The sequence below is a fragment of the Flavobacterium sp. GNP011 genome (assembly GCF_056428925.1).
Window position 1 is genome coordinate 1 of the sequence record NZ_JBWJVJ010000012.1, and the last position, 112,213, is coordinate 112,213.

At 33.0% G+C, this 112,213-nt stretch carries 102 protein-coding genes, 3 tRNA genes and 1 pseudogene; 43 read left to right on the plus strand and 63 right to left on the minus strand.

All coding sequences use genetic code 11. The features are described 5' to 3' along the window. The 5 genes from AC061E_RS10500 to AC061E_RS10520 all read right to left on the minus strand — a co-directional run bounded on the left by AC061E_RS10500 (position 1) and on the right by AC061E_RS10520 (position 5,049). Positions 1 to 327: a hypothetical protein gene (locus tag AC061E_RS10500; RefSeq protein WP_478286206.1), complete on the minus strand. Its 327-nt coding sequence runs from the start codon at positions 325 to 327 to the stop codon at positions 1 to 3. A 22-nt stretch (positions 328 to 349) separates the two neighbouring features. Beyond that, entirely contained in the window at positions 350 to 814 is a 465-nt protein-coding gene (locus AC061E_RS10505) for a hypothetical protein (RefSeq protein WP_478286207.1), read from the minus strand. A gap of 27 nt (positions 815 to 841) precedes the next feature. Continuing rightward, positions 842 to 2,155, minus strand: coding sequence for a 30S ribosomal protein S12 methylthiotransferase RimO (gene rimO, locus AC061E_RS10510; protein ID WP_478286208.1), 1,314 nt, complete (start codon positions 2,153 to 2,155; stop codon positions 842 to 844). Between the two features lie 269 nt (positions 2,156 to 2,424). Then, positions 2,425 to 3,999 (minus strand): OmpP1/FadL family transporter, encoded by a 1,575-nt coding sequence (locus AC061E_RS10515; RefSeq protein ID WP_478286209.1) that lies wholly within the window; start codon positions 3,997 to 3,999, stop codon positions 2,425 to 2,427. Positions 4,000 to 4,038: 39 nt separating this feature from the next. Next, a complete protein-coding gene (locus tag AC061E_RS10520) occupies positions 4,039 to 5,049 on the minus strand; it encodes a hypothetical protein (RefSeq protein ID WP_478286210.1) in 1,011 nt (336 codons plus the stop codon). 100 nt (positions 5,050 to 5,149) lie between these two features. Between AC061E_RS10520 and proS the strand changes: the two genes are divergently transcribed. The 5 genes from proS to rpsT all read left to right on the plus strand — a co-directional run bounded on the left by proS (position 5,150) and on the right by rpsT (position 7,285). Continuing rightward, positions 5,150 to 6,628 (plus strand): proline--tRNA ligase, encoded by a 1,479-nt coding sequence (gene proS / locus AC061E_RS10525; protein WP_478286211.1) that lies wholly within the window; start codon positions 5,150 to 5,152, stop codon positions 6,626 to 6,628. Positions 6,629 to 6,706: 78 nt separating this feature from the next. Continuing rightward, positions 6,707 to 6,778, plus strand: a tRNA-Glu gene (locus AC061E_RS10530). Between the two features lie 39 nt (positions 6,779 to 6,817). Further along, positions 6,818 to 6,889, plus strand: a tRNA-Glu gene (locus AC061E_RS10535). Positions 6,890 to 6,927: 38 nt separating this feature from the next. Beyond that, a tRNA-Glu gene (locus tag AC061E_RS10540) sits at positions 6,928 to 6,999 on the plus strand. A gap of 34 nt (positions 7,000 to 7,033) precedes the next feature. Then, positions 7,034 to 7,285 carry a 30S ribosomal protein S20 gene (gene rpsT, locus AC061E_RS10545; protein WP_086453799.1) on the plus strand — a complete coding sequence of 84 codons (252 nt, stop codon included), beginning with the start codon at positions 7,034 to 7,036 and terminating at the stop codon, positions 7,283 to 7,285. A gap of 57 nt (positions 7,286 to 7,342) precedes the next feature. Here the strand turns inward: rpsT and AC061E_RS10550 are convergent, their stop codons facing one another. Together AC061E_RS10550 and AC061E_RS10555 are read right to left on the minus strand one after the other, a co-directional pair. Continuing rightward, a complete protein-coding gene (locus AC061E_RS10550; protein ID WP_478286212.1) occupies positions 7,343 to 7,738 on the minus strand; it encodes a response regulator in 396 nt (131 codons plus the stop codon). Next, positions 7,738 to 9,450 (minus strand): PAS domain-containing sensor histidine kinase, encoded by a 1,713-nt coding sequence (locus AC061E_RS10555; protein ID WP_478286213.1) that lies wholly within the window; start codon positions 9,448 to 9,450, stop codon positions 7,738 to 7,740. Before AC061E_RS10555 ends, AC061E_RS10550 begins: the two co-directional genes overlap by 1 nt. Before the next feature lie 151 nt (positions 9,451 to 9,601). Here AC061E_RS10555 and typA point away from each other — a divergent pair, with 151 nt between their 5' ends. Further along, on the plus strand, positions 9,602 to 11,398 hold the full coding sequence (typA, locus tag AC061E_RS10560) for a translational GTPase TypA (RefSeq protein ID WP_478286214.1): 1,797 nt from the start codon (positions 9,602 to 9,604) through the stop codon (positions 11,396 to 11,398). A 197-nt stretch (positions 11,399 to 11,595) separates the two neighbouring features. On the opposite strand, the gene AC061E_RS10565 is transcribed toward typA, so the two are convergent. The 6 genes from AC061E_RS10565 to AC061E_RS10590 form a co-directional block, all read right to left on the minus strand. Next, positions 11,596 to 11,778 (minus strand): hypothetical protein, encoded by a 183-nt coding sequence (locus AC061E_RS10565; RefSeq protein ID WP_221917379.1) that lies wholly within the window; start codon positions 11,776 to 11,778, stop codon positions 11,596 to 11,598. 83 nt (positions 11,779 to 11,861) lie between these two features. Next, positions 11,862 to 12,218 carry a hypothetical protein gene (locus AC061E_RS10570; protein WP_478286215.1) on the minus strand — a complete coding sequence of 119 codons (357 nt, stop codon included), beginning with the start codon at positions 12,216 to 12,218 and terminating at the stop codon, positions 11,862 to 11,864. 105 nt (positions 12,219 to 12,323) lie between these two features. Then, on the minus strand, positions 12,324 to 17,261 hold the full coding sequence (locus AC061E_RS10575) for an FIDD domain-containing protein (RefSeq protein ID WP_478286216.1): 4,938 nt from the start codon (positions 17,259 to 17,261) through the stop codon (positions 12,324 to 12,326). Between the two features lie 525 nt (positions 17,262 to 17,786). Next, complete coding sequence (locus AC061E_RS10580) at positions 17,787 to 18,623, minus strand: ABC transporter permease (RefSeq protein ID WP_478286217.1); 837 nt, start codon at positions 18,621 to 18,623, stop codon at positions 17,787 to 17,789. 80 nt (positions 18,624 to 18,703) lie between these two features. Then, on the minus strand, positions 18,704 to 19,597 hold the full coding sequence (locus tag AC061E_RS10585; protein WP_478286218.1) for an ABC transporter ATP-binding protein: 894 nt from the start codon (positions 19,595 to 19,597) through the stop codon (positions 18,704 to 18,706). Between the two features lie 65 nt (positions 19,598 to 19,662). Then, the gene (locus AC061E_RS10590; protein WP_478286219.1) at positions 19,663 to 20,064 is read right to left on the minus strand and encodes a response regulator; all 402 of its coding nucleotides are present in this window, start codon (positions 20,062 to 20,064) and stop codon (positions 19,663 to 19,665) included. 388 nt (positions 20,065 to 20,452) lie between these two features. Between AC061E_RS10590 and AC061E_RS10595 the strand changes: the two genes are divergently transcribed. After that, positions 20,453 to 21,511 carry a hypothetical protein gene (locus AC061E_RS10595; protein ID WP_478286220.1) on the plus strand — a complete coding sequence of 353 codons (1,059 nt, stop codon included), beginning with the start codon at positions 20,453 to 20,455 and terminating at the stop codon, positions 21,509 to 21,511. A gap of 64 nt (positions 21,512 to 21,575) precedes the next feature. After that, positions 21,576 to 22,445 carry an SdiA-regulated domain-containing protein gene (locus AC061E_RS10600; RefSeq protein WP_478286221.1) on the plus strand — a complete coding sequence of 290 codons (870 nt, stop codon included), beginning with the start codon at positions 21,576 to 21,578 and terminating at the stop codon, positions 22,443 to 22,445. Here AC061E_RS10600 and AC061E_RS10605 read toward each other — a convergent pair. Continuing rightward, positions 22,428 to 26,153, minus strand: a complete 3,726-nt coding sequence (locus AC061E_RS10605; protein WP_478286222.1) for a metallophosphoesterase — start codon at positions 26,151 to 26,153, stop codon at positions 22,428 to 22,430. The two genes, AC061E_RS10600 and AC061E_RS10605, sit on opposite strands and share 18 nt — an antisense overlap. Before the next feature lie 25 nt (positions 26,154 to 26,178). On the opposite strand from AC061E_RS10605, the gene AC061E_RS10610 reads away from it, so the two are divergent. Beyond that, positions 26,179 to 27,357 (plus strand): Pycsar system effector family protein, encoded by a 1,179-nt coding sequence (locus AC061E_RS10610; RefSeq protein WP_478286223.1) that lies wholly within the window; start codon positions 26,179 to 26,181, stop codon positions 27,355 to 27,357. Positions 27,358 to 27,359: 2 nt separating this feature from the next. Here AC061E_RS10610 and AC061E_RS10615 read toward each other — a convergent pair whose 3' ends face one another. From AC061E_RS10615 to AC061E_RS10660, 10 genes are all read right to left on the minus strand, one after another. Further along, a complete protein-coding gene (locus AC061E_RS10615; protein ID WP_478286224.1) occupies positions 27,360 to 29,720 on the minus strand; it encodes a GAF domain-containing protein in 2,361 nt (786 codons plus the stop codon). 150 nt (positions 29,721 to 29,870) lie between these two features. Beyond that, the gene (locus AC061E_RS10620) at positions 29,871 to 30,929 is read right to left on the minus strand and encodes a nucleoid-associated protein (protein ID WP_478286225.1); all 1,059 of its coding nucleotides are present in this window, start codon (positions 30,927 to 30,929) and stop codon (positions 29,871 to 29,873) included. A 16-nt stretch (positions 30,930 to 30,945) separates the two neighbouring features. After that, entirely contained in the window at positions 30,946 to 31,335 is a 390-nt protein-coding gene (locus tag AC061E_RS10625; protein WP_478286226.1) for a four helix bundle protein, read from the minus strand. Between the two features lie 77 nt (positions 31,336 to 31,412). Next, the gene (locus AC061E_RS10630; protein WP_478286227.1) at positions 31,413 to 31,952 is read right to left on the minus strand and encodes an IS1096 element passenger TnpR family protein; all 540 of its coding nucleotides are present in this window, start codon (positions 31,950 to 31,952) and stop codon (positions 31,413 to 31,415) included. 214 nt (positions 31,953 to 32,166) lie between these two features. Beyond that, the gene (gene gloA2 / locus AC061E_RS10635; RefSeq protein ID WP_478286228.1) at positions 32,167 to 32,556 is read right to left on the minus strand and encodes an SMU1112c/YaeR family gloxylase I-like metalloprotein; all 390 of its coding nucleotides are present in this window, start codon (positions 32,554 to 32,556) and stop codon (positions 32,167 to 32,169) included. Between the two features lie 43 nt (positions 32,557 to 32,599). Continuing rightward, on the minus strand, positions 32,600 to 32,995 hold the full coding sequence (locus tag AC061E_RS10640) for a hypothetical protein (protein ID WP_478286229.1): 396 nt from the start codon (positions 32,993 to 32,995) through the stop codon (positions 32,600 to 32,602). Between the two features lie 71 nt (positions 32,996 to 33,066). Continuing rightward, positions 33,067 to 33,633 carry a sugar O-acetyltransferase gene (locus AC061E_RS10645; protein WP_478286230.1) on the minus strand — a complete coding sequence of 189 codons (567 nt, stop codon included), beginning with the start codon at positions 33,631 to 33,633 and terminating at the stop codon, positions 33,067 to 33,069. A gap of 384 nt (positions 33,634 to 34,017) precedes the next feature. Next, complete coding sequence (locus tag AC061E_RS10650) at positions 34,018 to 34,302, minus strand: hypothetical protein (RefSeq protein ID WP_478286231.1); 285 nt, start codon at positions 34,300 to 34,302, stop codon at positions 34,018 to 34,020. 561 nt (positions 34,303 to 34,863) lie between these two features. After that, on the minus strand, positions 34,864 to 35,259 hold the full coding sequence (locus tag AC061E_RS10655) for a hypothetical protein (protein WP_478286232.1): 396 nt from the start codon (positions 35,257 to 35,259) through the stop codon (positions 34,864 to 34,866). Positions 35,260 to 35,683: 424 nt separating this feature from the next. Continuing rightward, positions 35,684 to 36,541 carry a hypothetical protein gene (locus tag AC061E_RS10660; protein WP_478286233.1) on the minus strand — a complete coding sequence of 286 codons (858 nt, stop codon included), beginning with the start codon at positions 36,539 to 36,541 and terminating at the stop codon, positions 35,684 to 35,686. A gap of 902 nt (positions 36,542 to 37,443) precedes the next feature. On the opposite strand from AC061E_RS10660, the gene AC061E_RS10665 reads away from it, so the two are divergent. From AC061E_RS10665 to AC061E_RS10690, 6 genes are all read left to right on the plus strand, one after another. After that, the gene (locus AC061E_RS10665) at positions 37,444 to 39,603 is read left to right on the plus strand and encodes a TonB-dependent receptor (protein ID WP_478286234.1); all 2,160 of its coding nucleotides are present in this window, start codon (positions 37,444 to 37,446) and stop codon (positions 39,601 to 39,603) included. A 264-nt stretch (positions 39,604 to 39,867) separates the two neighbouring features. Beyond that, positions 39,868 to 40,488, plus strand: coding sequence for a hypothetical protein (locus tag AC061E_RS10670; RefSeq protein ID WP_478286299.1), 621 nt, complete (start codon positions 39,868 to 39,870; stop codon positions 40,486 to 40,488). 52 nt (positions 40,489 to 40,540) lie between these two features. Next, a complete protein-coding gene (locus tag AC061E_RS10675) occupies positions 40,541 to 41,872 on the plus strand; it encodes a 2TM domain-containing protein (RefSeq protein ID WP_478286235.1) in 1,332 nt (443 codons plus the stop codon). Beyond that, positions 41,863 to 42,177 (plus strand): 2TM domain-containing protein, encoded by a 315-nt coding sequence (locus tag AC061E_RS10680; protein WP_478286236.1) that lies wholly within the window; start codon positions 41,863 to 41,865, stop codon positions 42,175 to 42,177. Before AC061E_RS10675 ends, AC061E_RS10680 begins: the two co-directional genes overlap by 10 nt. A 2-nt stretch (positions 42,178 to 42,179) precedes the next feature. Next, positions 42,180 to 42,488 carry a 2TM domain-containing protein gene (locus tag AC061E_RS10685; protein WP_478286237.1) on the plus strand — a complete coding sequence of 103 codons (309 nt, stop codon included), beginning with the start codon at positions 42,180 to 42,182 and terminating at the stop codon, positions 42,486 to 42,488. A 72-nt stretch (positions 42,489 to 42,560) separates the two neighbouring features. Continuing rightward, the gene (locus AC061E_RS10690; RefSeq protein ID WP_478286238.1) at positions 42,561 to 43,328 is read left to right on the plus strand and encodes a LytR/AlgR family response regulator transcription factor; all 768 of its coding nucleotides are present in this window, start codon (positions 42,561 to 42,563) and stop codon (positions 43,326 to 43,328) included. A 107-nt stretch (positions 43,329 to 43,435) separates the two neighbouring features. Here the strand turns inward: AC061E_RS10690 and AC061E_RS10695 are convergent, their stop codons facing one another. The 5 genes from AC061E_RS10695 to AC061E_RS10715 all read right to left on the minus strand — a co-directional run bounded on the left by AC061E_RS10695 (position 43,436) and on the right by AC061E_RS10715 (position 47,831). Beyond that, positions 43,436 to 43,618 (minus strand): CsbD family protein, encoded by a 183-nt coding sequence (locus AC061E_RS10695; RefSeq protein ID WP_478286239.1) that lies wholly within the window; start codon positions 43,616 to 43,618, stop codon positions 43,436 to 43,438. Between the two features lie 238 nt (positions 43,619 to 43,856). Beyond that, complete coding sequence (locus tag AC061E_RS10700; protein ID WP_478286240.1) at positions 43,857 to 44,630, minus strand: CDP-alcohol phosphatidyltransferase family protein; 774 nt, start codon at positions 44,628 to 44,630, stop codon at positions 43,857 to 43,859. Between the two features lie 52 nt (positions 44,631 to 44,682). Further along, the gene (locus AC061E_RS10705) at positions 44,683 to 45,705 is read right to left on the minus strand and encodes a COX15/CtaA family protein (protein ID WP_478286241.1); all 1,023 of its coding nucleotides are present in this window, start codon (positions 45,703 to 45,705) and stop codon (positions 44,683 to 44,685) included. A 61-nt stretch (positions 45,706 to 45,766) separates the two neighbouring features. Continuing rightward, a complete protein-coding gene (locus tag AC061E_RS10710) occupies positions 45,767 to 47,194 on the minus strand; it encodes a CCA tRNA nucleotidyltransferase (RefSeq protein ID WP_478286242.1) in 1,428 nt (475 codons plus the stop codon). A 67-nt stretch (positions 47,195 to 47,261) separates the two neighbouring features. After that, positions 47,262 to 47,831, minus strand: coding sequence for an L-threonylcarbamoyladenylate synthase (locus AC061E_RS10715; protein WP_144892724.1), 570 nt, complete (start codon positions 47,829 to 47,831; stop codon positions 47,262 to 47,264). 369 nt (positions 47,832 to 48,200) lie between these two features. Between AC061E_RS10715 and AC061E_RS10720 the strand changes: the two genes are divergently transcribed. Next, positions 48,201 to 48,395, plus strand: coding sequence for a Rossmann-fold NAD(P)-binding domain-containing protein (locus tag AC061E_RS10720; RefSeq protein WP_478286243.1), 195 nt, complete (start codon positions 48,201 to 48,203; stop codon positions 48,393 to 48,395). Positions 48,396 to 48,475: 80 nt separating this feature from the next. After that, on the plus strand, positions 48,476 to 49,303 hold the full coding sequence (locus AC061E_RS10725; RefSeq protein ID WP_478286244.1) for a glycosyltransferase family 2 protein: 828 nt from the start codon (positions 48,476 to 48,478) through the stop codon (positions 49,301 to 49,303). A gap of 149 nt (positions 49,304 to 49,452) precedes the next feature. Here the strand turns inward: AC061E_RS10725 and AC061E_RS10730 are convergent, their stop codons facing one another. Both AC061E_RS10730 and AC061E_RS10735 read right to left on the minus strand, forming a co-directional pair. Further along, positions 49,453 to 50,253 (minus strand): glycosyltransferase family 2 protein, encoded by an 801-nt coding sequence (locus tag AC061E_RS10730; protein ID WP_478286245.1) that lies wholly within the window; start codon positions 50,251 to 50,253, stop codon positions 49,453 to 49,455. A 4-nt stretch (positions 50,254 to 50,257) separates the two neighbouring features. Continuing rightward, positions 50,258 to 51,049, minus strand: coding sequence for a glycosyltransferase family 2 protein (locus tag AC061E_RS10735; protein WP_478286246.1), 792 nt, complete (start codon positions 51,047 to 51,049; stop codon positions 50,258 to 50,260). A gap of 290 nt (positions 51,050 to 51,339) precedes the next feature. On the opposite strand from AC061E_RS10735, the gene AC061E_RS10740 reads away from it, so the two are divergent. Together AC061E_RS10740 and AC061E_RS10745 are read left to right on the plus strand one after the other, a co-directional pair. Beyond that, on the plus strand, positions 51,340 to 52,071 hold the full coding sequence (locus tag AC061E_RS10740) for a lipopolysaccharide kinase InaA family protein (RefSeq protein ID WP_478286247.1): 732 nt from the start codon (positions 51,340 to 51,342) through the stop codon (positions 52,069 to 52,071). Positions 52,072 to 52,099: 28 nt separating this feature from the next. Beyond that, a complete protein-coding gene (locus AC061E_RS10745; protein WP_478286248.1) occupies positions 52,100 to 52,879 on the plus strand; it encodes a glycosyltransferase family 2 protein in 780 nt (259 codons plus the stop codon). Here the strand turns inward: AC061E_RS10745 and AC061E_RS10750 are convergent. Together AC061E_RS10750 and AC061E_RS10755 are read right to left on the minus strand one after the other, a co-directional pair. Continuing rightward, positions 52,845 to 53,966 (minus strand): glycosyltransferase family 4 protein, encoded by a 1,122-nt coding sequence (locus AC061E_RS10750; RefSeq protein ID WP_478286249.1) that lies wholly within the window; start codon positions 53,964 to 53,966, stop codon positions 52,845 to 52,847. The two genes, AC061E_RS10745 and AC061E_RS10750, sit on opposite strands and share 35 nt — an antisense overlap. 11 nt (positions 53,967 to 53,977) lie before the next feature. After that, positions 53,978 to 54,793: a 2,3,4,5-tetrahydropyridine-2,6-dicarboxylate N-succinyltransferase gene (locus tag AC061E_RS10755; protein WP_478286250.1), complete on the minus strand. Its 816-nt coding sequence runs from the start codon at positions 54,791 to 54,793 to the stop codon at positions 53,978 to 53,980. A gap of 220 nt (positions 54,794 to 55,013) precedes the next feature. On the opposite strand from AC061E_RS10755, the gene ruvX reads away from it, so the two are divergent. Next, complete coding sequence (gene ruvX / locus AC061E_RS10760; RefSeq protein ID WP_478286251.1) at positions 55,014 to 55,430, plus strand: Holliday junction resolvase RuvX; 417 nt, start codon at positions 55,014 to 55,016, stop codon at positions 55,428 to 55,430. Positions 55,431 to 55,548: 118 nt separating this feature from the next. Next, a complete protein-coding gene (locus AC061E_RS10765; protein ID WP_478286252.1) occupies positions 55,549 to 57,042 on the plus strand; it encodes a malate:quinone oxidoreductase in 1,494 nt (497 codons plus the stop codon). A gap of 62 nt (positions 57,043 to 57,104) precedes the next feature. Here the strand turns inward: AC061E_RS10765 and AC061E_RS10770 are convergent, their stop codons facing one another. After that, on the minus strand, positions 57,105 to 59,318 hold the full coding sequence (locus tag AC061E_RS10770) for an FUSC family protein (protein ID WP_478286253.1): 2,214 nt from the start codon (positions 59,316 to 59,318) through the stop codon (positions 57,105 to 57,107). 192 nt (positions 59,319 to 59,510) lie between these two features. Here AC061E_RS10770 and def point away from each other — a divergent pair, with 192 nt between their 5' ends. The 4 genes from def to AC061E_RS10790 all read left to right on the plus strand — a co-directional run bounded on the left by def (position 59,511) and on the right by AC061E_RS10790 (position 63,048). Next, a complete protein-coding gene (gene def / locus AC061E_RS10775) occupies positions 59,511 to 60,098 on the plus strand; it encodes a peptide deformylase (RefSeq protein WP_086453103.1) in 588 nt (195 codons plus the stop codon). A gap of 85 nt (positions 60,099 to 60,183) precedes the next feature. Beyond that, the gene (locus tag AC061E_RS10780; protein WP_478286254.1) at positions 60,184 to 60,669 is read left to right on the plus strand and encodes a DUF5606 family protein; all 486 of its coding nucleotides are present in this window, start codon (positions 60,184 to 60,186) and stop codon (positions 60,667 to 60,669) included. Between the two features lie 76 nt (positions 60,670 to 60,745). Further along, complete coding sequence (mazG, locus tag AC061E_RS10785; RefSeq protein ID WP_478286255.1) at positions 60,746 to 61,519, plus strand: nucleoside triphosphate pyrophosphohydrolase; 774 nt, start codon at positions 60,746 to 60,748, stop codon at positions 61,517 to 61,519. Between the two features lie 80 nt (positions 61,520 to 61,599). After that, positions 61,600 to 63,048, plus strand: a complete 1,449-nt coding sequence (locus tag AC061E_RS10790; protein WP_478286256.1) for an APC family permease — start codon at positions 61,600 to 61,602, stop codon at positions 63,046 to 63,048. A gap of 11 nt (positions 63,049 to 63,059) precedes the next feature. Here the strand turns inward: AC061E_RS10790 and AC061E_RS10795 are convergent, their stop codons facing one another. Continuing rightward, a complete protein-coding gene (locus tag AC061E_RS10795) occupies positions 63,060 to 63,740 on the minus strand; it encodes a Crp/Fnr family transcriptional regulator (protein ID WP_478286257.1) in 681 nt (226 codons plus the stop codon). 105 nt (positions 63,741 to 63,845) lie between these two features. Between AC061E_RS10795 and AC061E_RS10800 the strand changes: the two genes are divergently transcribed. The 8 genes from AC061E_RS10800 to AC061E_RS10835 all read left to right on the plus strand — a co-directional run bounded on the left by AC061E_RS10800 (position 63,846) and on the right by AC061E_RS10835 (position 72,641). Next, positions 63,846 to 66,287, plus strand: coding sequence for a heavy metal translocating P-type ATPase (locus AC061E_RS10800; protein ID WP_478286258.1), 2,442 nt, complete (start codon positions 63,846 to 63,848; stop codon positions 66,285 to 66,287). A gap of 111 nt (positions 66,288 to 66,398) precedes the next feature. After that, a complete protein-coding gene (gene ccoS / locus AC061E_RS10805; protein WP_478286259.1) occupies positions 66,399 to 66,614 on the plus strand; it encodes a cbb3-type cytochrome oxidase assembly protein CcoS in 216 nt (71 codons plus the stop codon). 24 nt (positions 66,615 to 66,638) lie between these two features. Beyond that, positions 66,639 to 68,816 carry a cytochrome-c oxidase, cbb3-type subunit I gene (ccoN, locus tag AC061E_RS10810; RefSeq protein WP_478286260.1) on the plus strand — a complete coding sequence of 726 codons (2,178 nt, stop codon included), beginning with the start codon at positions 66,639 to 66,641 and terminating at the stop codon, positions 68,814 to 68,816. 5 nt (positions 68,817 to 68,821) lie between these two features. Continuing rightward, positions 68,822 to 68,992: a CcoQ/FixQ family Cbb3-type cytochrome c oxidase assembly chaperone gene (locus AC061E_RS10815; protein ID WP_144892684.1), complete on the plus strand. Its 171-nt coding sequence runs from the start codon at positions 68,822 to 68,824 to the stop codon at positions 68,990 to 68,992. Between the two features lie 23 nt (positions 68,993 to 69,015). Then, the gene (locus tag AC061E_RS10820; RefSeq protein ID WP_478286261.1) at positions 69,016 to 69,915 is read left to right on the plus strand and encodes a cbb3-type cytochrome c oxidase N-terminal domain-containing protein; all 900 of its coding nucleotides are present in this window, start codon (positions 69,016 to 69,018) and stop codon (positions 69,913 to 69,915) included. A 70-nt stretch (positions 69,916 to 69,985) separates the two neighbouring features. After that, positions 69,986 to 71,404 carry a cytochrome c oxidase accessory protein CcoG gene (gene ccoG, locus AC061E_RS10825; RefSeq protein ID WP_478286262.1) on the plus strand — a complete coding sequence of 473 codons (1,419 nt, stop codon included), beginning with the start codon at positions 69,986 to 69,988 and terminating at the stop codon, positions 71,402 to 71,404. Between the two features lie 21 nt (positions 71,405 to 71,425). Beyond that, entirely contained in the window at positions 71,426 to 71,878 is a 453-nt protein-coding gene (locus tag AC061E_RS10830) for a FixH family protein (RefSeq protein ID WP_478286263.1), read from the plus strand. A gap of 61 nt (positions 71,879 to 71,939) precedes the next feature. Continuing rightward, entirely contained in the window at positions 71,940 to 72,641 is a 702-nt protein-coding gene (locus tag AC061E_RS10835; protein ID WP_478286264.1) for a sulfite exporter TauE/SafE family protein, read from the plus strand. 70 nt (positions 72,642 to 72,711) lie between these two features. On the opposite strand, the pseudogene hemN reads toward AC061E_RS10835, so the two are convergent. The 6 genes and pseudogenes from hemN to AC061E_RS10865 all read right to left on the minus strand — a co-directional run bounded on the left by hemN (position 72,712) and on the right by AC061E_RS10865 (position 81,701). Next, positions 72,712 to 74,075: pseudogene (gene hemN / locus AC061E_RS10840) on the minus strand (oxygen-independent coproporphyrinogen III oxidase). 134 nt (positions 74,076 to 74,209) lie between these two features. Further along, positions 74,210 to 76,174, minus strand: a complete 1,965-nt coding sequence (locus tag AC061E_RS10845) for a DUF349 domain-containing protein (protein WP_478286265.1) — start codon at positions 76,172 to 76,174, stop codon at positions 74,210 to 74,212. Positions 76,175 to 76,479: 305 nt separating this feature from the next. Next, a complete protein-coding gene (locus AC061E_RS10850) occupies positions 76,480 to 77,229 on the minus strand; it encodes a shikimate dehydrogenase family protein (protein ID WP_478286266.1) in 750 nt (249 codons plus the stop codon). Beyond that, positions 77,216 to 78,625 (minus strand): tetratricopeptide repeat protein, encoded by a 1,410-nt coding sequence (locus tag AC061E_RS10855; protein ID WP_086453118.1) that lies wholly within the window; start codon positions 78,623 to 78,625, stop codon positions 77,216 to 77,218. Before AC061E_RS10855 ends, AC061E_RS10850 begins: the two co-directional genes overlap by 14 nt. Positions 78,626 to 78,776: 151 nt before the next feature. Beyond that, positions 78,777 to 79,964, minus strand: coding sequence for an aspartate aminotransferase family protein (locus AC061E_RS10860; protein WP_478286267.1), 1,188 nt, complete (start codon positions 79,962 to 79,964; stop codon positions 78,777 to 78,779). 105 nt (positions 79,965 to 80,069) lie between these two features. Next, positions 80,070 to 81,701, minus strand: a complete 1,632-nt coding sequence (locus AC061E_RS10865; protein ID WP_478286268.1) for an OstA-like protein — start codon at positions 81,699 to 81,701, stop codon at positions 80,070 to 80,072. Positions 81,702 to 81,974: 273 nt separating this feature from the next. Here AC061E_RS10865 and AC061E_RS10870 point away from each other — a divergent pair, with 273 nt between their 5' ends. Continuing rightward, positions 81,975 to 83,843: an alpha-amylase family glycosyl hydrolase gene (locus AC061E_RS10870; protein WP_478286269.1), complete on the plus strand. Its 1,869-nt coding sequence runs from the start codon at positions 81,975 to 81,977 to the stop codon at positions 83,841 to 83,843. A gap of 53 nt (positions 83,844 to 83,896) precedes the next feature. Here the strand turns inward: AC061E_RS10870 and AC061E_RS10875 are convergent, their stop codons facing one another. The 7 genes from AC061E_RS10875 to rsfS form a co-directional block, all read right to left on the minus strand. Beyond that, positions 83,897 to 84,670 (minus strand): superoxide dismutase, encoded by a 774-nt coding sequence (locus tag AC061E_RS10875; RefSeq protein WP_478286270.1) that lies wholly within the window; start codon positions 84,668 to 84,670, stop codon positions 83,897 to 83,899. 7 nt (positions 84,671 to 84,677) lie between these two features. Continuing rightward, entirely contained in the window at positions 84,678 to 84,947 is a 270-nt protein-coding gene (locus AC061E_RS10880) for an acyl-CoA-binding protein (protein ID WP_478286271.1), read from the minus strand. Next, positions 84,947 to 85,600: a phosphatidylserine decarboxylase family protein gene (locus AC061E_RS10885; RefSeq protein WP_478286272.1), complete on the minus strand. Its 654-nt coding sequence runs from the start codon at positions 85,598 to 85,600 to the stop codon at positions 84,947 to 84,949. The genes AC061E_RS10880 and AC061E_RS10885 overlap by 1 nt, the downstream gene beginning before the upstream one ends. Next, positions 85,590 to 86,480: a phosphatidate cytidylyltransferase gene (locus AC061E_RS10890; protein WP_478286273.1), complete on the minus strand. Its 891-nt coding sequence runs from the start codon at positions 86,478 to 86,480 to the stop codon at positions 85,590 to 85,592. Before AC061E_RS10890 ends, AC061E_RS10885 begins: the two co-directional genes overlap by 11 nt. A gap of 1 nt (position 86,481) precedes the next feature. Beyond that, a complete protein-coding gene (locus tag AC061E_RS10895; RefSeq protein ID WP_478286274.1) occupies positions 86,482 to 87,084 on the minus strand; it encodes a lactate utilization protein B/C in 603 nt (200 codons plus the stop codon). Positions 87,085 to 87,199: 115 nt separating this feature from the next. Continuing rightward, entirely contained in the window at positions 87,200 to 89,125 is a 1,926-nt protein-coding gene (gene ftsH / locus AC061E_RS10900; protein ID WP_478286275.1) for an ATP-dependent zinc metalloprotease FtsH, read from the minus strand. An 18-nt stretch (positions 89,126 to 89,143) separates the two neighbouring features. Further along, on the minus strand, positions 89,144 to 89,515 hold the full coding sequence (gene rsfS / locus AC061E_RS10905; RefSeq protein ID WP_086453765.1) for a ribosome silencing factor: 372 nt from the start codon (positions 89,513 to 89,515) through the stop codon (positions 89,144 to 89,146). 95 nt (positions 89,516 to 89,610) lie between these two features. Between rsfS and AC061E_RS10910 the strand changes: the two genes are divergently transcribed. Beyond that, a complete protein-coding gene (locus AC061E_RS10910; RefSeq protein WP_478286276.1) occupies positions 89,611 to 90,339 on the plus strand; it encodes a biotin--[acetyl-CoA-carboxylase] ligase in 729 nt (242 codons plus the stop codon). Positions 90,340 to 90,394: 55 nt separating this feature from the next. On the opposite strand, the gene AC061E_RS10915 is transcribed toward AC061E_RS10910, so the two are convergent. After that, positions 90,395 to 90,787 (minus strand): SRPBCC family protein, encoded by a 393-nt coding sequence (locus tag AC061E_RS10915; RefSeq protein ID WP_478286277.1) that lies wholly within the window; start codon positions 90,785 to 90,787, stop codon positions 90,395 to 90,397. A gap of 25 nt (positions 90,788 to 90,812) precedes the next feature. Further along, a complete protein-coding gene (pyrE, locus tag AC061E_RS10920; RefSeq protein ID WP_478286278.1) occupies positions 90,813 to 91,460 on the minus strand; it encodes an orotate phosphoribosyltransferase in 648 nt (215 codons plus the stop codon). Positions 91,461 to 91,467: 7 nt separating this feature from the next. On the opposite strand from pyrE, the gene AC061E_RS10925 reads away from it, so the two are divergent. Then, positions 91,468 to 92,070: an NUDIX hydrolase gene (locus AC061E_RS10925; protein WP_478286279.1), complete on the plus strand. Its 603-nt coding sequence runs from the start codon at positions 91,468 to 91,470 to the stop codon at positions 92,068 to 92,070. A gap of 10 nt (positions 92,071 to 92,080) precedes the next feature. Here AC061E_RS10925 and AC061E_RS10930 read toward each other — a convergent pair whose 3' ends face one another. Continuing rightward, entirely contained in the window at positions 92,081 to 93,811 is a 1,731-nt protein-coding gene (locus tag AC061E_RS10930; protein ID WP_478286280.1) for a M14 family metallopeptidase, read from the minus strand. Positions 93,812 to 93,967: 156 nt separating this feature from the next. Between AC061E_RS10930 and AC061E_RS10935 the strand changes: the two genes are divergently transcribed. Continuing rightward, positions 93,968 to 95,314, plus strand: coding sequence for a DEAD/DEAH box helicase (locus AC061E_RS10935; RefSeq protein WP_478286281.1), 1,347 nt, complete (start codon positions 93,968 to 93,970; stop codon positions 95,312 to 95,314). 179 nt (positions 95,315 to 95,493) lie between these two features. On the opposite strand, the gene AC061E_RS10940 is transcribed toward AC061E_RS10935, so the two are convergent. From AC061E_RS10940 to AC061E_RS10955, 4 genes are all read right to left on the minus strand, one after another. Next, positions 95,494 to 96,072 carry a PhnA domain-containing protein gene (locus AC061E_RS10940; protein ID WP_478286282.1) on the minus strand — a complete coding sequence of 193 codons (579 nt, stop codon included), beginning with the start codon at positions 96,070 to 96,072 and terminating at the stop codon, positions 95,494 to 95,496. A 97-nt stretch (positions 96,073 to 96,169) separates the two neighbouring features. After that, complete coding sequence (coaD, locus tag AC061E_RS10945; protein WP_144892624.1) at positions 96,170 to 96,625, minus strand: pantetheine-phosphate adenylyltransferase; 456 nt, start codon at positions 96,623 to 96,625, stop codon at positions 96,170 to 96,172. 44 nt (positions 96,626 to 96,669) lie between these two features. Further along, a complete protein-coding gene (locus tag AC061E_RS10950; RefSeq protein ID WP_478286283.1) occupies positions 96,670 to 97,362 on the minus strand; it encodes a DUF421 domain-containing protein in 693 nt (230 codons plus the stop codon). A 9-nt stretch (positions 97,363 to 97,371) separates the two neighbouring features. After that, entirely contained in the window at positions 97,372 to 98,346 is a 975-nt protein-coding gene (locus tag AC061E_RS10955; RefSeq protein WP_478286284.1) for a D-alanine--D-alanine ligase, read from the minus strand. 241 nt (positions 98,347 to 98,587) lie between these two features. Between AC061E_RS10955 and AC061E_RS10960 the strand changes: the two genes are divergently transcribed. Together AC061E_RS10960 and AC061E_RS10965 are read left to right on the plus strand one after the other, a co-directional pair. After that, a complete protein-coding gene (locus AC061E_RS10960) occupies positions 98,588 to 99,211 on the plus strand; it encodes a PASTA domain-containing protein (RefSeq protein ID WP_478286285.1) in 624 nt (207 codons plus the stop codon). Next, complete coding sequence (locus tag AC061E_RS10965) at positions 99,201 to 100,241, plus strand: RluA family pseudouridine synthase (protein WP_478286286.1); 1,041 nt, start codon at positions 99,201 to 99,203, stop codon at positions 100,239 to 100,241. Before AC061E_RS10960 ends, AC061E_RS10965 begins: the two co-directional genes overlap by 11 nt. A 62-nt stretch (positions 100,242 to 100,303) precedes the next feature. Here AC061E_RS10965 and AC061E_RS10970 read toward each other — a convergent pair whose 3' ends face one another. The 3 genes from AC061E_RS10970 to AC061E_RS10980 all read right to left on the minus strand — a co-directional run bounded on the left by AC061E_RS10970 (position 100,304) and on the right by AC061E_RS10980 (position 104,997). Continuing rightward, entirely contained in the window at positions 100,304 to 101,518 is a 1,215-nt protein-coding gene (locus tag AC061E_RS10970) for an RsmB/NOP family class I SAM-dependent RNA methyltransferase (protein WP_478286287.1), read from the minus strand. A gap of 130 nt (positions 101,519 to 101,648) precedes the next feature. Then, positions 101,649 to 103,610, minus strand: a complete 1,962-nt coding sequence (locus AC061E_RS10975) for a KUP/HAK/KT family potassium transporter (RefSeq protein WP_478286288.1) — start codon at positions 103,608 to 103,610, stop codon at positions 101,649 to 101,651. 115 nt (positions 103,611 to 103,725) lie between these two features. Then, positions 103,726 to 104,997, minus strand: a complete 1,272-nt coding sequence (locus tag AC061E_RS10980) for a hypothetical protein (RefSeq protein WP_478286289.1) — start codon at positions 104,995 to 104,997, stop codon at positions 103,726 to 103,728. Positions 104,998 to 105,107: 110 nt separating this feature from the next. Between AC061E_RS10980 and AC061E_RS10985 the strand changes: the two genes are divergently transcribed. Next, positions 105,108 to 106,172 (plus strand): sialidase family protein, encoded by a 1,065-nt coding sequence (locus AC061E_RS10985; protein WP_478286290.1) that lies wholly within the window; start codon positions 105,108 to 105,110, stop codon positions 106,170 to 106,172. A gap of 63 nt (positions 106,173 to 106,235) precedes the next feature. On the opposite strand, the gene AC061E_RS10990 is transcribed toward AC061E_RS10985, so the two are convergent. From AC061E_RS10990 to AC061E_RS11005, 4 genes are all read right to left on the minus strand, one after another. After that, complete coding sequence (locus AC061E_RS10990) at positions 106,236 to 106,694, minus strand: sensor of ECF-type sigma factor (protein ID WP_478286291.1); 459 nt, start codon at positions 106,692 to 106,694, stop codon at positions 106,236 to 106,238. A gap of 23 nt (positions 106,695 to 106,717) precedes the next feature. After that, positions 106,718 to 107,137 (minus strand): hypothetical protein, encoded by a 420-nt coding sequence (locus AC061E_RS10995; protein ID WP_478286292.1) that lies wholly within the window; start codon positions 107,135 to 107,137, stop codon positions 106,718 to 106,720. A 33-nt stretch (positions 107,138 to 107,170) separates the two neighbouring features. Continuing rightward, complete coding sequence (locus AC061E_RS11000) at positions 107,171 to 107,713, minus strand: RNA polymerase sigma factor (RefSeq protein WP_478286293.1); 543 nt, start codon at positions 107,711 to 107,713, stop codon at positions 107,171 to 107,173. Between the two features lie 61 nt (positions 107,714 to 107,774). Further along, positions 107,775 to 108,899, minus strand: a complete 1,125-nt coding sequence (locus AC061E_RS11005) for an SRPBCC family protein (RefSeq protein ID WP_478286294.1) — start codon at positions 108,897 to 108,899, stop codon at positions 107,775 to 107,777. Positions 108,900 to 109,384: 485 nt separating this feature from the next. Here AC061E_RS11005 and AC061E_RS11010 point away from each other — a divergent pair, with 485 nt between their 5' ends. Continuing rightward, complete coding sequence (locus tag AC061E_RS11010) at positions 109,385 to 109,768, plus strand: pyrophosphohydrolase domain-containing protein (protein WP_478286295.1); 384 nt, start codon at positions 109,385 to 109,387, stop codon at positions 109,766 to 109,768. A gap of 54 nt (positions 109,769 to 109,822) precedes the next feature. Here AC061E_RS11010 and AC061E_RS11015 read toward each other — a convergent pair whose 3' ends face one another. After that, positions 109,823 to 110,890: a branched-chain amino acid aminotransferase gene (locus AC061E_RS11015; RefSeq protein WP_478286296.1), complete on the minus strand. Its 1,068-nt coding sequence runs from the start codon at positions 110,888 to 110,890 to the stop codon at positions 109,823 to 109,825. Positions 110,891 to 111,189: 299 nt separating this feature from the next. Between AC061E_RS11015 and mnmC2 the strand changes: the two genes are divergently transcribed. Together mnmC2 and AC061E_RS11025 are read left to right on the plus strand one after the other, a co-directional pair. Beyond that, positions 111,190 to 111,852, plus strand: coding sequence for a tRNA (5-methylaminomethyl-2-thiouridine)(34)-methyltransferase MnmC2 (gene mnmC2 / locus AC061E_RS11020; RefSeq protein WP_478286297.1), 663 nt, complete (start codon positions 111,190 to 111,192; stop codon positions 111,850 to 111,852). A gap of 125 nt (positions 111,853 to 111,977) precedes the next feature. After that, positions 111,978 to 112,213, plus strand: a 236-nt coding sequence (locus tag AC061E_RS11025) for a hypothetical protein (RefSeq protein WP_478286298.1), incomplete at its 3' end; no start/stop codon positions are given.

Below are 112,213 nucleotides of genomic sequence, written 5' to 3' on the forward strand. Positions count from 1 at the left end.
CTAAGCCATAAGCGCCCGGTTCATCGAGCACGAATCGATATTAAAATTAACAGTACCTATCCACTCTGTACTTATGCCATTTTGCAATGGCGTAGGTCCCATTTTAAAAAGGGTGTCTTTGTAAGTTTGTAATTGTTTTGTGTAAAGTGTATCAATATTAAGTGTTACATGAGCAATTACAGGTAAGGTTTGAGGATCTTTATTAGCAATAGTCCCTTCTAGTGTTTTTAGCTTAGAATCGTAAATTTTTTCACTTTTTTTATATGGGTTGGTACCACATGAAACAGCTAGTGCAGCTAAACAAAAGAAGTAAAAAAAGTTTTTCATAATTTGGCTCAATTGTTTTATTTTAAGATTGTTCTTTAGACTTTTTCTTCTCTTTTTTCTTAGGATTCTTTGCTTCCTCGTTTAAGAGTATAAATTTTTCTTTCTGCTCTTTATTAAGCAACTCCATAATTTTTTTATCTGTAGTTTCAGATAGTGCTTTTATGTTGTTTAATTTGTCCTCATGACTTACTTCTGCCTTGATAAGTATTCCTTGAGATTTAATGCTTTCTGTTAAGATATTTGAAATTGCAATAGTTTGCAATTCATCGAGAGTCAGCTCAGGTTTTAAACGTTCCATGACCTTTCCTACGGTAACCTCTACTGGAATTTCTTTTGGCTTTTCTTGACCTCTGTATTGATCCATACTATTATTCATCCTTCGGTTACTGCCATATCCATTATTACCGTAACCGTTGTTGTTAAACTGAGCTTGTGTTATCTTAGGCAAGAATGTAAGAAAGATTACAAACAATATTGAAAATTTCATAATAGTATATTTATAATAAAAAATGTTTTAAACAGGTTCGCCGTATAAATCAAATTCTGTTGCATCAATAATTTTAATCATGACAAACTCACCCGTTTTTACGTAATGTTTAGAGGCGTCAATCAATACTTCATTGTCTACATCAGGGCTGTCAAATTCTGTACGACCTATAAAGTGAGCACCTTCTTTTCTGTCAATAATACAACGGTAGGTTTGTCCAATTTTTTCTTGATTTAAATCCCAAGAAATTTGCGACTGTAATTCCATTATTTCGTTGGCACGATCTTGTTTTACGGTATCTGGAACGTCATCTTCAAGTAAATAGGCGTGTGTGTTTTCCTCATGTGAGTAAGCAAAGCATCCCATTCTGTCAAATTTCATTTCTTGAACAAACTCTTTCAAAATATTAAAATCTTCTTGAGTTTCTCCAGGGTATCCTACAATCAAAGTTGTACGAATTGCTATTCCAGGAACGGCTTCTCTAAAATCTTTTAGTAATTTTGTAGTTTTTTGTTGTGTAGTTCCACGACGCATCGATTTTAAAACAGAATCTGCAATGTGTTGCAACGGAATATCAATGTAATTACAAATTTTTGGTTCGCGTTTCATGATTTCAAGAACGTCCATAGGAAAACCTGTTGGGAATGCATAATGCAAACGGATCCATTCTATGCCCTCGACTTTTACTAGGGCTTCAAGCAATTCTCCAAGTGCTCTTTTTTTGTACAAGTCTAAACCATAATAGGTAAGGTCTTGCGCTATCAATATAAGTTCCTTAACGCCATCTTTAGCTAAACCTTCCGCTTCTTTTACTAATTTTTCTATAGTTTGTGAGACATTTTTTCCTCGCATTAATGGAATGGCACAAAAACTACAAGGTCTGTCACATCCTTCAGAAATTTTTAAATAAGCATAGTTTTTAGGTGTTGTTGTTAATCGTTCTCCTAATAATTCGTGCTTGTAATCAGCACCAAGAGCCTTTAACAGTTGAGGTAGTTCAGTTGTTCCAAAAAACTGATCCACATTAGGGATTTCCTTTTCTAAATCAGGTCTGTAACGTTCAGATAGACATCCTGTTACGAACACTTTGTCTACTAGTCCTCTCTCTTTTTTATCAGCGTATTCAAGAATCATGTTTACTGATTCAGCTTTGGCATTATCAATAAATCCACATGTATTAATGACAATAATATTTCCTTCCTCAGCCTCGGGCGCTTCATGAGTTACCTCTTTTCCATTTGCGCGAAGCTGACCCATAAGGACTTCACTATCGTATACATTTTTTGAACACCCAAGGGTGATAACATTTATTTTATTCTTTTTTAAAGACTTCGTTCTCATAGTAGTAGCATCCCGATAATTTGGGAATTTTGCAAAATTACAATTTTTTATTCAAACTGAACTTTTTTCAACCCGTTTTCAAATTATTAGGAGCTATTTCTTCTGTGCGTTATAAACAAAGTTCACTGAATTTCTATAAAAATGGGTGTTAAGTTAAGTAATCTCTCTGAAGTAGGGAGTATTACTCCCGACGCTTCGGGACTATCAGGGCTAAAAAAAATCCGTCTTGTTTGAATAACGAGACGGATTATAATGTTTAATAATGTAATTTACAATTCAAATAATAATGTTAACGACACATTATTATTGATATTGGCTATTCTGGCTCCATCAGTAAACCCTTGGTTAAAGAAACCTTGCTGTGTATTACGAGTGGCATTGGCGTAAGATAAATCTAATTTTGTAAATCCAAAATTATATCCTAAACCTGCTGAATATCCCGTTAAATCGCCCATTACAGTAGTATTCTTGTAAGGACTTTGTTCGTATCTATAACCAGCTCTTAGGCTCAAGGCTTTGATTTTGTATTCACCACCTACACGAATTTCGCCTGTGTTATCTAGTGTATTACTGATTGTATTGTTAAGACCCATAAAATAGGCATCATTTTTGGGTTTAAATGCAGTTGATCCATAATTTTTCATTGCATAATCAATGCTGATTAAACCTTTTTTACCAAATACATAAGCTAAGCTAAGGGTAGTTTTGCTCGGTGTTTGCAATTTGTATGGTTCATAAACATTAATTACATCTGGACTTACAACATCAGCTGGTAAAGTTTCGGTACTGTTTCTGCTAATGGCTACTACACTTTGTGATAACTCATCAGTTAATCTATACCAAGTAGAAGATTCGTGTGCTAAACCCAAACGCAATTCGTCAGTTAGTTTTGCGATAACACCCAACTGAAATGAAAATCCAGTTCCATAGGTATTCAAATCGTTATTGAATTGTATTTGATTCACTCTAAAATTATTTGTAGCTGCTGCATCGTTTCTTTCGGTAAAGCGGGACGATCTAACGTAATCTGTAAAATGTGAATTCAAGTTCAAACCAAAATAAAACTTATCTTTATATGAAGTTGCTATATTAAATGATAGTTTTCCGTTATATCCCGTATTGAAAACTGCGTTTTGTTGAAAATAATTTGCAGCAGGAACATTAGATGAGTAAGGTGAATTTGCATTATTTTCATCAATGGCATCAATTATAAAAGCTTGATACCCTAAGAAAGCTTGTTGTGCATCATATCCGCTTAATCCAGGAAACTGGTTGTTAGGAAGGTTGTTTCCTAAAAAAGAATATAAATCACTGATTGATTCCCCTTGCTCTGTGTTTACAAATTGTTGTGGGACAGGTGCTCCATTGTTGCCTCTATTGGCATAAAATAAAAAATAATCAGCTACGGTATTGTTTCTATTTGTGCCAGAGGAGAAAAAATCGTTAGTAAAATTATTCGCGTTTTCATAATTAATACCAATGGTGACTTTTGACCAGTTTGATTTAGCGTTATTTTCAAAAACAAATACCGCACCAGCTTGGTTTAAGTCAATAGAGTTGTTCTTAGTGCTGTTAGTGGTCCCAAAATAATTTGAATTGTTTTTGTTGCTAAAGTTTGTTAAGGTAAGACCCATTTGATTGTTAGCAAATATAGCAGAACCTGCTGGATTTACATTCAAAGATGATAAATCACCGCCCAGTGCGCCAAAGGCTCCACTCATGGCTCTAAATCTTGCAGTACCGTTTAAATTGTCTTGTGAATAGCGTACTGCATCAGATACTTCTTGTGCTTGCAATGTATTTATTGTAAGTCCTATAGCGAGTAACCAAATATATTTTTTCATACGTTTTTAAATAATGTTTGTAGTTTAAATTTAAGGATATTAACCTCTTCCGCCTCTTCCGCCACCGCCAGATGATCTTCCGCCACCACCGCCGCCATAGCTTCCACTGCTTCTAGAAGAACCAGAATTAGAGCTTGGAGTGTATGATCTTGAGTTAGATTCGCTTCTTGATGGAGTGTAGGTACGAGATGGAGTACTACTTTCTGTACGAGTTGAACTAGATCCTCTTCGGTTTGAATTGTAGGTTGCACTTTCTTGTGTTTGATTTCTAGAAAAAACAGGACTAGTTCTACTCATTCTACTAGCTGAACCTCTTCCGTAATTTGTGCTGTTAGAATTATAGTAATTAGTATCAGTTCTTCTGGAGCTTACAGTATTGCCACTTCTATTATAACCAGATGTTCCTCTGTTTGAGTTTGAGGTATTAGCATAACTAGATCCTCTTCTGCCTGCATTGTAGCTGTAGTTTCTTGGATTGTAATGAGGCGCATATCCCCAATTATTTCCATACCAATTGTTCCAACCAAAACCGATGTTTCCACCCCAGCCAAAACCAGCGTTCCAGCCCCAGTTATTCCAACCCCAACCTGAATAGCCACCCCATCCATAGCCAGTGTTCCAGCCCCAGTTATTCCAACCCCAACCTGAATAGCCACCCCATCCGTAGCCAGTGTTCCAGCCCCAATTATTTCGACCCCAGCTGTTATCGTAAATGTTTATGCTTACGCTTTGTGGATTACTTCCCCAACCAGCGTAGTCAGTGTAGTTTTGAATGGAGTCATTATCAATATTGTAATTATCAATATCTGTTAAGATTTCAACCTGTTCATTGTTATTTTGTAATGAATTAAAATAACTAGCATAAGGACTTGTACTGGTCTCAGCCGGTTGGGAGTTTCTAGGTGTACGGTTTGTGGTTCCGCCATAAATTCCGTCAGAATCGTAATAAGAGCTATTTTGATAGGTGCCACATGAACTAAAAAGAATGCTTATGAATCCAAATAAGTAAAGCATCATTGGTTTCTTGGTGGGTAGGGTATAAGTTTTCATATATATGGAGTTTTTATTGTTGCACATTACAAAAATAGTTAGTTTTGCGGAACTATTTATTTAAAATTATTAATGCAATATTTGTGCCAAACTATTCAGTATGAGTAAGAACATAACTACAAGAGCGGAAGATTATTCAAAATGGTATAACGAATTGGTTGTCAAGGCCGATTTAGCCGAAAATTCAGGAGTGAGAGGTTGTATGGTAATTAAGCCATACGGTTATGCAATTTGGGAAAAAATGCAAGCTGAATTGGATAAAATGTTTAAAGAAACAGGACACCAAAATGCTTATTTTCCGCTTTTTGTTCCCAAGAGTATGTTTGAAGCTGAAGAGAAAAATGCTGAAGGTTTTGCTAAGGAGTGCGCCATTGTTACGCATTACAGATTGAAAAATGATCCAGACAAGCCAGGAAAATTAATGGTTGACCCAAATGCAAAACTAGAAGAGGAGCTTATTGTGCGTCCTACTAGTGAAGCTATTATTTGGTCTACCTATAAAGGATGGGTGCAATCATATAGAGATTTGCCATTATTGATTAATCAGTGGGCTAATGTGGTGCGATGGGAAATGAGAACACGTTTGTTTTTACGTACGGCTGAGTTTTTATGGCAAGAAGGGCATACTGCTCATGCTACAAGAGCCGAGGCGGTTGAAGAATCTGAAAAAATGATGAACGTGTATGCTGATTTTGCAGAACGATTCATGGCTATACCGGTTATTAAAGGCTTGAAAACAGAAACGGAGCGTTTTGCTGGTGCCGAAGAAACATATTGTATAGAAGCACTAATGCAAGATGGTAAAGCTTTACAAGCAGGGACATCTCACTTTTTAGGTCAAAACTTTGCAAAAGCTTTTGATGTGAAATTTGCAAATGCAGAGGGTAAGCAAGAATACGTTTGGGGAACTTCTTGGGGAGTATCAACACGATTAATGGGTGCGCTTGTAATGACACATTCTGATGATCAAGGTTTGGTTTTACCTCCTAGCTTAGCGCCAATACAAGTTGTTATTGTACCTATATATAAATCAGACGAACAGTTAGCAGCAATATCTGCAGAGGTAAATGTACTTATTGCAAGTTTGCGTAAATTGAACGTTTCTGTAAAATTTGATGATAGAACGACTCAAAAACCAGGATTTAAGTTTGCAGAATGGGAACTGAAAGGAGTTCCTGTTCGAATTGCGGTTGGACCTAAAGATCTAGAAAATGGGACTTTTGAAATAGCTCGAAGAGATACATTATCAAAGGAAGTGGTGGCTAAAGAAGGAATAGAAAACTATATTACTTCATTACTAGAGCAAATACAAAATGATTTGTTTGCAAAAGCACTAGAGTATAGAGATACGCACGTTACCGAGGTAAATAGTTTTGAGGAGTTTAAAGAAATTTTAGAAAATAAAGGAGGTTTTGTCTCAGCACATTGGAATGGTACAGCAGAAACTGAGGAAAAAATTAAAGACCTTACAAAAGCTACCATAAGATGTATACCTTTGAATAGAGTAGAAGAGACTGGAAATTGCGTTTTTACAGGCGCTCCATCAGCAGGACGTGTACTGTTTGCAAAGGCCTATTAAAAAAAGTAAAAAAAAAATGTACAAGCTATTGCTCGTTTCGAAAATAGTTGTATTTTTGCATCCGCATTAGAGAAGCAAGGCCCGTTCGTCTATCGGTTAGGACGCATGGTTTTCATCCATGTAAGAGCGGTTCGATTCCGCTACGGGCTACTACTTTTTTTGCGTTTCCTAAAGTAATAAGGGAAAAATGGCCCGTTCGTCTATCGGTTAGGACGCATGGTTTTCATCCATGTAAGAGCGGTTCGATTCCGCTACGGGCTACATTCAATTTACATATTGATAAAAACTTAGGAGAATATGGTCCGTTCGTCTAGGGGTTAGGACGCCAAGATTTCGTCTTGGTAACAGGGGTTCGATTCCCTTACGGACTACAAACAAATTAGTAAAAGATAAAAAAGCAATATAATGGCAAATCATAAATCAGCTCTAAAAAGAATTAGAAGTAACGAAAAGAAAAGAGTGTTAAACAGATATCAACACAAAACTACTCGTAATGCTATAAAAGCGTTAAGATTAGCTACTGATAAATCTGAAGCATCTGCAAAATTATCTAATGTTATCTCAATGATTGATAAATTGGCTAAGAAAAATATCATACACAATAACAAAGCATCAAACTTAAAATCTAAGTTAACTAAGCTTGTTGCTAAATTGTAATATTTAGATAAAATAAAATATTTAAAAAAAGTTCTCGATTTATCGGGAACTTTTTTTTTACGTTAATATTTCTTTCAAGTCTTCTAGCATTGATTTACTTATTGGTTTAGGTAAAAAAGCAATTACCATTGGGTAGTTTTGAGCTTTTTTTAAATCATTTGGGTCAATTGAAGAGGATAAGACCACAATTTTAGTTGTATGAAAATTTTTGTAATTTTGAGTTTTAAATGCTTCTAAAAACTCCCATCCCCCCATTACGGGCATGTTTAAATCTAGAAATATTAAATCTGGTTTTGTTGAAGAGGTATTTAATAGTGTATTCAAATAAAGTAATGTTTCTTCTCCATTAGTAGATGTGATAATTTCATTGCAAAACGAAAATCGCTCTAGTACTTTTTTACAAAGCAAGAGTGTTATTGGGTCGTCATCTACGCATAAAACTTGATTTAGCATCACTTTTTATTTTTAAACGTTAATTTTAATGTGGTTCCTTGGTCAATTTTGCTTTCAATTTCTATTTTTCCACCCATGATTTCAACTTGTGATTTTACTAAATATAGTCCAAGTCCCTTGCTGTCAGGATGTATGTGGAACCGCTGATACAAACCGAAAATTTTATCTTTATTACGAATTAAATCAATTCCAATTCCATTGTCTTGAATTAGAATTACTGTATTGTTGTTTTCTTTTTGAGTTGAAATTGTTATTTGTGGTTTTCTTTTTTCGGATTTATATTTTATTGCATTGGATACGAGATTTAAAAAAATACTCTCCAAGTATGGTTTGTGCGTGTAAATGCTAGTAGTGTTTAAGTTTAATTCAATCAAAGGATTGTGAGCGGTTATCATCGTGTCTAATTGATTGAAAACATAGTGAAATATCTCTTTTAGATCTACATTTTCCTTGATTATGGAAGGTTTGTCTTTTATTTTTATAACTCGTACTAAGTCGTTTACAGTGTTATTTAAGAGTTGTGTAGATTGATTAAATCCGTTTAAGATTTCTTGTAGTTCAGTATCATGAATTGGGGTTTCTTCTAATAGTTGTAAAAGACCAGTTAAGTTTGAAAGTGGTGCTCTCAAATTATGAGATGTGATGTATGAGAACTGTTTTAAATCTTTATTGTTTTGAGTTAATTCTCTAATTAATTGTTCTTTTTCTTTTTCCTGTTTCTTTTCTTCGGTAATATCTCTTAAAATTGAAATCCAGTGGGATAATTCTTTTTCAGAATTGAAAATAGGAACTATCGATAAGCGTACCCAGTATTCTTTTTTTGTTTTAGATGATAATAGGGTTTCAATTTGATATTCTTTTTTGAGGTTTATAGCTTTTAATATTTTTTTTAAAGTGCTATCGTCAGAGTTTGGACTTTTGAATAAATCAGGTGATTTTCCTATTATTTCTTCAGGGGTGTAACCAGACATTGTCGTAAATGCTGGGTTTACGTATATTATATTTGGTATTTTTGATTGTGTTGATTTAGGTTCAGTTATAATTATGGAATCTTTAGATTGAATGATAACAGTTTCAAGTAGTTTTAATCTATTTTCTTCCTCTTTTTGTTTCGTTATATCTTGAATAGCGCCAATCATTCTAATGGCCTTTCCGTTTTTATCCTTTAGTAAAAATGCTCTATCTAATACATATTTATAAGTATTGTCAGCACATTTAAATCGGTATTGATCTTGCCATTTTTCTGTTTTTTGTTCGATAAAAGAATATAATCGTACTGACATTTTTATGCTGTCTTCAGGATGGATTTTGTCAAACCACCAATTAGAGTCAACATTTAGATTGTCTTTAGAGTATCCAAAAACGTTCTCAATTCCTTTATTCCAAGAAAAATGATCTTCCTCAAGTTTCCAATCCCATATTGTGTCACTTGTTGCCTTTGCTACTATATCATATTTATCATTTGATTCTCTAATTGCCTCATTACTTTTTTTTAACTTGTTAAAATTCTTACTGTTGATTTCATCGTTTTTGGATAAAATTAATTTAAGAAGTAAGCTTGAAAAGATTACAAAAATGATGTCTTTGGTAAAGTTGTAAAACGGTACACATTGTTCAGCGACAAAGTGTTGGGCGATTTTGTGGACTATCACAACAGCAATAAGTGTTGCAAGAGTGTATGTTAGGATTGTTTTATTGGTTTTACTTTTCATTACTCAAATATAATTAAATAAAAGTTTTAAAATAGAGGAGACGAAAAAACTTATTTTTTAAGTTGCTAATCCGTTAAGGATATGTAAACTATTGTATAAATATTTTTTATATCAAAATAAAGTGTACCTTTGCAGCCATTAAAAATCACAGATGGAATCTATTAGAAACATTGCAATTATTGCCCACGTCGATCACGGTAAAACTACATTGGTAGACAAAATTATGTATCACTGTCAATTATTTCGTGACAACGAAAACACAGGTGATTTAATTCTTGATAATAACGACTTAGAGCGTGAAAGAGGTATTACTATTACTTCTAAAAACGTATCAGTTCAATATAAAGGAACTAAAATCAATATTATTGATACTCCTGGTCACGCCGATTTTGGTGGTGAAGTTGAACGTGTATTGAACATGGCCGATGGTGTATGTTTGCTAGTTGATGCTTTTGAAGGTCCAATGCCCCAAACGCGTTTTGTTTTACAAAAAGCTATTGACTTAGGTCTAAAACCTTGTGTAGTTATCAATAAAGTGGACAAGGAAAACTGTACTCCTGAAGAAGTTCATGAAAAAGTTTTTGACTTAATGTTTGAATTAGGTGCTGAAGAATGGCAGTTGGATTTCCCAACGGTTTATGGTTCTGCTAAAAACAACTGGATGTCTGACCACTGGGAAAATGTAACTGATAATGTTGAAGCATTGTTAGACATGGTTGTTGCAAATGTGCCTGCTCCTAAAGTTTCTGAAGGAACGCCACAAATGTTGATTACATCTTTAGATTTCTCAGCTTTTACAGGTCGTATCGCTATTGGTCGTCTTGAAAGAGGAGTATTGAGAGAAGGTATGCCAATCTCATTAGTTAAAAGAGATGGTACTGTATCTAAATCTCGTATCAAAGAACTTCATACTTTTGAAGGACTTGGTCGTAAAAAAGTGGAACAAGTTATTGCTGGAGATATTTGCGCCATTATTGGTGTTGAAGGTTTTGAAATTGGTGATACTATTGCTGATTTTGAAAACCCAGAAGGTTTAAAAACGATTGATATTGATGAGCCTACAATGAGTATGTTGTTTACAATTAATGACTCTCCTTTCTTTGGTAAAGAGGGTAAATTTGTAACTTCAAGACACATTAGAGAGCGTTTGACAAAAGAATTAGAGAAAAACTTAGCTATGAAGTTAGGTGAAACTGATTCTGCTGATAAATTCATGGTTTTTGGTCGTGGAGTACTTCACTTATCTGTTCTTATTGAAACAATGAGAAGAGAAGGATATGAATTACAAATTGGTCAACCTCAAGTTATTATCAAAGAAATTGATGGTAAAAAATGTGAGCCAATTGAGGAATTGACTATTGATTTACCAGAAAATCTTTCAGGTAGAGCGGTTGAGTTCGTAACTATGCGTAAAGGTGAAATGCTAAGCATGGAAACTAAAGGGGAGCGTATGATTGTTAAATTTAATATTCCATCTCGTGGAATTATTGGATTGCGTAATCAATTGCTTACTGCTACTGCAGGTGAAGCTATTATGGCACACCGTTTTATTGGATATGAGCCTTACAAAGGTGAAATTGCTGGACGTAACAAAGGTTCATTAATTTCTATGGAAAAAGGTAAAGCTATTCCTTATTCGATCGATAAATTACAAGATCGCGGTAAGTTTTTCGTTGAACCAAATGCTGAAATTTACGAAGGTCAGGTTATTGGAGAAAACTCTCGTGGAGATGATATGTGTGTAAACGTAACAAAAGAGAAAAAACAATCTAACGTTCGTTCATCTGGAAATGATGAAAAAGCAAGAATTATTCCTCCAATTATTTTCTCATTAGAGGAAGCTTTAGAATACATTCAAAAAGATGAATATGTTGAGGTTACACCAAAATCTATTCGTTTAAGAAAAATATATTTGACAGAAACAGATAGAAAAAGATTTAAAATCTAATTCATTTGAGTTTTAATTAAAACCATCAGCGTAAGTTGATGGTTTTTTTTTGAACCTAATCCTGCTGTACACTATATCTTTTATACCACCCCAAAAAAGGGGTGTTATAAAAGGATGCCGTTCCCATCAGGGGTATAAGAGAATCTACTTTTATGAAGATCAGTACTGAGAAGAAACTTAAATTATCTTTGAAATTCTTATTCCTTTTTATTTTGCCACTCGGTTTGTTTTGAATTTTTATGGAGTATGCTTTCATTTTCATGGAATCCCATTGCAAATCCTAGCATTATTGCAGTAAGTATTACAATTATTCTCTTTTTTATTCCAGTAATTATTCTTTTACAAGTAGTTAGGCTATTTGTATTTTTAAGTTTACGCATTTTTATTTCGTTAAATTAAACACCTTTTTATTTTCTTAAATCATATAAAAGATTTAAAAATGAATTTCAAACTATGTTTGGAATTAAAGTGTATAACTAGTGAATTCAAATAATGCTTTCAGATATAGTTTTTGATACAGAACAGGTTTCAATATTTGAAACAATTCGCTGTGTAATTTAAATTTGGTATTACATGTAACATCAGCTGGATTAAGATACTTGGGATTAATATCAAAGCTAATTTTGAAGCTTGATTTTACATCATGAATTGTTTCAAAAAGAAATTTTGTTCCTTTTAGATTTTCTGCTTCAGTACTTTTAGTGAGATTAAAGTCTTGATAATAGGAACTAGAGTTGATTTCAGAATTAGGGAAACACTCACTCGTCATTGATCCTAAGATCAATATAAACATTGCGAGATATTTGATATAATTCTTCATTGATAAATTTTTTTGTAAAACATCTTAAAGTAATAGACCGTCTTTATATAAACAGTTCTATTACTTTAAATAGTGAATTACTTGTAGTTTAAAGCGTTTTAAGCATTATCTTTTTAAACTGAAATGACCTTTCATTTCTCGTCCATCATCAAGTTTTACAGTATACCAGTAGTCATCTGCTGGCATGGGTTGACCTGTAAACGTTCCGTCCCATCCTTGGCTGGAAGCCGTAATTTGTTTTATTAATTTCCCAAATCGATTGAATATATATATAACAGCATTCTTGTTAAAGGTATTGTTAATGCCTTTGATGTTCCAGTAATCATTAATTCTGTCCCCATTTGGTGTAAAAAATTTAGGAGCTCCGGTAACTGCAATTGTTTTGCTTACGGTACCACAACCATTTTTATCATTAATGTACACTTCATGAATTCCTGATGGGACATTATCAAAAAAGTTTGAGTCTTGAAAAGGACCGTTTGGTAAGTCTAAACTGTATTCATAATCACCCTTTCCATTAGCATCAACCGTTACCGTATTATTTTCGGCAAGATCCACTATATCTACGCTTGCTATCGTAGCAATATCTGAAGCAGTTACTTTTATGGTTCTTGTTCTTACGCATCCTTTTAGTGTTGAAACTTCTACACTATAATCTCCTTCAGCATTTACGTCAAGAGTTGGACCAGTTTCGTTAGTAATTATATTGGAATCTTTGTACCAAGTATAGGTATAATCAGCTGGATTAGTACCATTTGGTAAACCAGCATTTAGTTGAACAAAGAATGTTGGTAAATTAGAACATACTAATTCGTTATCTCCTCCATTGGTGTTTAATTGAATTGGAGGCAATGGATTAACTATAAACGGAATCGTTAGGATTGCTATACAAGTTGTATTGATTGTATTTTCAACTTCTACTGTTATATTTTGAGTAAGAGTTACAAATGGATTAGGAAGCGGACTTGTTAAAGGATTTCCATCTTTATCAAAATAACTTACTTTCATTCCTTGTTGTCCACCTAAAATACTATCTTGAAAGGTACTAGTGTCAAATGAATATTGTCCGTCTTGTAAAAGAGGATCAACTTCGTCATCACATACTGTAGTCAAATTTGTAGGTAAAGAGAACGCCTCTGGTAAATCATCAACAATAAATGCAATGGTAACTTCTTCACTACAAGCCAGTGTTGAATTATTTGTAACTACAGCTTTAATATTTTGGGTTGTAGTGGTGAATGTAGCAGGAAAAGGACTTGAAAGGGCATTATTGTTTTCGTCAAAATAGGTAACGTTTACATTAGTTTGTCCATTGAGTACTGTTGCATGTAATGCAGACGTATCAAAAGTAAAAATACCATCCTGATTGTCATCACATTGTCTTGCAATCGTCACTGGATTTGCATATGGAATTTGTTCAACTACCAGCTTTACAAAAGGTCCTAGACCAAAACAAGCATTTGTAACATCACTATCTACACGACCCCAAACATCTTGTGTTCCGGGATAACCAATGTTTCTATAGCTTGTAATATCAGATATTTTATTGGTTTCGGCTAGCGCATCTGCTTGGTTTCTATAAAAAGATACCGTGTAATTTCCTGCTGGTAGTAATGTTTTTATAGCCGTTTCTGTTGCACTGAAATCAAAGGTACTTATGCCATCTCTTTTATTGTTATTAGCGTTGTCAAGTCCATTTAGATCTCTTAAATCATCACAGGCTGTATACACATTATTAAAAGTTGATGGAATTTGAGTAGCCAATACTTGAAGTGTAATTTCTGCAGTTCTAAAACAGTTATTATTGTTAGTTACTCTTGTCCATACGCGGGTTACTCCTGGTGTGGCGTTAGTATAAGCTAACGGATTTGTAATTTGTTGTGCAGCATTTGCAGTATTTGCTGCAGCAATAGTTGTATAATAGGTAAAGGTTTCGGCACTCGCATTGCTAGAGATTTCATTATTTTTTACTGTAAGATTGAAAGAGGTTATAGCATCTAAGTCATTGTCGCATTGAACAATTGTTACATTGTTAACTGTAGGTAAGTCATATACAGTCAAGCTAGTTTTATCTGAAATTAAGCCACATGAATTACCTATTTTATTTAGAATTACCCTGTATTGGTAGCCATTCATTGATTTTGTTACACTTGAAATAAGAAGTGTTTTTGTAGCTGTGCCAGAGTATGTGGTATTATTTGTTACAGTATTCCAATTAATACCATCAGTAGATAGTTCCCATTGATAGGTGTTACCTCCATTATCATCAAGTGTTACCGTGGCATTTTGTAATTCACATGTAGGTAAAACATTAGTTTGCGTGGTAATTACTATAGGTGCTGCAGTTGAATAATTACTATTTGGAGTTGTATAACCTACGGCACTTGTTACTTTGCCTTTAGAATCAACTGTGACTGGATTATTGCCCAGAATACCGTCAGTATTAGTATCTATAAATCCTGCTTCAACAACATCAAAACACAAATCTCCATCAGTATCTAAATCCCTGAAGTTTTTTATGCCATCAGTATCAAGATCATTTCCTGTTTCTACACTGTCTAGAATTCCGTCATTATCACTATCTAAATCTGTATAATCAGGTACCCCGTCAGAATCTGTATCTTGTGGTGTAAATCCAGGTTCAAAAGCATTGTCAAGACCGTTCTTATTGTCATCTACATTTGATTTAAGAAGCGTTGTATTAATTTGAGCTTCCACTAAATCTGAGATTCCGTCATTATCAGTGTCTGCATCTTCCTGATCTGGAATACTATCACCGTCAGTATCCTTTGGAACACAAACCGCTTCAATTTTGAAAGTTCCTTTGTTAGAGTTGCTATCAGAAAGATTCTTGTGTGTAATACTTAAAGAATTTGTTAAGTGTGATAAGAATTTGAAATTTCCAGTTGCAGCAGCCAATGGTGTAGTGCTATTTAATCTAAATCTAATTTCAAAAGAAGTAAATTGAGTAACACCACTTTCATAAATACCGTCGTAATTTGTATCAATTACAAGTTGATCGTTTGGATTTAGTACAGTTATTGTTTTGTTTACATCAGAGTTAATTATATATTCAGCATCTGCGTTTAGTAAGTCAGCACTGTTAGCGGAGTTTACATAACTCATTTGTAAACTTATGGGTGAACTATAAGCTGTTTTGTAAGTGACAAAATTATCTTTACCCGCTGCAACATCAGTTATGAAACTTCCGTCAGTACCACCAACAAAAGGGGTAAGACTAACCATTGATGATGTTAAAACATTTCCCGTAAATGAATTTGAATACGTGTTTTGAGCTATAATTCCCGATGCTGTATTTGAAAGGTCAATAGCTTTATTTCCAAAAGACTCGGTGCAGTTAAGAACTCCATCATTATCATTATCTATATCTATATTATCATTTACATCATCATTGTCAATGTCTGTTTCACAGGTGCTTACTGGGATTAAATCAGAAAAAACCGGGGGAGTAATACATCCTGTAATAGTTCCTTTTACTTGATAATACCCAGGATGAGTTGGGGTGTAGGAATTACTATTAGAATTAGGTATTGAAACATTATTAAAAAACCATTCAAATGTATCATAAGATGAAATAGAACTTACTTTTAATACCACATTTGGAATACAATTGGAGTTTGCAACAGATAATACATCACTTATAATTTCTGGTTTTGTGTCAAATCCTGAATAATATCCACCATAAGTAGCTGCACTATTAGATCCAAAATAAGAAACATATACTTGCTTAGTAGAAAATACACTTATGTTTCCAGACAATCCACTTAAAGTATAAGTTTCAAATAAAGGGTTACCAATTACATCCTTGGGAGCAATACCTATAGGTTGTCTGGTTCCATTAATTTCTACTTCTACAGCGGCTCCTTTTTCGGTCACTATATTCAGTCCGCTATTGGATAAAAATGTTCGGCTACCAATTTGTTCTATTTGTGGAATATTATCAACAATATTAGGTGTTGAACAATTTAAAGGCGGTACAAAAAACATTTCTTGATTAGCTTGGCTTGAACTGCCTACACTTTGATAAGCAAAAACATTTTTTGATGTTTTTACATACATGCTACCATTTATTGAATACTGGGCACCATTCAAAATAAAATATTGGCCTGCGTTTAGTGGAGTTGGGTTTATAGGAGTTGGACTCCCGTTTATATAAATATTGGTATTGTTTTCATGTATTACAAGCAAAGGACGTTCGGTGATATCTAGTCCTACACCTCGTACAAATATATATTCATTACCAACTATTGTAGAAGGTACAATTTGATCAAAACCTAAATCTAGATTCCCATTAAAATCACCATTTGTGCCGCCATAGGAGCCGCAATTTACGGCAATGGGCTTGTTAGATTTGACTAATGAACCTATCAATCCATCTTTATTGGCAATGCTAGTATCCTCGGTAGCTATTACATAACTTTGTCCTCTGTTTAAAGTAACACTTGCAGGATTATTTCCCACTGCTTCATTCCCCATAAGTGTAACTCCTGACTTTATGTCACCAAAATTAACAACAGTATTGTTTTCTGTAGCCAATATGGATATGAAAGTATATCTAAAATTTCCATTTCCTGTAGTTGCTGTATTTACGTAAGCGCCTACCCTAAATTCATAACCAATAGCTGAGATACCTTTTGATACTAAAGATCCTGCTTGATTGTAATTTCCAGCAAGAACCCTTGCAGCCACATAAATTAAATTTTCGGCCTCAATAATATATCCTTTATTTGCTATGGGAACGTTTAATAGACTAGGATCAACGTGTAATTGTGTATTTGTTCCAAAGCCAACATTGTAAACAAAAGGAGTATTTTTTGAAACTTGAACAGTTGTAATACCTACTCCCAGTGCATTTATTTTTACTTTTACTGGTGTTACACTTGGAGTTGATAGATACAAGTACTGGTCTTGAGCCGAAACTTGATCAGAACCTGATAATGGGGGTATGTAGTGTGTTTTACTAAATTGAGAAAAACAATTGATGGAAAACAAAATATATAGTAGCAGTAAACTTTTTTTCATGCGTTAAAAATAATAAATTTAAATTATCTTTTTAAAGTAAAATGATCTTTTGTGGTTCGCCTATGAATTAATTGAAGTTGAACAAATAAAGTTTGTTAAAGAGAAAAAATTAAACTCTAGTTTTATAGTTTACATCAAATTATTTAATTTCATGAAATCCTTTAGATTGGCACCTTAATTTCAGTTTAAATAGTAGTTATCTCTATTTTTAATAAAATAAATAGACGCTTTTTGACACTCCAAAGTATTAAATAAGATGACTTCTTTTGTATTGAAATTACTTTCAAATACAGTAAAATAAGTATACTTTTTCTTGAAAAACTGAAAAAGTATCTATTGTAATTAAAGCATAGTTTTTGAAGTTTTACAAGTGCTATTTATCAATGCTATATTTTCTATTTGTAAGTTTTATAGTGTTTTATTAATAGTTATTGCATTATAATAAATTATAAGAAAACGAAGCATCAAGAAAATAAATAAATAAATAAATACAGAATCTAAACCATTCGTCTTAAATTATAGCATCTATAAATCCCTGTTTTTTAAAATTTTATAAGAAAAATATATAAATATAACAGTCCAGCACAATACAATCGCAATTGAAAAAAGGGAAACTCCATAATCCTTACTATTCTCCAAACCAATTTGAGTACCAATATTTTTTACAACTGATAATCGTGAAAAAGGCTCAATGATAAGATTTGACATGGATTGTAGTGGTAAAAACTGGGTGATACTGGCTGCAGTAGTACCTTCTGGAAAAACTTTGAATGTTATAATTCCACTTATAATTCCTTCTATAATATTCCAAACTAACAAGAAACCTAAAGCAAATGCAGATCTCTTGATCAAAATTCCAAGAAATAAACAGAAAGAGAAAAAGCCAATTAGTTTTACAAAATAAGCCAATAGATAGTCTAAATCTGAAAAAACAATATCAATTTCAGTAAAGGATGAAAAACTAAATCCAAGTATTAAGGACAAAATAAAAAGGAATACTGTTGATACCGTTGCGAAAAGAATTACAGTCAAAAATTTAGATTGAATAAATTCTTTCTTGCTCATTCCATCAATCAGGTTTTGTTTTAAGGTACCATAACTGTACTCATTGGCCATCATTGAAACAATTACAATTGCTAAAAATAATTTTAAAATAGATGCAATGTAAGTATTGAAGTGCCAGATGTATGGGAAATTGAAAATGCCCATTTCGGCCAAATGAAATTTAAATGGACCTAAATCAAACTTGATTGATGCTATTAATGCAATGAACGTAAGCAAAATGAAGTAGGCTAGCGTTAAAACCCGACTCGCTCTATTTTTCCAGATTTTTTGTAACTCTATCGTAAGAAGTCTTTTCATAAGGTATAATTTTATCTTTGGCTATACAGCCGAAATTTTAATGAGTATATTTAGTACGTAAAAAAGAAATAGTATTAGACTTATTTGTTTGTAAGTTCTAAGAACTGTTCTTCAAGACTGTGTCTTCGTTTTACAAGATGATTCAGAATAATATTTTTATTAAAAAGAAATTGATTGAGGTCTTTGGCATCAAGTTCTTTTTGTAGATAAACAATTACTTTATCATTTGTTTTTACTACGTTTTTTACTGCAGGATGCATTGTTACAAGATCAACAAGTTCTTGCATATTATCAGCTTGCAACTCAAAAAAACCTTCGTTAGAGGACATCCCATCAACCAGTCCTGTATATAGTATTTTTCCTTTTTGTAATACCAAAACATGCGTACATACTTTTTCAACTTCGTCTAGTAAATGAGAAGCAAGGAGTATTGTAGTTCCTTGTGCGGCGATGATTTTTATAATATCTCTAATTTGATGTATTCCTTGTGGGTCTAATCCGTTTGTAGGTTCATCAAGTATTAAAATTTCAGGATCGTTTAATAATGCTGATGCTATAGCCAAACGCTGTTTCATACCAAGTGAAAAGGTTCTAAACTTACTGTTTTGTCTGTCTGTTAAGCCTACTAATTCTAGTTTTTCACTTACTTTGGTATAATTAATACCTTTTATTTGACACACTAGCTCCAGATTCTCCTTGGCAGTCATGTAGGGATAAAAATTAGGTCTTTCAATAATAGCACCTACTTTTTTTAGTGCATCGTGAGTTTGTATCGTACCACCAAACCAGCTGTAAGAGCCAGAAGTTTTGTTAACAACATTGAGTACAATTCCCAGAGTAGTTGATTTTCCGCTACCATTAGGCCCTAGAATTCCGTAAACATTTCCTTTTTGAATGACAAATGATACATCTTTCAAGGCTTGAACTGCGCCGTAACGCTTATTTAGATTTTGTATTGTTAGAATGGTTTCCAAGTGTCAAGATTTTTTGATTTATCAGTTTGACGTTGGAAAAATGATTTTGTTACGACTTTTAAGGTTTACTTTGAAATACGCATAAAATGTTTTATTGTTTCTAGTTTTTCAATACTAATAGGTTTTTCAATGTAATCTTTAACACAAGAGTATTTTTTTGCTTTTTCGATATCGGCAGATTCAATTGAGGAAGTCATAATGAAGACAAAAATATCTTTTTGTAAGTTTGATTGTTTCAGTGCATCTAGAAATTCCCAGCCGTTCATGATCGGCATATTGAGATCTAGCAATATACAATCAGGTAATTCATGATGATTTGTAGTATTTTGTTGTAATAATTCAAGAGCAATTTTAGCATTCGAAAAAGATTGTAATGAATTACAAAAACGTATACGGGTAGCAAGCATTGTGGTTAACCGAAGCGTTAAAGAATCATCATCAATAAGGTAAGTTAATTCATTGCTCATAACTGTTTCAATTTTAAATTAGATACTAAACTAGTGGTGAGTTGAAAAATAGGTTCAATATTTTATTTTAAAGATAAATTTCTAACAGCATTTTTAATTTAGCTCAAGGAATCGCTTTAACTAAAAATCACACCCACTTTTATATGAATTTACAACAGTATCAAATATATAGTTTATATTCTCATTTTTTACTTTTAAAATTTATAATTTGTAATTATTTTCTGTTTATCAGGATATTGAAATTTAGCTTTTTAGTTAAAAAAAGATGATTCGTGATCAAATCATTAAAATAATTTTAAAGAGGTTTTAGACTTTTAATTGCCAGGTATTCGACAAGAATTAAATTCTTCAGATATATTTTTATTGTATTTTTGAAAAAAAATACCCTATGAGTGATCCTATAATGGTTTTTAAAAAACCGTCTTATCCTGTAAATAATTATTTACAGGAATATTTAGAACGATTTGATAGGGTTTCAAAAGTTACTGTATTTTATGATGATCTATTACGTTTTACAGGCTCTGTGACCGTATATGATAAAAATGACCAAGATACGTTGTGGATAAGAGTATATTATAATGAGTTTGAGCGAGATGAAATTGACTTAAATTTAAAAAAGATTTATTCCTTACTACACTCTGATGGAAATTTAGGAATACTCAAATTTTTGAATATTGACTCTATTGATTATTGCACTTTTGGAAATTCTAAACCATTTCGAATCAAGGTTAGGAACATATTAAATGACAATTACACTCACTTTTATGTAAAAAAAGCAGATGCTTCTCGAGTTTATGGGTTGGAACTAGAACATATTCTTTCACCAGATAAAATTAATTTCTTGGTGTACAATGATACTCTTATTGAGGAACATATTATGGGAATTCCAGGTGATGTATTTATCAAAACCTTACTTTCAGATTGCACTGAGACGGAAAAGGCTCAAATAGCCAAAGAGTTTGTAAAGTTTAATGAGCGATGCATGATTCGATTATTGGGGGATATGCGCGCCTATAACTATGTTATTGTTCCCATACATGATTTTGATCACGTAGTCTATAAAATACGGGCTATAGATTTTGATCAACAGTGTTATGAGGGGAATTTTAAAGTGTACAGACCTCAGTTTTTTAAAGAAAATTACCCCATGGTTAAACTGGTTAAAGAAAAACTTCAAACCAGCTCCATTGAGCAATACAAAGATGAAGAACGTGCAGTTCTTGCCAAAAGAATATTATCTTCAGAAAACCGCATTAATAGGTTACTAGAAATTATGAGTGCGGATACGCTTTCAACAGAAATGCATTTGGAACAATTAAAAATGGAGTTGTACAGGTACACAAAAGATCTCAATTTTAAAAAAGCAAAATCAATGGGAAGTATTATGGTTGCAGCCTTTGAGTTTATCACAAGGAATTATAAAAACAGTACGGTTTTAAAAAAGTAATTGTTAAGTAAAGCGTATTGGTTATATTTGAATTGATTTTTATGGATTATCAAATTTATATAGTATGAAAAAATATATTTTTATAAGTCTTTTATTGGCTTCTTGTGAGCAACCATCATCTACCATAACAGAATTGTATTCTTTACCAAAGAAACTCAAAGAAGTTTCAGGGATCATTTATACACCGCAAGATGAGTCCGTATGGGCAATTGAGGATAGCGGCAATGCTAGCGCATTATATAAAATTAACTCTACAGGTAAAATCACAAAAACAATATCCATAACTGATGCTCAAAACACAGATTGGGAAGATGTTACAATGGATAAAAACGGAAATTTATATCTCGGTGATTTTGGTAATAATGACAATGAACGCAATGATTTATGTATATATAAAGTAGACAAAAATTCTTTATTGAATGCTTTTGCAACAACCGTTTCAAAAATATCATTTTCATATCCTGAACAAAAACAATTTCCTCCCAATAAAAAAGAGTTATTGTATGATGTTGAAGGTTTTTTTGAGATGAATAACAATTTTTATTTGTTTACCAAAAACAGAAGCAAAGGATTTGATGGTACGTCATTAATTTATAAAATACCGAATCAAGCCGGAAATCATACAGCGATTTTATTGGGTAGTTTTAAAACCTGTGACACCTATAAGTCATGTGCTATAACGAGTGCTATTATAAATCCTGATCAGTCAAAGGTAGCTTTGCTTACGCATGATAAAATTATTCTTTTCGAAAACTTTAAAGGCGATGATTTCTTGAGCGGTACCCAAACAGTTCTAGAATTAAACCATTTTTCTCAAAAAGAAGCAGCCACATTTATAGACAATGACAAAATACTACTTGCTGATGAAAAATACGGGAGTGATGGCGGTAAGGTTTACAAAACTACTTTAACACAACTAAAAACCAAATCCTAAACCAAAGGCAATACGAGCTTCCTCGCTTGCACTTTTAAAATAAGTGATGCGCGCTGTAAGTGCATTGAGACCGTTAAGCCAAATACCTCCGCCAATGGATTGATTCCATTTTTCAGAGTTTTCTCCTTTTAGCCAAACGCGTCCGTAATCATAACCACCTAAAATACCAAAAGTCATTGGGATAACGCTTCTTTTTATTTTACCAAGATTCAAACGGATATCACTACTGTGATAAAAAGATTGATTCCCCAAGAAACGTTCATTTCTAAAGCCTCTTAAATCATAATCACCTCCTAAAGTTGAGCCTTGATAAAATTCGAAATTATTATTCAGTACTGCTTTTCCTCGAAGGATTGTGGCAAGAACTAGTTTACCTTTAGCATCTATTTTATGATTAAAGTTTATTTTGCTTTCTAAAGTAGGAAAATTTCTTTTTAAATATTCTAGATTCATTTTCCAGCTTCCTGTAAAACTAATCCCCATTCCCATCGATGGAAATGCTGGGATATCATAATTTTCATAACTGTATTTTACACTTGCTCCTGCAAAATGTTGATTTTCAAAAACTTTCGGGTTTATTCCTAGAGATTTATCAACAAATCTATTGGTAGTTTCCTCTACTGTAATTCTTTCATAACTAGATTGTATCTGAAACTTGCTACCGTTAAGACCAATTTTTTTAATAGATGGCATCACTTTTATCATTCGAATTCGAACACGGTTGTAATCCATGTCAAATAACTCCGAATCATTTTGGGTTTCATTACCATACCCAAAATAATTGATGGTAAAGTTAGGGCTTGTAAAACGGGCTTCAAGATCAGCATCCCATTTGCCAAAAAGTTTCGGGAATTTTCCATTATAAATAGCCTCATACCCACTTGTTGCAAAATAATAATTGGTTTTTAAAGAATGTTTATGAGTAAAAGGATTTTGCTTGTAATCATTTACAATGTAGCCTGCTACTATTCCTATTTTTATACCATCATCAGGGTTAAACCCAATGTTGGGTAAGCCAGTAAAATAATTGTATTTTGGTTTTTTATAATCGTAAAAGCTATTGTCGTAATCGTCCATCAACCTTAACTTTGTTTTTGAATCAAGAGTGTACGTATTGGTACGGGATTTAAAATCATGAATTTTTACTTGTTTGCCGTTTTCAATAGTGTACAAGTCTTCATTTTGCCCCCCTATTAATCTTATTTTAATTCCTGAATTTGAGTTTCCTTTTACTATGAATTCATCGTCATCATCTAAGCCATAAATCCATATTTTTTTGGTTTTATTGGCAGTAAAATTTCTGGAATACTGCAGTTCTTCGCCCGTTTTCTTTACTCGAAATACTTGAATCGTTAATTTGTTTTTTTCTTCATTTAGAACTGCAAATTTATCTTTTTTATCAGTACCAACCAGTAATACAGTATGTTGTAATACATCATAATACGTAGAAGCTACAGTTTTAAGATCTTTTTTTCTTGTTTTTAATTTTTGTTGTATGTCTGTAATTGTATAATCTAAAACTTCTTTTGGTAGTACTTTAAAGGCTTCATCTATAGCACTATCTGCCAAGTTTTCTTGAATGTATTTAGCTTGTTTTATCCATTCATCTTTAGTAGTTTTTTTTAAGAAGGCCAAATCCAGTGGATAAGCCTCTCTATTCATTAGTTTTACATTTTTTAAATTATCTTTAAACGACTGCATGTGTCTTAGTTGTACGTTTTTCATTAACACATATACCAATGCACCATCATATTTACTGAATGCCTGATCTCTATCACGGGGAATCGGTTTGTATATAATTTTATCATTTTCGTGATATTCGCCCCAGCGCCATTGATCTTCATGCCTATCCCAATCTCCTATTAGCATATCAAATAATCTAGCTTTGATATATTCACTTTCATCTACCGCGTATTTTTCATCCTTGCGCATGTTTTTTAAAACATCCTCTGTGCTAACTATGGCAAGTGGTGTTCCAAAACTAGAAGTGCCAATTTGATTTGTAGTTGCGCGTTCTTCTACCATATATAGTTCATTGCCATAAGTACTATTAAAATTTTGAAGCGCTGTGTGTTTAGGGATATAGTATAAAACGGGATTAGTATGTGCAACACCTATTTTTGAGGCCAAGTTACCTACTGCTAAAGGGGTATACGGATGTGCTGTGGTGTAAAAATCTGAAAGTAAATTTTCGGCATAGGTGTCCTCAAATTCATCTTGTATGAATTGTTTTTTGAACGCTACCGCTTGTAAAAATCGAGTAGGACTCTTTTTTAAACTGCGCATCACATACTCTTTTCCATTAGAATCAAAAAGTTGAAGGGAGTTAGATTGATGTCCACCTCCAGCACGTTTGGGTTGTAATCCTCCTAAAAGTGTATCTATAGTTGCTACAGGAACGCTGATGAGTTTGCTGTAATAATTGCGGTAGTGATTACCGAAAAAGAACTTATAAAACCCAGATTTTTTTGTTTGTTCAGGACTATAAATACTAGTGTTGGTTGTAGACGGGAACGATTTTGGAAAACCTTTAACATCATAATCTTTTTTTTCTTGTAACACTATTTTTTCATGAATGAGGGACTCTTTTTCTTTGCCAAAGTACATCACTTTTGAAAGCCCATTTTCAAAAACAATTAACTTTGCAAATCCATTTTTACCATACGAAAAATCTCCATCTAAAATTGCCCTTGCTGCCTCAGATTTAGATCCTGCACCGCTAATAATTTGTTTGATATTATCTCTTTCTATATATTGTAAATTGTGATCATGACCAGAAACTACTATTAAATTTTCATGGTTTTGAAGCAATGTTTTAACACGTTTGATAAACAGGTCATACTGCTTGTTTTGAATATCTTGCGGACTTATGCCAGATGTTTTTCGAACTAAATTGATCAGTGATCCTACTATTGGCAATGGAATTTTTTGCTCTAATGGGAAAAGTTGTTTTTCTAGTGAAAATTGTCCACCATGAGAACCGTTACTCATTAATGGATGATGCATTGCTATAATTACGGTTTTTTCTTGATTTTTTGACAATACATTTTCAAGTTCAACAAAAAAAGCTTCCCTTGTTTTAATGTTACAGTCCTCATTTATAGTGGGGCTTTTGTCCCAGTTTTCTAGAAACCATTGGCTGTCAATTGCAATTAAAATGAGGTTTTTATTGATTTCTAGTTCCTCAATACCGCAACCATTGCTTGGCATAAATGATTTTTTTTCTTTCAAATAATTCGTAACAAATTGACCTTGAAGTTCTAACCCTTTCAGGCCACTGTACCAGTCATGATTTCCTGGTATAAAAATAGTTTTTCCTTTAAAGTTTTGAGATAGTTTTAGCTGATTTAGGAGTTTCTCCTCGGCTGTTAAGCGTTCATTTGCCGGATTGGTGTCTGGAAGTCCTTTTGGGTAAATATTATCTCCTAAATAAAGTAATGTGCTGTTAGTATTTGCTTTTTTTAATTGCTCTTCAAGCAAGTTCAACGTTTCTTTCGCCTTTGGTTCATTTGCGTTTCCTGCATCACCAATTAAATAAAAAGTATGTGCAATTTTTAGGTTATCTGTTGCGTTCTGAGTTAGGTTTTTTGCATTTTTCCCATATTGTGCATGATGTGTTGCACAAGATGAAAAAAGACAAAAAACAAACAGAATTGAAATTCCAGTTATATAAAAAGGATTAGAAGATTTATCCGAAAATAATTTCATAATTTAGTGGTGTAAAAATATGTCCATGAATTTAATAGAACAAGCCAAGGATCACGTTGAAAAACTCTTCAAAGATAAACTTTCTAACTCATTTACCTATCATAATTTACAGCATACTATTCAGGTAGTTACTGCAGTAGAATTGCTTTCTAATGAAGAAAATGTGACCCAGTATGAATTTGAAATTTTACAAATTGCAGCTTGGTTTCATGATACGGGATATACAAATTGTTATGATCATCATGAAGAAGTAAGTGTTTCTCTAATGCGTGATTTTCTATCAGATAAGGAAAAGTCATCTGATTTTATAGATCAGGTGGCCATACTAATAATGGCTACTGAATTTGGGTATGAACCTCAAACACTTTTAGAAAAAATCATGAAAGATGGCGATTGTTTTCACCTTTCAGCCCCTAATTATGCTACTACTTGCAATGATTTACGAGAAGAATGGGCGTGTTTGGATCAAAAAAAATACTCAGATAAAGATTGGATTCTCGAAAATATAGATTTCCTTTCCAATACGCATCGTTATTACACAGATTATGCCCTCAAACATTGGCAACCACTAAAAGAAAAAAATAGTAAAAAACTTCAAAAGAAAATTAAAAAAATGGGATTGTCCAAGGCCAAAGATTTAGAATTTGTTCCAAATAAAAAAGAAAAGGAAGATAAACAAGACCGTGCCGTTGATACACTTTTTAGGGTTACCCTCAATAATCACACTACTTTGAGCGGTATTGCTGATAGTAAAGCCAATATATTATTATCTGTAAATGCAATTATTATATCTATTGCTTTATCCATTTTAATTCCCAAATTGGATAGTCCTAAAAATGTACATCTCATGATACCTACCTTTATCATGCTCATGTCAAGTGTAACAACTATAATTTTTGCCATTTTATCCACTAGGCCCAAAGTAACAAAAGGTGTTTTTTCGCGTCAAGACATTGAAAATCAAAAAGTGAATTTACTTTTTTTTGGTAATTTTTATAAAATGCCTTTGGAGGAATACCAATGGGCTATGAATGAAATGATGAAAGACAAAGAGTATTTGTACAATTCAATGATTAAAGATTTATATTACTTAGGGGTAGTGCTTGAAAAAAAATACCGCTTGCTTAGGTTAACATACAATTTTTTTATGATTGGAATAATAATTTCTGTAATTTCATTTGTAATTGCATTTAAAATGGGGTAACATTAATTCCCTTTATCTAGATTATTTTCATAAAAGTCATAATTAGAATCAACTAGGTTTTGGCTCGTATTGCTTACTTTCACACGAATTGCTCTTAGTCCAGATACACCTTGCAGCTCTTCGACTTCAAATTGTTCGATACCGGGCTCAAGTATTTTTTTGAATTGCAAAAACTTGATGTAGTTGAGATATTCTGTTTCTTCGTTATTGTGTGAGTATACGATAGTTATTTTCTCTTTTTCGGTAATTCGTTCAGAGGTTCCTTTTATATGGGCTTTATCTATGCGTTTTTTAACTACTTCATAGCGCGCATTATAGGTGCCGTCTACATCAAAACGTTTTTCGTCCATTCTAAATCGAATTGAAATAGGAGAGCTAAAAACTAGAATTAGCGATGTTACATCTAGTTCATAAGGCAGTGAATATTTCAATTGATGGTGCTCTTTTTCCATTTCACATAAAGTTTGCAATTGCCACAACCTTAAATTGTGCAAATACAAGGTATCAAAAGTTTTGTTTGGTGCAATGGTAGCGCCTATGTATAAGTTGTGTTCTACGCCATCAGTTTTAAAACGTTCGTAATAGTGAGGATAAATTTCTTGTGCTTCAGTTTGTTTTTTGTCAAGGATAGAAGCTAGTTTTTTATTGATTATAGATAGTGCATGATCAAATTTTTTCCTGGCATGATAAAACATTCCTGTTTTATGATCTAGGCTATTAAAGTATTTATTTTCTAAAGTGTTGTCATCATTAGCTTGTATAGTATTCTTTAAAATAGGATGAATTTCATTTTCTATATACAGTTGTATTTGTTGTTCTGTATCAGCTTTTAAGGGTGAATCTAGTTGCGTAAGCAAGGTTTGTAATTCAAAAGTGCGCTGCTCAGACAATACTAAATTGGTGTTGAATCTTTGATTTTCAAAAATTTGAATTAAAGAGCTTAATTGATTCTTCAAATCTTCTTTTACGGTTTCATTTCTGTGATTTGAGGATCCCTTGATATCAATTTGTCCATACAAAGGATAGACTTCTTTAAAAACAATTTCTTTAAAATTGTAATCTTTAGTTTGTGTTTTGAAATAAGTAACTGCTTCTTTTTTGAATTTCCAGTACACACTTGGGTGAATTGCAGTGTATTCCCGCTGAATGATGGCTTCTATTTGATTTTGCATATCATTATTATACCGTTCTAAGGTATCAATAACATAGGGTAAAATCATATCTAAATTATTGACATTAATGCTGTTTAACGCTCTAGATTTACTAGATACAAGCTCAATAATACCTAATAATTTTCCGTTTTTTATAACTGGAGCTAATATACAGCTATTGATTTCTAGTGACAATAAATGCATTCCTAGTTTTTTATTGTCTCTCTCTTGGGCAAACTGCTCCACATTAGAAATAATAAAAGGTTTGTTTTGATTTAGAATACTTTCTAATGAACATCCAAAAAGGGAATTATTGCAATCTACTTCTTGTAAATCTTGTAGTATAAAACTTCCAGTTGCATCATAAGGAGGTTTTACAAATTTTTGTTCCTCTTCATCAAACATGATAAATCCAACCTTTAAGTCGGGTATTTTAAAAATTGAACGAAAGATGCCTTCAAAATCTCCGGGATTTTCATTTGGTTCAGATTTTGTTTTTAAAAGATTGCTCTTTAAGTTTGATACAGCATTTTCAATTGTTGCATCAAATAAAGATACAATTCCAAAACCTTTCAGGATCCAACTTTCTTGTGGGAACTTTTGTTTCCACAGTGCCACATCATCAAAGTTATCCATTAACAAATCTATTTCGTTAACAGTGAGTGTTAGGGCATTTGCTGTAGGAATGATTTCCATAAAATCAGCATTATACAAAATACGATAATGTTTGATAATTCCATTTTTATCTGGAATGTCATAAAACAAAGGCTTATTGTAATCAAAATTTTGTTTGTAAAACGTATTTAAAATTAGAATACAACTCATGACGTAAAATTGATCTTCATTAAAATCGCTAATGGTCATGTCAAAAGGGGTGCCTGCGTTTTCTATTATTTTTTCAAACCGCTTGGAATAGTTAAATGTAAAATTTTGAAACGGAATGGTAACAGCTTTGATTTCGTTGTGTGTTAAAACTGTAGGGAATAAATCAGCTAATATATTTTCTAATAATTCTTTATTTTTAAAAATAATGTCAAAATCTTCAATACCTGTTTTAAACTCGGGAAAGGGTTCGATTTCTCGTAGCAATGCCTTGGCATAATTAGCTCTGTAATCTATAGGACTATTAGCAATCTCCTCCAGCCCATCAATGAGTTTATGAAATGAGATAAGAGTTTTGAATGGGGTTTCTTTGAAAAAATAGTGTGACATTTAGAACTCATTTTTGAATCAGTAAATTTAGGAATAAAGTAAGTTTCAAAGACTCGTTTTTTTTCCTTTTATTTCGCAAATAAAAAGGTCCGCAATTACGGTTGTAATGGCGGACCTTTAAATGTTATATTATGCTAGCATTAGGAGTTACTAACTTTTCTCTTCTTTGTTAAAATAAACAAGATAGTAATACATCTGTTTTTCTTCATCCCATCCTTTTTCTACAAATTTCTCTGCACTTTCAGGATTAATAAAATCCATTTTGATTTGGATGTGCGTATCTAAATTGATCACGTTTTTTATTGATTTTCGTGCATCAGACACCGCTGCATTCGCAATAGGGAAGGAGGTAACATCCTCTATACTGTATTTTTCTCCTTTATCGCTTTTGTAGTTTTTGAACTCAGGAATCAAATCTGGATTGTCTAAAACTTCATTCAAAAAGTTAGTTTCTTCAAACTGATCGTTTTTTGCAAAATAATTTACAGATCGGTTCATGAACATCACTTCTTCCTTTTTATCCTCAGCCGGAAAAACAACATCTTTAGCAAAATTTTGACAAAACTTCAAATATTTTTTAGTGATAAAGTTCTCGTCCTCAAAAGCATCTACTGATAAAAAATGCTCTAACCAGTATCTTGCATCGTAACGATTGCTATCAACAGTAAGAATTTTATAACCTTCTTCTTTCTTGTAATTAAAAATCAAACAACCTTTGTCAAGTTTGTTTAAACTTACCCCTTGTTGTAAAATCATTTCAAGTTGAGAAGCTTTCTCTTCAAATTGTAAAAAGTCGGCTTGTATTTCACTCTTAAAAATACCAATGGCATCTACCACATTATTATCAATGCTTAAATTGGTTAAATAAGTTACGTACACCTCACCGTTTTTAATATGTGGATGATTGGACTGCTCAAACAAATGCGTGGTGATTTTTTTTGAAACCTCGTGTACACTGTTCGGATTGTCAAATATCTCGGTGGCATATTTGAACATGTCATTGTAGTCTAAGTCAATTTCGTGTGCAAATTGGAAATAATTTTCCTCTTTTTCTCGAAAAGGTTTAAAGAAAAATTCTTTCATCAAAGGAACAATCTCATCATTTAGATTAAAGGGCTGCTCTGATAAAAAAATAGCTTCGTTTCTACTCTTGTTACCCACTCTATGAATGGATAAATTTTCGATATGGGTGTTAAATAAGTTGATCATTTTTTTCTTTAAGGTGCTAAGTGAAAAGTTGCTGAGTTACTAAGGTTTTAATCTCTCTCTTTATTTTATTGATGAACGAAACCAGCATTCGTTCAATCTCTCGACTATCTTCGTACATCGTATTAAATTCTTCTTCGTTTAAATAGTCGATGTTTTTTGCTATTTCTATTTGGGTTTGTAATTCAAATAATGATCCAATGGCTATATTTAAGAAACGTAAATATTCTTTACTACTCTCTCTTCCAAACCCTTCTGCAATATTGCTCGGAATTGAAACTGAGCTTCGTCTTATTTGTGATGTTAATGCAAATATTTCTTCTTTTGGAAATTTCTTGGTTGAATTATAAATTTTAGTTGTTAATGACATTGATTTTTGCCAAATCAGCAGGTTTCTAAAATTGCTCATGGTGTGAAAATATTAAATTTAATTCATGTAAGAACTTAGTACCTCAGAACCTTAAATTCTTAGAACCTTACTGTAAACTAATTCCAATTCTCTTCAAAACCAAAATCTTCAAAATTGTCATCACCTTCAAACATGTCTAGGTCATCATCATCTAAACCGTCTTCAAATTCATCATTGTAATCATCAGCATTGTCAGATTCAAAGTTTTTTTCCATCGCTTCATCTGGCATTTCTCCATGCGAAAAAATAGTTTCAGGATACGTATTTCCTACCACTTGATCTTCAATGGCTGCTAGCTCTACAAGGAATGTCCACATGTTAATGAAGTCATATACATATAGGATTTTTGTATTTTCTTTATCTAAAATGTCCGATAATATGTAGTCGCTCATGGTTTTTTGTTCGCCAGGAACATCGCCGGTATCAAACATCGGAATTTCTTCTTCTTGATTCCAAGTTTCATCACACGTATAAAAAGAAGCTACTTCCATTCCGTCAAAACCAAAGGAATTGAAAATAGCATTATGTAAATCCTCTAAAGTATCGTCTTCAAGTATTGCAATGTCTCTAAAGATATCTTCCTCGGCGTCTAGAATGACTCTAAATTTATAAACCATAATCGTTGTTTTTATTGAAAGGTCAAAGGTAAAATTTAATTTCAGTTTTCGATTTTAGTTTTTCGATTTGTTGATAAGATTTTTGTTTACTCTGCTATCTTGGTAGCCAAAGCAACCAGATGGGTACTTTTATTTTTTGGATAAAAACTACTTTTAGTACATGTAAAACCTATAGTTTTAAGGATTGGTTTTAATTCTATTGAAATTTTTAGCGTTAAGCCTCATAAAATTCTAAAGGTAAACCGTCAGGATCTGAAAGAAAGAAAAACTTTTTTAAAGTGTATTGATCTATTCTAATAGTTTCGCATTCAAGACCTTTTATTGTAAAATATACTCGTGTTGCTTCAATATCTTTTACTTCAAAGGCAATATGCCGTAATCCAGATGCCTCAGGCTGAGACGGTCGTTGAGGTGGATTTTTAAATGAAAACAATTCGAGTACAAAAACTCCGTTTAAGGCTAAGTCCAGTTTGTACGACTCCCTGTCTTCTCGATAGATTTCTTGTACCACAGTGAGTCCAAGAAGGGATGTGTAAAAATGTTTGGATTGCACATAGTCACTGCAAATTACAGCAACATGATGTATTTTTTGAAGTTGTAGCATGTGTGAAAGAAAAAAAGCCTAATCAAATGATTAGGCCTACGGATTATTTTACAGGATCAGAGCAGATACCAACAATTTCATGAAATATATCGTGGAGCCCCGTTATTGATTTTACTATTTCATCATCTGCACCTTTATTTGATATAAGTTGGTGTAAAGATTTACTTTTGGCTTGTAATCGATTTACTAATTCAGTAATGATTTCTGTTCTAAATTCTGCAGGAATATCAGTTTTTTGCACTTTCGTAGCTTTTGCTAATAACTCTGCTGAGCGTGCTTTTATAGGAGCCAATTTCCCCTCCTCGGCAGGATGAAAGGTCTCTGATAATACTCCGTGAAATTCTTTTATGGCAGGCCATTTATCAAAAGTAGATTGTGCTGATACTGAGTTTGCAACAACAATAAACGCCAATATTAAAAATGTTTTAAGATGTTTCATTATTTTTTATTTAAATTTTGGAAACAAAGATAACAAAAAAAATATTTTGAAGAATTCGTATTTTTTTATTTTTACTTATCATTTAATTTTCGTATCAATTTTGCAGGATTTCCCACCGCTAATGAGTGATCCGGAATATCTTTTGTCACAACAGATCCAGCACCTATAACACAACCATTTCCTATACGCACACCAGGACATATCACCGTATTGCCGCCTATCCAGCAATCATCGCCTATGCTTATTGGCAAAGCATTTTCTAGCGTTTTTCGCAGTTCAGCATCAAGCGGGTGCGTGGCGGTATACACTTGTACATTGGGTGCAAAAAACACATTCGAACCTATTACAACAGGAGCGCAATCCAGCACCACACAGTTTACGTTAAAGTATACGTTATCACCACACGTTATATTGTATCCATAATCACAATGAAAAGGAGGTTCAATATATAAATTAGAACCCGCATTAGGAATCAATTCCTGAATGATTTCGCGCGCTTTTTTAGTCACGCGGTACTCCGTTACATTTAGTCGGTGCAATAAATTTTTGGCCCTTCGGCGTTCTTTTATCAACACAGCATCACCAGATAAATAGTATTCTCCAGCAATCATTTTTTCTTTTTCCGTTTTTGGTTCCATCTTATGTTATTTATTTTGGGCATGCCCGATAGTCTCGTCCCAAAAAACGAGACTATCGGTCGGGCTATCCGCTACAATCTTTTATAGCCCTTTTTGCAACGGGCTTTAAAAGGATTTTCACTACTATCCCTAATGCAATTCTACTTGTTGCTGCTTGGAGAAATAGCAGATTAAAGAAAATAAACTTTCGGTTCAACACTGACTTTGAAAGTACAAAAATAGCTTTAAATTAAGACTAAAACTCACTATTTTTGCAAGCGGCTATTGTTTTTTGTTAGTGAATGTTATAGCTTGTCTGCCTTAAAGGATTCAACACGTTTTCATTGTTCGTTCCTCACGAAGAACGTATAGGAAATCTACTGTTGGCAGCAGTATTTATTTCTGTCAATTAAGTTCTATTTTGTTTTTGATTAAGTTTTTTAATTCCAAAGCTTCGGTCAGGTCAATTCCACTTGTCGCTATGATAGTGCTGTAGCCATATGAAAAGGTAATTTTGGTTTTATCAGTTATTCTTAATAATTGAAGCATTGCTATTGGTCCTTCGGATACTGTTTCGTTTTTAACGTCTATAGTTTTAACTTCTGAAAGTCTGTATGTTTTTGTTTTTGAGCAAAGTGGAGATAATTTACTTAATTTTAATTCGTCATTATTAATATTTATTTCTTGCACTCCTTTTAATTGCCACAGTAGCTCTTTAAGTGAAAAATAAGCTATAATTGAAGATAAAATAAAAATTGCAAATCTACCTATTAGGGGCAAATCGTCAATAAAAAATAAAGATTGAACAATGCCGTTTGTAAATTGAAGTGTTATAATTTATAAGAAAAATATTAAAACCCAACTTTTCCGTTTTGGAGTTAAAATTATAATTCCCGTTGTTGTCTCCACAATTGTTGAAGTCATCTTTTTAGGCTCTTCCATTTTGTATTTTAGTTTTTTAAAGTTGGCTATCCCATCTGTTTATCTTAAAACCTCTGTTTTTATACCAATTCTAATGTAAAAATAGTCGATTTAATTTAAAAGGAACATTTTGCAATACAAACTATCTTGTTGATATGTCCAAATAAAAGTGGACATTGAATCCTCTTGATATTCTTTCATAAAACTCCACAGTACATACTAGTGAATGGTTCTAGCTAGTCCGCCTCGGAGGATTCAACTAGAGTTTTATTTTTTGTTCGTTCACGATCACTCAGGTGTTCGTTCGCCATATCGAATATAAAGAAAATATTATAGTTGAAAAATACCCCTTTTTCTTTCCAATTTGGCTTTTAAAAAAGTTGACATTTTTTTTATTACAAATGCCAATATAAGTCCGGTAATTAAACCACTAATGAGACCGATACTTAAGCCTATAGTTATAGCTTTTGTTTCGTTCCACCAATGAAGCAATTTATTTAAAAACCAAAACGAACCAATTCCAATTATTCCAAATGCAAAAGTTGAGAATACGGTTACGAATGTCTTAAATCCTGAAGTAAATGATTTCTTATTTATTCCGACAATTACAGAAGTTGATATAGCGCCAACTAAAACAAAACCGAAAATAGCAAATAAGCATAATATTGCTATTAAAAGTGCAATTAGTAAGCTGATTAAAATAAATATAATTCCCAGAATAAGCATAACAAAAAGAAATATATTGAATTCGTTGTCTATTGGAGCTATGTTTTGTAAAAAAATATTTAGAGAATAATGCAAAGGATTAATTATTTAAATTTCAAAAATGTTCGTTTTTTTGCGCTATCAGCCCATGTCAGTTCGTCTTAAAACCTCTATTCTTGAATTAATTTCATTGTAAATATAGTCGATCTAAACTACAAAAAAATATCTTGCTGTAAAATCTACCTTGTTGCTACGTCACAATAAAAAGGACACTAATTCTTCTTATGATTCTCTCTCAAAACTTTACGATAACTCCATAGTTACTAACCGTAAACTATTCTAGCTTATTTGCTTTTTAGAATTTAACCGCTGTTTTATTGCATTGGTACTTTCGTCATCGTATTGGTGTTAATTAAAATCTAATAACATAAATAAAACCTAAGTGTTACCATGAGTTGTTATTTCTAATTAAAATTGATCCAGCATTTTTTATGTAATATCGAAACAAAATAATGAATAGAATAAAATAAATCCCAAGAATATAATAATATTCTCGTGAGAAAAGTAATGTTATAGCAACTATCAACATGGTTAAATTAAATATGCAAATTCTTACAAAGTGCCATGGCAATACACGTTGCAAACCATTTGAATAGTCGTTGATGATTTTAAAATCGTCCAAAATGAAAAGTATTGTAAAGTTTAAAATACTTAAGTATATATTTTTGAATCCTATTATGATGAAGAATTCAGCTAATGCAATATTCAAGATGTAGAATCCAATTTGCGCAAAAAATAACGTTTCTCTTTTAGAAAAATTGATACTTGATTGATAATATGGAATTTGTCGAATTGGAAGAATTGCAAGAAGTAGAAAACTTCTTAGCTTTTTATTTAGTACTTCGGCATATATATAAGTTAACAGATAATATACTATCAAAACTGAGGACAGTCTAATGGGTAAAATACCTAAAACATTTTCTTTTGTAATCCACTCTGCAACCCCATTATTAATAAGGTTGTGGAAGCCGTTAAAGATTGAAAAAAAACCAAAAAATAGTCCAAGTGCTAAAATTAGAGAGATAAACAAGTATTTTAAATATGCAAAGTTTATCTCTCTAAATCTCCAATTATCACTGTTTTTTTTAATAAATGCATTATTAAATAAAAGGAAAATAGTTATTGTTAGAGCGAGTGAAAAGTAAACGCCCTTGTTATAATTGTCAGCGTCTGTTAAGTCAAAAACTACCCAATCGAAAATATAAAGTCCTTTTTTAATATAATATTCATGTAAAATTAACATAAACTCAAAAACATATTTGAAAATTAAAAAACTAAGAACGAAAGAAATTAATCGGATCGTTAAGTACTTTACACTAGCAAAAAAGTTATCAATTCTTTCATTGTCGATGCTAAACCCTCGCAGCTGACGATATAATTCTTTTGAATTTGATAAAATTGTAAAGAATGCAAAAACAAAAGGTCCAAGTAGATAATAATACCAATATGACCATGCGATTTTAACGATAGCATTTTCAGCGTATTCTGCAACATTTATTATAAATTTGAAGTCAAATAAAATATATATGAACGATATGAAGCATGACAATTTAAGTAAAGTAAAGAGTGTTTTAATACTAAATAAGTAAACTAACCGTTCGAGAAATGTACCATAGTTTCGAATGTGGAATTCTGAATAAACTTCGATAAAACATATAGTGAAGGAAAGAAATGCAATAAAAGTAGTTAAAGTCATGTAATTCTATAATTAGGTACTTTCTGGAAATGTCAGTTTGTCTCAAAACCTCCATTTTTATTTTACGGTAAATATAGTTGATTTAAACTACAAAAAAATATCTTTCTGTAAAAATAACCTTGTTGATATATCCAAAAAAAGAGTTGTGCTTGTTTTTATTGTTCTCTCCATTAAGTCCAGTTTATTTGTGAAAACATTTTCAAGTATGCTATTAAACTCAAAAAATGGCAATAAAGTCTCATTCCGCTTTACTTTAAAAAAATTAAAAACCTCTTTTCGCTTTTGATTTTTAACAAATACTGACTTTCACTTTTTGTACTTCAAATTCTGTTTTTTTTTCTGCTCAAAAGAATAAATCACAACTCAGCATACATTTTCAACAGTTCAGTAAGGTTCTGTTTTCAAACCTTTTTTTCTCAGATACATTTGCTTCATAAAAACAAATAATTATGAAAACTTCAGTCACATTGTTATGCTTACTAGTTACAACACTTCTTTTTTCGCAAAGTACAATTTCTGGTAAAGTAGTAGATGAAAAAGGAAAACCCGTTGCGGGAGCAAACATTTTTATAGAAGGAACCTATGATGGCGCCACAAGTACTGAAACAGGTAGTTTTAGTTTTACAACCACAACAACTGGAATTCAAACTTTGGTAGTGAGTTTTTTGATTTATGAAACCTCAAAAACAGTAATTAATGTGGCTGCATTTGTTGATAAAACCATAAAACTAAAAGAAGGTGTAACAGCTCTTGATGCCGTTATTATTACCGCTGGAACATTAGAATCTGGAGACAAAGCAAGAGTTTCGGTTTTGAAACCTCTAGATATTGTAACCACAGCAGGTTCTGCAGGAAATATAATTGCAGCTTTGCAAACCTTGCCAGGAACACAAACGGTAGGCGAGGACGGACGATTGTTTGTTCGAGGTGGTGAGGCTAATGAAACCCAAACTTTTGTAGATGGGATTCTGGTAGCGCAACCGTATGGTGCAAGTACTAATAATTTACCTACTCGTGGCCGATTTTCTCCTTTTTTATTCAACGGAATATCATTTTCTACAGGTGGCTATTCAGCAGAATATGGTGAAGCTTTATCGAGTGTTCTTCTGCTAAACACTCAGGACGAGCCGGACCAAAACAAAACAGAAATTAGTTTGATGACAGTAGGATTGGGAATTGGGAATACCCAAAAATGGAAAAAAAGTTCGTTGAGTGTGAATTCAAATTACATTAATTTGGCACCATACCAAGCTGCGATTCCTCAAAACGTAGATTGGAACAGTCCTTTTCAATCCTTGTCTGGTGAAACGGTGTATCGCTATAATTTTAACAACGGAATTTTAAAAGTATATGCTGCTTTTGATGCTTCAAAATTTGATGTCAATCAGGAAAATATCAATGCTCCTGAGAAAATTAGAGTGGATTTAAACAACAATAATTTTTATTTCAATACGTCTTACAAAGGAGTTTTTGGAAATAACTGGCAGCTAACTTCTGGGTTGAGTTATGGATATAGCAATAATAAAATTAATTTGAATATTGATAAAGTGGCAAACGATGAAAATGCGGCCCATTTGAAATTCAAACTAAGAAAAAGTTTTTCAGAAAGGATCAAACTTTCCTTTGGGGCTGATTATTTTATGACGCAGTTCAACGAAGATTTTAGGGATAATTCAGGTTCGGTTTTCACCAACGGGTACAATTCGAACATAGCGGCTTTTTTTAGTGAGGTTGATGTTTTATTTTCAAAAAAATGGGCAGCAAAAGTAGGGTTAAGAGCCGCAAATAATGACTTACTAAATGAAACTACTATTGCACCCCGAATTTCATTTGCTTATAAAATGGCCAAAAACAGCCAGTTTTCATTTGCTTATGGCAATTTTACTCAAACTCCAAGCGCAGATTACGTCAAATATTCGAACAACAATCAGTTTGAAAGCGAAAAAGCATCGCATTACATCTTAAATTTTCAGTACAACAAAAACGGAAAAACATTTCGTGCCGAAACCTATTACAAAGAGTATAGCAATTTAGTGAAATTTGATACTGAAACACCCTTGTATAATTCGGCTTTCAATAATTCAGGTTTAGGATATGCAAAAGGATTGGACTTGTTTTGGAGAGACGGAAAATCAATTAATAACTTAGAATATTGGGTTTCCTATTCGTACATCGATACGGAGAGAGATTATAAAAATTTTAGCGCTCAAGTGACCCCAAGTTTTGTTGCCGATCACAGTTTGTCTATTGTTACAAAATATTTCATAACAAACTGGAAATCACAAATAGGCTTTACAAATTCCTACAGTTCATGTCGCCCGTACAACAACCCCAATGAAACAAAATTCATGAATGGAAAAACCAAAGTCTACAACAATTTGAGTTTCAACTGGGCCTATTTATTGAGTCCACAAAAGATTTTGTATTTCTCAGTTTCGAATGTTTTAGCTACTCAAAATGTTTTTGGGTACGAGTACGCCAAGAATCCAAACAGCGCTGGAATTTACAACAGAAGAGAGATTACTCCCACAGCAGACCGTTTTTTCTTTGTCGGTTTCTTTTGGACCATTAGCAACGATAAAAAAGACAATCAGTTAAGGAATTTATAAATACAGTCATAATGTCCTAAAGTCAAAGGTATAAAGTCCTAATAGATACATACGTTTGTTACTTTAAGACTTTCGACTAAAATTAATACAACTCATCCATTAAATTCTACAGTTCGGTAGGAATCAATTTTTAAGCTGTTAAAAGCAATCTACTTTTGAAGTGTAATTAAAAACAAAGCGTTTCAAACATCATATCAAATAATCTTAAAATCAAAAATCATGAAAACAACAATGAACCAAAATCCAATTAAAACAACTAAAGTTATGACTAAAATTATTGTTACCATCGTATTGTTTATCAGTTCCTATGTATCGGCTCAAGGCCAATTTGAGCAAGGTATGGGCAAAGCACTTCAATTATGGGGTGAAGGAAAAAGTACCGAAGCATCGGCTTTATTTGAAAGAATTGCTGCTGCCGAAAAATCAAGCTGGTTGCCTAATTATTATGTGGCACTGGTAAATACAAATGCTGCTTTTGGCACAAAGGAAAAAGAGCAAGTAAGTTTATTGCTTGATAAAGCTCAAAAAGCCCTTGATGTTGAAATGGATAAAAACCCTAATAACGCAGAGTTGCTTGTGGTTCAAGCCATGATTCATACCGCCTGGATTGCATTTGACCCCATGACAAACGGACAAAAATTAGCTGGACCCGTAATGGAATTGTATGGAAAAGCAAAGGCCATTGCTCCTGAAAACCCAAGAGTTGTGTTTTGTAAAGCCGAATTTGAAATAGGCGGAGCGAAATTTTGGGGAACCGATACCAAACCAATGTGTGCGCAAATTGAAAAAGCTATTGGACTTTTTGCTACTTTTAAACCTGAAACAGTTTTTTCTCCTTCTTGGGGATTAGAGAGAGCTCAAATTGCTCAAAAAAATTGCAAATAAACAACATCAATTGACGTTGCTGAATCTGGCTTGATACAAAACAATACTTAAAATGAACATACTTTATAAACAATTGCAAAAAGTAATTAAACTCACCGTGTTGATATTTGTTATTATGCAAATCATCAACATAGTCATGGGGAGCACTGTAAAACTAGATCACCATTTAGTAACCCAGTTCTTGTTTACCGCCCTGTATACGTTTTCACTTTATGCGGCAAATGCGGTTTTGTTTGTAAAATTAGACTCTTATTTTACGGATCGTTTTTCAATTAAGAGATTAGTGGCAGGGTTCATAGGTTCCTTTTTAGTATCGTTGCTGGTTATTTTCTTGATGCATGTTTTTGAAGTTGTAGTTTTCGAAAATCAAACATTTGAATACTTTTTGGCAAACGAAAAACCGTCAAAATATGTATTTGCAATCATTATTACTTTTTTCATCACGCTTTCGGTTCACGCGATTTCGTTTTACAAAGCGTACAATGAGAATAAAGTTAAAGAACAAAAAATTATTGCTGGTACAGCCAATGCCAAATTCGAAAGTTTAAAAAATCAAATTGATCCTCATTTTTTATTCAATAGTTTGAATGTTTTGAGTTCACTCATAGAGGAAAATCCTGAAAATGCACAGCGTTTTACAACCTCTTTATCTAAAATTTATCGATATGTTTTAGAACAAAAAGACAAAGAATTAGTAAGTGTAGCCGAGGAATTGGCTTTTGCCAAAACGTATATGAATTTATTGAAAATGCGTTTCGAGAACAGCATCACCTTTCATTTACCAACTGATTTTGATAATTTAGAAGCAAAAGTAGTACCATTATCTTTACAGTTATTACTCGAAAACACCATCAAGCACAACGTAGTAAGTGAGAATAAACCATTGCAAATTACCATATTCATTCAGGATAATTACTTGGTAGTTCAAAATAATTTGCAAAAAAAAGAAGTATTACAAGACCGTCAAGGAGTAGGATTGCAAAACATTGTAAGCCGATATGCCTTGCTATCAAAAAGAAAAGTTTTAGTAGAACAAACGGAAACAGACTTTAAAGTACTGATTCCGATTTTAACCAAACAAATAGCCGCTATGGAAATTAACACAATTAGCAACGAAAATTTAGCCTACGCAAGAGCTAAAGAAAGAGTAGAAAGATTAAAAGGATTTTATGGGAACTTAATTTCGTATTGTATCGTGATCCCTGTTTTGATTATTATTAACCTGAGTTCGCCACATCCTTTTCAATGGTTTTGGTTTCCGCTTTTGGGCTGGGGAATGGGATTAACGTTTCACGCACTCGAGACCTTTGGTTACGGCAAAAATTGGGAAGAACAAAAAGTTCAAGAAATTTTAAACAAAAACAAAACAAACAAATGGAACTAAATAAACCAAACAATAGCGAATTTGAGCAATATCAAATCGCTAAAAAGCAAGTTGAAGAGTTAAAAGGGTTTTATTCGCACCTTGCTTCATTTGTACTTGTAAACGGAATTCTAATCTTGATTAATTTTAGATATTCTCCAAACCATATATTTTTTCTTTGGACCTTTGGAAGTTGGGGTATTGGACTTTTATTTCACGCCATCAGAGTTTTCAATTGGCTTCCATTTTTTGGACGGAATTGGGAAGAAAGAAAAATAAAACAATACATACAAGAAGAAAATAATAAAACAAATACCTACGAATAATCATGACAACAACTGATCAATTAGCATACGATAATGCACTTAAAAGAGTTCGAAAAATTAAGGGGTTTTATACGCACCTTATTGTTTACATCGTTATAAACGTAATGATTATAGTGTTGAACACGCAAAACCTTAAAACTGGCGAAAGCTATTTTCAATGGAATAATTTTGCCACTGCCTTATTTTGGGGAATTGGATTAGCGTCTCATGGTTTATCTGTGTTTTTACCTGCAATCGTTTTAGGGCGAAACTGGGAAGAACGCAAAATAAAAGAGCTGATGGAAAAAGAGAAAAATAATAAATGGGAGTGAAGCAAGCATTCACCCTTAGTCTCAACTAAATAAAGATCCCAAACGATTCAAGTAACAAATTATCAAATGCAAATGACAACAATAATTATAGAAGACGAGAAACCAGCTGCCAGATTACTACAAAGAAAACTAGAGAAATTGAGTTTACAAGTTGAGGTAATGCTTCATTCTGTGGAGGAAGCTTTGGAGTGGTTTTCGAACAATGAACATCCCGATTTGATTTTTCTGGATATTCAACTATCGGATGGATTGTCATTTGAAATTTTCGAAAAAGTTGAAATTAAAAGCGCCGTAATTTTTACAACAGCTTATGATGAATATGCTTTGAGAGCTTTTAAATTGAATAGTATTGACTACTTGTTGAAACCCATTGATGAAGATGATTTAGAAGTGGCTGTTGCCAAATTTAAATCGCTTTTACCTAAACAGGAATTAGCTGTTCAAAACCTCGCTATTGATTTTGAACAAATCAAAAAGATGCTGGCTAACCCTTTCGAAAAAAACTATAAAAAGCGTTTTACGGTAAAAATAGGCCAACATTTAAAAGTGATTTCTATAGATGAAATTGAATGTTTGTTTAGCGAAAATAAGGGAACCTACATTCACACGCAGGATAACAGAAATTATTTAATTGATGGCACATTAGAAAACCTAGAACAAGAATTGGACCCAAAAGATTTTTTTAGAATTAGCAGAAAGTTCATAATTCCCATGAAGGCAATCAAGGAAATTGTACTTTATAGCAACTCCAGATTGAAAGTTATTTTGCCTACATATAAAGAAGATGAAGTTATTGTAAGCCGCGAAAAAGTAGGCGATTTTAAAACGTGGATAGGGTAGTTTTTTTGTAGTCCAAAAAAAGTGTTTCTGTTGCTGTTTTTTAAAAAAATTAAATCAAGATTTTTTTAAAAAGCAGCAACAGAAACACTTGTTCATGTAATCAAAAACTAGTCAAGTAAAGATTTAATTTCTTTTTCTGTCTTGCCTAATTTTTGTTGTAATTTACCCCACATCACATTTTCTTTGCCTTCTTCATACAATAAATCATCTTCGGTAAGATCGGCAAATTTCTGTTTCAGTTTTCCTTTTAACTCATTCCAAGTACCCTTAATTTCATTTGAATTTGGCATAATATCTAATTTTAAAATTACTATTTGTTATTCACAAATTTGGTAAAATTAAGCTGTTTGAATGTTATACAATTCTTTAAATGTATTGTATAATTCCAATAGCTAATAGTATTTAATACTTGCTGCCAAAATGCGTTGAATTGAAATAAGTTGTTAAATTATAGCTGTAGGTATTTTGTTTTAAAACAATGGTAATGTGATTTTTAATAAATGCATATAGATATTGTCTATAGTGGGTTTATGCCTTAAAAACAAGTTTTCTAATACCTATTAATACCAAAATAAATGCAGTGTAAAAGATAAAGAAAGGAATAATATACTCTATGCAATCAAGAGCAAGTAAAGTAGCAATAATTAACAATTGAAAACCTAATCCGTAAATAGAAAGCAAGGTCATATACCAGTTTGGAAATGTTTTTACTTTGTATGCATCAGGATCAAGTGCATGAATAATTTTATCAAACACACCGTAAACGATTGTGTAAATAGCAAATAAAATATCAACTGATTTTTGTGTTTCTCCTGGTAAAGCTCGTGGAGATTTATTTTCAAATATTTTGCTAGTAGTATCTCCTCCTACAGATTTTGTTCGTAAAATAACATAGTAATAATTGTATAAAGTACCTTGTAGTTGAACACCAATAAAGGCAAAAATCGTAGGAATTAAAGTGGTTTTAGAAACATAGCAAATGGTCATTAAAAACAAAAAATTTAATACAATATCAAACACGCTGTCAAGATATCTACCCGTGTAAGAAGGTGTTTTTTTTAACCTGGCAAGCTCGCCATCGGCTGCATCAATTCCTGACTTTAGGATTAAGAAAAACGCAGCCCAAAAGTAATGTCCTTGCAAAATACTATAAATGGCTAATAGTCCTGAAATGCCAAAAAGGACCGTAACATGAATGGGAGTGAAGCGCGTATCTTTTAATTGGTTGGCAAGAAATTTTCCAAAAAATCTCCCGTAATCTGATAAATCTAAAAATTTATCTTGAGCTGCAAGTTTAGACATTTTAATAATTAGTAAGCAAAAAAAGATGTGACAATATAGTCAAGAACGGATTTTAAAGTTGTTTTTTTCTTTGTGAATATGACTCTAAAACCAAATAAAACTGAATCCCGAAAAGTAGGGTTGCTAAAACAATATGAATAGTTTGTGTGCCAAAAGGAAAATCAAAATAATACATTGCAATGCCCGAAATAATTTCAAAAGCAAGCAGGAACATGACCCATTTTAATTTGTTTGCATTTAAATTTAGTTTGCTATTCATATAGAACAAATAAGCATTTATAGCCAGCACAAGTATCGAAAAAGATCTGTGAACGTAAAATATAACAGTTGGATTTTGGAGCCACATGACCTCTGGAGCTCCTGTTTTTGAAATAATATCTACTTGTTCTCTAACATCTGTACCCAATACAATTTGAACAAGAGTAAGAACTAGTGCTAAGAGTAAAAAGGTATTAAATTTGGTATTAAAAGTAACAGTTTTGTTATTTGTTTTCACGCTGTAAATAACCACAAGTTGAATGGCTAGGATTAACAAAGCAGCGAGCATGTGTGTGGTAATTTTATACGGACTAAGTACAGAATCTACGACCGTTTTTCCTAGCCAAGCCTGAAATGCCATAAGAACGCACACAATAAAGGATAAATAAATAAGACTATTTTGTTTTTTTCTATAACCAAAGGAGAGAACCAGTGTTACTATACAAGCTATGCCCGCTAACGCCCCTAGGAGGCGGTTGATGTATTCAACCCAAGTATGAATGGGATTAAAAATTGCATAATCGTGTTTTTGATAAGGTGTCCAATTAGATGTTTCAAAATTTTCTTTAGCAACAAAATCCTCCTTAGTAACTAATAATGATTCTTCTTTTATAATTACTTGGCCTTTATTGTACTCTTTTTTCGGTGTAAACAAAAGCTCTTTTTGGTCTGTTGGCGGAATGTAATAACCAAAGCATTTAGGCCAGTCAGGACAGCCCATTCCAGAGTCAGTCAATCGAACAAAGGCACCTGCAAAGATGACTAGATAAACTAAAACGAGAGCTGTTTTTGCTGATTTTAAAAAGTATTTTTGCACAAGAATTGTATTTTTTTTGTAAAATTATCTCATTTCATTGGAGTAAACGAATACACAATAGTTAAACTTTGACTAAACCTAATTTAGTTGCTTTTTTTAGCATAAAGTCAAAAGCTGCATCGTACTCATTTGGGATTTCACCCTCAAGAATTGCTTCTTTTATGGCTTCTTTTATGAGGCCAATTTCCCTTGATGGTTTTATATTAAAATGCTCCATAATTTCTTCTCCAGTAATAGGAGGTTGAAAATTACGTACTTGATCACGCTCTTCTACTTCCACAATTTTTTTTCGAACTATTTCAAAATTTTTGTGGTACTTTTTAAATTTGTTTGGGTTTTTTGTTGTGATATCCGCTTCGCACAGTGTCATTAAGTTTTCTACGTCTTCACCAGCATCAAACACCAGACGGCGCACCGCACTATCAGTTACAGTATCTTGTGAAAGAACAATAGGTCTAGAACTCATCATGACCATTTTTTGAACAAATTTCATTTTATGGTTTAATGGCATGTGCAAACGCTCAAATATTTTTTTAGCCATTTTCCCTCCCAGGAATTCATGTCCGTGAAATGTCCAACCTTGTTTTTTATTAAAACGTTTTGTTGGAGCTTTTCCTATATCGTGCAACAACGCAGACCAGCGGAGCCAAACGTCATCCGTGTTGGGACAAATATTGTCAACCACTTCCAGCGTGTGGTAGAAATTATTTTTGTGGGTGTGACCTTCTATTTCTTCAACTTGATTCAAAGCCGTTAACTCGGGAATAATAATATCCAAAAGTCCTGTTTTGAACAAATGTAAAAATCCGATTGAAGGTTGATCTGTTGAAAGTATTTTATTCAATTCATCCACGATGCGCTCTCCAGAAATAATTTTGATTCGCTCTGCGTTCTTTGTAATGGATTGAAACGAATTTTCTTCTATATCAAAGCCCAATTGGTTCGCAAAACGAATGCCTCTCAACATACGCAACGGATCATCAGAAAAAGTAATATCTGGATCCAACGGTGTTTTAATTATTTTGTTTTTTAAATCTTCGAGTCCGTTAAAGGGGTCTAGTAATTCTCCAAAATTCTTTTCGCCTAAGGATAAAGCCAAAGCATTTATAGTGAAGTCACGACGATTTTGGTCGTCTTCAAGTGTTCCGTTTTCAACAATAGGATTTCTACTATCAGACTGATAGGATTCTTTTCTGGCACCCACAAACTCAATTTCGGTGTCTTCAAAGCGCAACATTGCTGTTCCGTAAGTTTTGAAAACCTGAACCTTTGGCTTATTTGGAAGTAATTGAGATACTTTTAAAGCCAACTCAATTCCGCTGCCCACTGCAACAATATCTATGTCTTTTTTAAAGTCTCTCTTCAAAAGTAAATCTCTAACAAAACCACCAATTACATAACTATCTACGTTAAGTTCTTGAGAAGCTTGAGAGATGACTTTGAAAATTTTATTATTTAAGGCTTCTTTATATGAAGTTTTAATGCTCATTTTAAAAATGTTTAAAGTCTAAAGTCTAAAGTTGTTAAACTGAAAACTAGAAACTGAATACTGCAAACTATTTTCGAATCACTTTCACCTGGGAATCGTTCGTCAGTTTTATAATTGTCGAAGGTTTACCGGCGATTTTTTCGCGATGCAAATTTACAACATAGTCTACACCTTTTATAATTTCTGGACTAATATCTTTGAAAGCAATAGGAGTAGGTTGTCCAGAGATATTCGCTGATGTTGAAACCAGTGGCTTTCTCATCTTTTCCATTAATTTGAAGCAAAAAGGCTCTTTTACAATGCGGATTCCCAATGAGTTGTCTCCCGAAACTAAATTTGGAGCTACATTTCTTGGTTTGTCTAAGATTATGGTGGTAGGTTTTTCGGATAGATCAATAATTTGCCAGGCTACTTCAGGAATATCCTTAAAAACATTGTACATCATTTTTTCTCCGTTCATCAAAACAATCATGCTTTGTGTCTCAGCTCTTTGTTTGAGTTTGTATATTTTGGCAACAGCTTCTGGATTTGTGGCGTCACAACCTATGCCCCAAACGGTGTCTGTAGGATAAAGGATAATTCCGCCATCTTTAATAATTTCGAAAGCGTTATGTATTTCTTCGTTAAGATTTTCCATTTTTATTTAAAATATGAGTGACAATTTTATACTTTGCAAAGGAACGAATAAAAATTATTATTATACTATAGGTCTCTTCCGCTATTGTATTATAAGTATAACATCATAAAAGGAAATATAAGATTTTCATAAATATAAAACTACTTGGTTAAAATTTTTTGATGTTGATTTAGTAAAATATGTATGGTATTTAATAAAATGTTTACACAGCTTTTTTTAGTTATTATGATAATTTTTAGTAATAGTGATTGAATATTCTCAAGTAGATTAGTTTTTATTAGTTTAAATAGGTATCTTTTTGTTATTTATTAAAATTGTTTTTTTGCTAAATAAAACTACATTTGCGTAATTATAAAGGCCAATGCTTGTGTGTATTTAATGCAAAATTATAATGATAAAGGATTCGTAAATATTGGCTCGGGCAAAGAAATTTCTATTTCTGATTTAGCCTTTTTAATAAAGGATATTGTTGGTTTTAAAGGTAATGTTGTCTTTGATGTTACAAAGCCTGACGATACACCTAGAAAACTTACTGATGCGACTAAATTAAATAGTTTGGGTTGAGATATTCTATCGAACTTAGAGAAGGAATAACGAAAGTTTATAATGAGAAATTTTAATTTAATTCAGATTTAATTTTTAAGATGAGTAAAATATCGATAATTACGGTTAATTATAATGAAAAGGAAGACTTAGAGAAAACAATTAAAAGTGTTATAAATCAATCTTGGAAAGATTTTGAATTTATTATAATAGACGGAGGAAGTACAGATGGTAGTAAGGATGTTATAAAAAAATATCAAGATAAAATTTCATTTTGGGTTAGTGAACCTGATGCAGGAATTTACAATGCCATGAACAAAGGAATAAGAGTCTCTAAAGGGGAGTTTGTTATTTTTATGAATGGAGGTGATTGTTTTAGTGACGACTCTGTTTTAGAGGAGATTACACCAATGTTGAATGATGAGTTTGATGTTTATTATGGGGATAATTATAATTCTAGGCATGAACAGCATAAAAAAATAATAAAATATCCTGAAAAATTAGATTTCACTTTTTTTTATTACCGGACTATAAGTCACCAATCTACTTTTATAAGAAAAAAGCTTTTTGACGAGCATTTTTATTATAATGAAAATTTTAAAGTCTCTTCAGACTGGGAATTTTTTGTATATACACATTGCTATAAAAATGTGCCATATAAATATTTAAATAAAGTGGTTTCTGTTTTTGATTGTAATGGGATTTCTTATGATCCAAAATTTGCAAAAATAATTCAAGAGGAAAGAAATCAAACATATCAAAAATATTTCTCTGCTTTTATAAGTCAATATGAAAATAAAATGGATTTTAATTCCAAAAGATTTCAGCATTTTTTACACATCAAGCAACATAAAATTACATGGTTAATTTTAAAAGGAGTGATGAACTTATTGCTATTATTTATTCCTAAGTTAAAGAAAGAATACTAAAATGAGGTCTTTATTTTTATAAAATGACAGGTCTTTTTTGTGTTATATTAGTATTGACTATCTACGTTTAATTTTAATTTAAGATAAAAAGAACAATAAATTTAATGTTTTATTAACTTAGAAAGGATTAAGTTTATTTACGTTAAAGTTTATTTATTTTCTTTTACAATTCCATTTTCGCACCAAAAAGAAGATGTTGACTTATTCTTTTCTAATATAGCATTATTTTGTCCAATGTTATTTTTATCTTGCTCATTATGATGTAGATGATATTGAATTCCTGCTAATCTTAATTTTTTTAAACCAACTCCTTTTTTTATTAGTCGGGAGGCAATTTCTGAGTCTTCTCTTCCCCAAGTGGTAAACTGTTCGTCATAGCCGTTAACTTCAAGCAAATCTTTTCTCCAAAAACTCATGTTACACCCTCTAACTTTGAATATTAATTTTTCAATAGGTTCAGTTTTCGAGTCAATAAAATAATTTACTAAAGGAAAATATACGGCATTGAATCTGTTTTTTATTTTTTTTGAAAAAGGATTAAAAAAAATAGTTTCATTTTTTAACGTTTTGATCGTAGTTTCCTTTGAGAGTAATACCCGAGGTCCAGTTAAAAAACTGTTTTTCTTGGCATTTTTTATGTGATCTTTAATATAATTTTTGTGCAAAATAACGTCGCCATCAACTTGTATGATGTATTCAAATTTTGCATTTGCTATGGCTTTGTTTCTTATTTTGGCAAGTCGAAAACCTTGATCTTCATGCCAAATATGAACAATATTTAGTTTTGATTTTTTGCTAAAGGCCGAAATTAAGTTTTTTGTTTCCTCTCTGGATCCATCATCTGCAATCAGGATTTCATTTGGTAAAACAGATTGGTTTTCAATACTTTTCAATACTAAAAGTAGTGCTTCAGGCCAGTTGTAGGTAGCTATTATTAATGAAACTGTCATTTTATTATAATTCGTTAATTCCGTTGGTAGCTTTTTTTTTATTGCTTGAAATCACTTCTTGAATTAAATCATTATGTGCAACTTCATTTTCTCGTGCGCGTTCGGGATGATAGATATGGTTAACAAAACCGTAATGTTTCATTTTAATTTTGTAAACCGAGTTGTTTATCAATCGAGTTGCAAATTCTTCATCTTCATGTCCCCAACCGATAAGATTATTTTCATAACCATTTATTTTTAAAGCATCTTCTCTCCAATAGGCCATATTGCAGCCCAGCATTTTTCTAGAATTTTGCTGAGGTGTTGCAAGTAGTTTAGCAATATAATAGTTTCTAAATCCGTTAAAACGATTTTTGATATCACTATTAAACAGTGAAAAGTGTATTGATTTTGTTTCTAATAGTTTTTGAGACAAACTAATTCCCATTCTTGTTCTGCTGCCTCTAACAAAATGTTCTTTCTTAGCAAATTTAAGATGATCTTTTATGAAATTTTTGTCTAAAATAAGATCTCCATCAACTTGAATGACGTATTCAAACTGTGCTTTCTTTATTGCTTTGTTTCTAATTTTTGCCAATTGAAAACCATTGTCCTCCTGCCAAACGTGATGTAATGGCACAGGGAATTTTTTTTGGAAAAAGGCAACAACATCTCGAGTTCGTTCATAGGAACCATCATCAGCTATTATAACTTCGTTTGGGAGTACTTTTTGATATAATACACTTGACAAACATAAATAAAGCGCGCTTTCCCAGTTGTAGGTTGAAATAATTAAGCTGATTGTAGGTTGTGGCATATTTTAAATTAAACTCTAGTAAAACACCATCAATTACATTATTGTACCGTGTTTTTTTTATTGTTATTAAAGCAAATGTAATTTTAATTTTTAGATAATCAAATCTCTCTGGAATGTCTTTTTTGTATAGAATTGATCTTTTAAGATAAGAATTGAACTTGCTTGAGCACTATTAATTTATGAAAGTACTGCGTTTTCTTGATTTAAGTTCGAGTTCAAAAACATTTGAACTCAACAAGAAAAATAATTTATACATTCGGTAATACATTTCAGTTTAATATATTTGTCAAATGGACGAAGAATTACAAACAATCATTAAAAACTTTTCTCAAACAGGAACAATTTTCTTTGGAGGGAAACGTAATACGATAAAAACGTTTAGTTACAATGGAGAAATTATTAATATTAAATCATTTAAAATACCCATTATTTTAAATGGTTTTATTTATAAATATTTTCGAAAGTCAAAGGCCAAACGGTCATTTAAAAATGCTTCTATTTTAACTAAAAAAGGCATTGGTACACCAAAACCTATTGCTTACAAGGAAAATTTTAAAGGTATTTTATTACGGGATAGTTATTATGTATCCGAACATTTAAATCACGATTTTACTTTTGAAAGTATTTTTCATGATCTCCCTCATTTAGACAAAGATAAAATGTTGCGAGGTATTGCTCAGTTTACGTTTAAATTGCATGAAGAAGGAATAGAATTTTTAGATCATTCACAAGCAAATACTCTTGTAAAAGTTGATGCTAATGGCAATTATAACTTTTATTTGGTTGATTTAAATAGGATGAAATTTCATACTACAATGTCATTTGAAAAAAGAATGCGTAATATGCATAAACTTACACCAGATGAACAAATGATTCAGGTTATTAGTAATGAATATGCCAAGCTTTATGTGCAGCCAGAAGAAAAGGTATTTTCTACAATGATGCAATACACAAAAGAGTTTTACACCCATTTTTACAAAAAACAAGCTTTAAAAAAGCGACTCAAATTTTGGAAAAAATAATTTTATTTTCCTTTTATAGTGCTATCAAATGAACCAAAAGATATCTGTTTTTATCATTACTCTTAACGAGAATCAAAACATTGCAAGGTGTTTAGAAAAGTTGTTTTGGGCTGATGAAATTATAATAGTAGACTCAGGAAGTAGCGATGAAACTGTTGAAATAGGGTTGTTGTACAACGCAAAAATCATTTTTCATAAGTTTGAGAATTTTGGTAAACAAAAACAATTTGCATTGGCACAAACCAAAAACGATTGGGTGTTATCTATTGATGCTGATGAGGTTCTCTCAGATTCACTTGTAAACGAAATTCAAAATACGGTTTTTACCTCTAAATTTGTAGGGTATACAATACCTAGAACACATGTTTTTTTAGGTAAAGTTTTTAAGTTTGGAACTGAGAATAAACGTCCTGTACTTCGCTTATTTAATAAAAAAAACGGTTCTTTTATTGAAAATAAAGTACATGAAACTGTAATTGTAGAGGGAAAAACTACGAGTTATGAAAACGAAATGCTGCATTACACTAGTGAGGATGTGCCAAAAGGTATCAGTAAATGTGTGAATTATGCTTTGTTAAGTGGAGAGTTTATGTTTGAAAAAGGTAAAAGAACATATTTTATCAAACTACTTTTCAAATTTCCTCTTGAATTTATTAAAGTATATTTATTTAACAGAAATTTTTTAAACGGTTACCAAGGATTCGTATGGAGTATGTTTTCAGCACTTGGAAGTTTTTTGAAATATGTAAAACTGTGGGAATTACAACGTAAATCTATTCATTCTCCAGCTCCTGGTATACATTCATAACTTGACGAGCTATATTTTCATCATTAAATTTTTGCACAAATTCAAAACCTTTTTCTATCATATTTTTACGAAGCTGGTTGTCTACCAATAATTTTTGAATGGCATTTTCAAGATCTATTGCATTTGTAGGGTCAATATATACGGAATTGGGTCCGCCTGCTTCTGGGAAAACCCCACCTTGAGTTGTAATTACTGGAGTTTTTGAATATAATGCTTCAATAATAGGGATTCCAAAGCCTTCATATAAAGAGGGATAAACAAAAATCTTAGCTTGTTGATACAGTATAGCCAGCTCTTCAAGAGTTAGTCCTTTCAAGAAGATTACTTTTTGTTCTAAATTGTGTTTCTTGATGTAACTTTTTACTTCAATGGCATAATCGGTCTCTTTACCTACAATTACTAAACAAGTATCTATATTATGGAGTGTTTTAACAGCTATTAAAATATTTTTTCTAGTTTCAATAGTACCCACGTTAAGAATAAATTCTTTTGGCAGATTGTATTTTGATACAACCTTTTTTTTATCGCTCTCAGTGAATTCCTTTTTGAAAATAGCGTGGCATCCTTGGTAAATTACCTTTATTTTTTCGGGATCAATTTTTAAAAACTCAACAATATCATCTTTTGTTTGTTCACTAATTGCAATAACCACATCTGCTTGATGCGCAGCTTTGTTGAATTTATAAAAGTGAATTTTGCGATCAAAAAAGGAATATAAATTGGGGAATTTTACAAAAATGAGATCGTGAATGGTAACCACGCTTTTTATATTAGCGTAGTTTAGTCCAGACGGGATTTCACCAGATAAACCATGAAAAATCGTAATGCCATCTTTTGTTAAATCCTTTACAACTCCTTTTTGTCTCCATAAATTATAAAATTTTTGGTAAAAAGGAGACTGAGGTTTTTTCTCGACAACATTGATGTTATTAGTTTCAAATAATGTTTGTGATGCCTTTTTTGGGTTGTACAAGGCATAAGTATTATCAGGATAATATTGGCTTAGTAAGCGTATCAAATCACGACTATAGTTACCAAGTCCTGTTTTGTTATGAAAGATTCTTTTTGCTTCAAAGCCAATATTCATCTGATATTTATTTAAACTGCTACGTCATATTCACGTAAAGCATTATTTAATGATGTTTTTAAATCTGTTGATGGTTTGCGGGTTCCAATAATTAGGGCACAAGGCACTTGAAAATCTCCTGCAGGAAATGATTTTGTATAACTTCCTGGAATTACTACAGAACGAGCTGGAACGTATCCTTTCATTTCAACTGGAGTTTCTCCAGTTACATCAATAATTTTAGTAGATGCGGTTAGGCACACATTAGCACCAAGAACGGCTTCTTTCCCAACATGCACACCCTCAACTACAATACAACGAGAGCCAATAAAAGCCCCATCTTCTATGATTACTGGAGCTGCTTGTAATGGCTCAAGTACACCACCTATTCCTACACCACCACTTAAGTGAACGTTTTTACCAATTTGAGCACAACTTCCTACTGTAGCCCAGGTATCTACCATAGTTCCCTCGTCAACATAAGCGCCAATATTCACATAACTAGGCATCAAAATTACACCGCTTGAAATGTAAGCTCCATAACGCGCTACAGCATTTGGTACTACACGAATTCCTTTTTCGGCATAGTTTCTTTTTAATAGCATTTTGTCATGGTATTCAAAAATACCAGATTCCCAGGTTTCCATTTTTTGAATAGGGAAGTACATTACCACTGCTTTCTTTACCCATTCGTTTACTTGCCATCCATCGCCAAGAGGTTCTGCAACACGTAATTTCCCTGAGTCTAAAAGTTCTATAACTTCTCTAATAGCATCTGTTGTTGGGGTTTCTTGTAACAAGGCACGATTTTCCCAAGCTTGCTCTATAATTGTTTGTAATGTATTCATCTTTTTAATGATTTTTGGGCAAAGATAGGATTTTTAGCCAAAAGCAAAACAGTTAAAAACAGACTAAAATGTTACAGATCTAACTTTAATTCGGGGTGTTATTTGATGATAATTTTTAATATGAGGTTAGTTTTTAAAGGTGTTTTGGATTTGAATTTTAGTTATGATAACTGTTTTTTAAGTATGATATTCAAAATTCGTACCTTTGAAAAAAAATATAATGCCAAGAATACTCGCTATTGATTACGGACTAAAAAGAACAGGAATTGCAGTTACTGATGAAATGCAAATTATTGCATCAGGTTTGACAACAGTGGCTTCTAGTACTGCAATCGCTTTTTTAAAAGATTATTTTGTTAAAGAAAAAGTAGAAGCCGTTCTAATAGGAGAGCCTAAACAAATGAATGGACTACCCTCTGAAAGTGCTTCCATTGTCAAGGGATTTGTGACTCATTTTACCAATCATTTTCCGGATATGAAAGTCATTCGCGTAGACGAACGATTTACATCCAAAATGGCTTTTCAGTCCATGATTGATAACGGAATGAGCAAAAAACAGCGTCAAAATAAAGCTCTTATTGATGAAATTGCAGCAACTATAATGTTACAAGATTACTTAAATAGAAAATCTTTTTAAGGTTCAAGAGAATATGTTGACTTTTTGAAAAAAATCTTTGAAAAATGTAACTTTTTGGTTCAGTTTTATACTTTTTTTTGGAATTTAATAATTTATCTTTGCATTTTAAAATCTTATTATGCCTGATACAACGATACGTACCCACAGTGAAGTAGTTCTAATAGGAGCTGGAATTATGAGCGCCACTCTAGGTTTAATTTTAAAAGAGTTGCAGCCTGATATTACAATTGAAATATACGAACGATTAGATATGGCAGCTGCCGAAAGTTCTGATGCATGGAATAATGCAGGAACAGGTCATTCCGCTTTTTGTGAGCTAAATTACACTCCAGAGGGCGAAGATGGTATTATTAATCCAAACAAAGCGATAAGTATTGCTGAATCTTTTGAAGTTTCAAGACAATTTTGGGCTTACTTGGTTCAAGAAAATAAAGTTCCCTCTCCTGAAAAATTTATCAAAAGTATTCCACATCTAAGTTTTGTTTGGGGCGAAAAAAATATAGAATACCTTAAAAAAAGATTTGAAGCCTTGCATGCCAATCCTCTTTTTAAGGAAATGATTTTTAGCGAAGATTTTTCTGAATTAAAGAAATGGATGCCTCTAGTAATGGAGGGTAGAAACGAGACCGATAAAGTTGCAGCTACTACAATGGCAATTGGTACTGATGTGAATTTTGGAGAGTTAACTCGAAGTATTTTTAATTACCTTACTAGTCTAGATGGTGTTACGATTCATTTTAATCATGAAGTTCTAAAGCTAAGACAGAGAGAGGATAAATCTTGGAGAATTAAAATAAAGGATTTGGCTAGCGGCCAAATACGTAAAGCGTACACTAAGTTTGTTTTTATTGGAGCTGGTGGAGGTTCTCTTCCTTTACTTGAAAAAGCGGATGTTCCAGAAGGAAAAGGATATGGAGGTTTTCCAGTAAGTGGACAATGGTTGAAATGTACCAACCCTGACGTAATTGCAAAGCATCAAGCTAAAGTATATGGTAAAGCAAGTGTAGGTGCGCCGCCTATGTCTGTACCACATATTGATTCAAGAGTTATTAATGGAGAAAAACAATTGCTTTTTGGACCATTTGCAGGTTTCTCAACTCGGTTTTTAAAAAATGGTTCTTATTCTGATTTGCCTTTGTCTATAAAGACAGATAATATTATACCTATGATTGCAGCGGGTATCAAAAATATACCGCTTACTAAGTATCTGATAGAACAAGTGCGTCAATCTCAAAAAGACAGAATCAATGCATTACGAGAGTATGTGCCAGGTGCACGATCCAAAGATTGGGTACTAGAACGTGCAGGTCAGCGTGTTCAAGTTATTAAAAAAGACGAGAAGGAAGGTGGAATACTTGAATTTGGTACCGAAGTAATTACAACTGCAGATGGAACATTATCGGTATTATTAGGGGCTTCGCCAGGGGCATCTACTGCTGTATCTATTATGATTGACTTGATTAGTAGGTGTTTTGTAAACGAATATAAAACTCAAGAATGGCAAGATAAACTTAAGGTTATGGTGCCGTCTTTTGGACAAAAATTAAATGAAAACCCTGAACTATTAAAAGAAGTTCGTGAAAATACGGCCAAGGTATTGAAGTTAAATTAATATTTAGGCGATTCATATTTATAAAAAAACGCTAGAGCATATTTCATGTTATAGCGTTTTTTTTAGCTAATACTCTTTAATGTTTGTGTGGTTTGAACTATTTTTTCAGATAAGTTAATCAGCCACATGAGTTGTTCTATAACTAGTTGCGCCTCTTGCATAACCGAGTAAAAATCCGTTTCAATGCTGCTTGTATGTATGTTGATTTCTCTTTGTTGAATGTTTTTTAGTTCTGTGAATCGTAGTTTTAATTCGTTTACAGATGCAGATTGATTTGCTGGATTTTTACCATTCAAAGTTTCGATAGCATTTTCTAAATTTTGAATTCCTGTATTTACTACTACATTAAATGATTCTGATGCTGCAGTAGTTTTGTGGGATTGAATATAAGTGCCCAATGAAGCTATCGAGGAAAGTAAAGAGTGGTTTAAAACGGCTAATTCATACACTTGTTCTAAGTGTAGTTGTTTTGTTTTGGGTTCTTGAACCATTCTTTGATAAGAAGCCATTAGATTGCCTATTTCTATAAATGCATTTTTTCGAGCTAGTTTGTAGGATGTTGAAAGCGTACCTTTGGTATTGTAATAAATAGAAATTTCTTTTAAATAGTTTTGGTTGGCAAGTACTGCCTTTTTAATCGTTGCGGGAGCGCTTAAAAATTCCCAAGTAGGCCATAAAAAGTAATTGGCCACAGCTGCCAATAAAGCTCCTACAAGAGTATCTACAATTCTATACTGTACAAGTTCATTCACGTTTGGAGTTAGAATTCCGTAAATAAAAACCACATACATAGTGACAAATGTAGCCCCGATTTTATAATTAGTTTGTGAAAATGCAAACCCAAGCAGCATACATAATACAGAAAACATGCTAATTATAAAATTATCTTTAATAAAATATAGGATTCCAAAAGCAATAATTCCACCAAGGATAGTTCCAGTTATTCGTTGAAACGTGCGTTCTTTAGTTAAACCATATCCGGGTTTCATAATCACAATAATGGTTAACAAAATCCAATAAGCGTTTTGAAAAGGGAAGTAGTTTCCTAGTGCTAATCCTATTATTAAGGTAACTGTTATTCGTAATGAATGCCTAAATATGGATGATGAAAAACTGAGGTTTTCAATTAATGTTGTCCATGGGTAATGTTGAGGGGTTAAAAATTTCTCGATGTCCTTATTAAGACCTTTGTATTCAAGTGTGTTATAATCTCTTGTAAAAGCATGTTCAATAGTTTTTATTTTATCTACTTGCTTGTCAGCATACTGTAACATGGTGGTTAACATAAAAACTCCTTCGGCTGCTTGTTGTTTACCAAGTGTTATCTCGTATTGAGTGATAACAATTTGCAAGGCATTTATGTCTTCCCAAAAGGAAAGTTTATCGAGTTGTGTTTTTTCTTTTTTAATACTTTTTGAAAAATTCTTGAGGCTTGACGCCAAATGGTAAGCCAATTTTTGATAGGTAGCTAAAACTTTTGGATGATCATCAAATTTATCGTGTAGTTTTTCATGATCAAATGCTGTTGATAAAGCCAATTCAAGAATTTCTACTAGGCAAATAAAGACAACAAGCATTTTTCTATTTGCAGCAGAGGAGCCATTAATGCTATGATTGGGTATTAATACTTCTCTTATATTCTGATGAATGACATTGAGTTCTACCTGTAAATGAAGCTGCTTTTCGGTAATTGCTTTTCGATCTGCGTTTAAGGACCACAAATCACCCCTAAGTTTTAAATATTTCGCGGTATGTTTCATACATTCCTGTATTTGCAGTTCTAAATACCTATTTGGTTTTAGATAATGAAATACAAGGGAGACTATCAAATAAAAAATCCCACCAGCAAAAATTAAAAGCGCGTGAAAAAACATGGGCCAACCCGATGTTGTATTAGAAAATGCTAATGCCAGAGCTACCAAGCAAGAAAAAGATAACATACTAGCCCTTTGACCATAGACAGATACAATTGCAATAGAAAAAATTAATAAAGTAATTATGGGGTAGAAAAAGACTTTATAAGGAAAAAATATATTGACAAAAAGTGTAATAATAGAGGTTGATATTGCTGTAAGCACTATGCCATACATTTTTTGGTTTAAGCTACTTGCTATGTCACTAGGATATGCAAATATGGCTCCCAGTGCCAGTACAAAACCTATATTAAACATCTCAAAATAAGTAAAAACAACTACAGGGATTACTGCTGCAATAGTAACTTTAAGAGCGTTTGTAAAGGAAGCCGTGTCTATAAATTTTTGAATCTGTGTAAGCATATCTTTAGGTTGTTACAAAGATAAGATTTGAAAAAGTTATAAGCGTTATAAACAGCGTACTTCTGTCTAAAAGATTTAATTTATTTTAAAAATTGATAGTATAATATTCATTGTTTATTTTTTACTATTTTTGCAAACTGAATAAAAAAGCTGGATACCATATTTTTTAGCTGCTAATTTTAACACTGTACAATGATTTTACCAATTATAGCTTACGGCGATCCCGTTTTAAGAAAAACAGGAGAACTTGTTACTGCAGATTTTCCTAATTTAAAGGAAATCATTTCAAATATGTATGAAACCATGTATAATGCTCATGGTGTGGGTCTTGCAGCTCCTCAGGTAGGTCTTGCTTTACGCATATTTGTAATAGATACAACTCCTTTTAGCGATGACGATGAACTAGATTCTACAGAGCAAAATAAATTGAAAGGGTTTAAAAAAACTTTTATCAATGCTAGAATGGTAAAAGAAGAAGGGGAATTATGGAGTTTTAATGAAGGATGCTTAAGTATTCCTGATGTAAGAGAGGATGTTTACAGAAATCCAACTATTACATTAGAGTATTGCGAAGAAGATTTTGTAATGAAAACGGAAGTATTTGACGGACTCATAGCCCGCGTAATTCAACATGAATACGATCATATTGAAGGCGTTTTATTTACGGATAAAATTTCGTCTTTAAAAAAACGATTGATTCAAAAGAAATTAAAAAACATATTAGAAGGGAAAACTTTTCAAGAGTACCGAATGAAATTTTTCGGAAAAAAGGGAAGATAAGTCAAGCTAAGAAAAGCGTGGTACAATTTTTGGGTACCCCAAATAAAATTAATTAATCCAATTTTCAATAACAATTACACGAACCATGAATTTAGAAAAAATATTAGCCATTTCAGGAAAACCAGGTTTATACATTTTGAAAGTACAAACTAGATCAGGATTTGTGGCTGAGTCATTAGCTGATGGAAAAAAAATTACAGTAAACTTAAAAAGTAATGTAAGCTTACTTTCTGAAATTTCGATTTATACTTACGAAGGTGAAAAACCATTATCTGAAATCATGCAAACTATTGCAGATAAAGAAAATAAAGATGAAGCCTTATCTCATAAAGCTGAAAACGCAAAATTAATGGAGTATTTCAAAATTATTTTACCTAATTATGATGAAGATAGAGTATACCCATCTGATATTAAAAAAATATTAAACTGGTACGGAATTTTACAATCAAAAGGATTGCTTAATGATGATGCTCCAGCTAATGCCGAAGAGCCAAGCGCACCAGCAGTTGAAGAGGCAATTGAAGAAGTTGCAGAAAAACCAGCTAAAAAAGCAAAAGCTAAAAAAGAATAACAAAAGCTTTAAAATATTTAATCCCATTCAGGACGTTCTTGAATGGGATTTTTTTATTTTTACCAAAACAATATTGATGAATACAAGAGCCGCACAACTACAAGCATTTGACAGACTACTTACTATAATGGATGATTTGAGGGAAAAATGTCCTTGGGATCAAAAACAAACCATGCAATCCTTGCGACATCTTACCATTGAAGAAACCTATGAACTTGGTGATGCTATTTTAGATAATGATTTAAGTGAAGTGAAGAAGGAATTGGGAGATCTCTTGTTGCACATTGTTTTTTATGCTAAAATAGGAAGTGAAACTAGTGATTTTGATATTGCTGATGTGTGCCATGAAATTTCAGATAAATTGATACACCGTCATCCCCACATTTATAGTGATACAATAGTGAAGGACGAAGAAGAAGTGAAGCAAAATTGGGAGAAATTAAAACTTAAAGAAGGTAAGAAATCTGTTTTGGAAGGAGTTCCTAAAAGTTTGCCGGCCTTGGTCAAAGCCAGTCGCATTCAGGATAAAGTGAAAGGAGTAGGATTTGATTGGGAAGAGACGCATCAAGTTTGGGATAAAGTGCAAGAGGAATTAGAGGAGCTACAAGTTGAAGTGCAAGCAGGAGATCAGGATAAGATAGAAGCAGAGTTTGGTGATGTTTTGTTTTCAATGATTAATTACGCCCGATTTTTGAATGTTAATCCCGAAGATGCCTTGGAACGAACCAATAAAAAATTCATTAAACGATTTCAATATTTAGAAAGTAAAGCTTCAGAGTTAGGAAAACCTTTAATGGATATGACATTGGCTGAAATGGATATTTTTTGGGAAGAAGCGAAAAGATTGTAGTTGTCAGTTTGCAGTATTCAGTATCTTGTAATCAATATTTAGAGTTTAAAGTATAGTTTTAGAATAATTTATAATTACCAATGTCAGAAAATAAAACCGAGTTAAAACGTTCTTTAGGATTGATAGATGCAACGAGTTTAGTTGCAGGTTCCATGATAGGATCAGGTATTTTTATTGTAACATCTGCTATGGCCAGAGATATAGGATCGGCGGCTTGGTTGCTAGTGATCTGGATTGTTACAGGCTTAATTACCGTTGCAGCAGCTTTAAGTTATGGCGAGTTAGCAGGGATGATGCCTAATGCAGGTGGTCAATTTGTGTATATTCAGCGTGCATACGGTAGGCTTGTTTCCTTTTTATATGGCTGGACTGTTTTTACGGTAATTCAAACAGGAGTTATTGCAGCTATAGCAGTAACCTTTGCAAATTATGCAGCTATTTTTTTTCCGGTTTTAGATGAAACGCTATTTTCTGTAGGATCGAGTTTTGTTTTTTCGTACCAAAAAGTTTTAGCCATTTTCAGTATTGTTTTACTTACTTATATCAATACCAAAGGTGTTCAAAGTGGTAAAATGGTTCAACTTGTTTTTACTTCGGCAAAATTAATTGCGCTGTTTGCCTTGATTATTTTAGGATTGTATGTAGGGTTAAAAACGGATATTTTATCGGATAATTTTGCAAACATGTGGGACGCTAGCAAAACGGTAGTTAACCTAGATGGAACTGTAACTGTTACAAAACTTGTGGGGACAGCGCTTTTAGGAGCTGCGGGTGCTACTATTATAAACTCTTTGTTTTCTAGTGATGCTTGGAATAATGTTACTTTCATAGCAGGTGAAATTAAAGATCCTAAAAAAAATATACCTCGCAGTTTATTTCTTGGAACAGTAATAGTAACTGTGGTTTATGTGTTGGCTAATGTGGCTTATTTAGCGTTACTGCCTATGCAAGGTTCGCCTAGCGCAAGTGATGCACTGAGCAACGGAATCATGTTTGCTAATAATGATAGAGTAGGTGCGGCAGCAGCAAGTATGATATTGGGAAATGTAAGTGTCTTTGTTATGGCAGGATTAATTATGGTGTCTACTTTTGGTTGTAATAGCGGATTAATCCTCTCTGGTGGAAGATTGTTTTTTGCAATGGCAAAGGATGGTTTGTTTTTTAAACAAGCCACCGAATTAAATAAAAATCAAGTTCCAGCCAAAGCTTTGTGGGTACAGTGTATTTGGGCTTGTGTGTTGTGTATTTCGGGAAAATTTGGAGACTTATTAACGTATGCTACTTTTGCATCCTTATTGTTCTATATCTTGACTATTTTAGGGGTTTTTATCCTGAGAAAAAAAGAACCTCATGCTGATAGACCTTATAAGGCATTTGGGTACCCCTTTGTTCCTGCTCTTTATATTGTAGTCACGGTGGCTATTTGCCTTACCTTATTAATTTATGACACGTTTAATACTGGACTAGGATTAGCTATTGTTGCATTAGGAATCCCAGTTTATTATTTTGCAATGCCTAAAAAACAGTAATCTGGAAGTAATTATTCAGCTAGTTTTTTGAGTTTTGAAAGGTCTAATAAAACTATTTTTTTTCCAATAAGTTCAATGAGCCTTAGCTTTTTAAAGTCAGAAAGTAGTCTAATGCAACTTTCTGTTGCAGTGCCTATCATGCTAGCTAAATCATCTCTAGAAAGTTGAACTTTTAGGGAAGCATCCTCATTTGTTCCAAAAGTATCATGCAAATACAGTAATGTTTCGGCAAGTCTTTCTTTGACTGTTTTTTGAGCTAGGTTAACCATTTGATCATCGGCTTCTTTTAGATCGCCGCAAATAGTTTTCATCACATTCATAGAGAACTTGTTGTTTTTGTCAAAATATCCCATCACTTCTGATTTTGGAATAAAACAAACCTGCATATCTTCAAGAGCTACTGCACTTAAATTCACGGGTTCCTCACTTATCATAGATCTTTGTCCTAGTAATTCACCTTTGGTTACCAGTTTTACAATATGGTCTTTTCCATTGGCGCTAAGCTTGATGAGTTTGCAAACACCATCTTTAATACAGTAAATTCCGTTTACAGTATCTCCTTCCTTAAATATTATTTCTCCTTTTTTTACAATATGAGATGTTTTACAATCAGATAATTGCACGAGCTCTTGCTTGGTAAGGGCTTTCAAGGAACTGAATTCGCGCACGATACATTGTTCGCATTTACTCATGAGTTGGGTATTTTATTTTACAAATCTAGCCTTTTATTATGATAAATATCATATTTTAATTTACATTCGTTTAGGTACTTTGCTTCAGGAAAAATGAGCAAAGTTATGGAGAAAAACAACTGTTTCCATTGTGGATTAGATGTCATAAAAGCGGAAGAAATAATTTTTGGGGGTAAAAAATTTTGTTGTTCAGGTTGTAGAACTGTGTATGAAATTTTCAATCAAAATGATCTAACAAGCTATTATGATTTTGAGAAATCACCTGGAGCAACACCGCAAAATACAAATGGTAAATATGATTTTTTAGACAATGAAAGTATTGTATCAAAACTATTGGAATTCAAAGAAAATGAAACTACAATTATTTCACTTAACATACCACACATACATTGTAGCTCGTGTATTTGGATTCTGGAAAATTTACAACGTCTTCAAAAAGGCATAAGCACTTCACAGGTAAATTTTCCCGAAAAACGAGTACGCATCACCTTTAACTCTGCTACGGTATCTGTCAAAGAAATTGTTTTAATGCTTAGTTCTATAGGCTATGAGCCTTATATAAGTTTAGAAAACTACGAATCTGGGAAAACGGTTGTTGAAAGAAGTTTGACCTACAAACTGGGTGTTGCTTTCTTCTGTTTTGGAAATATTATGTTGCTTTCTTTTCCAGAATATTTTGAAGTTAAGGAGTATTGGCTGGACCACTATCGAGGTTTTTTTAGATGGTTAATATTTGCTTTATCGCTGCCTAGTTTTTTCTACTCGGCAAGCGGTTATTATGTGTCTGCTTACAAAAGTATTAAAACCAAAATGCTCAATATTGATATCCCTATTGCCTTAGGAATCATTGTCATGTTTGTGCGCAGTACTTTTGATATTATAATGGATTATGGTTCTGGTTTTTTTGATAGTTTGACAGGACTTATCTTTTTTATGCTCCTTGGAAAAATGTTCCAAATAAAAACGTACAGTTTTTTGAGTTTTGAAAGAGATTTCAAATCTTATTTCCCTATTGCAATAACTAAAATTAATCCTGACGGAACGGAATTGAGTATTCCTATTTATGATGTAGAAAAAGGAAATAGATTGCTGATTAGAAACCAAGAACTCATTCCCGTGGATGGTATATTACTGTCTGAAAAAGCAGAGATAGACTATAGTTTTGTTACCGGAGAAGCAGTGCCCATTGTAAAGCATTCTGGAGACAAAGTTTTTGCCGGAGGGAAACAAATTGGGAAGATGATAGAAATGGAAGTTTTGCAAACCGTCTCTCAAAGTTATTTAACGCAGCTGTGGAGTAATGATGTGTTCCAGAAAAATGTGGAGCAAAAACACAAAACAATTACTGACAAAATCAGTCGATATTTTACTCCTATATTATTGTTAATTGCTTTTATAGGGTTTGGATATTGGATTTTTATTAATGCCAATACTGCTTTTAATGTTTTTACAGCTGTTCTTATTGTAGCATGTCCTTGCGCGCTTGCATTGACTGCTCCATTTACTTTTGGAAATGTGTTGCGAATCTTGGGAAAACAAAAATTTTACCTTAAAAATGCATTGGTTATAGAACAATTAGCCAAAGTAGACACCATAGTTTTTGACAAAACAGGAACAATAACTACCAATAAAAAATCTAAAATAACGTATGTGCCACCTAGCGAAATAATTGGGATGGGAGTTCAAGAGAGCACAATTAATTCAGAAACCAGTACACTAATAAAAAATGCGCTACGAGGTTCAAATCACCCATTGAGCAGAATGTTATATGATTTTTTACCTGAAACCAAATTGATTAAAGTTGAGAATTTTGAAGAACAAGCTGGTAAAGGTATTCAGGCTCAAATTGCTGGAAGTAATATAAAAATTGGTTCACGAGATTTTGTTCTTCATACAAATTTAGAGACGGATAATAAAGGTTTTGATAGTGAAGTTGAACTTGAAAATACTGTTGTGTACATTACTATTAACGAAGTTTATTATGGAAAATATATATTCATGAATCAGTATAGAGATGGTTTAGCGAAACTGTTTCAAGATTTGAGTAAGAAGTACGAAATTAAAATTTTATCAGGAGATAATGATGGAGAAAGAGCTACTCTTGAAGCTCTTTTGCCGAAAGGCACAGCATTAATTTTTAATCAAAAACCAGAACAAAAACTAGAGTTCATCAAAGCATTACAGGCCGAGGGTAAGAATGTGATGATGGTAGGTGACGGACTTAATGATGCGGGTGCATTGGCGCAAAGCCATATCGGAATATCTATTTCAGAGAATGTGAATGTATTTTCGCCGGCTTGTGATGCTATTTTAGATGCCGAAGAGTTTCAAAAACTAAATTTCTTTTTACAGTACTCTAAAGATGCTATTACCACCATTAAAATGAGCTTTTTAGTGTCATTACTGTATAATGTAGTGGGATTAGGATTTGCCATTACAGGAAATTTATTACCACTTGTAGCGGCTATTATTATGCCATTGAGTACCATAACTATAGTCAGTTTTGTTACGGTAATGAGTAATTATTATGCTAAAAGAAAACACTAGTTCATTAAATATTTACAAAGTTCACATTTCATTAACAAATGTTTCAAGTATGATAAATGTCATATTTTACGTGAATGCATCCCAGTAACTTTGTTGAAATAAAAATACAATATGAGTGTCATTTATCTTTTAATATCCATCAGTATTCTAGTTGCTATAGGTTTTTTTATAGCATTTATTAGAGCAGTCAAAACAGGACAATATGATGATGATTATACTCCCTCTGTTCGAATGCTATTTGAGGATGAGTTAATTCAAAAAGAAACAAAAAATAAGGAGGAGCCTTTAAAAATAGAAAATCTAGAAACTCAAAAAAATAATCAATAAACAACTTTCAAAATAATTACAAATATGGAAATGCAGCAGTTTTATTATGACAACAAAATTGTAAAAAAATTCATTTACGCCACAATAGTTTTTGGGGTAGTAGGAATGTTAGTGGGACTTATTCTTGCTTTTATGTTTCTATTCCCAAATATCACCGATGGAGTTTCGTGGTTGAGTTTTGGTCGATTGAGACCATTACATACTAATGCTGTTATTTTTGCCTTTGTAGGGAATTCTATGTTTGCAGGTATTTATTACTCTATGCAGCGCCTTTTAAAAGCAAGAATGTTTAATGATTTTTTAAGCAATCTGCATTTCTGGGGATGGCAATTAATTATTGTTGCGGCGGCTATTTCCTTACCATTAGGATACAGCACATCTAAGGAATATGCGGAGCTAGAATGGCCTATAGACATTGCAATTGCCTTGATCTGGGTTGTTTTTGGGATCAATATGATTGGTACAATTCTAAAACGTAGGGAACGCCATTTATATGTTGCCATTTGGTTTTATTTGGCCACTTTTGTAACAGTTGCAGTTTTACATATCTTTAATAGTTTGGCATTGCCAGTTTCTGGTTTAAAAAGTTATTCTGTTTATGCGGGTGTTCAAGATGCACTAGTTCAATGGTGGTATGGTCATAATGCGGTTGCTTTTTTCTTAACCACACCTTTTTTAGGTTTGATGTATTATTTTATTCCAAAGGCGGCTAACCGTCCGGTATATTCGTATCGCCTTTCAATTATTCACTTTTGGTCGCTGATTTTTATTTATATCTGGGCAGGTCCACACCATTTATTATATTCGGCATTGCCTAACTGGGCACAAAATTTAGGTGTTGCTTTCTCAATCATGTTAATTGCTCCATCTTGGGGAGGAATGATCAACGGACTTTTAACGCTAAGAGGAGTTTGGGATAAGGTAAGAGTAGAACCTGTTTTAAAGTTTTTTGTAGTAGCAATTACCGGGTATGGAATGGCCACTTTTGAAGGTCCGATGTTGTCTCTTAAAAATGTTAATGCTATTGCACATTATACAGACTGGATTATTGCACACGTTCACGTAGGCGCACTTGCTTGGAATGGTTTTATGGCATTTGGTATGATTTATTGGTTAGTTCCTAGAATGACCAAGAGTAATTTGTACTCTACAAAATTGGCTAATTTTCATTTTTGGATAGGAACGCTGGGAATTATCTTATATACTGTACCAATGTATGTTGCGGGATTTTTACAGGCATCAATGTGGAAACAATTTAACCCTGATGGAACATTAACCTATGGTAATTTTCTAGAAACGGTTACTCAAATCATGCCTATGTATTGGATGAGAGCCATTGGAGGAACGATGTACTTGGTAGGAATGTTTGTATTAGTGTATAACATTTGGCAAACGGTTCGATTTGGATCAAAAGTAGAAGACGAACACGCCGAAGCTCCTGCGTTACTAAAAATAAGTTCAAGTAGAGTTAAGGGAGAAAAATTCCACCCTTGGTTAGAGCGCAAGCCTATTCAATTGACTATTTTGGCAACAGTAGCTATCTTAATAGGTGGTGTGATTCAAATTGTACCTACTATAATGGTAAAGTCTAATATTCCTACGATTACGAGCGTAAAACCATATTCTCCACTTGAACTAGAGGGACGCGATTTATATATCCGTGAGGGTTGTGTAGGTTGTCACTCTCAATCGGTACGACCATTTAGAAGCGAGGTTGAACGTTACGGACCTCAATCAAAAGCTGGAGAATTTGTATACGATCATCCATTTTTATGGGGATCAAAACGTACTGGACCCGATTTATTAAGAGTAGGTGGAAAGTACAATGACAACTGGCATTTCAATCACTTTTGGAATCCACAAAGTATATCTGCTGGTTCTATCATGCCGGGTTACAAATGGCTCTTTGATAATAAACCGATGGACATTTCCATGACACAAAAGAAAATGGAGGTTATGTCTACACTAGGAGTTCCTTACACTCCTGCGCAAATTGCTGGTGGACTGGATGATTTACGCAAACAAGCCATTGCTATCGAAGAGAGTTTAAAGAACGACCCTGATTTTGTAAAAAGCTACGAAGAAAGTAAGAAAAAAGCCGAAGCAAGAGGTGAAAAATTTGTGCCAATGAACGAGAGAGAAATAGTGGCTTTAATAGCTTATATGCAACGTTTGGGTACTGATATTAAAGTAAAAAAATAGTAGTTATGTTTGAACAAATTAAACACAATATGGAGACCATTGATGGTGTAGCCATATATCCTATTCTGTCTTTATTAATTTTCTTTTTCTTTTTTGTAGGTCTAGGTCTTTGGGTTTTCTCTTATAAAAAAGAAAAGATTCAAGAGTTAAGCCAGATGCCATTGAGCGATAATTAATTGTAGTATTTAAACTAGTTAGAATGAAAAATAATTTTCCTGTATACGTTAGAGTTCCTGTAATTTTCTTTACTGTTTTTATGGTAATGGAGTATTTCATTGACTCAGGAGATCGACCTGCATTTATAAAATTCCCAATGGTCACCGTGTTTTTATTAGTATTTCTTTTTTTATTGATTGCAGTAGAAATTACTTGGAAAGCTGTTAATACCATTACATACCAATTATTGACGCAAGATCAAAAAGAAGCTTTGCTTAAAAAACAAAACATCCGTTTTCAAGATCAGGTATGGTATAAAAATCTACTTGCAAAAGTAACTAAAGCGCAGCCTCTTGATTATGAAGGACAGTTGTTATTGGATCATGATTATGACGGCATCAAGGAACTTGATAATAATTTGCCGCCTTGGTGGGTGTATTTGTTTTATGCGTGTATACTTTTTGGAGTAGTTTACATGGTGCGATATGAACTATTAGGATCAGATAATCAAGAAATGGAACTTCAAAAGGAAGTGGCTCAAGCCAAAATTGAGATTGCAGAATACATGAAAACTGCTCCAGACTTGATGGATGAAAAAAAGGTAACCTTATTGACAGAACAAGCAGATTTAGCTGCTGGAAAGGAAATTTTTATTACGAATTGTGCAGTTTGTCATAGAGCTGACGCTGGTGGTCAAATAGGACCAAATTTAACCGATGAGCAATGGATTTTGGGCGGTGGTATAAAGAATGTTTTTCACACACTGGTAAATGGAGGAAGAGACGGAAAAGGAATGATATCCTGGAAAGGGACCTTAAAACCAAAAGAAATGCAAAAAGTGGCTAGTTATATCTTGTCCTTGAGAGGCAGTAACCCACCTGATGCAAAAGCATCTGAAGGGGAGGTATGGGTTGAAGAAAGTGCAGTAGTCGCTGCTAAATAATTTTCATCCTGGGACTGGTGTTTGAACATCTGTTCCAAGTTTTGTAAACTCGTTTTTATAAATTAAAATAATGTCAAATTCATCAGACGAAGCGTTTAGAGACACCATAGGAACTATTGACGAAGAGGGGAATAGAAAATTTATCTATCCTAAAAAACCTTCCGGGAAGTTGTATGAATACCGTAAATGGGTAAGCTATTTGTTATTAATAGTCTTAGTAGCAAATCCATTTGTTAAAGTGAATGGCAACCAGTTCATGATGTTCAACATTCTAGAACGCAGGTTTACTATTTTTGGATTTCCTTTTTGGCCACAAGATTTTTATCTGTTTGTTCTTTTTATGATTATCGGAATTGTTTTCGTTATTCTTTTTACGGTTATTTTTGGACGTATTTTTTGCGGATGGATTTGCCCCCAAACTATTTTTCTCGAAATGGTTTTCCGAAGAATTGAATATTGGATAGAGGGAGATAGAGGCGCTCAAATTCGTTTGCATAAACAGGAATGGAACGCTGAGAAGATTAGAAAGAAAGGGCTAAAATGGTTCCTTTTTTTGATAATATCATTTTTTATTGCCAATGTTTTTTTGGCCTATCTCATCAGCAGTGATGCCCTTTATAAAATGATTGAGGAGGGACCACGTAACCACATCAGCACCTTAGTTTCATTAGGTATTTTTACTGGTGTGTTCTATTTTATATTTGCTTGGTTTAGAGAACAAGTTTGTATTATAGCGTGTCCTTACGGTAGGTTACAAGGTGTTTTATTAGATGATAAATCCATAAATGTAGCTTATGATTTTGTTCGAGGTGAAAAAACCGCTGGCAGAGCAAAATTCAATAAGCAGGAGGATAGGAGTGCCATCGGAAAAGGAGACTGTATCGACTGTAAACAATGCGTAAATGTTTGCCCCACAGGAATTGATATTAGAAATGGAACGCAATTAGAATGCATCAATTGTACAGCTTGTATTGATGAATGCAATACTATTATGGATAATGTGGGATTGCCTCAAGGTCTTATTAGATACGCATCTGAAGAGGAAATTGAGAAAGAAAAAAAGTTCAAATTCACCAGTAGAATGAAAGGGTATTCAGCCGTTTTATTCATTTTAACGGGAGTCTTAATTGGCTTGTTGTTCCTTCGTACTGATGTTGAGGCTGTGATTCTAAGGTTGCCAGGGCAATTGTTTCAACACAAAGGGGACAATATAAGTAATGTGTACACTTTTAAGGTGATCAATAAAACTAGTAAAGATCTTGACAGCGTTCATTTTAAATTGGTCGGCATCAAAGGAAGTTTGAAAATTGTAGGGATCCAATACTTAAAAGTGTCTAAGCAAAGCATGGACAGCGGAACACTTTTTATAGAAATCAATCAAAATATTTTAGAAACCGATAAAACAAATCTAAAAATTGAAGTTTACAACGGCAATGATAAAATAGAAACTACAACCACCAGTTTTTTAAGTCCGCGTAGTTTCAATTAAATAGTATAAAAATAAAGGAACATGAAAATAAATTGGGGAACAGGAATAGTAATTGCTTTTGGATTGTTTATGACATTCATTTTGTTTTTTGTATTTACGGTACAGTCTGATTCTAAATATGATAATGAATTGGTGGTAGAGGAGTATTACAAGCATGATGCTCATTTTGCTGAGGAGATGACTCGCATTCAAAATGCTGCTGATTTGGCTCAAAGGCCAATTATAAACAACAATGCCAACGGAATAGAAGTGGAATTTCCTAAGACTTTTGAAACCAGTAAAATAAAAGGGAAAGTGTCTCTATACAGGCCGTCTAATAAAAAATTAGATTTTGAAATTCCTATTTCATTTTCTAATGCTACAACTTTGCTCATTCCTAAAAAAAGTTTAGCAGGCGGCCGTTGGGACATTAATATGGAATGGCAATACAACGGAAAATCATATTTGTCAAAGGAAACGGTTTACGTGAGGTAAGTACTAGAAATCATTTCAACAAAATATTCTTCATTATTTCTTAGATCAATAAGAATACAACATGTTTTACACAGCAATTATATTTGGTTTATTAAGCAGTTTTCATTGCATTGGGATGTGTGGTCCTATTGCTATGATGTTACCTGTAGACAGGAATAACTCCTCAAAAAGAGTTTTACAAATAATCACGTATCATTTGGGTAGAATTTCAGCTTATGGCACTATAGGATTTGTATTTGGTTTAGTGGGCAAAGGTTTTTTTATGGCTGGAATACAGCAGCAACTTTCTATAGGGATAGGAATTGCAATGATTACAGTGGTACTTATTCCTGAAAAGTTATTTGCTAGATATAATTTTTCTAAGCCTATATTTAAACTCGTGGCTAGTATTAAATCAACTTTGGGAGCACAGTTCAAAAATAAAAGTTACAAGTCATTGTTTACAATAGGTTTACTAAACGGATTTTTGCCTTGTGGTATGGTTTACGTTGCCTTATTTGGAGCTATTGCTATGCAAAATGCAGGTTGGGGTGTTGTATACATGATACTTTTTGGGTTAGGTACCGTACCGCTTATGAGTAGTATTGTTTTAATACAGGGATATATTACATTGCCTATGCGAAACCGAATTCAAAAAATGATTCCATATGTTACGATAACTATGGGATGCTTGTTTATTTTGCGCGGTTTAGGTTTGGGTATTCCATACGTATCGCCGTCTACAATGAGCTTGTTTATTCAATCTAATGCCACTTGTCATTAATTAACATGTTTTATCATAAAAAAAATAAAGCACGCCTTAAGCGTGCTTTATTTTTTTGTAAAAGTGGGTATCAAATTGTCATTGAAAAAAGAGCTGTTTCTGGCGCTTTTCTTTTCAATCTTAAGTCAAATGCCATTCCTATATTTCGAATATAAGGTTTTCCTTTTTCTGTGATTACGAGACTATTTTCATGTATAACGATAAGAGCGTCTTTTCCATTTCTTTTAGCTGCTCCAATACTTCGGGCAGTTCTTCAAAATATAATGAAGCATCATGCCAAGAAGTTTCAAATTGGCACATTAAATTTAAAATGTGTTTTCTAATGATGAGGTCTTCATGAGTTAAGATATGACCTCTAAAAACAGGTAGTCTATCCCATTCAAGCATTTGGTAGTAATCGTCTAAGTTTTTAGCATTTTGAGCAAAACCATACCAGCTGTCACTTATTGAGGATACGCCAAGACCTATCATTAACGGAGTTTTTGAAGCACTATATCCCATAAAATTACGGTGTAATGTTTTTTCTTGAAAAGCGATGTAAAGCGCATCAGTTTTTAATGCAAAATGATCCATCCCTATTTCATGATACCCATTCTCATATAATAATTCTTTACCAGTTTCATACAATTGTCTCTTTTTATCATCTTGTGGTAAATCTTCGTCATTAAAACCGCGCTGCCCATTTCCTTTTATCCAAGGCACGTGCGCGTAACTGTAAAATGCCAATCGGTCTGGTTTAAGGGATTTTGTCTTTTCAATAGTATCTATTACATCGTCAATTTCTTGAAACGGTAACCCATAAATAATATCATGACCTATTGATGTATACCCAATAGCTCTTGCCCAGAAAGTTACTTTTGCTACATTATGAAACGGTTGTACTCTGTGAATAGCTTTCTGAACCTTTTCAGCATAATCTTGCACCCCAAAACTTACTCTTCTAAAACCAAGCTCATATAGTTTTTGTAAGTGAGCATAGGTTGTATTGTTAGGATGCCCTTCAAAACTGAATTCGTGATCTACAGATTTATTGGCATGCATGAAAATACCATTTATTAAGTCCTCTAAATTTTGAGTCGAAAAAAAAGTAGGTGTACCACCGCCTAAATGTATTTCTTTGATTGTAGGTTTTTCGCCCAATAAATTGCAATATAAAGTCCATTCTTTTAAAACGGCCATAATGTATGGATGTTCTACGGCGTGATTTTTTGTAATTCGCTTATTACACCCACAAAAAGTACATAAGCTTTCGCAAAATGGTAAGTGAATGTACAAACTAAGACCTTCTTGAGGACCACTTTTACGAAATGATTGTTGTAACGTTTGAATCCATAAATTACTAGTAAAATCACCCTCGTCCCAGTAAGGAACGGTAGGGTAGCTAGTGTATCTAGGGCCGGGTACATTATATTTTTGAATCAAAGAATTTTTCATAATTGAACATTTTGTCACACCAAAAGTAGGGCGAGTCTATCAAGATAAAAATGATAATTATCATGTAGAAACGTCATAAAAACAAGAAACCCCAATCCTATTGGATTGGGGTTTACTACCTTGTGGATAAAAATCTATTCTTCTATTTTAATATTTTTTAATTGCTTTAGTTTTTCTTTCCATACATCAAGACTTTCTTTATGAATGGCAATGTTTTTGCGAACTTCTAATACAATTGAATTCTCTTTCTTAGCATTACGAGTATTGGCAAAAAACTGAATGTTGTTTTCCAATTGGAAAATTTCATTCTGTACTTCCTCAATTTTACGCATAATGAAAATTTTCTCGCTGTCTAGTTTTCTAGAATCATTACTTTCAGATAATTGATCCATTCTGTTAGCAAAACGCATCATGTCAGTATCCTTTTTACTCAAGCTTAATTTTTCAAAAAGAGCATCTAGAATTTTGTTGAATTTCCCTTCAATATGTCTTCTAGCAAAAGGCACTTTTCCAAAACCTTTCCAGTTTTCAATATGAAGTTTTATAGCATCAAGATCCGTTTTATGATCACCTGTAAGTTGAAAATCTCTCAGTTTTTCTAGATATGTTTTTTTACTTTCAAATGCAGCAACTTCTTCACCGTTTTCTTCTTTTTTATGTTCTTTAAGGTGCTCAAAATAGTGGTTGCAAGCTTCTCTAAACTCTTTCCATATTTTGTCCGAATACTTTCTAGGAACATGACCTATTTCTTTCCACTCCTCTTGAATTTGCTTCATTATAGGTGTAGTGGCAGCAAAATCAGTGCTTTCTTGTAGTGCTTTTGCTTTTGCTACAAGTGCAGTTTTTTTAGCAAGATTGTCGTTTTGATCTTTTTTAATGTCTTTATAGAAAGAATTTTTAAAAGAATTAAAATTACGTACCGCATTTTTAAAAGCTCTCCAAGTTTCCTCATTAACTTCTGAAGGAACTTTTCCAGCCGAGAAAAAAGCAGTGCGCAATGCCTCAACCTTTTCTATTTGGCCTAGCCACTGCGAGTGAGCATTCACTTTTTCAGTAGCCAGAACTTCAATTTGAGCAATTATGGCTTTTTTATTTTCTAGATTAGCCAACTCAACTGCACGCTGATTTTCAAATAAAACTTCACGTTTATCGTGCATTTTTTTAGTCAAATCGCTAAACTGATTCCAGATTGCATCTCGGTGTTCTCTTGAAACAGGACCAATATCTTCTTTCCAGATTTTATGTAAATCTTGTAATTCTCTAAAAGCTTTATTAACATCTTTTTCAAGAACCAGTTCTTCAACACGGGCAACAATTTTTTGTTTTAATTCCAGGTTGTGTTTAAAATCCAGGTCTCTCGCTTCACGATCAAGGTGTAAATAATCATAAAAATTTTCAACATGAAAATGATAATTATTCCACACATGGTTGTACTTATCCTTAGGAATAGCCCCTGCATTATTCCATCGCTCTCTTAAATCATTAAAATGTTTTAAGGTGTCCTTGATATTAGCTTGCGGATTTATAAGTTCTTTTAATTCCTCAACAATAGCAAGTCTATTTTCTAGGTTATTTTTTAAGTTAGTTTGTAAGCTTTTAAAATGAGCATTCTTTACCTCACGAAATTGTGAATATAATTTATCAAACTGACTCTTTAATGGAGAGTGGTATTCAAACTCTTCAGTAGGATCTTGATTTTCTGCAAGGAATTCCTCTTTCTTTTCTTCAACTAAGTGGTTGTATTTAGCTAAAAAAGCTTTCTTTATTTCTTCAATATGATCCTTGTAGGCAAGAGCTTTATCGCTAGAAACAAAACCTTTAAGTTCCTCAACAAGCTCCTCAAGTGCAAGTGCATCATAATCCTTCATAGGAATTTCATGGCGCTCTTTCAACGTTTCATCTTCGCTTTCCTCTGCATTACTAGCAGCAATAGCATCTATTGCAGTAGTGGCATCAGCTTCAATTAGTACAGCTTCGGGTTGCGTTAGTTCACTTAAATCATCAGGAGGTGCAGTAGTAGCATTCAAGATTGTTTCGGTACCATTTCCATCTGCATCTTCTTGATGTTGATCCAGGTTGTCATTCTTTTCTTCTAACATTTTTTTAAATGTATAAGGTTTCTAAATAATATTGAGTCCGAAAGGTAGTAAAGCCTTACCAAAATACAAAATATACAAGCCATTTTATTAATCATACATCAAATGATGGTTTTAATTAGGAGCTTTTTCTAGCTGTACGCTATATCTTTAGAATCCTGAAAAAATCAGGATCCTAAAGGATGCCGCTTCCATCTGGGCTAGGGATCTAGTATATTACAGAAAATTTTTTAAACAGAAGCGTCTAAAAGTGGATGTAAAACTCTCAACAGCTTGATTTTAAAAAAAAAATTTAGTTGGATTATTTTTTACTTATTCCAAATTTTCCACGCTTTTTCAGCTTGAAAAATAAGCATATCTAAGCCATTTTTTGTTTGAGCGCCTTGTGCAGCAGCTTTTTTCAAAAATTGTGTTTCTGCGGGGTTGTAAATCAAATCGTAGGCAATGTGTTTCTCTGTAAAAAACGAATAGGGAAGTAGCGGGAAAGCGTCAGTATTTGGGCTTGTACCTACTGGCGTAGCATTAATAATAATGTGGTAATTATCAAATGTAGTGGCATTAATTCGGTCATAGCTTATGCTTGTTTCAGTAGCTTTTCTAGATACAAATACATACGGAATGTCAAGCTCATCAAGAGCAAAAGCAACGCCTTTAGAAGCTCCACCTGTGCCTAAAATTAAGGCTTTCTTGTGATGAGGTTGCAGTAAGGGTATCAGGGATTTTTTAAAGCCAAAATAATCAGTATTGTATCCTTTTAGTTTGCCTTTTTTTGTAACTCGAATGGTATTTACGGCACCTATAAGCGCAGCTTTTTTGGATAAGGAATCTAGATAAGGAATAACCGTTTCTTTGTACGGAATGGTTACATTAAGTCCTTGTATATCTTTGTTTTCAAACTGAATTGTTGGAAAATCTTGAATGTCTTGAATGTCAAAATTTTCATAAGTACAACCCTCAAAACCTGTCGCAGCAAATTTCTCAGTAAAATATTTTTTAGAAAAAGAATAACTGATGTTACGTCCTACTAACCCAAAACGTCTTGTATTACTCTCCGTCATTTGTACCAGTATATTTTTTGATGTGGTTTTGCACTGATTTTTTCTCCCAAACAGATGGGAAAGAATTTTTTAATAACTTTGAATTGGCTGCATTGAGTCGTAAGGCATTACTCAAATGAAATTTTGCCTTCGTTGTATCGTTTAGTAAATAATATAAACCAGCTAATCGGTATTCAATTTCGTTTTCTTCAGGATAATATTCGGTAGCCTGCAAAAGTGTTTGAACAGCTGGCATGAATTCTCCTTGAAATTGTAAAATATCTACCCAAAAAAGCCAAACATCAAGGCTTGTTTCTCCATATTCAACGGCTTTTTTGTATCCAAAGGTTGCTTCTTCAAAAAATCCCATTTTTTTGTTGATGCTTGCAAAACGTTTCCAATACAGTTTGTTTTGATTGTCAATAGCAAGGGCTTTGTTTACAAAATAGAGTGCTTTTTGATAGTTTTTTTGACGTACATAAAAATCAGTTATGGCAATCCAGCCTTTATCTAGTAAAGGATCTTCATGTACAGTTTGATTATAATATTTGAGTGCTAGAGCGGTATTGCCCAGTTTTTCATGACATTTTCCCATTCGCAAAAGCGCATAAGAAGTTGCATCATCTAACTCAATAGTTCTGCTGTAACTTTCAACGGCTTTTTCATAATTTTTTAGACGTTCGTATGCTTTGGCTTTTTCCATAAAAGCGCCTACAAATTCGTCGTCTATCAGCGTTGCGTATTCATAAGCACGTATGGCTTCTTCATATTCTTTTACGCTGTAATGCAAACGCCCAAGTTGATGCCAAGCAATTTCACTGTACGGATTTTTGTCAATGTATTCTTTTAGAAATTGAATTGCATCTTGATTTTGATCCAAAAATTCAAAGCAATATACCACGTTATACAACGCTGATTGATCTTCAAGATCTTCCTCAAGACAATTGATGAAATTGGTTTTTGCCAATTCAAAATTATCCATAAACAAATACTCCATGCCTATTAAATTATACACATCTGCCAGATCATCTGTATATTTAAGTGCAATTTTTAACAGTTCAACCGCTTTTTCATGTTGGTCTCTTTTAGAGCATATATTTGCTTTTTGAATGTATATTTCTTCATTATTGGGTTCAATAGCATACAACTCATTTAATATTTTTTCAGCGAGTTCTAATTTATCATCATACACAAGCATCTCGACTTGCACGAGTTTAAGCCCTGTTGCTTTAGGATGTTGTTCCAAAGCTAATTTGAGGGCTTTTTTTGCCAGAGTGGCTTTGCCCATATCCAGATAATGAAGGATAATTTCTTCAAATTCTTCGGAGTCGAAAAAGAATACCTTGTTGGTTTTCAACATGGACTCAAATTTTGATAAGGATAAGTTATAATCTTCTTCTTCGTTGCTTAATTGCATACTTTGTGTTTTTAATTTAGCCTAACTAAAATTAGGTAATCGTGGGTGTACTGTGAGAGTAATTTAGAATTGTTGTGAACAATTTAATTAACAAAAAAATACTTTAGTTAAAACGGAAAATAGGAGTGGATCCTAATCGTGCATTTAAAGATTAATTTTTATTCATCATTTCATCCATCACTTCTAGTATAATGCTACAACCTTCTCGTATTTCTTCCTCCGAAATAGTCAAAGGAGGTGTAATCCTGATAGCGCATCCTTCAAATAGGAGCCAGAATAAAATAAGTCCTCTATCTTGGCATTTTAAAATAACCTCGTTTGTGATATCAGGGCTTTTAGTCATGGCGGCTAGCATCAATCCTTTACCTCTTATTTCTTGTATCAAAGGATGTACCAAAAGCGATCTAAATAATTTTTCTTTCTCAAGGGCTTCCTGCATGATATTAGTTTCCGTAATTTCTTGCAAAGTAGCTAAACAGGCTGCCGCTATGACAGGATGTCCTCCAAAGGTAGTTATGTGTCCTAACTTTGGATTATCACTTAGCAGATCCATTTGTGCTGATGAAGCTGTAAAAGCACCAACAGGCATTCCGCCACCCATGCCTTTTCCCATGACAACAATATCAGGTACAACATCGTAATTTTGGAACCCAAAAAGTTTTCCAGTTCTACCAAAACCTGGTTGAATTTCATCCAGAATCATCATGGCACCTACTTCATTACAGCGTTCTCTCACTTTTTTGAGATAGTCATTGTGGGGTTGAATGAATCCCGCTCCACCTTGAATGGTTTCTAATAATACTCCTGCTGTTTTGTGCGTTATTTTAAGTAAATCAGCTTCGTCATTAAACGTGATAAACTCCACATCAGGGATCAACGGGCGAAAGACTTGTTTGCGCTCTTCAAATCCCATGACACTCATAGAACCCATGGTATTGCCGTGATATGCGTTGTGACACGAAATCAATTGACTTCTTCCTGTAGTTCTTCGGGCTAGTTTTAAGGCTCCTTCTATGGCCTCTGTACCTGAATTAACCAGATAGGTTTTGTCTAAAGGTGCTGGTAATAATGAGGCTAATAATTTACAATAAGCTACAGCTGGACTTTGAGAATATTCGCCGTATACCATTACGTGCGAATATTTATCTAATTGATCTTTTATGGCTTGGTTGACTCTAGGATGCTGGTGACCTAAGGCACAGGCTGATACCCCTGCTACAAAATCTAGGTATTTTCTAGAATCTGTTGCGTAGATGTAGGACCCTATAGCGTGTGACACCTCCATGCCTAGCGGATAGGGTGAAGTTTGTGCTTGGTATTTTAAAAAATCTGTGTTCACAAATTATTGTTTAATCGTTTATTGGATGTTTTTTTGTTATTGGCAGCTCTTTACTGTGACTGTTTACTGAAAACTGATACTGTTCACTGTGACTGTAAACTGAAACTACTTCTTTACTTTCTTTTTATCGTAATTCAGTGTTTCTTTCCTAATTTTTATCGGAATATTCCCTTTGCCTTGAGCTGATTTAGTGGCTTTAGCAATTTTTTCATTGTCTTCATTTTCTTCGGGAGGAAAAATATCGTCCTTTGATTTTATACGTTCGTCGCCTCGCCATACTAATCCTCTTAGTTTTCTAGCATTTTCGGGCAGTTCGTTTTCGGGGAAAATATCTCCATCAACTTCTTGAAAAAAAGTAATGGTTTCGATCTCATTATCAGCCAATACTAAATTTATTTTACTGCTTTTATTTTTGTTAATTCCTATCAATTCTTGTGCTTCATTACGCATGTAGTAAATGACTTCTGCGTTTTTGATAATATCAACATCGTGTAATTTTCCTTCTAGAAATTTCCCATATAAATTTTGTCCCTTGACTTGATTGTATCCTGTTCCCAAGGTGTCTTTTGAGAGAATAAAAGTATTTTCGAGTACTTTAAGTGAGTCTAATTTTTGAGTGGTTTTATCACCTATCAAATGCATAATGTCACCCGTAATTTGGTTTTCAGCGTTCCAAAGTATTGGATTTCCTATCATTTTTGTCAGTCCCATTTTAGTACTAGAATGTATGGAATCACATTTCCCACTCATATCCTTTTTGAAAAATCGGACGTTATTAAAGGCTCTAATGATTCTGTTTCCTTCTTTTCCAGTGACCATTAGTTTTTTTCCGTGAATATAAACCGAGTCATTTTCGACAAAATTTACTGCCACCGCTCTTTTAGTAACATACATAGAATCTTGTTTTTTAAACACTTCGGCATAATGCCCTTTGACAATACCGCGGTTTATAGAATCTGTTATTTTTACATTTCGAGTCGCCGATGCAAATTCTCTGTTTCTATCATAATACAAACTGTCACCTTTAATTACTCTATCGTCATACTTGATATAAGATTTGTTTAGAAAGTGTGCTAGGTTCTTTTTGGTATCATAAAAACCTTTTTCGGTATAAATATAATTGGCTTTGCTGGTAATTGTTGAGGGGCCTAAAAGATACGAATGTCCCGAATTACTAAAATAATCCAAGTGATTTGATTTGATCACATAGGTAGGATTGGTAATCGTAACTGCAGTGAGGAATTGAAACTTCTTTTCTTTTACATAATACCTGCCTGAATTACTCTTTAGTGTATTGTCTTTATTGGTAATTGTTCCCGGTGTATCGTAATACGCTTCCTGAATATTTCGGTCAAAATTGATAATATCTGTTACCAACGTTGCGTCTGGCGAACTCATAACTGCGTCACCAGAAGCATATGCTTTTTTTACATTTCCATTGTACTCGGCGTATTTACTGTTCAAAAACAAAGTGTCGCCTTGAACCATTTGAACATTACCAAAAGCTTTGATGTAATTTTCCTTTTGAAAATAATACGCTTTATTACAAGTCATGACAATTCCGTCATGATTGACACGAACGTTACCTATGAGTAATAAAGCATCAGCAACTTCAGTTTGATTTACTTCAGCAAAATCAGAGTTTTCTATGTTGATTTTTTTTGGGGCTTGCGCCAAAACAAACTGCGAAATCAATAAAACGACTAGTTGAGTAAGGAAAAAAAGTGTTTTTTTCAATGGATTTAATTTTTGTCAAATTTATGAAAAAGGAAACAATCCTAATCCATATTAGGATTTATTTATAATTAGTCAAAACGGACTTTAAAGGATAGGTTTAGCTGCTAAAAGTTATCAACAAATAAAACTACTCTTTCGTTGTAGTTTGTTCACTAGCACTTAGAATGGTATAATTTTAATTGTTTTTCACTTCATCTAGTATAAAAAATATTAAATTTAAAATCTGATGTCCATTTGGTGTAAGACCTATTGACATCAGCATTAATGATAACTATGATGAAAAAAAGAACTATTGTTGCGGGTGTAGGCATGGGATTATTGGCAATAGCCTGCAAAACAACTGATTTAAAAATGAATGTAACTCAAAAAGAACCTGTTGCACGTAAAAAAGAAGTCGTGTATCAAGTTTTTACGCGATTATTTGGAAATAAAAATACCACCAACAAACCTTGGGGAACTATTGAAGAAAATGGAGTAGGGAAGTTCAACGATTTTACAACAACAGCCTTGCAAGAAATAAAGGATTTGGGTGTAAGTCATATTTGGTACACGGGAGTGCCGCATCATGCTTTAATTGGGGATTATACCGCTATCGGAATTTCTAATGATGACCCAGAAGTTGTGAAAGGTAGAGCAGGATCGCCTTATGCTGTAAAAGATTATTACAATGTTAACCCAGATTTAGCAGTAAATCCTGAAAACCGATTGCAAGAATTTGAAGCACTTATTGATAGAACGCATCAAGCGGGATTAAAAGTGATTATTGATATTGTACCAAATCACATAGCCCGCAAGTACGAGGGTAAAAACAATCCAGAAGGAGTTCGGGATTTTGGTGCTGATGATGATACTACTGTTGAGTATAAAAGAGATAACAACTTTTATTATATTCCAAATACTAAATTTGAAGTTCCTGATACGAATGCACCATTAAACGGAGAAGTTCATCCGTTAATTGATGGGAAATTTGAAGAAAATCCAGCAAAATGGACTGGAAATGGCTCCCGAAAGGCTAAACCAGATAAGAATGATTGGTACGAGACCGTAAAAGTAAATTATGGTATTCGTCCGGATGGGTCCAAAGATTTTCCAGAACTTCCAGCACGATATGACAAAAAAACAGTTCAGGAACATTTTGAATTTTGGAAAAATAAAAATGTACCCAATTCGTGGGTTAAATTCAAAGACATAGCTTTGTATTGGACAGCAAAAGGGGTAGATGGTTTCCGATTTGATATGGCCGAAATGGTACCTTATGAATTTTGGAGTTATATGAATTCAGCCATTAAAATGAAAAATCCAGAAGCTTTTCTATTAGCCGAAGTTTACAACCCAAAAGAATATAGAAATTACATCCATCTAGGTAAAATGGATTATTTGTATGACAAAGTAGAGACGTATGACGCCTTGAAAGCCATCATAAAAGGTCAAGCTACACCAGATCGGTTGGTAGAAATTCAGAATGGTTTAAAAGACATTGAAAACCACATGCTTCATTTTTTAGATAATCATGACGAGCAGCGTTTAGCAAGTCCAGAATTTGCTGGATCAGCTGAAAAAGGAAAACCATTGATGGTAGCTTCAACAACTATAAGTTCAGCTCCTACTATGGTTTATTTTGGTCAAGAAGTTGGAGAAGCTGGCAATGAAAATGCTGGATTTGGAACACATTCAAGAACATCAATTTTTGATTATGTTGGTGTGCCAAATCACCAGCGCTGGTTGAATAATGGCAAATTTGATGGAGCGTTATTAACAGCAAACGAAAAAGAGTTGCGAGATTTTTACAAAAGACTTCTTAACTTTTCTTTGAATAGTTCCGCATTGATGGGCGATTATCAGGAGTTGGATACTCAAAACCGTCAATTTACAAAAGGTTATGACGAAAGTATTTTTTCATTTGCCCGTTGGTCTACAGAGCAAAAATTAATTGTTGCTACTAATTTTTCATCAGTGACCACAAGTACTTTTGAACTTAAAATTCCAAAAGAGATTATTAAAAAGTGGCAATTAATAGATGGTTCATATACTTTAAAAGATCAATTGTATCAGATGTATTCTTCACAACTAAACGTTTTTCAAGGAGAAGGAACCTTGCAAATAAAGATAAATCCATTAGAATCTTTCATATTACAGTTGTAAGGATAAAAAAAAGCTGCTAAAATTTTTAGCAGCTTTTTTTCTTTTTAAGAGAATTATTTAATGGCTACAGCAGTATAATTTTCTTCAATTTTATTCCAGTTGATAATATTAAAAAAATTATCAACGTAGTTTTTTCTTCGGTATTGATAATCCATATAATAGGCATGTTCCCATAAGTCAAGTGCAAGAATTGGTGTTCCTGGAACAAGAGCATTTCGCATCATAGGATTGTCTTGATTTGTAGTTGTTGTAACTTGTAATTTACCTGTTTTATCTACAATTAGCCAAACCCAACCTGAACCAAAATGTTTTGTAGCTTCATCTTTAAAAAGAGACATAAAATTACCGTAAGATCCAAAATCAGTTATCATGGCACTAGCTAAAGTATTTTTAGGCTCACCGCCAGCTTTTGGACCCATACATTTCCAAAACAAACTGTGGTTGTAGTATCCTCCCGCATTGTTACGCATTGCAGCATCATTAGGGTCTAGTTTTGCTAGCACTTCTTCTATGGTTAAGTTTTCTAGCGGAGTTCCTTTTATGGCACTATTTAAATTATTTGTGTAATTTAAATAATGTTTAGAGTAATGTAACTCCATTGTAGTAGCTGATATGCTCGGAGCTAGCGCATCATACGCATACGGCAGTTTTTCTAACTGAAACGAACCTTCATCAGCTTTTACATTATCAGGCGATCCCATAACTGTTTTTTGCTCTGTAGCAGTAGGCAAGGGGACTTCAACAACTTCTATTAATTTTTTTTCATTACAGGATACTATAAAAACTGTTGCACAAACTAATGGCAACACATAAAATGCTTTTTTCATGGGTAAATTATGATTTTATAAGTGAGTCAATGATTTCAATATAATATTCTTTTGCTTCATCTGGTGACAAATGACTTATTTGCATCCAAGCGTTAGTTTTGAATGCATCTCTCAAATGATAGGATGAATTTTGTCTTAAATCAACAGTGCCATACGTTGCTTGTTTGTAAAAAGCATATAAGCGCAATTGTACATCTTGTGGTAGAGATGCTTGTGTCATAGCAGCTGCTTTAGCTACAGCTTCTAGGAATAAAGTATCTAAATCCTTTTTGGTCATTATGCTTTGGTTGCAATAATAGTTTTTCCTCCAATAGCCTTTTGGTTCAATTCCACATTAATAGGAGTTCCCAAAGGTAAAAAAATATCAACTCTTGATCCAAATTTTATAAATCCAGCATCGGTACCTTGAGTTACTTGAGTTCCTTCTACAGCATAATTTACAATTCTACGTGCCAGCGCACCAGCAATTTGACGGTAAAGGACACCTCCAAAAGTACTGTTTTCTACAACAATTGTTGTTCTTTCATTTTCTTCACTTGCCTTAGGGTGCCAAGCAACAAGAAATTTACCAGGATGGTATTTACTAAACTTAACAATTCCACTCAAGGCATATCGAGTAACATGAACATTTATTGGCGACATGAAAATAGATACTTGAAGTCTTTTATCTTTAAAATATTCTCCTTCATATACCTCTTCTATAACCACAACTTTACCATCAACAGGTGCAATTATATGATTCTCATTAATGATAACAGTTCTTTTAGGATTTCTAAAAAATTGTAAAATAATGATCAATAGCAAAAGAGCTAGTATTTGAACAGTCATTTTGAGCCAGTTGGCCTCAATTAAATTGTCAGACAATAAAAGGACAACCGCAGTAAAAATGGTGCCTAGTAAAATAGATTGGGTTCCTTCTTTATGAAACATAATTTAAAATTTGATAGAATAAAAATATTAATGGTGCTACAAATATAACACTATCTAGTCGATCTAGTATACCTCCATGACCCGGCATGATGTTTCCGCTGTCTTTTACGTTTGCAATGCGCTTGAATTTAGATTCAATTAAATCTCCAATTGTTCCTGCAACCCCAACAATAACAGCTATTGATGTCCAAATTAGTATTGATCTTTCGCTAAACTCTGGTTTGGCTCTAATATAATATTTTGATATTAAATATCCTGCAAGAACTGCAAAGATAAGGCCACCTAGAAAACCTTCAACTGTTTTCTTTGGCGATATTTTTTCTAATAATTTGGTTTTTCCAATGGATTTACCAACAATGTACGCAAAGGTGTCATTAGTCCAAATTAGTATAAATAGTCCAATTATAATTTTAGGATTGTAATCAATAACTCCAAAAGATATTTTGGTAATAAATACAAAAGGTAAAATGATGTATCCTAAAAGATATAGATATTTTGATGAAGTATTAATTTTTTGAATAGAATCGTAAAATAAAAAAAGAATACATTTTAAAGTTACAACAAGAGCAATGACCAGTAAAACAATATTTAATTGCTGAATATTGATGTTTAAGTCTACATCTAAGTCAAAATTAGTCTTTAAAAAAGAAACAGTTTCTTGGTTATAATGGCTCACAAGTGCTACTGTGGTGTACAATGAAAAACCAAAAATAATTGGAAACACTTTGTGAATTTGAACTAGATTACAAAATTCGTATATGGTAATTAGTAAAAATATACCAAAAAGTAAAAAAAAAGTTTCAGTTGAATATAAGATAGAAGTGAGTAGTAATAAAATATAAACTACTCCTGATATTCCTCGTTTTAGAGTTTCATTCATCTTAAAGATCTTCTAAAAGCAGTAAATATAGATTCTTTGCGGAGCTTCCATATTGAGTGAAGTCCTCTTCTTTGGCTTTTTCGAAATACTTTATAGTTGAAATATTAGTTGGATAATCTCTTTCGTATTTTTTCTTGATGGCACTTAAACCATCACTTTTTGTCCCCATAATTTGGCTGGCTTTTGCCAAAATAATGATGTTGGTAGGAAGTTCGTTTGGTTTGTGTTGTTTGATTTGTTTGGATGAAAACAATATAGAACCCTCTTCGGCAATCAAACTTTCACAACTTGACAACAAAAATTTAGGATTTTCAGGTTTGTCATAAGTAAGTTTATTGTCATCAAGTAACTGGAAAAGTTCAGGATCGTAACAAAGGACTTCACTTTCAAACCAGTCGTTTTCTTCAAGTATGTTTTCAAACTGCTCGGTAACTTCTAAATTGTTTTCACAGTATAAAAATTTACCACCGTTTTTTTTGAAATTAAAAATAAATTGTTCGTCTATAGATACAGTAGGCTCAGTATAGTATGTACTAAATTCACTTTCTTTTTGCTCTTCAGCAGCCGGATGACTTGAACCAAAAATTTTTCTAAAAAGACTCATATTTATTTTTGAAAACAATAATTAAAGGTATAAAAACCGTTCAAAGATAAAAAAATCTTAATTCAAAAATAGTTTTTGAATTAAGATTTTAAAAATAATTGCTATTATGAGTTATTTATGACACCACTTCTTCAAGGTTTTTGTCAAATGTTCTTTTTCCAAAAATGGCTTCAAGATCATCTTTAAATATTACTTCTTTCTCTATTAAGATGTTGGCTAATTGATTTAGCTTGTCTTTATTGTCTTCTAGAATTTGAATGGCTCTTTGATATTGGCTTTCTATAAGTAAAGAAATTTCTTCGTCAATCACCTTAGCAGTCTCTTCAGAATACGGTTTAGAGAAGTTATATTCACTTTGACCAGTCGAGTCATAATAGGTTACGTTTCCTATTTTATCATTTAGACCATAAACGGTAACCATAGCGCGAGCTTGTTTTGTTACTTTTTCTAAGTCACTCAAGGCACCAGTAGATATTCTATCAAAAGTTACTTTTTCAGCAGCTCTACCACCCATTGTAGCACACATTTCATCAAGCATTTGATCAGGACGTACAATTAGTCTTTCCTCTGGTAAATACCATGCTGCACCTAAACTTTGACCTCTTGGTACAATTGTTACCTTGATTAGAGGAGCAGCATGCTCTAGCATCCAGCTCACAGTTGCGTGACCCGCCTCGTGTATTGCAATTGCTTTTTTCTCTTCTGGAGTTACAATTTTATTTTTCTTTTCTAAACCGCCTACAATTCTATCAACAGCATCTAAGAAATCTTGTTTATCCACTGCAGATTTGTTGTTTCTAGCAGCTATTAAAGCAGCTTCGTTACATACATTTGCAATATCAGCACCTGAAAAACCTGGAGTTTGTTTGGCTAAAAAGTCAGTATCAAGACCTTCAATTTTTTTTAAAGGAGCTAAATGTACTTTAAATATTTCGGCTCTTTCACGAATGTCTGGTAAGTCTACAAAAATTTGTCTGTCAAAACGACCAGCACGCATTAAAGCTTTATCTAGTACATCAGCTCTGTTTGTAGCAGCAAGTACAATAACATTTGAGTTGGTTCCAAAACCATCCATCTCCGTCAATAATTGGTTCAACGTGTTTTCACGCTCGTCGTTACCGCCAGACATGTTGCTTTTACCTCTTGCTCTACCTACAGCATCAATTTCGTCAATAAAAATTATGGCAGGTGATTTTTCTTTAGCTTGTTTAAATAAGTCTCTTACACGTGATGCACCTACACCAACAAACATTTCAACAAAATCAGAACCTGATAAAGAGAAAAATGGTACTTGAGCTTCCCCGGCAACAGCTTTGGCTAATAATGTTTTTCCAGTTCCTGGAGGTCCTACTAGCAAGGCACCTTTAGGTATTTTACCACCCAGATTGGTATATTTTTCAGGGTTTTTAAGAAATTCTACAATTTCTTGTATCTCTTCTTTTGCACCTTCAAGTCCCGCTACATCTTTAAATGTTGTTTTGATATCCGTTTTTTCATCAAAAAGTTTCGCTTTTGATTTACCGATATTGAATATTTGTCCACCACCGCCAGCACCGCCACCAGACATTTTTCTCATGATAAAAATCCATACCGCGATAATTATAATTATCGGTAATAGACTTAAAAAGATGTCTGACCAATTATTTTTTACCTTAAAGCTATAAACTTTTAACTTTCCTTCAGCCTCTGCTTTTTCTAACTTGTTTTGAAAAATTTGATCATTACCAATGTCAAATGTGTAGTGAGGACCTTTATTTTCTCTATCAAAAACATCTTTAGATACTTTTTTATGCTCAGTTTCTTTGATTGCTTTTGCATTCAAAAATACTTCTGCTTCCGTTTTATTATAAACAATAACTTTTTCAATTTGTCCTTTTTGTAAGTATTCGTTGAATTTTGAAGCAGTCAATTGTCCCGGCTCATTTAGCCCATTTCCTTGAAAACTTATGCTGATAAATAAAAGAATTAAAATTACTGAAGTGTAAACAAGCCAAGGGCTTACTTTAAACTTATTCGGATTTGGATTATTTTCTTTAGCCATTACTACGGATATGTGTCTTTAGTATTTGTTTTCTATGGTTGTTATTTTAGCATCGCCCCATAAGCTTTCGATGTTGTAATACTCTCTAATGTGTTTTTGAAATACATGAACTACAATATTTACATAGTCCATTAAAACCCATTCAGCATTATCAGTTCCCTCTACATGCCAAGGTTTGTCTTTCAATTCTTTAGAAACTGTCTTTTGAATTGAATTTACAATTGCATTAACTTGTGTGTTTGAATTTCCATTTGAGATTACAAAGTAGTCACATACTGCAGTGTCAATTTCTCTTAAATCTAGGATTGTAATATCATTTCCTTTTACTTCTTCTATTCCTTTAATGATGTTTGCCAGAAGGATATCATTGTTTATAGTCTTTTTCGCCATGAATTATTTTTATATAAGTTTGTAAAGTTACCATTTTTTGTGATTATTTTTGAACCTTAACACAATATTAAATTCTGTTTCACAAAAAACTACATATGAAACTAATCAAACTCGATGCCATAGATTCAACTAATGACTTCCTTAAAGGCCTTGCGAGCAAACATGACTTAGAAAATTTCACAGTGGTTACTGCTGAAAGTCAATCAAAAGGAAAAGGTCAAATGGGAGCCATTTGGGCTTCTGAAAAAAGTAAGAATCTAATAATGAGTGTTTTGGTTAAAAATGTTATTTTTAATGTAGATGCTATTTTTGATTTAAATATTGCTGTATCCTTAGCAGTTATAACTGTTTTAGAAAAGTATCAAATCCCTAAACTAAGTATAAAATGGCCTAACGACATTATGTCAGATAATAAAAAAATAGGTGGCATCTTGATTGAAAATAGTATAAAAAGTGATGGTTCTATTTTTTCAATTGTAGGTTTAGGTTTGAATGTGAACCAAACTAACTTTGAAAATCTACCAAAAGCATCTTCTCTTGCATGTGTTACAAATAGAGCCTTTCATATTCAAGTTTTAGTTACTGAAATTGTAAATAGTATGAAAGAGAAGACTAAAAATTGGCCTCAAAATAATGAGTTAGACTCTGAAGAATATACTAGGTTTTTGTTTAAAAAAGAAGTGCCAATGGCATTTTGCTTTCCAAACGGACCTACTTTTATGGGAATAATAAAAGGAGTATCTTCAATAGGTAAATTAAGACTTTTAACTGAGGATGATAGCGTACAAGAATTTGATATTAAAGAAATTCAAATGCTGTATTAAAAAAAAAGTCTTTAAGATTTTACTTAAAGACTTTTTTTTAATTTGAGCATAAAAATTATAGTTTATTCATATTTGTTGCCAATGTTTCGATAAATTTACCAATTGGCCCTTTGATCATCATCGCCATCATTGGATTAAAATCACCTTCGAAATCAAGTTTTACAGCACTTGACGTGGCAGAAACTTCATCAATATTAGCCACCAATGTAAAAGGAAGTTTGTCACTTGCTGCGCCTAAAACTATTTTGTTAGGTGCCACTTTTTCCTTCATTTTTAATTTTATTTCTGGCATCCCTTTTAATCCAAAAATAAAAGCATCGTCACCGATAACTTCGAATTTAGCAATGTTTTCCGGCATTAGCTTTTCAAAATTTTTAACATCACTCAATAATTCAAACAATTGTTGGGCAGATTTTTCTACAGTAACTTTTGGACTTTCTAAGTTCATTTTTATATCGTTTTAATTTTGTTTTTTAAACTTCGATGGTCCAAGTTGACGGACTTACATTCCATTCTCTTAATGTTTGTTCTTCCTCATCAGTAATGTACCTTTTGGCCACAGCTAAAGTTAATAAATTGGAATAATTGCTCAAGGTAAACAAATCAACATTTACATTTTTAAAATTTTCTTCAGCTACATTAAAACCATATGTAAAAATTGCTGCCATACCTTTCACATTGGCTCCAGCTTCTTTCAAGGCTTCAACAGCTTGTAAACTACTGTTTCCGGTGCTGATTAAGTCTTCAACTACAACAACATTTTGACCTTTTTGTAAAAAACCTTCTACTTGATTTTGTCTGCCATGTTTTTTTGGTTCAGGTCTTACGTATACAAATGGTAAGCCCATACTCTCTGCTACGAGCATTCCTATGCCTATTGCTCCCGTGGCAACTCCTGCAATTACATCTGGTTTTCCAAATTGTTTCTCAATATTTTTGGAAAATTCATCGCGAACGTAATTTCTAACTGCTGGAAATGAAAGGATTAAACGGTTGTCACAATAAATTGGGGATTGCCATCCAGAAGCCCATGTAAAAGGATTTCTTGGATTCAATTTAATTGCATTTATTTGCAATAGAAATTCGGCTGTTTTTTCGGCTGTATCTTTATTAAAAATCATACCACAAATGTATAAAGTTTTTGTTAACGACAAACCACTTTTTTTGACAAATCATATTTCAAAGGAAACAGATTTTCAATTGTTTCTCTTAGAAAGTATTGATATTGAACATCTTATAGTGAAAATTTTTCAAAATAAAATAAACAAGGCCTATTTGTATCATCCGGATGAGTCCTTGATTATGAAGACTTTGAAAGCTAAAATTCCTGTTTGTAAAGCTGGTGGCGGACTAGTATACAATAAAAAGGGTGAGGTTTTATTTATTTTTAGAAATGGAAAATGGGATTTACCAAAGGGTGGAATCGAGAAAGGAGAGGATATTGAGGATACCGCAATGCGTGAAGTAGAGGAGGAAACAGGTGTAAATAGGTTGTCAATTTCTCACAAATTGCAAAAAACGTATCATGTTTTTAAAAGAAATGGCAAGTATAAGCTGAAAGTTACACACTGGTTTGAAATGCAATCTGATTTCGAAGGAACACCTCAAGGACAATTAGAAGAAGGAATTGAAAAAGTAGCGTGGATGAATCCAGAACAAATAAAAGAGGCATTGAAAAACTCCTATGAGAATATAAAATTATTGTTTGAAGAAGAGAAGCTACTGAAATAGGAGCTTTTCTTTATTTTAAAATGCGATACACAGGATATTGTAAATGGGCCTTTTCATAGTAAACAGAATGTTTATAAATCCAGTCTAATTGCGCTTCGGGATTATTCATGAAGGCAGTGTCACTTTGTTTTTTTTGCTCAAATTCCGACTTTATTGTTGGGTTTTCTTGTAAAATTTTGGCGGCTGAATCTTCAAATACATAATCAGAATATCCTTCTTTTTGTTGTAACATGGTGTCGAAAAAATTCCAGTTAAAAAATGAATCTATTGCCTCAGGTTCTAATGTTTCCAAAACGTATTTTATTCCCTTTTGTCGTGTTGGAATAACGAGATCTCCTTTGGCGAAAGCTACTTTCTCCATTTTAGAAGTTACGGTTGTGTTGCGATGTAAATAGTGGCCTTCGTATGCAGAATTTGTGGTTTTGAAATCGGCAATCCTGTAGCTTTGAACTTCAATTAGGGTGTCTTTTTTAAACTCTGTGAAGGTTATCGAATTACTCTTTAATAAGCTAATTACTGGCCAAAAACCTTTTGGAATTATATATGCTTCTGGTATGATTATTTCCTTGGTGGACTTGAATTCTGTGGTATATGGAATATCCTTTTTGAACGGTTTTGTTCGATCATAAAACAAACGATTTCCTGTGGTCGCATCACTTTTTTTGTATCCAGCTTCGTATCCTAAAAAAGAGAATGGAAATGCCTTAGTGGTGTCAATTTCCCATTTGATGGTGTATGATTTTTTAGGTTGGTATTGCTGTTCATTTTGTATGCGAAGTTGCTTGATTTTTTGATAATTAGCATCTGTAAAGTCAATTGCAGAACGCATGTATTCATAAGTTACTTTTACACGGTCGGCGTATTTTTTGAGCATGTGCGTTTCAACCACAAACCCAATGGTATTAAATAGTGAGGTGTATCCAGTGGCAAATCGCGGACTTTCAAAAAATTGTCCAAAACCTTTGTCTGGTGTGTCCTGAAAAGCATTTACATAAGGAGTCGTTTCGATATTCTTTTTTTGTAAATCCTTTACTAAAGCTGGCATCATTTCTTGATTCAAAAAGTCACCTAAAACCGTTCCTAGTTTATTGTGTTGCGTCATAATATAGGTCAATTTGTACTGGTAATCAGATCCATTACTTACATGATTGTCAATAAAAACATCGGCATTTATTTTATGGAATATTTCCACAAAACTTTTCGTATTTCGGGTGTCAGATTTTATAAAATCACGGTTCAAGTCATAGTTTCTGGCATTACCACGAAAGCCGTATATTTCTGGTCCGTCCTGATTGGCTCTTGAAGTAGAATTTCTGTTTAAAGCGCCTCCAATATTGTAAACTGGAATACAAACGATAACCGTATTTTTGGGTGCTTTTATTTTGCCTAAAGCTAAATCTCTAAATAGTTGCATCGATGCATCAATTCCGTCTGGTTCGCCTGCGTGAATGCCGTTATTGAGTAAAATAACCGCTTTGTTTTTTTGGATGTTTCCAAAATCAAACTGCTTTTCCGGATTAAAAACAACTATATGCAAAGGTTCTCCGCTATCAGTCAGTCCCATTTCTTGCATTTCTATAGTAGGAAAATCAGTTGCCAAAAGTTTGTAATACGCAATTGTTTCCTGGTATGACCCAGACTGATTTCCATTCCCTTTTTCGAAAAAAGTATTGTATTTATTGCTTTTTTGTGCAAACGAGGAGAAGGCAGATAATAAAAATAAGAAGGTAAAAAATCTCATGATACGGTTTTTAAATAGAAATTCAAATGTAGTTTTTTTTTAGTTAGTCCGTAAAATGATACACAAAATTCGTTTTTCTAAGGCTAATAAATGAAAATACTGCATCCTAAATTAATTACTCACAATTATAAATTACCTTTGCACCAAATTGAAAAAATGAATAAGAAACACCATTCCAATAATATACTTTTGAATTTAGGTATCGAAAGTCTCAACGAAATGCAGGAAGTTGCACAAGATGCTATCTTGAATGACAGTAATGTACTATTGCTTTCGCCAACAGGATCTGGGAAAACTTTGGCTTTCTTGTTGCCAATATTAGAAATGCTTCAGCCTGAGATTTTGTCTGTACAATGTTTAATTTTAGTTCCATCACGTGAATTAGGGTTGCAAATTGAGCAAGTTTGGAAAAAAATGGGAACCGATTATAAAGTAAATGTTTGTTACGGCGGGCATTCTATTGATACTGAAATTAAGAATTTAAGCAATCCGCCAGCTGTTTTAGTTGGAACTCCAGGAAGAATTGCCGACCATATCGACAGAGGAACTTTCAGAGTAGATAAAATTCAAACCTTGATTTTGGATGAATTTGATAAATCATTGCAATTGGGTTTTCATGAGCAAATGTCTTTTATCATTGGGAAATTAACAAAACTGAACAAACGTGTTTTGGTTTCGGCAACTTCCGATATTGAGATTCCGAGATATACGAGAGTGGTAAATCCGACCATTTTAGACTTTATTCCAGAGAATGAAGCTGAAACGAATCTTTCCATGAAAATGGTCGTTTCGAAAGAAAAAGACAAAATTAGCAGTTTATTCAACTTGCTTTGTTCATTAAAGTCACAATCGGCTATTGTTTTTTGCAACCACCGCGATGCAGCAGAACGTATCAGTGATACCTTGAACGAAAAAGGAATTTATGCAACATATTATCATGGTGGAATGGATCAGGACGAGAGAGAACGCGCGCTTATCCAGTTTAGAAACGGCAGTGTCAGTTATCTGATCACAACCGATTTGGCTGCTCGTGGACTTGATATTCCAGAGATGAATCATGTTATTCATTATCATTTGCCATCTAAAGAAGATGAATTCACGCATAGAAACGGACGTACAGCGCGTATGTTGGCTTCTGGTACGGCGTATGTTATTGCGCATGAAAGTGAGAAAAAAATGGAGTATATCGATTATGGTATGGAAGTTTTTAAAGTTGAAAACAATACTTCATTGCCAAAACCGCCCGAATTTCAAACTATTTACATCAGTGGCGGAAAGAAAAATAAATTGAATAAAATTGATATCGTAGGTTTCTTTTCCCAAAAAGGGAAGTTAGAAAAAGGCGATTTAGGATTAATCGAAGTAAAAGATTTTATCTCATTTGCTGCCGTAAAATTCAACAAAGTAAAAGACTTACTTCACGCCATTAAAGACGAAAAAATGAAAGGCAAGAAATTTAAGATTGAAGTCGCCAGAAAAGTGATTAAGAAAGAGGAAGAGTAGTGGGTGGTGAGAAGTGAATAGTGGAAAAATACTGATTCCTTTTCTAGTGTTTATAAAAAAATCGTTAGTGTTGTAATTTACTACTAACGATTTTTTTTATATTAAACAATGATTCTTTTGTAGGTCAGTGTAAATCTGAATCACTCACCATTCACTTCTCACTTTTCACTAAAAAAGAATTATATTTTCTTAACGTATTGTGTAATGATAACAATAGTCTGACCATCCACTTTACCCTCAATATATTCGGCATTTTCATGGTCTAAGCGAATGTTACGCACGGCAGTTCCTTGCTTGGCAACCATGCTAGAGCCTTTGACTTTTAGATCTTTAATTAATACAACTGAATCTCCTGTTTCCAGAATTATACCATTGCTATCGCGGTGAATTACTTTGTTTTCATCTGCTTCACCTTCTCCTGTTGCTTGCGCCCAAATTAAGGTATCTTCGTCTAAATACATTTGATCTAATAATTCTTGCGGCCATCCAGCAGCACGCAAACGACTCAACATTCTCCACGCGACAACCTGCACGGCAGTATGTTCGCTCCACATGCTGTCATTCAAACATCTCCAATGATTTAAATCTACGTTATTTGGATTTTCAATTTGGTCAATGCACGTCGTACAAGCCATAATACTTTCGTCAAGTCCGCCTTTTTTGGTAGGTAAAACTTGATATACTTTTAGGTTCTCAGTTGAACCGCATAGTTCACATTTTGACCCGCTGCGTTTGCTTAATTCTCTTTCTATACTCATGTTTGATGGCTTTTATTTTTATGGGAAATTATGTATTTCTACTTTTAGAACACTTGTTTTTGTGACTTTTTAACGAATTATATCGATATCAGAAGTATTATTTTATCCGAACCGCATCTGGAACTAACATTTCATATTGCCCGTTGTTGCGAATCACATCTCTTACTATACTGGAACTGATATACGACGTTTTTGCTGCGGTCAATAAAAACACCGTTTCTATTTTTGATAACCTACGATTGGTGTGCGCAATAGCTTTTTCAAATTCGAAATCAGCTGGATTGCGCAAACCACGCAGGATAAAATCAGCTTTTAATTTTTTACAAAGATCAGTGGTTAATCCTTCATAGGTAATAACTGAAACTTTTGTTTCATCCTTAAAAGTCTCCTCAATAAATCGTTTCCTTTCTTCTAGAGAGAACATGTATTTTTTTTCGGCATTGACACCAATCGCAATAACTATTTCATCAAATAAGGGTAAGCTTCTTTTGATGATGTCTTCATGTCCTAAAGTGATTGGGTCAAATGAACCCGGGAATATGGCTTTTCTCATTGTACAAGTTATAATTAAATCAAAATGATTTTCTTTGGGTTGAACTAGGTTTTTCGGATTGTTTGAATGGCCTCAACCCATTCAGACTTTGTGCAAATACTGCATAGGGCATTACCTGGTTTATGACTTTCTGTGTTGCCGCAAAACGTACAGGAATACATACCTTCTATTGGGATTTTTTTACTTTTTAGTTTGAATAAAAAAGGCAAAATTGGCAATCCTGGCTGGACTTCGTGGTCTTCGTAATAGAAAACACTGATTTCGCCACTGGTTTCCATAAACGCATTTTTTACCTGTCCTAAATGCTCAATCGATTTCAAACGAAGTTCCGAAAAGAATTCATCTTGTGCCAGGCTCTCCTTTTTGAAAGTAGCGATTGAAAATTTCCCTTCGCTGATGATACATTCGGTTTTTCCTTCTATAAACTCTTCAAAGCGTTTACTTTTTCCGGTGAGCCAAGTTACTAATCGGTACAAAAGTATAATAACCAGAAATACGGTTATCGGTGGAATGATACCAACTTTTTCATAAAACATGGGGTCTCCGGCTGCTGATCCCAATGCAATAATGATGACCGTTTCAAATACGGATAATTGTTTCACACCCCGTTTGCCAGCTACTTTTAATGTCAATAGCAAAACGGAAAACATTATGGTAGAACGGAAAATGACTTCTAAAAGGAAGGATTCCGGTAGATCATTGAATAATAATCGGTTCCATTCAAAGATTTCTGTCATAATGGAAAGTTAGTTATTTAAAGCTAATTCTATCGCATTAGTAAACAAATCTTCCAATGAAATTCCTGCAGCTTTGGCTTGTTGCGGAATCAAACTTTCCGTTGTAAGTCCAGGAATAGTATTCATTTCAAGCATGTGTGGTTCTTCATTTACAATAATAAATTCGCTTCTGGAGAAACCTTTCATTTTGAGTACTTCGTAAGCGCGTTTGGCTATATCACTTACTTTTTGTGTCATTTCATCTGAGATTCTTGCCGGTGTGATTTCTTGTGATTTACCTAAATATTTGGCTTCATAATCGAAAAAATCATTTTCTGAAACGATTTCGGTTATAGGTAAAACAGTCACTGTTCCTTTATAATTGATAACACCTACAGAAACTTCAGTTCCGTCAAGGAAACTTTCTATTATTATTTCGTTGTCTTCTTTGTAAGCAACTTCAATCGCGATAGGCAATTCGGCAGCAGTTTTTACTTTAGAAATTCCAAAACTAGAACCTGCTTTGTTGGGTTTTACAAAGCAAGGCAAACCAACTTTAGCAACGATTTCATCCGTATTGATGACATCGCCTTTGTTTAAATAGTACGAAGTAGCGGTTTTTATACCATATGGTTTTAAAACCGACAGTAAATCGCGTTTATTGAACGTTAATGCGGCTTGGTAATAATCGCAAGAAGTTTGCGAGATGTGCAATAGTTCAAAGTAGGCCTGCATTAATCCATCTTCGCCGGGTGTGCCGTGAATGGCATTGAAAACACAGTCGAAATTAATCTTGTTGCCTGCAACAGTTGCTGAAAAATCATTTTTATCTATTGGAAATTCAGCATCATTTGCGTCAACGTAAACCCATTTTTCTTTAAAAATATGGATGCGAAAGCCATTGTATTTTGTCTTGTCAAGGTATTGATAGACAACGTTTCCGCTGATGAGTGATATTTTATATTCGCTGGAATACCCGCCCATGATGATGGCAATATTTTTCATTTTATTCAGTTTTAAGTGATGTGTTTTTTGTTTAAAAAAGGTAAGACAGCTTATGATTTGTTTTAGCCCCGATAGCAGCGGTATCCTTTGTTTTTTTTCTTTAAAAAAGCAAAGATACAAGCGGATAGCGGGAATAAGCTCCAAAAAAATAGCGCGTATAATTCCTAAAAACGATTAAACAAAATTATCATTTTTTTTGAAACGAAATAGCTTTATCTTTGCCACAATTAAAAATTATTTTATGAGTTTACGTAAGTATCTTACCAGTCGTGTTTTTGTTGTTCAAGTAATTTTAGCACTTGGGATTCTTGTTGCTTTAGTGTATTTATTCATGCATTGGCTTACATTTACCACAGATCACGGTAATGAAATTTCGGTTCCAGATTTAAGAAAATTAACAGAGGAGCAGGTAGAAGAAAAACTCGATGAGCTTGATCTTGACTATGAACTATTAGACAGTGTTGATTATAGAAGTGATTTTCCTCAGTTTAGTGTTGTAGAACAAGATCCTACACCAGGTACTAAGGTGAAAGTAGGTAGAAAAATATATATAAAAATTAATACCTCAGGATATTCATCTGTACGAATTCCTGATTTAGTTAATAAAACGTACCGTGAAGCTGTTCCTACCTTAAAAGCGCTAGGACTTGATGAAGGTTCTATTACATACGTACCAAACTTAGGAAAAGATATGGTGCTTGAGATGCGATACAAAGGAAGAAATTTGAAAGCAGGTGATAGAGTGCTTAAATCGTCCAAAATTGACTTGGTCTTGGGAGATGGAAAAATGAGTTTTGAAGAAGAAGAAAGCGCTGCAGATACCCTTGCGGCACCAATAGAAGAAATACAAGTTGATGAACAATAATATAGATACAATAGATTTAGAAGACGAATTATTTGAACATTTTAGGTTTGAAGTTCCTAAAGGGCAAGCCTCTTTAAGGATTGACAAATACTTGATGGGTTTAATACAAAATGCAACCCGCAATAAAATTCAAACTGCAGCCAGTGAAGGTAATATTTTTGTAAATGATGCCACGGTTAAGTCAAATTACAAAGTTAAGGCACATGATATAGTGCGAGTTATGCTTTCGCATCCTCCGTATGAAAATCATATTATTCCAGAGGATATTCCGCTTGATATTGTTTATGAAGATGATACTTTATTGTTGATCAATAAATTACCTGGAATGGTAGTGCATCCTGGTCATGGGAATTATACTGGAACCTTAGTTCATGCATTAGCCCATCATTTTGATAATTTGCCTATGAATAGTAGTGAACGTCCTGGACTTGTTCACCGAATTGATAAAGACACATCAGGCTTGTTAGTCATTGCAAAGACCGAAGCCGCTATGACGCATCTTGCCAAGCAATTTGAAGCAAAAACATCAGAAAGAGAATATGTTGCTCTTGTTTGGGGCAATGTGGCAGAGGATAGTGGTACTATAGAAGGAAATTTAGCTAGACATTTGAAAGATCGTATGCAAATGGCCGTTTTTGCTGATCCTGAAATAGGGAAACCAGCTGTAACGCATTATAAAGTATTAGAACGTTTTGGATACGTTACTTTAATAGCTTGTCAGCTTGAGACTGGACGAACACATCAAATTCGGGCCCATATGAAACACATTGGGCATCCCTTATTTAATGATGAGCGTTATGGAGGTCACTTGATATTGAAAGGAACTACATTTACAAAATACAAACAGTTTATAGACAACTGTTTTAAAGCGTTACCAAGGCAAGCACTTCACGCAAAAACACTCGGATTCATTCATCCTACAACTGGTGAAATGATGCGTTTTGATACTGAGTTGCCTAAAGATTTTCAAGATTGTATTGAAAAATGGCGTGGTTACTCTAAATCACACATGACAGACGAAGAGAACTAATAAAAAAACTCCAATTTCTAATTTAGAAATTGGAGTTTTTTTTGTGCTATAAGCTTTTAATATTATTCTTTACGTTCTAGAAGCGCCATGTAAAAGCCATCAAACCCTGACTCTGATGCTAGGATTTTATGATCTTTAACGAAAGTAAATTGTTTTCCAATTTCGGTAGTTAAAAAACGTTTCACTTGATCTTGGTTTTCAGATGGTAAAATAGAGCAAGTTGCATAAACTAATTTCCCTCCTGGTTTTACAATTTTAGAATAACTTTCTAAAACTTCAGATTGTACTTTACGAATGTTATCAATGAACTCTGGTTTCAATTTCCATTTAGCATCAGGATTTCTTTTTAAAACCCCTAAACCGCTACATGGAGCATCAATCAAAACTCTATCAGCTCTCTCGTGTAATTTTTTTATAATTTTAGTAGAGTCGATAATGCGGTACTCAATATTAAAAGCACCATCTCTTTTGGCTCTAATTTTTAATTGCTTTAATTTACTTTCATATAAATCCATTGCAATTAATTGTCCTTTATTTTCCATCAAAGAGGCAATGTGAAGTGTTTTTCCACCAGCACCTGCACAGGTATCAACTACTCTCATTCCTGGTTTTACATCCAAAAATGCTGCAACTAGTTGAGAATTTGCATCTTGTACCTCAAAAAAACCTTGTTTAAAAGCATCTGTCAAAAACACATTGGCTCTTTCTTTTAAAACAAGTGCATCTGGTTGATCTTTAAGCGTATCTGTTTCAATGTTTAAATCCATTAAAATAGCACGCAAAGCTTCACGGGTTGTTTTTAAGGTGTTTACTCTAAGGATAACTTTCGCAGGTTGGTTTTGAGCAGTGATTTCTTTTGACCAAACTTTTTCTCCAAGTTCACTTACACCTAGCTCATCCATCCAATCAGGTATAGATTCTTTCAGAGCTCTTACTTTTGACAGTTCATCAAAACGACCTTTTATTTTTCGTTCAGGAGTGCCTTCAAGCTGGCGCCAATCAGGAATCGGGTAGCCTCTTAAAACGGCCCATACAGAAAACATTCTCCATAAATTATCTCTATCGTACGGCTCTTTAACCTCTGCTATTTCAGAGTATAATCGTTTCCAACGCACAATTTCATAAATGGTTTCGGCTACAAACTTCCTGTCTGAACTTCCCCAACGTTTGTCTTTTTTTAAGGATCGTGCTACTACTTTATCTGCATATTCGCCTTCATTAAAAATAGCGTTTAAAGCATCTATTGTTGTGTAAACTAAATTTCTGTGTAATCTCATTTTAAATAATTGAGGTGCAAAGGTACTATTAATTGATTTGAATGTTAAATTTTAGTACTGAATGTTGTTTAAAAAATTTTCATAAAAAAAGCACTGTATTGCTACAATGCTTTTTTTAAGGATTCTTAATTTATTTTACTCGCGTGAGCCCTATGTTTTCTGGTGCATGAAGTACCATTGGAAATTTTTCAATTTTAACAGAACTACTGTCTAAACCAAAAGCGCGCTCCTCAGAAAGGCTAAGTTTTTTAATAAAAAAGTATGAATTCATTATTAATTTTTCATGCCATCTTAAATCACTATCGTTTGAAAGGAATTTTTCGGATAATACGAATTTAAAATCTCCTATAATATTGTTTTTGTTTAGAGATTCGTACCTACTTGTGATATCTACTTCGCCCTTCTTAACCATGTCTCTGATAACTTCTCGGAACATGAGATTGATTTTAGTAGGTTCTCTAAAACCAAGGTTAAAGTCAACACGGTATAAATCGTCTTTTACAATTTCGGTAACTTTATATTCGGTTTTGTAAGGTTCTGTAAGAATATTAACATGAACAAACCAATATATGTCAGCTCTTTTAGGTCTTTTTTGTAAGATAGAATACATTACTTTTTCCTCTATTTCATCAACTCGTCCAGCGTTAGTCATGTAAACTAAATGTGTTGCATATTTTGGGATTGATAAATCGGCACTTAATTCAACAAGTACTTTCTTGTAATCTTCAATTTTAACCAGTTTGGTGTAACTTTTATTAATTTTCTTAGCTAAATACCAAATTGTCATTACTGATATTAATGCTATAGCGATAAAAAGTGTTACATAACCCCCTTCGGCAAATTTTGTAATATTAGCAGCTAAAAAACTGAATTCGATTACTAAATAAATGGTGATTAAGGGAACTATAAAATATAATTTTACCCTTTTCATAATCAAGTAGTAATTCAATAGAATGGTGGTCATGATCATACATAGAATAATAGCTAGTCCGTAAGCATGCTCCATGTTGCTAGACTCTTCAAAATGCAATACAATACCAACGCATCCTATAAACAACAACCAGTTGATTGACGGAATGTACAATTGTCCCTTTAATTCTGTAGGATATTTGATTTTAACTTTTGGCCAAAAGTTAAGCCTCATAGCTTCATTTATTAAGGTAAACGAACCACTAATCAAAGCTTGAGAGGCAATAACAGCAGCAAGTGTAGCTATTACAATTCCTATTGGTTGAAACCAATCAGGCATGATTAAGTAAAACGGATTTCCATTTTTTCCACCAATACTTTGTAATGTTTCGCCTTCGTGTTTTAAAAGGTATGCGGCTTGTCCAAAATAGTTTAGTACCAATGCTAGTTTTACAAATACCCAACTGATTCTTATGTTTTTGCGACCACAGTGTCCCATATCAGAGTATAATGCTTCCGCACCAGTAGTACATAAGAAAACAAAACCAAGTACAAAAAATCCTTCAGGGTGAATGGATAACAAATGATAGGCATAGTATGGGTTGACTGCTTTTAATACTTCGGTATTTTGAGTAATCTGTGAGACACCAAGGATCGCTAGCATTGCAAACCAAATGAGCATCATGGGAGCAAAGAATTTCCCAACTAATTTTGTTCCAAATTGTTGTATCATGAACAAAATGAATAAAATGCTAATAACTATTGGAATAGTATTAATTTCAGGATAATACGTTCTTATACCCTCAACGGCTGAGGAAACCGATATGGGAGGTGTAATGATACCGTCTGCAAGTAAAGCGCTACCTCCAATTATTGCAGGAACAATTAACCATTGAATTTTAGTTTTTTTGACTAGTGCGTACAATGCAAATATTCCTCCTTCGCCATGATTGTCTGCACTAAGTGTGATAATCACATATTTAATGGTTGTTTGTAGTGTAAGTGTCCAAAAAACACAGGAGATACCTCCTAAAACGATATCTGACACTATTAAATGAGTGCCAAGGATGGCTTTCATCACATACAAAGGCGAGGTACCTATATCTCCGTAAATGATTCCTAATGAAATTAATAATCCGCCTAATGTCCATTTAGTATGGAGGTCTTTGTGTGAAGCGTTCATGAAATTTTTTTTAAAAACGTTTCAAATTTACACTTTTAAAATATATTAGAAGCTTTTTGTCTAAAAAAAAACACGACTATTAATGTCGTGTTTTTCTGTTATTTTTAAATTTTAATTAAGATCTTCTGTTTTCTGATCTTTCAGAACTTCCTCTTTGATTGCTATTACTTCTTGTTTCAGAACCTCTTCCAGAATTGCCTCTAGAACTTGATTCTTGTCTTTGTGGCGCAGCTTGTGGTGCTGAACTTGATCTGTTTTGCGAATAATCTCTAGGTGTACTTTCTCTTCTTGAAGGTAAACTGTTTTCAGAATTTGATCTGCTTGAGCTATTAGCACGAGGGGATTCACTTCTTTGCGATTCTCTTTCGGTAGTTGTTGTACCTCTATTTTGCGAGTAGCTTCTATCAGATCGTCCGTTAGCAGTGGTTGTCTCTCCATTAGTTCTTGTACTGTATCTGTTATTTTCAGTTCTTGTAGCTGTTCTATTTGAGTTAGTAGCATTTTCTGAACGAGTTCTGCCTTGCGATTCATATTTGCCAGAATTAGAGGTTTGCGCTGTACGACTTCCTCTTGTGTTATCTGTAGTAGATCGGTTATTGCCATCTGAAGTGCGTCTTCCAGCACTGGTTTCAACTCTAGAGCTTGTTCTTCTTTGTTCTAGTTCATATCGGTTTGATACTGCAACATTACGTCTTGAAAAAGCATAATCAGGATATAATCTTTCATAACCGTTGCTGCGTCTTGAATTGTAAAGTACAACTGCTCTATTACTTCGTCTAAAGTTTACATAGTTGTAACTATTGTAACTATTTAAACAGATAGAGATATTATTTCTATATCTAAACACAGGGAAAGGATTCCAGGTATAGTAGTACGATGGGTAGTATCCCCAGTTCCATCTTGAGGTATAAGCACGGTATGAAGGTCTCCAAAAAGAGGCATAAATCACAGGAGTAGTATAGTAAACAGGCTCATAAATATAATTATCGCCATACATAAACACATCACCAATAACTTGTACTTGAACATTATTATTTCGGTCTCTTTCTAGATCAATTGTAGCTACATCTTGGTATACATCTCTTTCTAGTACAGCCTGAACAACAATTAGGTGTGTGTTGCTTTCTACTGATTCTACAACTCTCAAATAATCAACTTGATTGTCATTATTTAAATCTAGATTAGATATTTGCGCTTTCGGGTCATTTAATCTTTTTTCAAAATCATCAAGATCTCTGGAATCACCAAAAATGGAGGCAATTGCTCTTAGATCTAGATTATCACTTATTTCTGAATTCATAGCACTCACAGAGGTTCTATCTTGTGCCTGCGTTGTAGTGACTAATAGGGTAGTCATTACGCTGAATAGTAGTAGTTTAGTTTTCATAGGTATTGGATTTAGTTTCACACTAAATTTGTTTCCAATTACTGTGCCAGTATTTTTTTTGTGAATAACTGATGTTTTATAATTGTATATTAGCCTAAAATTATTAGTGTATGAATTGTCGTTTTTCCTTTATTCTATGGGTACTTTTTACCGTTTCTTGTAAAAGTCAAGTTGATGTTAATAAAACGGGGATGGAAAGCTCCGTTTTTAAGAATGTAAGTATTGATACCTTATTTGAGGATAAAATTAGCATTCGATCTTTAGTGGTTGATGGTACTAAAATTTGGTATGCAGCTGATAAAAATCGGTTTGGGTATTTTGACTTGGTTTCAAATAAAAAGACAGAAAATAAAATCATAAAAGATACATTGCAACTAGAATTTAGGAGTAATGCGCAAACTCGGGATTTTGTATATGTTTTAAGTGTATCAAATCCTGCTTTGTTATATCAAATTTCAAAAAAAGATTTATCTACTAAATTGGTCTATCAAGAAAATCATGAAAAGGTTTTTTTTGATAGTATGCAATTTTGGAATAATAAAGAAGGTATAGCCATGGGAGACCCCGTTTCTACAGTTTTAAATGTTATTATTACTCGTGATGGCGGAGTTTCATGGAAAAAAGTTCCTGATACACTAATGCCTAAAACCAGTTCAGGAGAAGCTGCTTTTGCGGCAAGCAACACAAATATTGTAGTAAAAGGTTCTTCAACTTGGATTGTTTCTGGGGGAGTTAAGTCAAGAGTTTTTTATTCGCCAAATAAAGGAAAGTCTTGGTCTGTTTATGAAACGCCTATTGTACAAGGTAAAAGTATGACAGGAATATTTACTGCTGATTTTTATGATGAAAAAATAGGGTTTATTACTGGTGGTGATTATGAAAATAGAAATCAAAATTTTTCAAATAAAGCTGTAACTTTAAATGGAGGAAAAACTTGGAAATTAGTAGCTGAGAATACTGCTTTTGGGTATGCATCTTGTGTGCAATATGTGCCTAATAGTAAAGGGAAAGGTATTGTTACGGTGGGTTACTCTGGAATATTTTATTCTGGGGATGGTGGATTTTCTTGGAAGCAATTAGCAACAGATTCAAAACTGAATACCATTCGTTTTATTAATGCAACTACTGCTATTGCTGCTGGTCAAAACAAAATGATTCGTTTACAATTTAATTAAAAGAAAAACTACCCTCAGTATGCTAAACACTGAGGGTAGTTCTTGAATTAATAAAAAAGGAAATTAATTTTTTTGTCCGTTATTGCGGTATTGTTGGAGTAGCTTTTTATTGAAATCTTCTTCAGCTTTTTTTAGTTTTACAATTTTAACAGCAGGTAAAAAAGTACGTAGGTTTTGTAAAAAACGTTTGCGTACTAAAAATAATTCCTCTTCTGTACCCTCAATTTGAGCTAAAAAAAGTTTGGCTTCTTTCTCGGTAATTTTATCCAGTGAGCCATCACTCATTCTTTTTACATAAGACTTCATTTTTTGATGCCTTAATTCAAATTGTTTGTCATCATAAGTATTATAAACTGGCCAAAATTTTTCGGCTTCTGCTGTTGTAAAACCTATTTCTGTGGTGAAAAAAGCAGCTTTCAAAACTTTTATTTGCTCTCTTTTTTCTTTCATACTTTCGCCTTGAGCATAAAAATTAAAAGAAACAAATAATAAAGCAAGGAGTATTATTTTGTAATTGTTCATCGTGTTTTATTTAAATCTTTAAATTATTCTAAAATTAAATTTTCTAAATTAGCGTTCGTTGAAAAATGTTCTTCAATAGTTTCGTCTTCAAGCGCTATTGGAGATTTCATGTTTTCAATTTCTTCATAGTTCAATCCATTTATCAAGTCGTATTGATTTACATTTGATTGATAGGTTATGTAATTTTCTAATGCTGCTGTTTCAAGCTCATAAGTTCTATTGTTTTGTTGTTTTACCAACAATGGAATCATTAACGCTAGTACTAATACTGCTGCTACTGCCGATATTATAAAGGTTCTCTTTTGTTTAAAAATAGAAATTACTGGAGTTTGATTTTGCTCTAATTCTTGCATCATTCTTGCAGAAAAAGTGTCAAAATAATGATCTGGAACTTTAAATCCAGGTTCTATTTTAGGTTCGTTATCTAATTTAAATGTCTTCATAATAGTGTTTAGACCAATGTATTGCTAAAAGGTTTAAGTTGAGGAAACAAATGCTTCTATTTTTTTTACTGCAAGATGGTATGATGCTTTCAATCCGCCTACTGTTGTGCCTAAAATTTCAGATATTTCTTCGTATTTTAATTCTTGAAAATATTTCATTTTAAAAACCAACTGTTGTTTTTCGGGTAATACTGCTATGGCGCGTTGTAGTTTCAATTGCATTTCATCTCCATCAAAAAAGACATCAGCTTCAAGATTATCCAGTGTTTTATTCTGCAAAGCTTCTGATGAAATGTTATTGGCTCGTGCTTTTTGTTTTAAGAAAGTCAAGGCTTCATTTGTTGCTATGCGGTACATCCATGAAAAAAGTTTACTATCTCCTTTAAAACCTTTAAGATGTTGAAATATTTTTATAAAACAGTTTTGCAAAACATCATCAGTGTCATCATGATTTAAAAGAATGGATCGGATGTGGTTGTACAAGGGTTTTTGATATTCCAATAACAACCTCTGAAACGCTTGATTTTGCGTTTTGGGGTTTAATAATTGGTTTATAAATTCCTGTTCTTCCTGCAAAATATGTTTTTTAATATAAGATAGTTTTTGAATAATAAGGTTTAATACTAAGGAGTATTTTTTAAAATTCAGTTTCCTCTTTATCCTCTATTACAGGAGGTTCTGGTTTGCTAATAGGTGAAGTTGCTGTAGCAGTTGAAGTTTTTACGGGAACTGCAACAGAAATTACTTTTGGCGGAAGCGGTACGTAAATTTCAGTTTCCCATTTTGATGCATTTTTAACCTCTGATTTATTGATTTTAAAAATTTCTAAATGACTAAAATTTGGACTTACGATAACCTTATTTTTAACAATGTATTCATTTGATTGTTGAATAGCCTTGCTTATGTGAGTATAATCGCCTGTTAGATTTGTTTTTATGGCTTCAAATGGCTCTAATGTACCTGATAAAATATCACTACCTGAGCTAGTCAAAATTCGGTTTTTAGTAGGAATACAAAAAGAAATTTGTGCTAATCCTGTTGTTGCATTGTAATTGTGAAACAATAAAAATGGTTTTCCATTTGTTTCAACGCCATTATTGGTACAAAAAGTAGTTATAGAATTAAATACTATTAATGCATTTTTATACACGCTAGTTAGCTTGCTGGTAAAGGTTTGCTTAAGGTAATTTGTTCCTGATTTATTTGTTAAGCCAATAACCTTTATATTGAAAGTATTGGTTTCAAAAACCAATGTTTTTTCGAGTTTTTCTAAACTTTTTTCGTAAACGCGACCCATTATTTTGTCGATACCGCCTTGCATTGCAGCCATCACTTTCATGGTAAAGCTCATTTTTCCTTGAGATTTCCAAGTTACTTTAGTCCCATTTAAAGTGTCTTTAAAACGGAGTACTACTGATGATTCACTTCCATCAAAATCCATTTTTTGTGAAATACTATCGTTTTCTTGTGATAAAAGTGTTGCAATTGATCCCGAATTTGTTTGGTTATCCCAAGTCATTGTAGCTCCGTTGCCTATTGATTTTTCTGAAAATGAAAGTTTCGTAGTAGGATCCTCTGTTATCCAAGTTGCAAAATCTTCCCAGTTTCTTAAATCATTAACAAATTGGTACACAGTATTCTTAGGCGCTTTAATAATATGACTTCTTTCCACAGTGAAATCTCCTTTTTGGGTGGCAATAAATATAGTCAACGCCACAAGGCTTAGTAAAAGTAAAAGGAAAATATATTTTAAAATTCGCATAACGGGTTGGTTTCTTGATTTTGTAAAGTTATAGATTTTATTTAAAAGTTTTTCAAAGCTCAAATTTTTATAAATTGTTTTTGAAATCCTGTATTGTAAAATTGTAAATGATTGAATAGTATTGTTGTAGTTTTTTGTGATTGTTTTATTTACCGCTTGTACGGATATAAAAGCAAATAAAAAAGCCCACAAGAAGTGGACTAATAATCAGGTATAAACTACCTTTTAAAAAAAACTTTTATCAAAAAAAGAATAGCAATAAAACCAATAAATCCTAGTAGAATTTTATAATTGCCCTTATAAAATGTTTTATGAATTTGAATGTCTTTTCTATAGGAGTATACTGCGGCTATTACAAAAGCGATAAAAAATAAGATTCCAAAAATGATTTGACCTTGACTGAACATGTTTTATAATTTTTTGTAAAATTAATCAATAGTTTAGAAATAGTTGCTATTTTGCTGTCTCATTTAAAAAAAATCAACATGAGAAAACAATTTGATGCAGTAAAACAATTTCATTCAGCTTTTAAGTTAGGATTTCATGAGACTCCAGTAGCTAATTTGGGAGAAATTAAGCACATGCTCCGTTACAATTTAATGAAAGAAGAAAATGAAGAGTACCTAGAAGCGGTCAAAAACAATGATTTGGTTGAAATAGCCGATGCGCTTGGTGATATGATGTATATATTATGTGGAACGATTATTGCACATGGATTACAAGACAAAATGGAAGCCGTATTTGAAGCCATCCAGCTTAGCAACATGAGCAAATTAAATACTGACGGAACGCCTATTTATCGTGAAGATGGTAAAGTTTTGAAAGGACCTCATTATTTTAAACCTGATTTCTCAAACCTACTGAAATAAAAATAAAAAAAAGTGATTTCCGAGAGAAAATCACTTTTTTTTATTGGATTAAAATTATATTTTAACAGTCCAGCCAAAAGTATCTTCGTCAAGTTTATTTTGGATATTTGTTAATTTTTCTTTCAGTTGAATTGCCATTGAATGATCCACTTTAGGGAGATCATAATAAACATCTTGGAATGAAAATCCTGAAATAGGACTAATTACAGCTGCTGTTCCAGCACCAAATATTTCTTTTAGAGTACCGTTTTTTGCTGCTTCAACTAATTCTGATACTAGTACAGAACGAACTTCAACATTCATGCCTTCGCTTTTTGCTAAGTCAATAAGTGTTTTTCTAGTTACACCATCAAGAATACGTTCACTCACAGGAGCTGTGAATAAGGTATCGTTGATTCTAAAAAACACGTTCATAGTTCCCGCTTCTTCTAGCTTAGTGTGGGTAGCATCGTCTGTCCAAATAACTTGTTGAAAACCTTCTTGGTTTGCTAAAGTAGTTGGGTAAAATTGTGCAGCATAATTACCAGCAGCTTTTGCAGCCCCAATTCCACCATTTGCAGCCCTACTGTAGTGTTCAGCAATAAGAACCTTAACATCTCCAGCATAATAAGAGGTAACTGGGGATAAGATTATCATGAATTTATATTCGTTTGATGGATTTGCTATTACTCCTGTACCTGTAGCAATCATAAAGGGTCTTATGTACATCGAGTTTCCGTTCCCTTTTTTGATCCAGGCTTCGTCTATTTGTAGTAATTGGTGAAGTCCTGACATAAAAATATCTTCAGGAACTTCAGGCATTGCCATACGTACCGCAGATTTATTAAAACGATTGTAGTTTTCATCAGGTCTAAAAAGCCAAATATCATCATTTGTATCTTTATAGGCTTTCATACCTTCAAAAATTGCCTGTCCGTAATGAAAAACCCTTGTTGATGGGTCAATCAAAAAAGGAGCGTATGGTTTGATAGTAGGATTTTGCCATTCACCGTTTTTGAAATCACATTCAAATAAATGATCTGTAAATACAGAACCAAAGCTTAAGTTTTCAAAATCAACATCCTGTATTTTAGATGTAGCGGCTTTTATAGTTTCAATCTTGGTAGTTGGAGTATTACCCATAATAGTGTACTGTTTGTTTATTTTTTGTTTAAACAAATAAACAATTCATAAAAATTAAGTATTGCTTTTTGTTTAATGCGTGCAAAATTAAATAAAAAACAATGAATACTTTTAATCATTTCATTTAATTATGGTTTAAATGTGTATTTTGTTTGTTATTTAAAAAATTAGACGTAAGATGTTTAATTTTTAAAGTGTTTCATAAAATAAATCTAGAGATGTTATTTAAAACTTTTGATTTTCACTATTTTTGATTCCTATCTGCTTAATAAATTAATTTATAATTACAAAAAACTATTTTGAAAAGAGAAATAATTGAAACCCTAGATGGCTCAACAACTATTCATTTACCTGAATGGAATGAATGTTATCACTCTAAACACGGTGCTATTCAAGAGGCAGAACATGTTTTTATTAAAAACGGATTGGCACTTTTTCCTAATTCAAAAGTGTCTATTTTAGAAATTGGTTTTGGAACGGGGCTTAATGCCTTTATTACTTATTTAGAGTCAATAAAAAGAAATCAAACCATTAACTATGTAGGAGTTGAAGCTTACCCTGTTTCTGCACATGAAGTTTTGGCAATGAACTATGTAGCTGAACTAGATGCAGAGCAACATGCTGCAGTTTTTGAGGTTTTACACACCAGTAATTGGGATGAAAAAAACATCATTACTCCTCATTTTGAAATCACAAAAAGGAAACAGTTTTTTGAGCAAATAGAGGATGTTGACGCCTTTGATTTAATTTATTTTGACGCTTTTGGGTATAGAGTACAACCTGATTTGTGGAGTACAGAAATTTTCGAAAAAATGTATAAAGCTCTTAAAAAAGATGGCGTTTTAGTTACTTATGCGGCAAGAGGCGTGGTCAAACGTAGTATGATAGAAGTAGGTTTTACAGTAGAAAAATTAGCTGGGCCACCAGGTAAACGAGAAATGTTTAGAGCATTTAAAAAGTAATTTTTTTTACAGGCTTTCAACCCTTAGTTTTGGTTTGAAAACTAAAAACTAAGTTAAATAATAGTGAAACATTTTTATTTTTATTATAAATTTACAGTGTCCCAAACAAAAAAATAAATTGCACTATGTCGAAAATAATGTATGACTATACCAAATCAATTTTAGAGAGGGTAAGTTTTGATCCAGCTTTGTTCTGTAAAGAGTTAGAAAAAGCTTTAAAAACATTGTTGCCATACGAAATGGAGCTTTTAAGAGAATGGCTTTTGAGTTATACCGTAACTAAGCCAGAGTTAAAACAATGTTTAATATTAGTTCTATGTCAAAAAAATAAGGAACACTTAGGTTCCTTATTTTTTTTATG

Bases quoted from the DNA above. Each gene is read 5' to 3' on its own strand.
- AC061E_RS10770 (WP_478286253.1), bottom strand. From the start codon at position 59,318: ATGCTTACACAGATTCAAAAATTTATAGACACGGCTTCCTTTACAAAC.
- AC061E_RS10660 (WP_478286233.1), bottom strand. From the start codon at position 36,541: ATGTTAATTTTACATGAATATTATATTAAAAAAGGACTTTATATTTTC.
- AC061E_RS10990 (WP_478286291.1), bottom strand. From the start codon at position 106,694: ATGAACAATTACAAAATAATACTCCTTGCTTTATTATTTGTTTCTTTT.
- AC061E_RS10665 (WP_478286234.1), top strand. From the start codon at position 37,444: ATGAAAACTTCAGTCACATTGTTATGCTTACTAGTTACAACACTTCTT.
- AC061E_RS10520 (WP_478286210.1), bottom strand. From the start codon at position 5,049: ATGAAAACTTATACCCTACCCACCAAGAAACCAATGATGCTTTACTTA.
- AC061E_RS10695 (WP_478286239.1), bottom strand. From the start codon at position 43,618: ATGCCAAATTCAAATGAAATTAAGGGTACTTGGAATGAGTTAAAAGGA.
- coaD (WP_144892624.1), bottom strand. From the start codon at position 96,625: ATGAGAAAAGCCATATTCCCGGGTTCATTTGACCCAATCACTTTAGGA.
- AC061E_RS10970 (WP_478286287.1), bottom strand. From the start codon at position 101,518: ATGAGATTACACAGAAATTTAGTTTACACAACAATAGATGCTTTAAAC.
- AC061E_RS10985 (WP_478286290.1), top strand. From the start codon at position 105,108: ATGAATTGTCGTTTTTCCTTTATTCTATGGGTACTTTTTACCGTTTCT.
- AC061E_RS10915 (WP_478286277.1), bottom strand. From the start codon at position 90,787: ATGAACTTAGAAAGTCCAAAAGTTACTGTAGAAAAATCTGCCCAACAA.
- rpsT (WP_086453799.1), top strand. From the start codon at position 7,034: ATGGCAAATCATAAATCAGCTCTAAAAAGAATTAGAAGTAACGAAAAG.
- AC061E_RS10605 (WP_478286222.1), bottom strand. From the start codon at position 26,153: ATGAAATTATTTTCGGATAAATCTTCTAATCCTTTTTATATAACTGGA.
- AC061E_RS10550 (WP_478286212.1), bottom strand. From the start codon at position 7,738: ATGCTAAATCAAGTTTTATGCGTAGATGACGACCCAATAACACTCTTG.
- AC061E_RS10910 (WP_478286276.1), top strand. From the start codon at position 89,611: ATGAAACTAATCAAACTCGATGCCATAGATTCAACTAATGACTTCCTT.
- ccoG (WP_478286262.1), top strand. From the start codon at position 69,986: ATGTCAAATTCATCAGACGAAGCGTTTAGAGACACCATAGGAACTATT.
- AC061E_RS10725 (WP_478286244.1), top strand. From the start codon at position 48,476: ATGAGTAAAATATCGATAATTACGGTTAATTATAATGAAAAGGAAGAC.
- AC061E_RS10755 (WP_478286250.1), bottom strand. From the start codon at position 54,793: ATGAATACATTACAAACAATTATAGAGCAAGCTTGGGAAAATCGTGCC.
- AC061E_RS10630 (WP_478286227.1), bottom strand. From the start codon at position 31,952: ATGGTTTATAAATTTAGAGTCATTCTAGACGCCGAGGAAGATATCTTT.
- AC061E_RS10675 (WP_478286235.1), top strand. From the start codon at position 40,541: ATGAACATACTTTATAAACAATTGCAAAAAGTAATTAAACTCACCGTG.
- AC061E_RS10595 (WP_478286220.1), top strand. From the start codon at position 20,453: ATGAGTGATCCTATAATGGTTTTTAAAAAACCGTCTTATCCTGTAAAT.
- AC061E_RS10570 (WP_478286215.1), bottom strand. From the start codon at position 12,218: ATGAAGAATTATATCAAATATCTCGCAATGTTTATATTGATCTTAGGA.
- AC061E_RS10800 (WP_478286258.1), top strand. From the start codon at position 63,846: ATGGAGAAAAACAACTGTTTCCATTGTGGATTAGATGTCATAAAAGCG.
- AC061E_RS10750 (WP_478286249.1), bottom strand. From the start codon at position 53,966: ATGAATATTGGCTTTGAAGCAAAAAGAATCTTTCATAACAAAACAGGA.
- typA (WP_478286214.1), top strand. From the start codon at position 9,602: ATGGAATCTATTAGAAACATTGCAATTATTGCCCACGTCGATCACGGT.
- AC061E_RS11010 (WP_478286295.1), top strand. From the start codon at position 109,385: ATGAGAAAACAATTTGATGCAGTAAAACAATTTCATTCAGCTTTTAAG.
- AC061E_RS10645 (WP_478286230.1), bottom strand. From the start codon at position 33,633: ATGGAACCAAAAACGGAAAAAGAAAAAATGATTGCTGGAGAATACTAT.
- AC061E_RS10670 (WP_478286299.1), top strand. From the start codon at position 39,868: ATGACTAAAATTATTGTTACCATCGTATTGTTTATCAGTTCCTATGTA.
- gloA2 (WP_478286228.1), bottom strand. From the start codon at position 32,556: ATGCTACAACTTCAAAAAATACATCATGTTGCTGTAATTTGCAGTGAC.
- AC061E_RS10845 (WP_478286265.1), bottom strand. From the start codon at position 76,174: ATGTTAGAAGAAAAGAATGACAACCTGGATCAACATCAAGAAGATGCA.
- AC061E_RS10620 (WP_478286225.1), bottom strand. From the start codon at position 30,929: ATGATCAACTTATTTAACACCCATATCGAAAATTTATCCATTCATAGA.
- AC061E_RS10615 (WP_478286224.1), bottom strand. From the start codon at position 29,720: ATGTCACACTATTTTTTCAAAGAAACCCCATTCAAAACTCTTATCTCA.
- AC061E_RS10700 (WP_478286240.1), bottom strand. From the start codon at position 44,630: ATGTCTAAACTTGCAGCTCAAGATAAATTTTTAGATTTATCAGATTAC.
- AC061E_RS11015 (WP_478286296.1), bottom strand. From the start codon at position 110,890: ATGGGTAATACTCCAACTACCAAGATTGAAACTATAAAAGCCGCTACA.
- AC061E_RS10950 (WP_478286283.1), bottom strand. From the start codon at position 97,362: ATGACAGAAATCTTTGAATGGAACCGATTATTATTCAATGATCTACCG.
- AC061E_RS10895 (WP_478286274.1), bottom strand. From the start codon at position 87,084: ATGAGTCTTTTTAGAAAAATTTTTGGTTCAAGTCATCCGGCTGCTGAA.
- AC061E_RS10885 (WP_478286272.1), bottom strand. From the start codon at position 85,600: ATGTTTCATAAAGAAGGAACCCAATCTATTTTACTAGGCACCATTTTT.
- AC061E_RS10590 (WP_478286219.1), bottom strand. From the start codon at position 20,064: ATGAGCAATGAATTAACTTACCTTATTGATGATGATTCTTTAACGCTT.
- AC061E_RS10500 (WP_478286206.1), bottom strand. From the start codon at position 327: ATGAAAAACTTTTTTTACTTCTTTTGTTTAGCTGCACTAGCTGTTTCA.
- AC061E_RS10890 (WP_478286273.1), bottom strand. From the start codon at position 86,480: ATGAATGAAACTCTAAAACGAGGAATATCAGGAGTAGTTTATATTTTA.
- pyrE (WP_478286278.1), bottom strand. From the start codon at position 91,460: ATGATTTTTAATAAAGATACAGCCGAAAAAACAGCCGAATTTCTATTG.
- AC061E_RS10515 (WP_478286209.1), bottom strand. From the start codon at position 3,999: ATGAAAAAATATATTTGGTTACTCGCTATAGGACTTACAATAAATACA.
- AC061E_RS11005 (WP_478286294.1), bottom strand. From the start codon at position 108,899: ATGCGAATTTTAAAATATATTTTCCTTTTACTTTTACTAAGCCTTGTG.
- AC061E_RS10735 (WP_478286246.1), bottom strand. From the start codon at position 51,049: ATGCCACAACCTACAATCAGCTTAATTATTTCAACCTACAACTGGGAA.
- AC061E_RS10935 (WP_478286281.1), top strand. From the start codon at position 93,968: ATGAATAAGAAACACCATTCCAATAATATACTTTTGAATTTAGGTATC.
- AC061E_RS10575 (WP_478286216.1), bottom strand. From the start codon at position 17,261: ATGAAAAAAAGTTTACTGCTACTATATATTTTGTTTTCCATCAATTGT.
- AC061E_RS10855 (WP_086453118.1), bottom strand. From the start codon at position 78,625: ATGCAATTAAGCAACGAAGAAGAAGATTATAACTTATCCTTATCAAAA.
- AC061E_RS10745 (WP_478286248.1), top strand. From the start codon at position 52,100: ATGAACCAAAAGATATCTGTTTTTATCATTACTCTTAACGAGAATCAA.
- AC061E_RS10930 (WP_478286280.1), bottom strand. From the start codon at position 93,811: ATGAGATTTTTTACCTTCTTATTTTTATTATCTGCCTTCTCCTCGTTT.
- AC061E_RS10740 (WP_478286247.1), top strand. From the start codon at position 51,340: ATGGACGAAGAATTACAAACAATCATTAAAAACTTTTCTCAAACAGGA.
- ftsH (WP_478286275.1), bottom strand. From the start codon at position 89,125: ATGGCTAAAGAAAATAATCCAAATCCGAATAAGTTTAAAGTAAGCCCT.
- AC061E_RS10690 (WP_478286238.1), top strand. From the start codon at position 42,561: ATGACAACAATAATTATAGAAGACGAGAAACCAGCTGCCAGATTACTA.
- AC061E_RS10685 (WP_478286237.1), top strand. From the start codon at position 42,180: ATGACAACAACTGATCAATTAGCATACGATAATGCACTTAAAAGAGTT.
- def (WP_086453103.1), top strand. From the start codon at position 59,511: ATGATTTTACCAATTATAGCTTACGGCGATCCCGTTTTAAGAAAAACA.
- AC061E_RS10940 (WP_478286282.1), bottom strand. From the start codon at position 96,072: ATGAGTATAGAAAGAGAATTAAGCAAACGCAGCGGGTCAAAATGTGAA.
- AC061E_RS10505 (WP_478286207.1), bottom strand. From the start codon at position 814: ATGAAATTTTCAATATTGTTTGTAATCTTTCTTACATTCTTGCCTAAG.
- AC061E_RS10790 (WP_478286256.1), top strand. From the start codon at position 61,600: ATGTCAGAAAATAAAACCGAGTTAAAACGTTCTTTAGGATTGATAGAT.
- ccoN (WP_478286260.1), top strand. From the start codon at position 66,639: ATGGAAATGCAGCAGTTTTATTATGACAACAAAATTGTAAAAAAATTC.
- AC061E_RS10980 (WP_478286289.1), bottom strand. From the start codon at position 104,997: ATGAAAACTAAACTACTACTATTCAGCGTAATGACTACCCTATTAGTC.
- AC061E_RS10850 (WP_478286266.1), bottom strand. From the start codon at position 77,229: ATGACGGAGAGTAATACAAGACGTTTTGGGTTAGTAGGACGTAACATC.
- AC061E_RS10925 (WP_478286279.1), top strand. From the start codon at position 91,468: ATGTATAAAGTTTTTGTTAACGACAAACCACTTTTTTTGACAAATCAT.
- AC061E_RS10580 (WP_478286217.1), bottom strand. From the start codon at position 18,623: ATGAAAAGACTTCTTACGATAGAGTTACAAAAAATCTGGAAAAATAGA.
- ccoS (WP_478286259.1), top strand. From the start codon at position 66,399: ATGAGTGTCATTTATCTTTTAATATCCATCAGTATTCTAGTTGCTATA.
- AC061E_RS10830 (WP_478286263.1), top strand. From the start codon at position 71,426: ATGAAAATAAATTGGGGAACAGGAATAGTAATTGCTTTTGGATTGTTT.
- AC061E_RS10875 (WP_478286270.1), bottom strand. From the start codon at position 84,670: ATGAAAAAAGCATTTTATGTGTTGCCATTAGTTTGTGCAACAGTTTTT.
- AC061E_RS10820 (WP_478286261.1), top strand. From the start codon at position 69,016: ATGAAAAATAATTTTCCTGTATACGTTAGAGTTCCTGTAATTTTCTTT.
- AC061E_RS10730 (WP_478286245.1), bottom strand. From the start codon at position 50,253: ATGACAGTTTCATTAATAATAGCTACCTACAACTGGCCTGAAGCACTA.
- AC061E_RS10880 (WP_478286271.1), bottom strand. From the start codon at position 84,947: ATGACCAAAAAGGATTTAGATACTTTATTCCTAGAAGCTGTAGCTAAA.
- AC061E_RS10955 (WP_478286284.1), bottom strand. From the start codon at position 98,346: ATGAAAAATATTGCCATCATCATGGGCGGGTATTCCAGCGAATATAAA.
- AC061E_RS10975 (WP_478286288.1), bottom strand. From the start codon at position 103,610: ATGAACGCTTCACACAAAGACCTCCATACTAAATGGACATTAGGCGGA.
- AC061E_RS10870 (WP_478286269.1), top strand. From the start codon at position 81,975: ATGATGAAAAAAAGAACTATTGTTGCGGGTGTAGGCATGGGATTATTG.
- AC061E_RS10765 (WP_478286252.1), top strand. From the start codon at position 55,549: ATGCCTGATACAACGATACGTACCCACAGTGAAGTAGTTCTAATAGGA.
- AC061E_RS10995 (WP_478286292.1), bottom strand. From the start codon at position 107,137: ATGAAGACATTTAAATTAGATAACGAACCTAAAATAGAACCTGGATTT.
- AC061E_RS10715 (WP_144892724.1), bottom strand. From the start codon at position 47,831: ATGGAAAATCTTAACGAAGAAATACATAACGCTTTCGAAATTATTAAA.
- AC061E_RS10625 (WP_478286226.1), bottom strand. From the start codon at position 31,335: ATGAGCAATTTTAGAAACCTGCTGATTTGGCAAAAATCAATGTCATTA.
- AC061E_RS10835 (WP_478286264.1), top strand. From the start codon at position 71,940: ATGTTTTACACAGCAATTATATTTGGTTTATTAAGCAGTTTTCATTGC.
- AC061E_RS10815 (WP_144892684.1), top strand. From the start codon at position 68,822: ATGTTTGAACAAATTAAACACAATATGGAGACCATTGATGGTGTAGCC.
- AC061E_RS10965 (WP_478286286.1), top strand. From the start codon at position 99,201: ATGAACAATAATATAGATACAATAGATTTAGAAGACGAATTATTTGAA.
- AC061E_RS10555 (WP_478286213.1), bottom strand. From the start codon at position 9,450: ATGAAAAGTAAAACCAATAAAACAATCCTAACATACACTCTTGCAACA.
- AC061E_RS10680 (WP_478286236.1), top strand. From the start codon at position 41,863: ATGGAACTAAATAAACCAAACAATAGCGAATTTGAGCAATATCAAATC.
- ruvX (WP_478286251.1), top strand. From the start codon at position 55,014: ATGCCAAGAATACTCGCTATTGATTACGGACTAAAAAGAACAGGAATT.
- mazG (WP_478286255.1), top strand. From the start codon at position 60,746: ATGAATACAAGAGCCGCACAACTACAAGCATTTGACAGACTACTTACT.
- AC061E_RS10610 (WP_478286223.1), top strand. From the start codon at position 26,179: ATGAATTTAATAGAACAAGCCAAGGATCACGTTGAAAAACTCTTCAAA.
- AC061E_RS10795 (WP_478286257.1), bottom strand. From the start codon at position 63,740: ATGAGTAAATGCGAACAATGTATCGTGCGCGAATTCAGTTCCTTGAAA.
- AC061E_RS10655 (WP_478286232.1), bottom strand. From the start codon at position 35,259: ATGCTTATTCTGGGAATTATATTTATTTTAATCAGCTTACTAATTGCA.
- AC061E_RS10960 (WP_478286285.1), top strand. From the start codon at position 98,588: ATGAGTTTACGTAAGTATCTTACCAGTCGTGTTTTTGTTGTTCAAGTA.
- AC061E_RS10565 (WP_221917379.1), bottom strand. From the start codon at position 11,778: ATGCGTAAACTTAAAAATACAAATAGCCTAACTACTTGTAAAAGAATA.
- AC061E_RS10640 (WP_478286229.1), bottom strand. From the start codon at position 32,995: ATGAAACATCTTAAAACATTTTTAATATTGGCGTTTATTGTTGTTGCA.
- rsfS (WP_086453765.1), bottom strand. From the start codon at position 89,515: ATGGCGAAAAAGACTATAAACAATGATATCCTTCTGGCAAACATCATT.
- AC061E_RS10600 (WP_478286221.1), top strand. From the start codon at position 21,576: ATGAAAAAATATATTTTTATAAGTCTTTTATTGGCTTCTTGTGAGCAA.
- AC061E_RS10780 (WP_478286254.1), top strand. From the start codon at position 60,184: ATGAATTTAGAAAAAATATTAGCCATTTCAGGAAAACCAGGTTTATAC.
- AC061E_RS10710 (WP_478286242.1), bottom strand. From the start codon at position 47,194: ATGAGCATTAAAACTTCATATAAAGAAGCCTTAAATAATAAAATTTTC.
- rimO (WP_478286208.1), bottom strand. From the start codon at position 2,155: ATGAGAACGAAGTCTTTAAAAAAGAATAAAATAAATGTTATCACCCTT.
- proS (WP_478286211.1), top strand. From the start codon at position 5,150: ATGAGTAAGAACATAACTACAAGAGCGGAAGATTATTCAAAATGGTAT.